Origin of the sequence: Streptomyces sp. NPDC048516, from assembly GCF_043199875.1 — a bacterium.
Taxonomy (GTDB): domain Bacteria; phylum Actinomycetota; class Actinomycetes; order Streptomycetales; family Streptomycetaceae; genus Streptomyces.
In genome coordinates, this window is record NZ_JBICWS010000015.1 from 112,630 (window position 1) to 208,220 (window position 95,591).

The following is a 95,591-nucleotide window of genomic DNA, read 5'->3' on the forward strand; positions in this document are numbered from 1 at the left end:
TCTTGTCCAGGACGGACAGGGTGTGGCCGACCGCCGGATTGACGAGGTCGGTGAGCGGTTTCGGATACACCCCGAGGAAGAGCAGCAGCGCGATCAGCGGCGCCACCACGACCAGCTCCCGCACCCGCAGGTCCGGCATGCTCCGCACGTCCGCCTTCACCGGCCCGGTCATCGTCCGCTGGTAGAGGACGAGGACGTACAGCGCGGCGAGGACGATGCCGAGGGTGGCGATGATGCCGATCACCGGATAGCGGCTGAACGTGCCGACCAGGACCAGGAATTCGCTGACGAACGGCGCCAGGCCGGGCAGCGAGAGGGTGGCCAGGCCGCCGATGAGGAACGTGCCGGCGAGGACCGGGGCGACCTTCTGGACGCCGCCGTAGTCCGCGATCATTCGCGAGCCGCGGCGGCTGATCAGGAAGCCGGCCACCAGCATCAGCGCGGCGGTCGAGATGCCGTGGTTGACCATGTAGAGCGTCGCGCCGCTCTGGCCCTGGGACGTCATCGCGAAGATGCCCATGATGATGAACCCGAAGTGGGAGATCGAGGCATAGGCGATCAGCCGCTTGATGTCCCGCTGGGCGACCGCCAGCAGCGCGCCGTACAGCACGCTGATCAGCGCGAGGACGAGGATGACCGGGGTGGCCCAGCTGCTGGCCCCGGGGAAGAGCTGGAGGCAGAAGCGGAGCATCGCGAAGGTGCCGACCTTGTCGACGACCGCGGTGATCAGCACCGCGACCGGCGAGGTCGACTCGCCCATGGCACCGGGCAGCCAGGTGTGCAGCGGCCACAGCGGCGCCTTCACCGCGAAGGCGAAGAAGAAGCCGAGGAAGAGCAGCCGTTCGGTGCCGGTGGAGATCTCCAGCTTGCCGGCCGCCCGCGCCTCGACGATCTGCTGCAGCGAGAACGTGCCGGTGCCGAGCTGGTCGGCGGTGACCGCATACAGCCCGATCACCGCGGCCAGCATGATCAGTCCGCCGGCGAGGTTGTAGAGCAGGAACTTCACCGCGGCGGACGACCGCCGGCTCGCGTCCCGCTCCTCGCCGTCCCCTCCCGCCCGGTCCCCGAAGCCGCCGATGAGGAAGTACATCGGGATCAGCATGGCTTCGAAGAAGAGGTAGAAGAGGAAGACATCGGTGGCCTCGAAGGAGAGGACCACCATCGCCTCGACGGCCAGGATCAGCGCGAAGAAGCCCTGGGTGGGCCGCCAGCGCCGGTTGGGCGTGGCCTCTTCCAGGGGGTCGGCGTCGTGCCAGCCCGCCAGGATGACGAACGGGATCAGCAGGGTGGTCAGCGCGATCAGGGCGACCGCGATGCCGTCCACACCGAGTTCGTAGCGGACACCGAAGTCGCTGATCCAGGCGTGCGATTCGGTGAGCTGGAAGGGGCCCTTGGCGCCGGGGTCGAAGCGGAACGCGACCACCAGCGCCAGCGCGAAGGTGGCCAGCGAGAACAGCAGCGCGAGCCATTTGGCCGCGGTGCGCTTGGCGGCGGGCAGCGCGGCGGTGGCGATCGCGCCGGCCGCCGGCACCACGGCCACCGCCGTCAGCAGGGGAAACGACATGGCTCAGACACCCCTCATCAGCAGGGTCGCGGCGACGAGAACGGCGGCCCCGCCCAGCATCTGGACCGCGTACGAACGGACGAATCCGGTCTGCAACCGGCGCAGCAGGCCGGAGAGTCCGCCCATCGAGGCCGCCGTGCCGTTGACCGCGCCGTCCACGAGGGTGCGGTCGAGCTGGACGAGCGTGCCGGTGAGTTCTTCCCCGCCGCGCACGAACACGACGTGGTTGAAGTCGTCCTGGAGCAGATCGCGGCGGGCCGCCCGGGTCAGCAGCGAGCCGCGCGGGGCGAGCGCCGGAACGGGCTTGCGGCCGTACATCAGCCAGGCGACGCCGACGCCGAGGAGCAGCATCACGATCGTCGAGGCGGTGACGGTGGTCGCGCTGACCGGGGAGTGGCCGTGCGCGAACGAGGTGACCGGCTCCAGCCACGTCACAAAGGCCTCGTTGATGCTGAACAGCCCGCCCGCGAAGACCGATCCGAGGGCCAGCACGATCATCGGCAGCGTCATGACCTTCGGCGACTCGTGCGGATGCACCTCGTCGGGGTCCCAGCGCTTCTCGCCGAAGAACGTCATCAGCATCACCCGGGTCATGTAGAACGCGGTGATCGCCGCGCCCAGCAGGGCCGCGCCGCCGAGGATCCAGCCCTCGGTCCCGCCCTTGGCGAACGCCGCTTCGATGATCTTGTCCTTGGAGAAGAAGCCGGACAGGCCCGGGAAGCCGATGATCGCCAGATAGCCGAGGCCGAAGGTGACGAAGGTGACCGGCAGGTACTTTCGCAGGCCGCCGTAACGGCGCATGTCCACCTCGTCGTTCATGCCGTGCATCACGGATCCGGCGCCGAGGAAGAGACCCGCCTTGAAGAAGCCGTGGGTGACCAGGTGCATGATCGCGAAGGCGTAGCCGATCGGGCCGAGGCCGGCGGCCAGGATCATGTAGCCGATCTGCGACATCGTCGAGCCGGCCAGCGCCTTCTTGATGTCGTCCTTGGCGCAACCGACGATCGCACCGAAGAGGAGGGTGACCGCACCGACCACGACGACCGCCAGCTGGGCGGTCGGCGCGGCATTGAAGATCGCCCCGGAGCGGGTGATCAGATACACGCCGGCGGTGACCATCGTGGCGGCGTGGATCAGGGCCGAGACCGGGGTCGGGCCCTCCATCGCGTCACCGAGCCAGGACTGCAGAGGCACCTGTGCCGACTTGCCGCAGGCGGCCAGCAGCAGCATCAGCCCGAGGGCGGTCAGCTTGCCCTCGGAGCCCGGCGCGGCAGCGCCTGATGTCATCGCGCCGGTGGCCGCGAGCACCGGGCCGAAGGCGAAGGTCCCGAACGTCGTGAACATCAGCATGATCGCGATGGACAGGCCCATGTCGCCGACCCGGTTGACCAGGAACGCCTTCTTGGCGGCGGTGGCCGCGCTCGGCTTGTGCTGCCAGAAGCCGATGAGGAGGTACGAGGCGAGGCCGACGCCCTCCCAGCCGACGTACAGCAGGAGGTAGTTGTCGGCGAGGACGAGCAACAGCATCGCCGCGAGGAAGAGGTTGAGGTAGCCGAAGAAGCGGCGGCGCCGCTCGTCGTGCTCCATATAGCCGATCGAGTAGATGTGGATCAGCGATCCGACACCGGTGATCAGCAGGACGAAGGTCATCGACAGCTGGTCGAGCTGGAAGGCGATATCGGCCCGGAAGCCGCCGACCGGAATCCAGCTGAACAGATGCTGGTGCAGGGCACGGTCCTCGGCGCCCTTGCCGAGCATGTCGGCGAAGAGCACCACTCCGACGGCGAACGACGCCACCGAGAACAGCGTGCCGATGAGGTGGCCGGTGCGGTCGAGTCGTGTGCCGCCGCACAACAGCAGGGCCGCACCGACCAGCGGTGCCGCGACAAGCAGCGCGATCAAGTTCTCCACTTTGTGCGACCCCTTACAGCTTCATCAGGCTGGCGTCGTCGACCGAGGCCGTATGACGGGTGCGGAAGATCGACACGATGATCGCCAGGCCGACCACGACCTCGGCCGCGGCGACGACCATCGTGAAGAAGGCGATGATCTGGCCGTCCAGATTCCCGTGCATCCGCGAGAAGGTGACGAAGGCGAGATTGCAGGCGTTGAGCATCAGCTCGATGCACATGAACACCACGATGGCGTTCCGCCTGATCAGCACCCCGGCCGCACCGATGGTGAACAACAGGGCGGCGAGATAGAGGTAGTAGACCGGGTTCATTTCTTGGCCCCCTCCTTGTGCTCCTTCGGCGCCACGCCCCCGGACGAGGAGGGCCGGGGCTCCTCGGAACCCCGGCCCAGCCAGTTCTCGGAGCGCTCCTCCAGCGCCTTCAGCTCGGCGAGCGATTCACCGGAGACATCGCGGATCTGGCCGCGCTCCCGCAGCGTCGGGCTGACGCTCAGCTCGGACGTGGTGCCGTCGGGCAGCAGGCCCGGGATGTCGACGGCGTTGTGCCGGGCGTAGACGCCCGGGGCGGGCAGCGGCGGCACCTGCTTGCCCTCGCGGACGCGCGCCTCGGACTGCTCGCGTTGCGTCCTGGCACGCTCCGTACGCTCCCGGTGGGTGAGCACCATCGCGCCGACGGCCGCCGTGATCAGCAGCGCGCCGGTGATTTCGAAGGCGAAGACGTACTTGGTGAAGATGAGCGCGGCCAGGCCCTGCACATTGCCGCCGGCGTTGGCCTCGCCCAGGCCGTTGAACTCCTTGAGCGAGGCGTTGCCGATACCGGCGATCAGCAGGATGCCGAAGCCGATGCCCAGTCCGGCGGCGAGCCAGCGCTGCCCCTTCAGCGTCTCCTTGAGGGAGTCCGCGGCGGTGACACCGACCAGCATGACGACGAACAGGAACAGCATCATGATCGCGCCCGTATAGACGACGATCTGGACGACGCCGAGGAAGTACGCACCGTTGGCGAGGTAGAAGACCGCCAGCACGATCATGGTCCCGGCGAGCGAGAGGGCGCTGTGCACGGCCCGCTTCATCAGGATCGTGCACAGCGCGCCGCTGACGGCGACGATGCCCAGGATCCAGAACTGCACGGCCTCTCCGGTGGAGGTCATGGAGGCCGCGGCGGCGAGAGAGGTCATGCCTTCGCCTCCTTCCCCCGGGCGTTCCCGTCAGCCTTCTCGCCCTTGGAGACCGCGACCTGACGGACGGTCCCCGGAGCGGCCTCGGTCACCAGGCCCTGGTAGTAGTCCTTCTCCGTCATGCCGGGGTAGATCGCGTGCGGTGAGTCGACCATCGTCTCCGACAGGCCCGCCAGCAGCTCCTCCTTGGTGTAGATGAGCGATTCGCGGGACCGGTCGGCGAGTTCGTACTCGTTGGTCATGGTCAGTGCGCGGGTCGGGCAGGCCTCCACGCACAGGCCGCACAGGATGCAGCGCAGGTAGTTGATCTGGTAGACGCGGCCGTAGCGCTCGCCCGGGGAGTAGCGCTCCTCGGCGGTGTTGTCCGCGCCCTCGACGTAGATCGCGTCCGCCGGGCAGGCCCATGCGCACAGCTCGCAGCCGATGCACTTCTCCAGCCCGTCCGGATGGCGGTTGAGCTGGTGGCGGCCGTGGAAACGCGGCGCCGTCGGCTTCTTCTCCTCCGGGTACTGCTCGGTCAGCCGCTTCTTGAACATGGCCTTGAAGGTCACGCCGAAGCCGGCCACGGGGTTCTGGAACTCAGGCACCGTCGCCCCCCTTTCCGTCGTTTCCGATTCCGTCACTGACAGTGTCCGCCCCGCCACTGACAATCAGTTCGCGCTCACGGCGCGGCCGGCGTCGCGGCACCGGCGGCAGGCTCTGTCCGGGCAGCGGCGGCACGGGGAAGCCGCCGGCCATCGGGTCGAAGGCCCCGTCTCCGTCCGTCTCCTCCTTCTCGGCGCGCCGGAAGAAGTCCACGAGGAGGGAGATCAGCAGCAGCAGGACGGCGCCACCGGCGACATAGAGCACGATCTGGGAGAAGTTGTAGCCCTCGTTCTTCAGCGCCCGGACGGTGGCGACCAGCATCAGCCAGACCAGCGAGACCGGGATGAGGACCTTCCAGCCCAGCTTCATGAACTGGTCGTAGCGCACCCGGGGAAGGGTGCCGCGCAGCCAGATGAAGAAGAACAGCAGCAGCTGCACCTTGAGGGTGAACCAGAGCAGCGGCCACCAGCCGTGGTTCGCGCCCTCCCAGAACGTGGAGATCGGCCAGGGAGCCCGCCAGCCGCCCAGGAAGAGCGTGATCGCGACCGCCGAGACGGTGACCATGTTGATGTACTCGGCGAGCATGAACATCGCGAACTTGATGGACGAGTACTCGGTGTTGAAGCCGCCGACGAGGTCGCCCTCGGACTCCGGCATGTCGAAGGGCGCACGGTTGGTCTCGCCCACCATCGCGACGATGTAGATGATGAAGGACACCGGCAGCAGCAGGACGTACCACCTGTTCTGCTGCGACTCCACGATGGTCGACGTCGACATCGACCCGGAGTAGAGGAACACCGCCGCGAACGACATCCCCATGGCGATCTCGTACGAGATCATCTGCGCGCAGGAGCGGAGCCCGCCGAGCAGCGGATAGGTCGAGCCGGACGACCAGCCGGCCAGCACGATGCCGTAGATGCCGACCGAGGCCGTGGCCAGGATGTAGAGGATGCCGATCGGCAGGTCGGTGAGCTGCATCGGGGTGCGGACGCCGAAGATGGAGACCTCGTTGCCGGCCGGGCCGAAGGGGATCACCGCGATCGCCATGAAGGCCGGGATGGCCGCCACGACCGGCGCGAGGACGTAGACCACCTTGTCGGCCCGCTTGACGACCACGTCCTCCTTCAGCATCAGCTTGATGCCGTCGGCGAGGGACTGCAGCATCCCCCAGGGGCCGTGCCGGTTGGGGCCGATGCGCAGCTGCATCCAGGCGACGACCTTGCGTTCCCAGACGATCGAGAACAGCACCGTCAGCATGAGGAACGCGAAGCAGAAGACCGCCTTGATGACGACCAGCCACCACGGGTCGCGGCCGAACATCGACAGGTCTTCCTGCGCCAGCGTGCTTCCGGCAGCGGCGAGTTGACCGAGCTGCATCATGCGTCCACCTCCTCGGCCGGCTCCGGGGTGCCCGGGACGGCGGAGATCTTCACCAGGTCACCGGGTTGCGCCCCGGTGTCGGCGGCGACGCCACCACCCGTCGAGTTGAGCGGCAGCCACACCACCCGGTCGGGCATCGGCGTGACGTGGAGCGGCAGGCGGACCGAGCCGGCCGGCCCGGTGACCGCCAGCAGGTCACCGTCCTTGACCCCGGTCTCCTGCGCGGTGATCTGCGACAGCCGGGCTACGGCGGCGTGCCGGGTGCCGGCCAGCGCCTCGTCGCCCTCCTGGAGCAGCCCCTGGTCCAGCAGGAGCCGGTGTCCGGCGAGGACCGCCTCGCCGGGCTCGGGGCGGGGCAGCGGGCGTCCGCTCTCCTGGGGCTCGCCCGCGTGGGGGCCGTCCCAGCCGCCGAGCCGGTCCAGTTCGCGGCGCGCCGCGCGGAGGTCGGGCAGCGCGAGATGGACGTCGAGGGCGTCGGCGAGCATGTGCAGCACCCGGGCATCCGGCAGCAGATGCCGGCGGGCCATCTGGTCCGGTTTGAGGGCGGCCTCGAACAGCCGGGCCCGGCCTTCCCAGTTGAGGAACGTGCCGGCCTTCTCGACCACGGCCGCCACCGGGAGGACCACATCCGCCCGGTCGGTGACCTGCGAGGGCCGCAGCTCCAGGCTGACCAGGAAGCCGACCTCGTCCAGCGCGGCCAGCGCACGGGCCGGGTCCGGCAGGTCGGCGACCTCGACGCCCGCCACCAGCAGGGCACCGAGCTCGCCGGTCGCCGCGGCCTCGATGATCTGGCCGGTGTCCCGGCCGTACCGGTGCGGCAGCGCGGCCACACCCCAGACGGCCGCGACCTCGTCGCGGGCCCGCGGGTCGGTGGCCGGCCGGCCGCCGGGCAGCAGACCGGGCAGTGCGCCCGCCTCGACGGCGCCGCGGTCGCCCGCCCGCCGGGGGATCCACACCAGACGGGCGCCGGTGGCCGTGGCGGCGCGGACGGCGGAGGTCAGGGCGCCGGGCACGGCCGCCAGCCGTTCGCCGACGACGATCACCGCGCCGTCGGCCCGCAGCGCCTCGGCCGCCGCCTGCCCCTCGCCGTCCAGCCCGGCACCGCCCGCGAGCGCGTCCAGCCATTCGGTCTCGGTGCCGGGCGCGGCCGGCAGCAGCGTGCCGCCCGCTTTGATCAGCCCGCGCGAGGCGTGACCGGCCAGCCCGAAGGTGCGCTGTCCGCTCTTGCGGTGCGCCTTGCGCAGTCGCAGGAAGACGCCGGGCGCCTCCTCCTCGGCCTCGATACCGGCCAGCAGGACGGCCGGCGCCTGCTCCAGCGCGGTGTACGTGACACCCCCACCGTCCAGATCCCGGCCCCGGCCGGCGACCTGCGACGCCAGGAACTCGGCCTCCTCGGCGCTGTGCACCCGTGCCCGGAAGTCGATGTCGTTGGTGTCCAGCGCGATCCGGGCGAACTTGGCGTAGGCGTAGGCGTCCTCGACGGTCAGCCGGCCGCCGGTCAGCACTCCGGTGCGGCCCTTGGCAGCGGACAGCCCGCGGGCCGCCGCCTCCAGGGCCTCGGGCCAGCTCGCCGGCTCCAGTTCACCGGACTCCGGGTTGCGTACGAGGGGCTGCTCCAGCCGGTCGCGCTGCTGCGCGTAGCGGAAGGCGAACCGCCCCTTGTCGCAGATCCACTCCTCGTTGACCTCGGGATCGTTCGCCGCCAGCCGCCGCATGACCTTGCCGCGCCGGTGGTCGGTACGCGTCGCACAGCCGCCCGCGCAGTGCTCGCACACCGACGGCGAGGAGACCAGGTCGAACGGGCGGGAGCGGAAGCGGTACGCGGCGGAGGTGAGCGCGCCGACCGGGCAGATCTGGATGGTGTTGCCGGAGAAGTACGACTGGAAGGGGTCGCCCTCCCCGGTACCGACCTGCTGCAGGGCGCCGCGTTCGAGCAGCTCGATCATCGGGTCGCCGGCGATCTGGTTGCTGAAGCGGGTACAGCGCGCACACAGCACGCACCGCTCGCGGTCCAGCAGCACCTGGGTGGAGATCGGCACCGGTTTGGCGAAGGTGCGCTTCTTGCCCTCGAAGCGCGACTCCGGGTCGCCGACCTGCATCGCCTGGTTCTGCAGCGGGCACTCGCCGCCCTTGTCGCAGACCGGGCAGTCCAGCGGGTGGTTGATCAGCAGCAGCTCCATCACGCCGCGCTGGGCCTTCTCGGCCACCGGCGAGGTGAGCTGCGACTTGACGACCATGCCGTCGGTGCAGGTGATGGTGCAGGAGGCCATCGGCTTGCGCTGGCCCTCGACCTCGACGATGCACTGCCGGCAGGCGCCCGCCGGGTCCAGCAGCGGGTGGTCGCAAAAGCGCGGGATCTCGATGCCGAGGAGTTCGGCGGCACGGATGACCAGCGTCCCCTTGGGGACGGAGATCTCGATGCCGTCGATCGTCAGGGTGACGAGGTCCTCCGGCGGGATCGCCGGCCCGCCGCTCCCGGAGGGGCCCGCGGCGGAGCCGCTGTTCGACCCCGTTGTGGTGACGGTCATGCATTCACCCCCAGGTGAGCGTCGTTGTCGGCCCACAGGGTCGACTTGGCCGGGTCGAAGGGGCATCCCTTGCCGGTGATGTGCTGCTCGTACTCCTCCCGGAAGTACTGCAGCGAGGAGAAGATCGGCGAGGCGGCGCCGTCGCCGAGGGCGCAGAAGGACTTGCCGTTGATGTTGTCGGCGATGTCGTTCAGCTTGTCGAGGTCGTCCATCCGCCCCTTGCCGGCCTCGATGTCGCGCAGCAACTGGACCAGCCAGTAGGTCCCTTCGCGGCAGGGCGTGCACTTGCCGCAGGACTCGTGCGCGTAGAACTCGGTCCAGCGGGTGACCGCCCGCACCACACAGGTGGTCTCGTCGAAGCACTGCAGCGCCTTGGTGCCGAGCATCGAACCGGCCGCGCCGACGCCCTCGTAGTCCAAGGGGACATCGAGGTGTTCGTCGGTGAACATCGGCGTCGAGGAGCCGCCCGGCGTCCAGAACTTCAGCCGGTGGCCGCGGCGCATTCCGCCGCTCATGTCCAGCAGCTGGCGCAGGGTGACGCCCAACGGGGCCTCGTACTGGCCGGGGCGGGCGACGTGGCCGCTGAGCGAGTAGAGCGTGAAACCCGGGGACTTCTCGCTGCCCATCGACCGGAACCAGTCCTTGCCCCGGTTCATGATCGCGGGAACCGAGGCGATGGACTCGACGTTGTTCACGACAGTGGGGCAGGCGTACAGGCCCGCCACCGCCGGGAAGGGGGGACGCAGCCGGGGCTGTCCGCGACGCCCCTCCAGCGAGTCCAGCAGCGCGGTCTCCTCACCGCAGATGTACGCGCCGGCGCCCGCGTGCACGATCACGTCCAGGTCGAGTCCCGAGCCGAGGATGTTCCTCCCGAGGAAGCCCGCCGCGTAGGCCTCGCGCACGGCTTCGTGCAGCCTCCGCAGGACGGGCACGACCTCGCCGCGCAGGTAGATGAAGGCGTGGTGCGACCGGATCGCATGGCAGGCGATCACGATCCCCTCGATGAGGGAGTGCGGGTTCGCGAAGAGGAGCGGGATGTCCTTGCAGGTCCCGGGCTCCGACTCGTCGGCGTTGACGACGAGGTAGTGCGGTTTGCCGTCGCCCTGCGGGATGAACTGCCACTTCATCCCGGTGGGGAAGCCGGCGCCGCCGCGGCCGCGCAGCCCGGAGTCCTTGATGTACGCGATGACGTCGTCCGGGGGCATGGCGAGCGCCTTGCGCAGGCCCTCGTACCCCTCGTGCCGGCGGTAGGTCTCCAGCGTCCAGGGTTCGGGCTGGTCCCAGAAGGCGGACAGGACAGGCGTCAGAAGCTTCTCGGGGTTGGTCTCCCCGCCGGCCTCCGGCCGGGAGGCACCCCCGTGTTCGGCAGCCACGGTCATCACTCCCCCTCCTCTGCTGCAGGGCCGGACGGGTGCTGGTCATCGGAGGCCGAGGTCTGCTGCGGTGCGTCATGGGAGCTGGGGTGCCCGGCGGGCGGCTCCTCGGCGGGATGGCCGGACGGGGGTTCGCCGCCGGTCGCGTCGGTGGTCTCGTCGGTGGTCTCGGCGGTGCGCGGCGCGATGACGTGGTCGGCGCCGCGGCCGGGGACGGCCTCGCCCTTGGCGAGCCGCAGGCCGATCAGCGAGGCGGGGCCCGCCGCGCCGGTGGCCTCGACGGCGCCCGGCCGCTCGTCCGGGAAGCCGGCGAGCATCCGGGCGGTGTCCTTGAAGGCGCACAGCGGCGCGCCGCGGGTGGGCCTGACGCTCCGGCCCGCCCGCAGGTCGTCGACGAGCTGCCGGGCGGACTGCGGGGTCTGGTTGTCGAAGAACTCCCAGTTGACCATCACGACCGGGGCGAAGTCGCAGGCCGCGTTGCACTCGATGTGTTCGAGGGTGACGGCGCCGTCCTCGGTGGTCTCGCCGTTGCCGACGCCCAGGTGCTCCTTGAGGTCCTCGAAGATGGCGTCGCCGCCCATCACCGCGCACAGCGTGTTGGTGCAGACCCCGACCTGGTAGTCACCGCCCGCCTTGCGGCGGTACATGGAGTAGAAGGTCGAGACCGCGGTGACCTCGGCGGTGGTGAGGTCGAGCATTTCGGCGCAGAAGCGGATGCCGGTGCGGGTGACGTGCCCTTCCTCGGCCTGGACGAGGTGCAGCAGCGGCAGCAGCGCCGAGCGCGCGCCGGGGTAGCGGGCGATCACCTCCTTGGCGTCCGCTTCCAGCCGGGCCCGTACGTCCACCGGATAGTCGGGGGCGGGGAGTGCGGGCATCCCCAGCTGCACGTCATGGTTTGCCTCGGTGGCGTTCACCGGTCGACGCCTCCCATCACGGGGTCGATGGACGCGACGGCGACGATGACGTCGGCGACCTGGCCGCCTTCGCACATCGCCGCCATGGCCTGGAGATTGGTGAAGGACGGGTCGCGGAAGTGCACCCGGTAGGGGCGGGTGCCGCCGTCGCTGACCGCATGCACGCCCAGCTCGCCCTTGGGCGACTCGACGGCCGCGTACGTCTGGCCCGGCGGGACCCGGAAGCCCTCGGTCACCAGCTTGAAGTGGTGGATCAGGGCCTCCATCGAGGTACCCATGATCTTCTTGATGTGGTCGAGGGAGTTGCCCAGGCCGTCCGGGCCGAGGGCCAGCTGGGCGGGCCAGGCGATCTTCTTGTCCGCGACCATCACCGGGCCGGGCTCCAGCCGGTCCAGGCACTGCTCGACGATCCGCAGCGACTGGCGCATCTCTTCCAGCCGGATCAGGAACCGGCCGTACGCATCGCAGGTGTCGGCGGTCGGCACCTCGAAGTCGTAGGTCTCGTAGCCGCAGTACGGCTGGGTCTTGCGCAGGTCGTGCGGCAGTCCGGCGGAGCGCACGATGGGCCCGGTGGCACCGGTGGCCATGCAGCCGGCCAGGTCGAGATAGCCGATGCCCTCCATCCGGCCCTTGAAGACCGGGTTGCCGGTGGCGAGCTTGTCGTACTCGGGGATGTTCTTGCGCATCTTCTTCACGAACTCGCGCACCTGGTCGACCGCGCCCGGGGGCAGGTCCTGGGCGAGGCCGCCGGGCCGGATGTAGGCGTGGTTCATCCGCAGGCCGGTGATCAGCTCGTAGAGATCGAGGATGAGTTCCCGGTCGCGGAAGCCGTAGATCATGATCGTGGTGGCGCCCAGCTCCATCCCGCCGGTGGCGATCGCCACGAGGTGGGAAGACATCCGGTTGAGCTCCATCAGCAGCACGCGGATGACGGTGGCCCGGTCGGGGACCTGGTCGGTGATCCCCAGCAGCTTCTCCACGGCCAGGCAGTAGGCCGTCTCGTTGAAGAAGGGGGTGAGGTAATCCATGCGCGTGACGAAGGTGGTGCCCTGCGTCCAGGTCCGGAATTCGAGGTTCTTCTCGATGCCGGTGTGCAGATAGCCGATGCCGCAGCGGGCCTCGGTGACGGTCTCGCCGTCGATCTCCAGGATCAGCCGGAGCACGCCGTGGGTGGAGGGGTGCTGCGGCCCCATGTTGACGATGATCCGCTCGTCGTCGGACTTCACGGCGGCGGCCGCGATCTCGTCCCAGTCGCCACCGGAGACGTTGTAGACGGTGCCCTCGGTGGTCTCCCTGGCCAGGGACTCCGTCGTGTCGAAGTCGCTGGAGGTGCGGTGGCCGTTCGGGGAGTGGGAGTGCGGTGCAGTAGTCATCAGCTGTACGACCTCCGCTGGTCGGGAGCCGGAATCCGGGCGCCCTTGTACTCGACGGGGATGCCGCCGAGCGGGTAGTCCTTGCGCTGCGGGAAGCCCTGCCAGTCGTCGGGCATCATGATCCGGGTCAGCGCCGGATGGCCGTCGAAAACGATTCCGAAGAAGTCGTAGGTCTCGCGCTCGTGCCAGTCGTTGGTCGGATAGACCTCCACCAGCGAGGGCACGTGCGGGTCGGCGTCCGGGGCGGAGACCTCCAGCCGGATGAGCCGGTTGTGGGTGATCGAGCGCAGGTGGTAGACGGCGTGCAGCTCGCGGCCCGTGTCGCCGGGGAAGTGCACTCCGCTCACGCCCGTACACAGCTCGAAGCGCAGCGCCGGATCGTCGCGCAGGGTCCTGGCGACCGTCGGCAGGTGGCTGCGCTCGATGTGGAAGGTCAGCTCGGCGCGGTCCACGACCGTCTTCTCGATGACGTTCTCGGGGACCAGGCCCTGTTCGTCGAGGGCGCCCTCCAGCTCGTCGGCGATCTCGTCGAACTCTCCGTATTGCTCCTCGCCACGGGGCCCGCCGTAGGGCCGGGCGCTCGCGCCGGGCAGCCGGACGGTCCGGACGAGGCCGCCGTAGCCGCTGGTGTCGCCGCCGTTGTCGGCGCCGAACATGCCGCGGCGGGTGGCGATCGCCTCGCCGGTGTCGTCGCGCTGCGCGGGGACGGCGTCGTCCGTGCCGTTCTCGCCGTCCGGCTCGCCGGGGTTCTTCTGCTCAGTCACCGCAGCAGCCCCTTCATCTCGATCAGCGGGAGTGCCTTGAGCGCCGCCTCCTCCGCCTCGCGGGCGGCCTGCTGCTGATTGACCCCGAGCTTGGTGTTCTGGATCTTCTGATGCAGCTTGAGGATGGCGTCCATCAACATCTCGGGACGCGGCGGGCAGCCCGGCAAATAGATGTCGACGGGAACGATGTGGTCGACGCCCTGCACAATCGCGTAGTTATTGAACATTCCACCTGAAGATGCGCAAACCCCCATGGAAATCACCCACTTCGGGTCCGGCATCTGGTCGTAGACCTGCCGCAGCACGGGAGCCATCTTCTGGCTCACCCGGCCGGCCACGATCATCAGATCCGCCTGCCGCGGGGAACCGCGGAAGACCTCCATGCCGAAGCGGGCCAGGTCGTAGCGCCCGGCGCCGGTCGTCATCATCTCGATGGCGCAGCAGGCCAGCCCGAAGGTCGCGGGGAAGACCGATGATTTGCGCACCCAGCCCGCGGCCTGCTCGACAGTGGTCAGCAAAAAGCCGCTGGGCAGCTTCTCTTCAAGTCCCATGTGTGACCCCTAGTCCCATTCCAGGCCGCCACGACGCCAGACATAGGCGTAGGCGACGAAGACGGTGAGCGCGAAGAGGAGCATCTCGACGAGCCCGAACAGCCCCAGGGCGTCGAAGGTGACGGCCCAGGGGTAGAGGAAGACGATCTCGATGTCGAAGACGATGAAGAGCATCGCCGTCAGGTAGTACTTGATCGGGAAGCGACCGCCACCGGACGGATGTGGCGTCGGCTCGATTCCGCACTCGTACGCCTCGAGCTTGGCCCGGTTGTAGCGCCTGGGCCCGACGAGGGTGGCCATCACGACGGAGAAGATCGCAAAGCCTGCCCCGAGGGCTCCCAGTACGAGGATGGGCGCGTAAGCGTTCACCGTCCTCGCTCCCTTCAGTCGACGATGACTGGATGGCGGTCCGCTCGGGCCCTCCGGCCGCCCCATGGAGATCGTGCATATGTGAGGCAGTTCACAAGCCCGAACCGCCAGCATCTTATGCCCGCTGGTCTGTGATCTGCGACACGGGAGTGAACAACGCCTTTGTGATCTCCACCACCCGGCGAAGGATCATGAAGTCGGATGAGCGGTGATCTTCATACGTGAAGCGCGCGAGTGATCACGAGAGGTGACATTCGCATGGGTTACCGCTGGTCAGGACGGGGTTGCCACTATCAAGTGGATGTCGCTGCAGGCAAATTGGCGCCAGACGCGGCCAACTGCTATACGGAGGCGGCCCGCAGGCGTGATCCGCTCGTGACCCGACCGTGATCATCGGTACGTGCATCGATTCACGAGCGCCCGGCCGACGCCAGGTCACAGGAACATAACGGACACTCAAGAGTGACCTATCCCACGCTATTTCCAGCACTAAGTGCTTGACGCCCGGGAAGCCTTGGCGTGGCGGATGGGGAAGTGATAGGCGCCCGCCGCACCCGCATCGGGCAGCAAATGCCATGCGTAGGAACATGATCGCGAAATTCGGACATCCCGTCGCCGGCTCGCCGGGCGGCCAAAAGTCCGTTTTATTCGCCGCGTACACGTCAAGTGTGGCGCACTGCACCTTTCTTGGCAGCAACCTGCGGCTCCTGATAGCCGTTATTGCCATGTCCCCGAACGCACTCATACCCAGCCACCGGAAGCCCCGCCGTCCTTCCGCGTCCTCGCGGGCGCTGCGCGCGGGCGTGACCGGTGGCTTCCTCACCCTTGCGGTGACCGGCGCCACCGTGCCGGCCAACGCCGCGGAAAAGCCCGTCTCCGAAACCCAGGAGATGCCGACGATCACGACGGCGCTGGCCACCAGCGCCGCCAGGAGCGCCGACACCGCCGAGCAGGTCGCGTTCAACTACGAGCGCCAGGCTCTCCAGGACAGTGCCTTCTCCAAGGCCGCCAAGGCCGCTGAGAAGCACAAGGCCGAGGCCGTGAAGAAGGCCAAGGCCGAGGCGAAGAAGAAGGCCGAGGAAGCCCGTAAGGCCAAGGAGGCCGCGCAGGCCCGCGCCTCGCGCTCCTCCGAGCGTTCGACCCTGTCCGCCCCGTCGTCGTCCAGCGCCACCGGCAGCACGGCCGCCCTCGTCTCCTTCCTGAAGGCGCAGCTCGGCAAGGCCTACGTGCTGGGCTCCAGCGGCCCCTCGTCGTACGACTGCTCCGGCCTGACCCAGGCCGCGTTCAACCAGATCGGCATCGACCTGCCGCGGGTCTCCCAGGACCAGTCCACCGCCGGCACCCAGGTCGGCCTGGACAACCTCCAGGTCGGCGACATCCTGTACTGGGGCAGCGCGGGCAGCGCCTACCACGTCGGCGTCTACGTCGGCGGCGGCAAGTTCATCGGCGCCCAGAACTCCAGCACCGGCATCGTCGAGCGCCCGCTCGACTACGACATGCCGACCGGCGCGGTGCGCGTCCTCTAGGACCACCACGCCCTCAGTGCCCCATGAGGGCCGTCCCTCCCGCCGCTCGGGAGGGACGGCCCTTTGGTGCGTGGGCCTTCCCGGTCGTCCCCGCCCACGGGCCCTCCTGGCGCCCGTGGCGTCGCGGCCCTCCCGGCGCCCGTGCCCTCGCGGCCCTCCCGGCGCCCGTGCCCGCCCGCCGGCCCGGAGGACCGCGGGCGGGCCGCCGGTCACCAGCCCGCGCCCGCCGGCTGCCTGGTGGTCGCGTTGAGCCGGTTGAAGAGGTTGGTGACACCGATCGTCAGGATGATCGCCGACAGCTGCCGCTCGTCGAAGTGGTCCGCGGCGTCGTCCCAGACCGGGTCCGGCACCGGGTCACTGCGGTCGGCGAGCCGGGTGGCGGCCTCGGTGAGCGCCAGGGCGGCGCGCTCGGCGTCCGAGAAGTACGGCGCTTCCCGCCAGGCCGCGACCGCGAACAGCTTGTCGTCGCTCACGCCCTGCTTCCTGGCGTTCTTCACACCCCCGTCGACGCAGAAGCTGCAGCCGTTGATCTGGCTCGCGCGCAGGTGCACCAGCTCCAGCGTGGCCTCCGGCACCCCGCCCTGACGCGTGGCCTTGACCATGTCGAGGAGGGGCTGCAGGGCCTCGGGCAGGACCATCGCGGGGTTCGTCATTCGTGCGTCCATCACGGTCTCCTCAAGGAATCTCGTCGTACCGCGCTGACGGATCCCGGCCGGAGAATGTGACGGGGCGGCCCGGGATGTCTCCCGAACCGCCCGCGGAGCGCTCACCAGGGGCCGGCACCGGGGCCCCCGCCCGGCGCCGGAGCCCCGTGAAGGCCTGCTGCCCTGGCCGTCAGGCCTTCGGCGCGACCTTGCTCAGACCGTTGATGATGCGGTCCATCGCGTCACCGCCCGTGGGGTCGGTGAGGTTGGCGAGCATCTTGAGGGTGAAGCGCATCAGCAGCGGGTGGGTCAGACCGCGCTGGGTGGCGATCTTCATGACCTTGGGGTTGCCGATGAGCTTCACGAAGGCGCGGCCCAGGGAGTAGTAGCCGCCGTAGGTGTCCTTGAGGATCTTCGGGTAGCGCTGCAGGGCCAGTTCGCGCTGCGCGTACGTGGCGCGGGCGTGCGCCTGCACGATGACCTCGGCGGCGATCGCGCCGGACTCCATGGCGTAGGCGATGCCCTCGCCGTTGAACGGGTTGACCAGGCCGCCCGCGTCGCCGACCAGCAGCAGGCCCTTGGTGTAGTGCGGCTGGCGGTTGAAGGCCATGGGGAGCGCCGCGCCGCGGATCGGCCCGGTCATGTTCTCCGGTGTGTAGCCCCAGTCGGCGGGCATCGAGGCGCACCACGCCTTGAGGATCTCGCGCCAGTCCAGCTCCTTGAAGGCGGAACTGGAGTTGAGGATGCCGAGGCCGACGTTGCTGGTCCCGTCGCCCATGCCGAAGATCCAGCCGTAGCCGGGCAGCAGCCGGTCCTGGGCGCCGCGGCGGTCCCACAGCTCCAGCCAGGACTCCAGGTAGTCGTCGTCGTGCCGGGGCGAGGTGAAGTACGTCCGCACGGCCACGCCCATGGGGCGGTCCTCGCGCCGGTGCAGCCCCATGGCCAGGGAGAGCCGGGTGGAGTTGCCGTCGGCGGCGACCACGAGCGGGGCGTGGAAGGTGACCGGGGTCTTCTCCTCGCCGAGCTTGGCGTGCACGCCGGTGATGTGGCCGGTCAGCTCGTTGACGATCGGCGCCCCCACATTGCAGCGCTCGTGGAGCCGCGCGCCGGCCTTCTGCGCCTGCCGGGCCAGCTGCTCGTCGAAGTCGTCGCGCTTACGGACCAGCCCGTAGTCGGGATACGAGGCCAGATCCGGCCAGTCGAGCTGGAGACGGGAGCCGCCGCCGATGATCCGCAGGCCCTTGTTGCGCAGCCAGCCCGCTTCTTCGGAGATGTCGATCCCCATCGCGACCAGCTGCTTGGTGGCGCGCGGGGTCAGCCCGTCACCACAGACCTTCTCGCGCGGGAACGCGGTCTTCTCCAGAAGGAGCACGTCCAGACCGGACTTGGCGAGGTGGTAGGCGGTCGCCGAGCCGGCGGGCCCGGCGCCGACGACGATCACGTCCGCGCTGTGCTCCGAGCGGGCGCTGGTCACGGAATCGGTCACGGACGCGGACTCGGTCACGGTGCTGTCTCCCGGAAGTCGATATCTGGATTTCTGGGTGCCGACCGGCACCGGGCACGTCAGTCTATGGGGGTCGTGGTGATCAGAACCTGAAGGGTTGTGCCGTGAGGACTGTGAACACCCCGCCCGTGGACCGGCCGCTTCCCGCCGTCGAACTGCGCGTGCCCACCGATGAGGACGCGATGAACTGGCACCGGGTCTTCAACGACCCGGACGTCATGGAATTCCACGGCGGCACACCGGCCGAACTCTCCGTCTACGAGGAGCTCACCGCGCGCCAGCGCAGGCACCACGCGGAGCGCGGATTCTGCCTGTACACACTGGTGGATCCGGCGGACGGCGCGGTCCTCGGCTTCGCCGGCGCCCAGCCGTGGCCGTGGGAATGGGGCCCGGCGGGCGAGATCGAGATCGGCTGGCGGCTGGGGCGCGCCTCCTGGGGCAAGGGCTACGCCACCGCGGCGGCGCAGGCGGCGCTGGCGGCCGTCCGCGCGGCCGGCGTCCGCCGTGTGGTCGCCTTGGTGGACGCGCGGAACGAGCGGTCGATCGCGGTGACCCGGCGGCTGGGAATGCGGCGGGCGGAGACCGTGCTCACGCCCGCGCAACGGACGGCGCACTGCCACCGCCTGGAGGTGTGAGCGACCGGCGGGGGCGGGGCCGGGCGGCGCGACGGGGCCGGCGGCCGGCGTCAGCCCCCGGCCGTCAGCCCGCCGTCAGCCCCCGGTCGTCAGCCCGCCGTCAGCCCCCGGCCGTCAACTCCTGGCCGTCAGGCCTCGCCGTCAGCTCCCGGCCGGCTTGCGCCCCCGGTGCATCGCCACGATGCCGCCGGTCAGATTGCGCCAGGCCACCTCGGTCCAGCCCACGCCCTGCAGCCGGGCGGCGAGTTCGGGCTGGTTCGGCCAGGTGCGGATGGACTCGGCGAGATAGACGTAGGCGTCCGGGTTGCTGCTGACCGCGCGGGCGACCGGCGGCAGCGCACGCATCAGGTACTCGGTGTAGACGGTCCTGAACGGCGCCCAGGTCGGCTCGCTGAACTCGCAGATCACGACCCGGCCGCCGGGCTTGGTGACCCGGTACAGCTCGGCCAGCGCGGCGTCGGTGTCCTGGATGTTGCGCAGCCCGAAGGAGATGGTGACGGCGTCGAACACCCCGTCCGCGAACGGCAGCCGGGTGCCGTCACCGGCCGTGAACGGCAGCCACGGATGCCGCTTCTTGCCCTCCCCCAGCATGCCGACGGAGAAATCGCACGGCACGACGTACGCGCCGGTGCGCGCGAACGGCAGCGAGGAGGTACCCGTACCGGCCGCGAGGTCGAGCACCCGCTCGGCGGGCCGGGCGGCCACCGCACGGTCCACCTCCTTGCGCCACAGCCGCGCCTGCCCCAGGGAGAGCACGTCGTTGGTGAGGTCGTACCGTGCCGCCACGTCGTCGAACATCGCGGCGACTTCGTGCGGCTGCTTGTCCAGGGATGCTCGGGTCACCCGGCCATTGTCCACCGTGCCGGGGGCCGCGCCCGCACCGGGCACGGCCCGGCACGCCCGCCGTCAGCGGCGGCGGTACACCAGACGGCCGGCGAGGACGGTGGCCAGGCACGATCCGGCCCCGTGCAGCCGTAGCGCGCGGGCCGGCGGCTCGTCGACCGGTACGTCGAAGACCGCGAGGTCCGCCGGCCGGCCCTCGGCAAGGTCGCCGCCCAGCACCGCGCTCAGCGGCTGCACGGCAAAGACGTCGAGCGTGGCCGCGACTTCGCGCCCCTCCCGTGGAGCGTGCACCCGCAGGCCTGAGCGCGCCACGGCCGTGCGCACCGGCGTCCGGTGGAAGGGCCCGGCCACCGCCGTCGTGCCGTGCTGGAGCATGCGCTGCAAGCCGCGCCGGGCGCTCGCGCCCCAGCGCGCGTCGTCCATCGGGAGCGCCGCGAGCGCGTCGCCGGTGAGCGGTTCGGTGCCGAGCTCGTCGGCTTCCCGCGGATCCGGGTGGTAGGCCGCTTCGAGCAGCGCCACCGCCTGGTGATTGACCAGCCCGGGCGTCATCAGCCCGGGCCAGCGCCGCACCCTGGCCTGCGGCCACGCGGCCGTCATCCGCTCCAGCGTCCCGACGCCCGCGATCACACCACCGTCGACGGCCACCGCGTCACACCGTGGACCGGCCCCGGACACCGCGTCGGCTGCGTGAATCGTCAGCACGGCCGCTCAGCTCACTTCCGACGCCGCCGCAGGGCGCTCAGTTGGCCTCGACGAGCTTCAGCTCCGGATGCGCCGTGCCGCCCTCGATCGCCGTCGACGACAGATGCGAGACGACCTTGTCGTCGACCGGGTCGTTGGCCGGGTCGTCGTGGACGAGCAGGTGCTCGTACGTGGTCGCGCGCTGCGCAGGGACCCGGCCCGCCTTGCGGATCAGGTCGATGATCTCCATGCGGTTCGAGCGGTGCTTGGCACCGGCGGAGGAGACGACGTTCTCCTCCAGCATGATCGAGCCCAGGTCGTCCGCGCCGTAGTGCAGCGACAGCTGGCCGATCTCCTTGCCGGTGGTCAGCCACGAGCCCTGGATGTGCGCGACGTTGTCGAGGAAGATCCGGCCGATGGCGATCATGCGCAGGTACTCGAAGAGGGTGGCCTGCGTCTGGCCCTTCAGGTGGTTGTTCTCCGGCTGGTAGGTGTACGGGATGAAGGCGCGGAAGCCGCCCGTACGGTCCTGGACGTCCCGGATCATCCGCAGATGCTCGATCCGCTCGGCGTTGGTCTCGCCCGTGCCCATGAGCATGGTGGAGGTGGACTCGACGCCCAGCCGGTGGGCCGCCTCCATGATCTCCAGCCAGCGCTCGCCGGACTCCTTCAGGGGCGCGATGGCCTTACGGGGGCGGGCGGGCAGGAGTTCGGCACCGGCGCCCGCGAAGGAATCCAGGCCGGCGGCGTGGATACGCGAGATCGCCTCCTCGGCCGACACCTTGGAGATCCGGGCCATGTGCTCGATCTCGGAGGCACCGAGGGAGTGGATGACCAGCTGCGGGAACGCCTTCTTGATGGCGGAGAAGTGCTCTTCGTAGTACTCGACGCCGTAGTCCGGGTGGTGGCCGCCCTGGAACATGATCTGGGTGCCGCCCAGTTCGACGGTCTCCGCGCAGCGGCGCAGGATGTCGTCGAGATCGCGGGTCCAGCCCTTGGCGGTGTCCTTGGGCGCGGCGTAGAAGGCGCAGAACCTGCAGGCCGTCACGCACACATTGGTGTAGTTGATGTTGCGCTCGATGATGTACGTCGCGATGTGCTCGGTGCCGGCGTAGCGGCGGCGGCGCACGGCGTCGGCGGCCTGGCCCAGCGCATGCAGCGGAGCGGAGCGGTACAGGTCGAGCGCTTCCTGTGGCGTGATGCGGCCGCCCTGCGCGGCGCGGTCGAGTACGGACTGGAGGTCGGCGTTCTCGGTCACCGGGGCGTCCCTTTCGCAGGCGGGCATCACGAACTGAACCAGCGTACGTCAGGGGTACGACAGCCTCGCCGCCGGTCAGCCGGGCGGCCGGGGTTGCGATGGCCGGGGGCCCGACGGCGGCCGGGGCGGCGGCGGTCGGCGCCGGTCGGCGAGCGAGCGGCGCCCGGGGCCGCCGCGACGGAACAGCGCCCCGTCGCGGCGGCCCCGGCCGGCCCGTCCCGGCCCTGCGTCAGCGCCTGGTCAACGTCGCCTTCGGCGTGCCACCCGCGTCGTCCTGCGAGGAGAAGGCGAGCGTGCCGCCCTTGCCGAGCGCGTACGTCACACGGGACTTGTTGCCCGTACAGCCGGGCCCCTGCTTGCCGTCCGGCCGTTCCATGAGCACCAGCCGCCGCGCCGTGGCCGACTCCAGCTTCGCCTTCGCCTGACACTTCACCAGCACCGCGTCGTAGGTGGTGTGGATGACGTAGTCGCCTTTGCCGCCGGGCTTGATGACGCTGGTGATCGTGCCGTTGGGGATGCCGTGCACCGTGGTGACGCTGCCCGTCCAGGTGCCGAGGAAGGCCTTGGCCACCGTGGCGGGTCCGGCCGCGTCCCCCGGTCCGGTGGGCCGGGACGTCGGCGCATCGCCGGCCGGCGGCTTGGCGCCCGGCTGCGCCCCGCTGTCCGTGCCGCCGCCTCCGCCCGGCATCAGATGGAAGACGAACCCGGCCGTCGTGGCGGCGGCGAGCGCACCGGCCACCGACAGCACCAGTGTGCACTCATCCGCCGCGGCCGGCCCGGGCCGCCGGCCGCGGCGGACAGCGCGATCCGCCGTTCGTTGGACGCGGCAGGCGGTGCCCCGGTGGGCAGGTCGGCGAGGCCGGAGGCGGACGGCGGACGGCCCGGGCCGGTGGCCGCGAAGTGGCCGGCACCGGCCGTCACGGGGTGGCTGCCGTCCGCCGCGGGGTGCCCGTGACCGGCGGCCGCGGAGGATGCCGCGGCCCCGGCCACCGGCCAGGGCGGCGGCCGCGGCGGAGGGCCGGGCGGCTGACCGGGGAGGCCGGCGGCGCCCGGCGGCGGGCCGGGCGGACCGGGCGGACCGGCCGGAAGCGGACTCTCGAACGGCACCAGCCCGGACGCCGCGTCGTAGGTCGGGCCCGACGCCCCGGACCCCGCGCCGTAGGGGTGATCCATCGCCGCAGCTGAGGCATCCGCCGGCCCGTACGAGGTATTCGACGGCCCGTACGAGGGATCCGCCGGCCCGAACGCCCCACCCGGAGCCGTTCCCGCCCCACCCGCCGGCGCTCCCGCCCCACCACCGCCCGCCCCCGTCGACACCCCTGCCGCGCCCCCGGCTGCCGTCCCCTCCCCCGCATCCAGATTCAGCAGCTCGACGGCCTGCCGGCTGACCCGCTCGACCAGCGGGCCGGGCAGCCACCCGGCCCGCACCAGACCCGCCGCGCCCCCGCTCCCCTCCCCCGCGAGACGGGCCGCCAACGCCTCCGGGGCGGGCCGGTCCGCAGGATCCTTGGCAAGCGCGCCGGCCACCGACTCCCGCAGGTCACCCGTGAGCCCGGAGCCCAACTCGGGCTCCTCGTGCACGACCTTGTAGAGCAGGGCGGCGGAGGAGTCACCCGAGAACGGACTGAGGCCGGTCGCCGCAAAAGCCAGCACCGCACCGAGCGAGAAGACATCCGCGGCGCCCGTGGCCCCCTTGCCCAGGATCTGCTCGGGCGCCATATAACCGGGCGACCCCACCGAGACCCCGGTCGAGGTCAGCGACGCGGTGCCCGCCATGGCCCGCGCGATCCCGAAGTCGATCAGCAGCGGCCCGTCCAGCGTCAGCAGCACATTGGACGGCTTGACGTCCCGGTGCACCAGCCCGAGCGCATGCACCGCGGCCAGCGCCTCGGCCAGCCCGGCGCCCAGCGCCCGTACGGAGTGCTCCGCCAGCGGTCCGAAGTCGGCGACGGCCTGCGCGAGCGAGGGGCCCGCGGCGTAGCCGGTGGCGACCCAGGGCACGGCCGCGTCCGGGTCGGCGTCCAGCACCGGGGCGGTCCAGGCGCCGCCCACCCGCCGCGCCGACTCGATCTCGCGCCGGAACCGCGCACGGAACTGGTCGTCCGCGGCGAAATGCGCATGGACGACCTTCACCGCGACGGTGCGGCCGCCCGCGCTGCGCCCGAGGTAGACCCGCCCCATCCCGCCCGCGCCCAGCCGGCCCAGCAGCCGGTACCCGCCCAGGACCCGTGGATCATCCGCTGCCAACGCCTCCATGGCGCCTCCCCCTCGATACGGCGCCCCCAGCTTATGACCCGGGCCCTGCCGGGTCTCAGCACTCCGTACCCGCCCGAAGGCGCCCGTGCCGCACCGCCCCGGGGCAAGGGCAACGCCACGGGCCGAGACGACGCACCCGCCGCCCCGTCCTGGCTACTGGCCGGCCGGCCGCTCCAGCAGCGACACCTTCACATCGGCCGGGAACCCGGTCGTCGGCCCGACCCGCCGGGCGAATTCCGTGACACCGCCCAGTTGCTCGGGCCCGAAGCGGAAGTCGAGCGTGGTGAAGTACCGCTCCAGGACCGGCTCGTCGAAGGTCTCCCAGCGCGCCGCCTGCTCGGCGACCTTGGCGACCTCCTCCAGCGACAGATCACGCGACGCGAGAAACGCCTCGTGCACCTTGCGCACCACGGCCGGCTCACGCTCCAGGTACTCGCGCCGGGTCGCCCAGACGGCGAAGACGAACGGCAGGCCCGTCCAGTCCTTCCACATCTGGCCCAGGTCGTGCACCGCCAGGCCCAGCCGCGGCCCGTCGTGCAGATTGGCGCGCAGCGCGGCGTCACCGATCAGCACCGCCGCGTCCGCCTCCTGCATCATCAGGCCGAGATCAGGGGGGCAGGTGTAGTAGTCGGGCCGCACGCCGACCTTCTCGGCCAGCAGCAGCTGGGCCAGCCGTACGGACGTACGCGAGGTCGAACCGAGTGCGACCCGGGCACCGTCGAGCTGGTCCAGCGGCTTCTGCGAGACGATCACGCACGACATCACCGGGCCGTCGCAGCCCACCGCGAGGTCGGGGAAGGCGACGAGGTCGTCGGCGGCACGCAGGAATTCCACGAGGGTGACCGGCGCGATGTCCAGCTCCCCGCGGACCAGCTGCTCGCTGAGCTTCTCCGGCGTGTCCTTGGTGAGGTCCAGATCGAGCAGGGTGCCCGTACGGGCGAGGCCCCAGTAAAGGGGCAGGCAGTTCAGGAACTGGATGTGGCCCACTCGCGGCCGGCTGCGACGGCGGCCGGCGTCGGCTCCCGCGGGTGCGTCTGAGAAGGTTGAATTGTCCACATGCGGAGGCTAGACCTGTGTCCCCGGGGGCGGAGCGGCGGGGCGGCGTATGGACGTTAGTGCCATCGGTTAAACGTGATCTTTGGCTCTTCCGCCTCAGGAGCAGCACATGCTACGCTCAGCGCAAGTTGCAGTTTGGTTTCCCTTGCAGTACAGAGCCTGCGGAGCATGTGACCCCGCAGGCTCTTGTAGTTTCAGACTTCTTTGCAGGTTCTGGAGCAGGGCAACCCTTTGGCCCAAGGAGGGCTTATGGCTACCGGAACCGTCAAGTGGTTCAACGCTGAAAAGGGCTTCGGCTTCATCGCCCAGGACGGCGGCGGCCCGGATGTCTTCGTCCACTACTCGGCGATCAACGCCTCTGGCTTCCGCTCCCTGGAGGAGAACCAGCAGGTGAACTTCGACGTCACGCAGGGCCCGAAGGGTCCGCAGGCGGAGAACGTCACGCCGGTCTAAGTTGCCCGGCCCGGAATTCCTTCCAGGTCGCCCCTAAGCAGTACCCAAGGAGCCTCGCTCCGCCACTTCGGTGGCGAGCGGGGCTCCTGCCTTTTGTTTGCCACGATTCAAATGGCGACTACATGAAGTTTTGCCGCCGACCGCCCGATGCACCCGAATGGCGGGCGCAAAACGGAATTGCTGCGGCATTCAGAGCGCAGGCCCGTGCACCCACGCCGGGTACTTTTCGTGCCGCACCAAGGCGCGGGGAATGCCGGAGGCGAACGGGAGCCGTGGCGCGCGGACCACGCCCCGCCGGCACTGCGCGCGGACCACGCTCCGCCGACGCCGCCGGGGCACCGCCCATGACGAAGTGATCACGGAAAGTGCTCACATGACAACATGGAGCGGCCTATCTTGGGCAAGATGAGCGAGGACATGCCCCCACAGAAGCCCTGCCCCGACTGTGGCGGCCAAGGCACCGTGGAGTGGGAGACGCCGATGGGCGATGCGGTCACCACGCAGTGTTCCGGGTGCGGTGGCACCGGAACCGTCCTGGCGTAGAGGAGGCGGAGGCAGGCATGGCGGCCTTCGAGAGGAACGGCAAGCCGGTCGGCCTGGACGCGCAGTACGTCGGCCGGCTTCCGTGCGCGACCTGCGGGATACGGTCGATGAAACTGCCCGGCCAGCAGGGCGGGTTGTGCATCCCCTGTTATGCGGAGGAGTGCGTGACCGCGGGGCGGCGGGCGGCGACGGCCGGCGCGTGGGTGACGGCCAGCTTTGTGGGCGACCCGTGCCTGGCATGCGGGTCGCGGTCCGTGGACGCCAACGGCTGGGCGTTCTGGTGCAACTCGTGTGAGATGCAGACGGCGGTGGCCCTGCCCCCTCAGTGAGGCCCCTCGCAGCGGGGGCACACGGGCAGGGTGACGTTGCCGGGCGCGCCCTCAGACGCCGAGCGAGTCGGCTTTGACGGCCGTGACGAAGCGGCTCCAGGCGGCGGCGGAGACGTTGCCGTCGCTCGGGGTCGACCTGCCGGGGTTTGCCGGCAGTTACGCGGTCCCGCTCGTCGCGCTCGGTAACTGCAATTCGGCCACCGCTCGCAAGCTGGCCGAGGCGCTTCGCAAGGCGGCGGCCGCGCGGTGAGCACGCCTTCCGGGCCGCTCACGCTGGAGCTGCTTGCCCTCCCCAAGGAGGTGCCCGGGCTCCGGCGCATCGTGCGCGAGCACCTGGGCGGGCCGTGCGCCGAGGTCCAGCTCTGCGTCAGCGAAATAGTGGGACATGTGATCCGGCATGTCGGGGAGGGCACCCCGGTCGTCGTCCGCATCAGCCCCATGGCAGCCGGCCGTACCCGGGTGGAGGTCACCGATCAGGGCGCGCGGGCTCTGCCGGTACTGCTGCGGGCGGGTGGCGACGACGAATACGGGCGGGGCCTGGCGCTGATGGATGTTGTCTCGCTGCGGTGGGGTGTGCGGCAGGAGGGCGGCCAAAAGACCGTCTGGTGCGAAATCGGCCGGCCGTAACACCGTCGGTGCGAAATCGGCCGAGCGTGACACCGTCGGTGCGAGGTCGGCGGGCTGCAAGATCGTCCGGCTTGTGCGAGGTCGGCCACCCGTAAAACGGCGCGACAGCGCACGTCAGACCCCGTGCCACCTCCCCCACAGAGGTGACACGGGGTTCCAGTTTGACGCGCCGAGGGCTCGGGCTCCAGAGCAGGGGTCACCTGCTTTCGTAAAGGCCCGCTATGTCTTTGGCGAAATCGCGGGTGACGGCGGCGCGACGGAGCTTCAGGGACGGGGTGAGATGCCCGGTTTCCTCGGTGAAATCCACCGGGAGGACGGCGAACCTGCGAATGGATTCGGCCCGGGAGACCAGTTCGTTGGCCTCGTCGACGGCGCGCTGGAGGTCGGCGAGCAGGATCTCGTCGTGGACCAGGCGTTCCAGCGGCAGATTCTGCTTCTTGTTCATCTGGCACCAGTGTGCGAGGCCGTCCGGCTCCAGAGTGATCAGGGCGGTGATGTAAGGGCGGTTGTCGCCGGTGACCAGGCACTGGCCGACGAGGGGGTGTGAGCGGAGGCGGTCCTCCAGAGGGGCCGGGGCAACGTTCTTGCCGCCCGTGGTCACCAGGATCTCCTTCTTACGGCCGGTGATGGTGAGGTAGCCGTCGGCGTCGAGGGCACCGAGGTCGCCGGTGGCCAGCCAGCCCTGGTCGGTGACGGGGCGGGCCGCGCCGAGGGCCGCGTCCCAGTAGCCGGAGAAGACATGGCCGCCGCGGACCAGGATCTCGCCGTCCTCGGCGATGCGTACCGCGCTGCCGGGCAGCGGCCAGCCGACCGTGCCGATGCGGGGACGCAGGGGCGGGGTGACGGTCGTCGCGGCCGTCGTCTCCGTCAGGCCGTAGCCCTCGAAGATCTCGATGCCGGCGCCGGTGTAGAAGGCGGCGAGGCGGTGGCCGAGGGGCGAGCCGCCGCTGAGGATGTAGCGGACCTTGCCGCCGAGGGCCGCGCGGATACGGCGGTAGACGAGCGGGTCGTAGAACTTGCGGGCGGCCTTGAGAGCGACCCCGGGGCCGGAGCCCGTCCCGTGCTCCTTGGCTTCCACCGCTTCGCCGTACGAGCGGGCGATACGCGCCGCGCGGTCGAAGGAGGCGGCGCGGCCCATCTTCTCCGCGGTGGCCCGGCCCGTGTTGTAGACCTTCTCCAGGACGTACGGGATGCCGAGGAGGAAGGTCGGCCGGAAACCTGCCAGGTCGGTCAGCAGGTCGTCGGTCTGGAGGCTGGGGGCGTGGCCGAGGCGGACCCGGGCGCGCAGGGCACCGACGGCGACCATGCGGCCGAAAACGTGCGAGAGCGGCAGGAAGAGGAGGGTGGAGGCGGGCTCCTCGCTGACCGACTTGAAGACGGGGTGGAGCAGTTCGACGGCGTTGTCGACCTCGGCGAAGAAGTTGGCGTGGGTGAGGGCGCAGCCCTTGGGGCGGCCGGTGGTGCCCGAGGTGTAGATGAGCGTGGCGAGGTCGTACGGGCCGGTGGCGGCACGGCGCTCGTCCACCACCGAGTCCGGCAGGGCGCGGCCCTCGGCGACGAGTTGGGCGACGGCGCCGGTGTTGAACTGCCAGAGGTGGTCGAGGCCGGGAAGCTCGGCGCGCAGGCCGCTGATCAGGCGGGTCTCCTCGACGTTCTCCACGACGCAGGCGCGGGCGCCGGAGTCGTGCAGGATCCATTGCGCCTGGCGGGCGGAGGACGTCGGGTAGAGGGGGACGGTGACCAGGCCTGCCGCCCAGGCGGCGAAGTCGATGAGGGTCCACTCGTAGGTCGTACGGGCCATGATCGCGAGCCGGTCGCCCGGGCGGAGACCGTACGCGACCAGCCCCTTGGCGACCGCGCGCACCTCGACGGCGAACTCCGCCGCGGTGATGTCGCGCCAGGTGCCGCTGGGCTGCTTACGTGCCAGGACGACGTCGGCGGGGGCCTCGACGGCGTTGACGAACGGGAGGTCGCCGAGCGAGCCGCTGTGGACGGGCGGGGCCAGTGGGGGGACGGAGACCTCCCGGACCGTGCCGTCGATCAGGGTCTTTTCCGGCTCCACGAGGGCGGGGGCGGGGGCGGGGGCGGGGTGCGGGCCGGTGGAGTCGGTGGGGCCGGTAGCGGCAGTGGCGGCAGTGGGGGTGTCGGCCGGGTGGGTGGGTGAGGCGGGGGCTGCACTTTCCTGGTTGGACACGAGTGGGTCCTCGTTTCTCCTGTGGAGTGCGGGGAGGGGGCAGGAGGGGGAAGGCGGGGTGCGGATACGGGGGCCGGAACGCCGGCCCGGCGTTCCGGGGGCCCGCATCGGGGCAGCGGCAGACCAAGCCCGTGCCCGGCCTGTCCCATGGGGGTCGGACTGCCGGGCGTCATCGCGGCGTTGGCGTCGTCAGATCCGGACACCGGCTGGAGCAGGATGCGTTATGGCCGGCGCGGGCACGGCGATAAACCCCGGCAGCGGAAGGCCCGCACCCGGCGTGGGAATCCCTGGAACACGTCCTCGCCCCAGCTTCTGACCTGACAGTAACCTTACTTCGAGGTAAAGCTACGCCAGGGCCGGGAGTTGGCCAATGGCCGTCACTCCCCTGATCTCGGCAATTCCGGGGCCGGCCATCCCTCCGTGCCGTTCCGGCTGCCCTCGGCCGCCCCTCGGCCGCCCCTCGGCGGCCACTTCGTCCGCCGCAGCCCCAACCGTTCCGATTTGCCGCCGCCCGGGCGCCGCCGCCCACGCACCGCCGCCCGGCGGCCGGGGCACCCGGCGCCCGCCCGGCCGACCGGCCCCGCCGGCCGTACCTGCACTACTTGCCCTACCTGCCCTGTCGGCCGACGAGTCCGCCCGGCGCCCACCGTTCGCCCGCCATCAGCCGACTGAGGCCCGCCCAGACGAAGTTCATCATCGTGGCCGCCGCGTCCCGCGCCGACGGATGCTCGCGCTCGCCCGAAGGGCCCTCGCCCGTACGGACATTGGCCCACTCGGCGAGGGATTCGGCCGCACCGACCAGGGCATGGGCAAGCCCGGCGACCTCCTGTTCGGCCAGTTCGCCGACACAGCCCGCTTCCTTCGCGGCCGCACCGATCAGCTCCGTCACACGTGCGACGATCTCCGCCCGCACCACGGCCACTTCGCGCGCGAACGGCTCGCCGTGCGTCCGTGCCTGCTGATGGAGTATGGCCCAGCCGTGCGGATGCTCGGCGGTGTGCGCGAAGAACCCGCGCAGACCGCCCCACAGCTGCCGGTCGGGCGTCGCCCCCGGCTCGACGGCCGCCGTCACCGCCGCCACCAGCGCCTCCGACTCCCGTCGGATTACCGCGCTGAACAGGTCTTCCTTCGAGTTCAGGTAGAGATAGACCAGCGGCTTGGAGACCCCCGCCGCCTCGGCGACCTCGTCCATCGAAGCCGCCGAGTAACCACGCCGTGCGAACGTCAGCACCGCGGCGTCCAGCATCTGCTGCTCCCGGACCGCGCGCGGCACCCGCTTGCTCTTCACAGCTCCCACCCTGAATGTCCCTCCATCCCGCCCCTTTACTGCAAAGTAAGTTTACGATCTTCGCCTCCTGCTCCCACTTCCTTGACGCGTTCGCGCCATAAAGAGACGACATGTACCGTCGCGCAAGCTGGGCTGTCCGCGGACCCGATATCCGGGCGACCCGACACCCGTGGAGCCGACGCCCGTGGAGCCGACGCCCGTGGAGCCATGCCCGTGGCCCCGGTCCCCCTGGAGGTCGGCCCTTTGCAGCAACTCGTCGACGCCGCCCCGGCATCCGTATGTGGACCGAGGCCGAGCGCGCCGCCGCCGATGCGGCCCCCTGCTGCTGATCACGGGGGCCCAGGCCACTGGCATCGGCCGGCCGGAGCCCCTGGTCGAGGCACTTGCCGCACACCACCGGGTCACCCGTGACGACCGCCGCGACACCGGCCGCTCCACCTGGCCCTTCGAGGAGCAGAGCCGTACCGGATCGCCGATCTCGCCGATGACGTGATCGCGGTACGGGACGGACGGGGAATCGGCCGGGCCCATGTGGTCGGCATGTCATTGGGCGGCATGCTGGCCCAGATGGCGCTCGCCGACCACCCCGACCGACTGCTCAGCGCCACTCTCATCAGCACCGCCGCCCTCAGCAGCACCCCGTACACCCGACCCGACGGCAGCACGGTGCCGGCCGACGAGCCGCCGGGCATCGCACCCGAGGTCCTGGAGCCATGGGCCCGTCCGGTCGAGGATCACGGCCGGACGACCGAGGCACAGCGCCGGCTCGAACACTGGCGGGTAGTCGCCGGTGCCCAACTTCCTTCCGACACCGAGTATTTCCATGCCTTTGAGCACCGAGGCACGCGCCGATCCGTCCACGAAACCCACGCCGCCGAAGACAAGGAATTCAACGACCAGGTGGCGAAGCAGGGCAGGCTCGTGAACAGGGTCACCATGATAGCCACCGGTTCAATTCCGGGGAATGCCGGCAACATCGGCGGAAACATCATCAACCATGGCATAAATGAAATAACCGAAAACACCATGGCTCGCCTCAGGCACGACACCACCACAGCCCGCGCAATACGAAGCCGGCCAGAAATACACTCAGGGGAGGGAAGCCGCACAGGACTCGGCGCGTGCAGCCGTCGAACAGGCCGCCGAACGCGGCCACTTCAATCAGTCCACCACGAGGGACCTGACGGATGCCGCCTCGGACGCCGCCATGGACGGACACACCTCGGGTGCGCAGTGGGAGGATGCTCGTCATGGCTGATCAGGTGTCCGATCCTTGTGACACCACCACACATGCGCCGGCATGGCGGAAAACAGTGGCATCGGCTGCCGCCATGTTCTCGCTCGCCTTGCTCGCGTCCGGTTGCGGAGCGCCGAAGATCAACTACGCCATACCGAGCAGCCTTTGCGACATTCCCGTCAGCCGGGACCTGCTTCGCCCCCTCTTCCCCCCGGGAGACCGGATCGAGTTCGACGGTGACTCTTTCCCTGACGACGGGAAGGCGACGTCTTTCTGCCAGTACTACGTTGACGGGAATGCCGCGCTGTCAGTGGAGGCGCGAAGGAGCTCGGAGAACGGCACCGCGGAAGAACGCGTGAGACGCTTCGCCAGCCATGCGCACCTCAAGTTCTGGGCGCGACCTGACGGGCACACCGCCGGCTACTCCGGAAGCGCCTTCGGGACCAGCCGCTGTTCCGGAACTCCGTCCGACAGCCACGGCCAGCCGGCCCGCACCTTCGCGCTGGAGATCTCCGTCAATCACTTCACCAGCACGAACGAGCTGCGCCCCAGGCTGGAAAAGATCATGGACACCCTGCTTCCCAAGGCGGCTCACGCCAGAGGCTGCTGACCCCTGCCATGGAGAGCAGACAATGGCGGCGCCCCCAGCCGACAAGGCTGGGGGCGCCGCCGTATCTGCCGGACTCTCCGCCGGCAGTGGCCGGGCCTGGCTGCTGGGCGTGCCCGCGAGGCTCGCTATCCGGCAACCACCGTGGCCGGGACCACGACCTGCTGTTCGGCCGGCTCGACATCGCCACCGGCGAGACCGGTGCTCTTGGCGCCGTTGTACGCCTCGCGGTCCAGGATCTTCTCCCTGGCGGACACCAGGATCGGGATGACCGACTGGCCGGCCACGTTGGTGGCCGTGCGCATCATGTCCAGGATCGGGTCGATGGCCATCAGCAGGCCGACGCCCTCCAGGGGCAGGCCCAGCGTGGAGAGGGTCAGCGTCAGCATCACCGTCGCGCCGGTCAGGCCGGCGGTGGCGGCGGAACCGATGACGGAGACGAAGGCGATCAGGACGTAGTCGCCGATGCCGAGGGGGACGTCGAAGATCTGGGCGATGAAGATCGCGGCGATCGCCGGGTAGATCGAGGCGCAGCCGTCCATCTTGGTCGTCGAGCCGAACGGCACCGCGAAGGAGGCGTACTCGCGCGGCACGCCGAGGCGCTCGGTGACCTGCTGGGTGACCGGCATGGTGCCGACCGAGGAGCGGGAGACGAAGGCCAGCTGGATGGCGGGCCAGGCGCCGCGGAAGAACTGCAGCGGGTTGACCTTGGCGACGGTCGACAGCAGCAGCGGGTAGACGCCGAAGAGGACGAGCGCGCAGCCGACGTAGATGTCGACGGTGAAGGTCGCGTACTTGCCGATCAGGTTCCAGCCGTACGTCGCGATGGCGTTGCCGATGAGGCCGACGGTGCCGATCGGGGCGAGGCGGATGACCCACCACAGGGCCTTCTGGAGCAGTTCGAGGACCGAGCGGCTGATCGTGAGGACCGGCTCGGCCTTCTCGCCGAGCTGGAGCGCCGCGATGCCGGCCACGGCGGCCATGAAGACGATCTGCAGGACGTTGAGCTCGGTGAACGGCGTGATGATGTCGGTGGGGACGATGCCGGTCAGGAAGTCGATCCAGGAGCCCGCGTGGTCGGGGAGCTTGCCGTCCTTCGGGGTCAGCCCGGTGCCCGCGCCCGGGTTCGTGAGCAGGCCGATCGCCAGGCCGATCGCGACGGCGATCAGCGAGGTGGCCATGAACCACAGCAGCGTGCGGGTGGCGAGCCGGGCGGCGTTGTTGACCTGCCGCAGATTGGTGATCGACACCAGGATCGCGAAGAAGACCAGCGGGGCCACGGCGAGCTTCAGCAGCTGGACGAAGAGGTCGCCGATGTGCTGCAGCGTGGTGGTGAGCCAGCCGACGTCACCGCTCTTGGCGATCCAGCCGAGCAGCACGCCCAGGGCGAGGCCGGCCAGGATCTGCACCCAGAACGGGACCTTGGGTATGCGGGAGGACTTCGGGGTCCGGGAAGCCTGTGAGGGCTCGGCGGTCTCGGCAGACGTGGACAACGGACACACTCCGGGGGCAGGGGAGACGTCGGGGACGTCAAGGACGGCGGGACGGCGCAAGGAAGCCGCGTCAGGGAGGAGAGCGGCTGCAGGGCAGACGCGACGGGGGCCTCTCCCGCCCGGAGGGGTCAGGGAGAAGATCTCCAGCCGCTGGGGAAGGCGGTCAGCGGCGGCAACAGGCCGCGGACATACAGCGGCAGAGATCGACGTGCAGGCGCGCCACGAGCGGAGTGCTCCTGGGGAACGAGGGCGCGGCTGCTGTCTTCATGGCAAGTACATTAACACTTGAACTTTGAGGAACCCAAAGAAAATCTTTGGGTTATGGAGAGACCGGCAGGAGGCGGGCACACCGGACCATCCGTCAAAAACACGACAGGCGCCCGGCCATGGAGCGAATCCATGGCGCCGGGCGCCTGTCGTGGAGAAGCGGCTGTGAGGCGTCTGTGAGGCGTCTTACATAGGTCCAGGCCTTTACCGGGCCCGTCCTTTGCCGGGGCCCGTCCTTTACCGGACCCCGTCCTCTACTGCACCCCGTCCTCCTGGCCGGCGTTGGCCATCAGGCGCTCGCGCTGCCGGTCGACCTTGGCGACGATCTGCTCGGACATCGCATCCCGCTGCTTGCGCAGCAGCACAAAGCTGAGCGGCGCGGAGATCACGATGGCGAGCAGCAGCAGCCAGACGGTGTTGGAGGCACCGACGGCGAGCGGGATGACATGGACGTACGCCAGCGCCCACACCACGGCGAACGAGGCGACGAAGAGGCCGATGCGAAGGGCGGTGTAGCGGAGCATGGCGAAGTTCTGGCTACTCACGGATGGGACCTTCTCCTCAACGGCAACCTAAAGGGTCTGCATCCAGTCAAGCACAGCGCTTCGGGCGATCTTCGTGACCCCTGCCGTGGGCGCGCCCGGGACCGGGGGCCCCGCCCCGGATCGGCCGTCCGCCCCCGGTCAGCCCAGCTCCAGCCACATGGTGACGTCATCGCGGAATGCACCGTCGGCCAACTTGATCGCGCCGGGGACACGCCCGACCTCTTGGTAGCCGCAGGCCTCGTAGAAGCGGTGGACGCCGGTGCCGCCGCGGCAGGTGAGACGGAGCGCGGTGACGCCGTCGAAGGTGCGGGCGGCGTCGGCGACCGCGGCCATCAGCCGCCGGCCGGCGCCCTGCCCCTGGAGGGAGGGGTGGACCATGACCGTGTAGACCCACAGCCAGTGCGTCATCAGGCGGTGGCCGTTGAAGGTGAGGAACGCCGTGGCCAGCACCCGGCCGTCCGCGTCGCGGCCGACCATCAGGCGGGTGCGCCCCTCGGCCATGGCCGTCAGATGGGTGAGCAGATCGGGGCGGATCTCCTCGGGCGACACCGGCGGGAGGAAACCGACCGCGCCGCCGGCGTTGGAGACATCGGCCCACAACGCGCATATCCCGTCGCGGAGTCCGGGGGTGACGGAAGGGTCCAGGTCGAAACGCACGTCCATGACCCGGACCCTAACCCTCCCTACCGGCAGCGCTTTAGCGCAGGTCAGACGCGCATCGGCTGGGGGGATTCGCGGCGGTCCGGGTCGGGGCCCGGGTACTCGCGGATGGCCTCGTAGCGGGTGTTGCGCTCGACGGGGCGGAAGCCGGCGTCGCGGATCAGGTCGAGCAGGTCCTCACGGGTCAGCTTGTTGGGCGTGCCGTAGTTGTCCGCATCGTGCGTGATCTTGTACTCGACGACCGAGCCGTCCATGTCGTCCGCGCCGTGCTGCAGCGCGAGCTGGGTGGTCTGCAGGCCGTGCATCACCCAGAAGCACTTCACGTGCGGGACGTTGTCGAAGAGCAGGCGGGAGACCGCGAAGGTCTTCAGGGCCTCGGCGCCGGTCGCCATGGTCGTACGGGCCTGGAGCTTGTTGCGGACCTTGCCGTCCTGCATGTCCACGAAGTCGTGCTGGTAGCGCAGCGGGATGAAGACCTGGAAGCCGCCGGTCTCGTCCTGGAGCTCACGCAGCCGCAGGACGTGGTCGACGCGGTGGCGCGGCTCCTCGATGTGCCCGTAGAGCATCGTCGAGGGGGTCTTGAGGCCCTTCTCGTGGGCGAGGCGGTGGATCCGCGACCAGTCCTCCCAGTGGGTGCGGTGGTCGACGATGTGCTGCCGGATCTCCCAGTCGAAGATCTCGGCGCCGCCGCCGGTCAGCGACTCCAGGCCGGCGTCGATCAGCTCGTCGAGGATCTCGGAGGCGGACAGGCCCGAGATGGTCTCGAAGTGGTGGATCTCGGTGGCGGTGAACGCCTTGAGGGAGACCTCCGGGAGGGCTTCCTTGAGGGCCTTGAGGGAGCGCGGGTAGTAGCGCCACGGCAGGGTCGGGTGCAGGCCGTTGACGATGTGCAGCTCGGTGAGGTTGTCGTTCTCCATCGCCTTGGCGAGGCGGACGGCCTCCTCGATGCGCATCGTGTACGCGTCCTTCTCGCCCGGCTTGCGCTGGAAGGAGCAGTAGGCGCACGACGCGGTGCACACGTTCGTCATGTTGAGGTGGCGGTTGACGTTGAAGTGGACGACGTCGCCGTTCTTGCGCGTACGCACCTCATGGGCGAGGCCGCCCAGCCATGCCAGGTCGTCGGACTCGTAGAGGGCGATACCGTCCTCGCGGGTCAGCCGCTCCCCGGCGTGGACCTTCGCCTCCAGCTCACGCTTGAGGCCCACATCCATCGACGCAGCCATCCGGTCGCCTCCCAGTCTCTGCCGTATTCGGTGCCGTTCCGGTGCCTTGTCCGGAGCCGGAAACGGGCTCCGACGAGCGTACTCCCCCATAGCAGGGGCGGACGGGGGCCCCTTGGCGCGCCCGTCCGCTCCCGGGCGCCGAGCGGGCGCCCGGCGGGCCTGCACGCGGCGCCCGGTGGGCCTGCACGCGGCGCCCGGCGGGTCTGCACGCGGCGCCCGGCGGGCCCACTCGCCCTACGCGGCCCACCCGCTCGGTCTGCCCGGCCCGCCCCGCCTGCCCGGCCTGCGCGCCCTACTCGGCCTCTTCGGGCAGCTGGCCGACGCGGTTCTCCCACTTGGTGGAGAGCACGATCGTGGTGCGCGTACGGGAGACGCCCTTGGTGCCGGACAGCCGCCGGATGGTGCGCTCCAGCCCGTCGACATCCCCCACCCGCACCTTGAGCATGTACGAGTCGTCGCCGGCGATGAACCAGCAGTCCTCGATCTCCTCGAGGTCGCGCAGCCGCTGCGCGACGTCCTCGTGGTCGGTGGCGTCCGACAGCGAGATGCCCACCAGCGCCGTGACACCGAGACCGAGCGAGGCGGCGTCCACCGTCGCGCGGTATCCGGTGATCACACCCGCCGCTTCGAGGCGGTTGATCCGGTCCGTGACGCTGGGCCCGGAGAGGCCGACGAGCCGGCCGAGCTCCGCGTACGAGGCCCGGCCGTTCTCGCGAAGTGCCTGGATGAGCTGCCTATCCACCGCGTCCATGCCCTCAAGCCTTCCAATCTTTACGCATATTCGGGTTCTGCATGTAGAATCTAAGGCATACAGGGCCTTGACCCTGTGAATCTTTCAGCCGATCGCAACGATCACAGACGATCCCAGGAGTTGTCACCGTGTACTCGATCGAGATGGCCTACGCCCGCATGCGTGAGCTGCAGGACCAGGCCAATCGTTCACGTGCCCACCGGGCCGCGGCACCGCGGACCCGCAGCCTCTTCGGCCGCGCCGCCACAGCGAAGAAGCGCTAGCCAGCGTCCGGGGCCTCCTCCGCGTCCTTGGAGCCGCCCCGCAGCTCCCCTTCCCAGCGCCGGTAGAGCCCGTGCGGCACCTCGGCCGCATCGAGCACCCGGCCGGCGACGAAGTCCACCAGATCCTGGATGTGCGTCGCCCCCGCGTAGAACGCCGGCGAGGCGGGCAGCACCACGGCGCCTGCCTCGTCCAGCGTCACCAGATGCTTGAGCGTCGGACCGTTCAGCGGGGTCTCGCGCACCGCGACCACCAGCCGCCGCCGCTCCTTGAGCGACACGCTCGCCACCCGCTGCAGCAGATCCTTCGAGAGCCCGAGCGCCACCCCGGCCACACACGCCGTGCTCGCCGGGACGATCAGCATCCCCTTCACCGGATACGAACCCGACGAGGGCCCGGCCGCCAGATCCCCGGCCGGCCAGTACCGCACATCCGCCAGGTCCGCCTCCGTCACCGGAAACGCCGACGGCTTGCCGTCCGCCCCGCGCGCCAGCCATTCCCGCAGGTCGGCGCGCCAGTGGGCATCCCGGAAGGCGATGTTGGTCTCGTCCAGCAGGGTCAGCCGCGACGCCCGGCTGACGATCAGATCCACCGCCTCCCCGGCGGCGAGCAGCCCGCGCAGAACGGACGCCGCATACGGCGTCCCGGACGCGCCGGAAATCCCCACGACCCACGGACGGCGTCGGCCGGGGCCCTGCTTACTGGTGTCGTTGTGCGGCGGCTCCACGCATCGAGCCTATCCGGCGGAACCGCGGACCCCACCACGCCCGTTCTTACCTGTGTGCCCCGCGCGCGGACCCGCCGCGGGCCGCCCCACCGGGGGACGAGAAGGGACGGCCGGAGATGAGATCACGCGCGAAGCCCGCGATCTGCCTGATGCTGGGCTGGGTCGCACTGCTCTGGCTGCTGGAGGGCGTCGACCTCGCCACCGGCGGCGCCCTGGACGCCTTCGGCATCCAGCCGCGCGAGCCCGCCGAACTGCTCGATGTGGTGCCCGCCGCCTTCCTGCACTTCGGCTTCGCCCATCTCGCCGCGAACACCCTGCCGTTGCTGCTGCTCGGCTTCGTCGCCGCGCTGCGCAGCGGGGTCGGCCGCCTGCTCGCCGTCGCCCTGCTGATCATCCTCGCCAGCGGGCTGGGCGTATGGTTCACCGCCGCGCCGGACAGCAACACCGCGGGCGCCTCGGGCGTCGTCTTCGGCCTCTTCGGCTATCTGCTGGTACGCGGCTTCATCGAACGCAGCGCCCTCGACATCGGCATCGGCCTGGTCATCGGTGTGCTCTACGGCTCGATCCTGTGGGGCGCGCTGCCGTCCGACAACGGCATCAGCTGGCAGGGGCATCTGTTCGGGCTGATCGGCGGCGTGCTGGCGGCCTTCGTCTTCCGGGAGCGCCCCCGCGGCGATCTCGCCGGGGCCGGTGCCCGGCCGGGCATCTAGCCTCGGGGCGGACCGGCCGGCCCGCCCTCAGACCGTCAGCCCCCGCACCAGCAGATCCAACAGCGCGCACACGAAGAGCGCGATGCCGATAAAGCCGTTGACCTGGAAGAACGCCCGGTTCAGCCGGGTCAGGTCGTGCGGCTTCACGATCGTGTGCTCGTACAGGAAGGCCGCCGCCACGATCACCAGGCCCAGCCAGAAGAACACGCCCGCACTGGTCGCCAGCGCGTACCAGACGAAGAGCGACGTCGTGACGAGGTGACAGCCGCGCGCGCCCCGGATCGCGGCCGGGATGCCGAAGCGGGCCGGCACCGACTTCACGCCGACCTCGCGGTCCGTCTCCACGTCCTGGCAGGCGTAGATCAGGTCGAAGCCGCCGATCCAGATGCCGACCGCGAGGCCGAGGATCACCGCCTCCCAGGACCAGGACCCGGTGATCGCGAGCCAGGCGCCGATCGGGCCCATCGCCTGGGCCAGGCCGAGGATCGCCTGCGGGAAGTTCGTGAACCGCTTGCCGTACGGATAGACCACCATCGGCACCACGGCGAGCGGTGCGAGCGCCAGGCACAGCGGGTTCAGCAGGGCGGCCGCGCCCAGGAAGACGACGAGCGCGATCAGCGCGCCGGTCCAGGCGGACTTCACCGACACCGCGCCGGTGACCAGTTCCCGGTGCGCGGTACGCGGGTTACGGGCGTCGATCTCGCGGTCGATGATCCGGTTCGCGGCCATCGCGAACGTACGCAGCCCGACCATGGCGAGGGTGACGAGGAGCAGCCGCGCCCAGTGGACGTGCCGGTCCCACTCGTACATCGCGGTCAGCGACGCGATGTAGGCGAAGGGCAGCGCGAAGACCGAGTGCTCGATCATCACCAGGCGCAGGAAGGCCTTGGTGCGGCCCGGCTGCGGGACCGCGGCGGATGCGCTGCTCATGAGAGTCCGTACTCCTTCCAGCGGCGGTCGACCATCGCCGCCGTCCGCGGGTCGGACTCGACCATGTGAGGCCAGCCGCCGTCGCGCGTATAGCCCTCCTCGGGCCACTTCTCCGTCGCGTCGATCCCCGCCTTGCCGCCCCAGAACTGCTGGTAGGAGGCGTGGTCGAGATGGTCGACGGGGCCTTCGACGACGGTGAGGTCGCGGGCGTAGTCGGTGTTGCCGAGCGCCCGCCAGGAGACCTCGTGGAGGTTGTGGACATCGCAGTCCGCGTCCACGACCACGATCAGCTTGGTCAGCGACATCATGTGCGCACCCCAGATGGCGTGCATGACCTTCTGTGCGTGCTTGGGGTACTTCTTGTCGATCGAGACGATCGCGCAGTTGTGGAAGCCGCCGGACTCCGGCAGGTGGTAGTCCACGATGTCCGGGACGATGATCTTCAACAGCGGCAGGAAGAACCGCTCCGTCGCCCGGCCCAGCGGCCCGTCCTCCGTCGGCGGCCTGCCGACCACGATCGACTGGAGCAGCGGCCGCTTACGCATCGTCACACAGTCGATGGTCAGCGCCGGGAAGGGCTCCTGCGGCGTGTAGAAGCCGGTGTGGTCGCCGAACGGGCCCTCGGGAAGCATCTCGCCGGGCTCCAGCCAGCCCTCGATGACGACCTCGGCGTGCGCCGGGACCTGCAGCGGAACGGTCTTGCAGTCGACCATCTCGATCCGCTTGCCCTGGAGGAAGCCCGCGAAAAGGTACTCGTCGATGTCACCGGGCAGCGGCGCGGTCGAGGCGTACGTGACGGCCGGCGGGCAGCCGAAGGCGATGGCGACCGGCAGCTTCTCGCCGCGCTTGGCGGCGACCTGGTAGTGGTTGCGGCTGTCCTTGTGGATCTGCCAGTGCATGCCGATGGTGCGCTTGTCGTGGCGCTGCAGGCGGTACAGACCGAGGTTGCGCACCCCGGTCTCCGGGTGCTTGGTGTGCGTCAGTCCCAGGTTGAAGAAGGAACCGCCGTCCTCGGGCCAGGTGAACAGCGCCGGCAGCTGGTCCAGATCGACCTGGTCGCCCTTGCGGACGACCTCCTGGACCGGCGCGCTCTCCCCCTTCACCTTCTTCGGCGGTACGTGCGTCATGCCCGCGAGCTTCCCGAACGCCTCGCGTACGCCGACGAAGCCCTGCGGCAGCTCCGGCTTCAGCAGTCCGCCGATCTTGCCGCTGATGTCCTCGTACGACTTCAGGCCCAGCGCCTTCAGCAGGCGGCGGTCGGTGCCGTAGACGTTCATGGCGAGCGGCATCGCCGAGCCCTTGACGTTCTCGAAGAGCAGCGCCGGGCCACCGGACTTCTGCACCCGGTCCACGATCTCGCCGACTTCCAGATACGGATCGACCTCGGCCTTGATGCGCTTGAGGTCGCCCTCCCGCCCCAGTGCACGCAGGAACGAGCGAAGATCGTCGTAAGCCATGCCGTCCAGTATCGGGTACGCACTACCCTGGACGGGTCACCGGGCCCCGGCGAGGGCCCGCCGTCGTGTGCTGGGGGCTCGTTCCGCAATGCTCAGGTATCTGCCGTTCCTCCTGGTGCTCGCACTGTGGATCTACGCGTTCATCGACTGCCTGAACACCCCCGAATCCCAGGTGCGCGGACTGCCCAAGGTGATCTGGGTGATCATCATCCTGCTCTTCGGCGAGGTGCTGGTGGGCCCGGTCGCCTGGCTGGTGGCGGGCAAGCAGCGGCAGCCGGCCACGGACGGCGGCAGCACGCCGTCGGAGTGGCACCGCAGCCACCGGACGAAGTTCGTCGCGCCGGACGACAACCCCGAGTTCCTCGCGTCCCTCAAGGCCGAGAGCAACAAGAAGGACGAGGCGCTGCTCAAGGACTGGGAGGCCGACCTGCGCCGCCGCGAGGAGGAACTGCGGCGCAAGAGCGGCGGTGCCGCGGAGGGCGGTACGGCGGGCGGCGGTACGGCGAACGGTGGTACGGCGAAAGGCCCCGAAGAGACTCCCTGAGCGTGCCGCCCGGCGTACGGTGACGGCATGGACCGTACGCCGGACTGGGGCCAGGACCGCGACGACCTCCGCCTGCACGGCCACGTCGACGGCCACAGCGACAGCCACCTCGGCGAGCACAGCGACAGCCACCTCGGCGGCCACAGCGACCCGGCAGGCCGCCCCGCCCACGTCCAGGAACAGGCCCGCGCCATGCTGGCAACGGCGCTCGCCGAGGCCCGCACCGGTCTCGCCGAGGGCGGCATCCCGATCGGCGCGGCCCTCTACGGCCCGGACGGCACCCTCCTCGGCCGCGGCCACAACCGCCGCGTCCAGGACGACGACCCGACCCTGCACGCCGAAACCGCCGCCTTCCGCGCGGCCGGCCGCCGGCGCACCTACCGCGGCACGACGATGGTCACCACCCTCTCCCCCTGCTGGTACTGCAGCGGCCTGGTCCGCCAGTTCGGCATCTCCCGCGTCATCATCGGCGAGGCCCGCACCTTCCACGGCGGCCACGACTGGCTGGCCCGACACGGCGTCCGCATCGTGCTGCTGGACGACCCCGAATGCGCGGCAATGATGCGGGACTTCATCGGGTCGCGGCCGGAGCTGTGGCAGGAGGACATCGGGGGCGAGTGAGCGGCCGGGGGCACGCGCTCCCGACCTTGCAGGCCCTCGCCGCACAGGCGACCGGACAGCAAGGCGACGGTGCGCACGGGCGATAGACGGAGACGGGGCAGGGACATCGCGACGGGCCACGTCACCAGGAGAAGTCCTGAGCGGCCACTCCAGCACCTCTTGATGGGCCACTCCGGCACCTCTTGATCGGCCACTGCCGTCACCTGCCACGCCACAGGCCGGCGCTCCCCCGGCCCCGCAATTCGCTGGCCCGCGCCACCGCCCTCCGTCAGGATGACCAGCCATGAGCACAGCCTCCGAGGCCCCTGGCGCCTCCGCATCCCCCGTCCACCCCACCGAACCGCCCCGCCGCATCCGCGCCCGGTACACGGACACGACCGTGACCGTCTATCAGGCCTACTCCCCCGCGCTGGGCGTGCCGGCGGCGCGGGACGGCCGCTTTCCCGCGGCCTGGAAGCGAGAGCGGATGACATGGATCAAGCCCTCGTTCCTGTGGATGATGTACCGCTGCGGCTGGGGCGCAAAGGCCGACCAGGAGACCGTGCTCGCTGTGGAGATCGATCGGGCGGGGTTCGACTGGGCGTTGCGGCATGCGTGCCTGTCGCACTACGAGCCGGGCGAGCACGCCGACCGCGGGGCCTGGCGGCGGGAGTTGAAGGGGGCGCCGGCGCGGGTGCAGTGGGATCCGGAGCGGGATCTGCGGCTGCAGGCGCTGCCGTACCGGTCACTGCAGCTGGGGCTGGCGGGGGAGGCGTCGCGCCGGTATGCCGATGAGTGGACGGTGGCGATCACGGACGTCACGCCGCTGGCCCGGGAGATCCATGCGCTGGTGGGCGCAGGGGAGATGACGGCGGCCGCCGCGCTGCTGCCCGGGGAGCGCCCCTACCCGGCACCCGGGGGAACTCCGGGCCTCGGCCGCGTGTCCTGATACACCTTCCTACACGCGTAAATCCGGCCGCCGCACGGTCCGCCGGGCACTGGTGCGTGTGACGTACGGGACGTAGCGTTCCCCGGCCAACTCTCGGCCGTTCACAGCCAATTGCTGCGTCGTTCAGCAACCTCCCCCTGCCCGGGAAACCCGGGCGCCGCCACAGTCATGTCGGCCCACTGAGGGCTCAGGCGACTCAGGGAGAGTGGCACATATGCCCGACATGACCCGACGCAGACTCCTCGGCTCGGCGGCCGGCGCGGTCGGCGGCGCCGCCGCGCTGTCGCTGCTGCCGCCCAGCGTGCAAAAGGCCGTCGCCGCCGGACCGGCGCGGCACGGCTCGCTGCACGACGTCGAGCACGTCGTGATGCTGATGCAGGAGAACCGGTCGTTCGACCACTACTTCGGCACCCTGCGCGGAGTCCGTGGCTTCGCCGACCCGGACGCGCTGACGCTGCCGGACGGCCGGTCCGTCTTCCATCAACCGGACGCGGAGAACCCGGACGGCTATCTGCTGCCGTTCCGCCTCAACACGCACACCACCAGCGCCCAGGCCATCCCCTCCACCAGCCATGCCTGGTCGGTGCAGCACGAGGCGTGGAACGGCGGCAAGATGGACCGCTGGCTGCCCGCGCACCGCAAGGCCGACGGGATCAACGGGCCGTACGTGATGGGCTATCACACGCGGGCGGACATCCCCTTTCAGTTCGCCCTCGCCGAGGCGTTCACGCTGTGCGACAACTACTTCTGCTCGGTCTTCGGTCCGACCTGGCCCAACCGGCTGTACTGGATGACCGGCACCCTCGACCCGGGCGGCACCCTGGGCGGTCCTGTGCTGAACAACACCGCGCCCAAGCCGTACCGCTGGACGACCTACGCCGAGCGGCTGGAGGCGGCCGGGATCAGCTGGAAGGTCTACCAGGAGGAGGACGACTACGGCTGCAACCTGCTGGAGCAATTCCAGACCTTCCGGGACGCCAAGCCGGGTGAGCCGCTGTACGAACGCGGGATGCGGGCGCAGCCAGCCGGGACGTTCGAGGACGATGCCCGGGCCGGCCGGCTGCCGGCCGTGTCGTGGCTGATCCCCACCAGCCACCAGTCCGAGCATCCGGACTATCTGCCGGCCGCCGGCGCCGACTACGTCGCGCGGAAGATCGAGGCGATCGCGTCCAACCGGCGGCTGTGGGCGAAGACCGTCTTCATCCTGAACTACGACGAGAACGACGGGCTCTTCGATCATGTGCCGCCGCCGGTGCCACCGGCCGGGACCAAGGACGAGTTCGTCCGGGGCCTGCCGATCGGCGGCGGGTTCCGTGTGCCGTGTCTGATCATCTCGCCGTGGACGGTGGGCGGCTGGGCCGCCGGCGATCCCTTCGACCACACCTCGGTGCTGCAGTTCCTGGAGCGCTGGACGGGTGTGGCGGAGCCGAACATCAGCGACTGGCGGCGGTCGGCGTTCGGTGATCTGACGTCGGCGTTCGGCTTCCGCCACCGGGCGCCCCGTCCGCCGCGGCTGCCCCGTGACACCGCCGAGCAGCTGGTCGAGGCGCAGTGGGAGGTGGCGAACCTGCCGAAGCCGACGCTGCCGGGGGCGGGGCAGCAGCCGCCGCGTCAGGAGCGCGGCCGGCGCAGGCGGCGCTGAGGCCTGCGGCCGGCGGGCGGGCGCCTCTCCCCTGGAGACGACGGTGCCGTACGGGCCGGCCTCGTAAGGAGGCGTCCCGTACGGCACCGGGCAGCAGCGCCGTCCGCGGGGCGGGCGGGTCGGACCGGGTCAGACCCCCGCGTAGGAGTGCAGGCCCGTCACGAAGATGTTCACGCCGTAGTAGTTGAACAGGTAGCAGGCGAAGCCGATCAGGCCCAGGTAGGCGGCCTTGCGGCCCTTCCAGCCTGCCGTGGCGCGGGCGTGCAGGTAGCAGGCGTAGGCGACCCAGGTGATGAAGGCCCAGACCTCCTTGGGGTCCCAGCCCCAGTAGCGGCCCCATGCGGCCTCGGCCCAGATGGCGCCCGCGATGATGGTGAACGTCCACAGCGGGAAGACGGTGGCGTTGACGCGGTAGGCGAACTTGTCGAGCGAGGCGGCCGAGGGCAGCCGCTCCAGCACGGACGAGGCGAAGGCGCCGGGCTGCTTGCCCGCGGGGTCGGCGAGCCTGCTCTCGTAGGAGTCGCGGAACAGGAAGAGCAGGGTGGAGACGGCACCGAGGTAGAGCGCCGCGCCGGAGATGATCGCGCAGCTGACGTGGATCCACAGCCAGTACGAGTGCAGCGCGGGCACCAGCTGGTCACTGGCGGTGTAGAGCACCGAGACGGCCAGCCCGAGGTCGAGCAGGACGGTGGTGACCAGGGGCAGCCCGATCCAGCGGACCTTCTTCCCGAGCGCGAGCAGCAGGAGGTAGAGGCCCACGGCGACCGCGGCGAAGGTCGTGGAGAACTCGTACATGTTGCCCCAGGGGGCACGCTCCACGGACAGGGCGCGGGTGAGGACGCCGCCCACGTGCAGCGCCCAGGCCAGGACGGTCAGCGAGATGGCGATCCGTCCGTAGAGGTCGCCCTTCTCGGTGCCGCCCGCGGCGCCCGGCCCGTCGGGGACGTCCCGGCTGCCGGCGACGGACTTGGTGACGACCTCGGGCCGCTCCAGTACGGCGGTGGTGCCGCCCTGCCGGGACTTCTTCCGGGCGGTGACCGTCACGGACGCCGTGGACTGCGCGGTGAGGGCGGCGGCGGTGCGGCCGACCTTGCTGCGGCTGCCGAACACCCACTCGGCCATGTGCGCGAGGAAGGCGAGCGTATAGACCGCCATCGCGGAATAGACCAGCAGGTTGCTGTTGTGCGCCAGTGTCTCGTTGGCTGCGGCCGCGATGTTCACGCGCGCGCTCCTTCGGAGGGGTCAGCAGGTCCGTCAGAGTCAGTGGGCTCCGCGGGGTCTTCGGTGTCGGGGGCGGGTGCGGGGGCGTCGGGAGCGGGCGGGGCCTGGGGGAACAGGTCCCCGGCGAGAGCGCCGAGTTCTTCCGGCAGCCGGGCCGATTCGCTGCGGCCGAGCCCGGCCATCTCGACCACGGTGACGCCGTCGGCGCCCTGCTCCGCCCGGACCCACACCCGGCGGCGCTGGATGAACAGCGACCCGGCCAGGCCCAGCAGGGCGGCGACCGCGCCGGTCAGCGCGAGGCCGTTGCCGGGCTGGTGGGAGACCTTGAAGCTGGCCCAGCTCTTGACGCCCTCGAAGGTGATGGAGCCCTCGCCGTTCGGCAGCTTCATGGTGGTCTGGGCTTCGGCGGCGCGGACGGCGGACTTGTTCTTGGAGCCGCCCGCGTGTTGGTCCACGCGGTCCTTGGGCAGCAGCATCTTCTTCAGGATGCCGCCCTTGCCGTCCTGGTACTTCTTGAGGCGCTTGGTGTCCAGCTTGTAGACGCTCTGCGGCAGGCCGGAGTCCAGGCCCAGGTCACCGTGGTACGCGTTGACCGAGAGCACGGGGAAGTCCAGCGCCGGGAACTGCGAGAACATCGAGCCCGTGCCGCGGCCGCCGAACGTCGGGACGAACATGGCCTGGAAGCCCAGCTGGTTGCGCTTGCCGTCCTTGGTCTGCGCGCCGGGCACCTTCACCACACCGGTCGAGGTGAGGTTCTTGGGGTCGGCGGGCAGGAAGGCCGTGGCGCCGTGGAAGACGGTCTTGCCGCGGCCGTCCTTGACGGTGACGACGGGCGAGTAGCCGTGCGAGAGCAGGTAGACCCGGTTGCCCGCGATGTCGAGGGGCGTGTTCACCTCGATGGCGGTGTGGTGCTGCTTGCCGTCCGCGCCCAGGAAGTAGGAGATCTGCGCCCGGTAGGTGCGCGGGGTGCCCCGCTGGGGCCCGGTCCGCTCGTACGTCGCGTCGAAGCGGTCGAGCTTGAAGCCGAACGGGTCCATGTCGTCGGTGTCGTAGAACGGGCCCGACTTGAACTCGTCGTACTGCGTGAGGCTGTTGGCGAAGCCGTCGCCCTCGGTGACCAGCTTGTTGCCCTCGGACTTCCACAGGCCGCCGACGGCGAACGCCACCAGCATCACGATCAGCGCGACATGGAAGACGAGGTTGCCGACCTCGCGCAGATAGCCCTTCTCGGCGGCGACCGCGGTGGCGTCGAGGTGAGCGCGGAAGCGCCGCTTCTTCAGCAGCCGCTGCGCCGCGCCGAGGACTTCCTCGGGTGCCGCCTCGGTGCGCCAGGTGGTGTACGCGGGCAGCCGGGTCAGCCGGCGCGGGGCGGCCGGCGGGCGGCCGCGGAGCTGTCCGACGAACTGCCAGCTGCGCGGGACGATGCAGCCGATCAGCGAGATGAACAGCAGCAGGTAGATCGCGGAGAACCACACCGAGCTGTAGACGTGGAACATCCCGAGCTTGTCGTAGAGGCCCGCGAGGGTGGAGTGGTCGGCCTTGAACTGGTCGACCTTGGCCGGGTCGACGCTGGTCTGCGGGATCAGCGAGCCGGGGATCGCGCCGATGGACAGCAGGAAGAGCAGCAGCAGCGCGACCCGCATCGAGGTCAGCTGCCGCCAGAACCAGCGTGCCCAGCCGAGCGGGCCGAGCGAGGGGAAAGTGACGTCTTCGAGGGGCGCGGTGGAGAGCTGGGATCCGGCCGCGCCGAGATCACTGCCCGCGTCGGCCGCGGAGCCCGGGTCGCGGGGGGTGTCGGTCTTGGTGGACATCAATCAGATCCCAACGGTGGAGCTTTGCGTCCAGCTCTGGAGCTCGGACATCAGGCTGTCCCAGATGCCGGTGACGAGGAGGATGCCGAGGGCGACCATCATCCCGCCGCCGATCCGCATCACCCACAGATAGTGCCGCTTGACCCAGCCGAAGGCGCCGAGGGCCCGGCGGAAGGCCAGCGCGACGACGATGAACGGCACGCCCAGGCCGAGGCAGTACGCCACGGTGAGCAGGGCACCGCGGCCGGCGCTGGCGCCGGAGTACGCGAGGGCGCTGACGGCGGCGAAGGTGGGGCCGAGGCACGGCGTCCAGCCGACGCCGAAGAGCACCCCGAGCACCGGCGCGCCGGCCAGTCCCATCGCGGGCTTCATGTGGAAGCGCAGCTCGCGCTGCCCGAAGCGCTTGAGGACACCGGCGAACGCCAGCCCGAGCAGGATCATCAGCACGCCGAGGACCCGCGAGACGACGTCCTTGTACTGCTGCAGGGTCTGGCCGAAGAACCCGAAGAGCGCGCCGCCGGAGACGAAGACGGCGGTGAAGCCGAGCACGAAGAGCGCGGCGCCGGCCAGCATCCGGCCGCGCCGGGCCTCGCCGAGGTCGGTGCCGGTGACGCCGGTGACGTACGACATATAGCCCGGCACCAGCGGCAGGACGCAGGGCGAGAAGAAGGAGACGAGTCCGGCGACGAGCGCGAGGGGGACGGCGGCGAGCAGGGTCCCGTTGAGGACGGTCTGGTTTTCCGCGGCGGCTGCGAGCGCGATCACGTGATCACTTCTCGGCGATCAGCGGGGTGATCATCTTGCGCAGATCGCCCTCGGCGAGCGGGCCGATCGAGCGGGCGGCGATCTTGCCGTGCCGGTCGATGGCGATCGTGGAGGGGATGGACTGCGGGTTGAGGCTGCCCTTGGGGAAGCGCAGCATCAGCCGGCCGGTCGGGTCGAACAGGCTCGGGTAGGGCACCTTGTGCTGTTCCTCGAAGCTGGTGGCCTGCGACTTCTCGGAGTCGCGGGTGTTGATCCCGACGAACTGGACGCCCTTGGCCTTGGTCTCGTTCGCGACCTTGGCGAAGTTCGGCGCCTCGGCGATGCAGGGCCCGCACCATGATCCCCAGACGTTGAGGATGACGACCTTGCCCTTGTAGTCGGCGACGTCCAGCTTCTTGCCGGTGGTGGTCTCACCCGAAAGATCAGGGGCCGGCTGCCGCTCGTCCTTCGTGACGGTGTCGATGCCGTTCTTGCCCTGGACGAACCGGGTCTGGGACGAGCCGCCGGAGGCGCCGTCGCCGCAGGCGCTGAGCGTCAGCGACGCGGCCGCCACCCCTGCGGCGAGCAGGGTGATGCGGCGGCGGCTCGTGAGGCGGCGTGGGGCGCGGCAAGCACTCATGTGAAAAGTTTCGCATGGGCCATTTCCGGATCTTCCGCGCCCCCCTCCGACGGCCTGCCGCGGCCCGGTGGTATCCCTCAGGCCGCCGACAAATACGACTTCCAGCCGCCGTACGGCCGCGCTCCGACGGGAAGCCGCTGGAGCTTGCTCACCACCTCCGGGTCCTGTGCGTCGAGCCAGTCGGTGAACTGCCGGAACGACACCAGGCGGACATCTTTGTTCTGCTCATTGGCAATGTGCTTGAGCGCTTCCTCCACGGCATCCATGTAGATGCCGCCATTCCACTGTTCGAAGTGGTTGCCGATGAAGAACGGCGCGCGATTGGTCTCGTAGGCCCGGCGGAATCCGGAAATGTAGGCGTCGGTGGCCTGCTGCCGCCAGCCCGGGTAGTTGACCGGCGGAGCCTGCGTGGAGTTCTTCGACTGATTGAAGAGCATGTTGTAGTCCATCGAGAGCACCTGGAAACTGTGCCCCGGGAACGGAATCAGCTGGAGCGGGAAGTCCCACAGACCCCTCTTCTTCTTCGGCCACATCTGCATACCGCCGGGCGAGCTGGCGTCATACCGCCAGCCGAGTTCCTGGGCGGTGGGCAGCAGATTTCTCTGGCCCAGCAGGCAGGGGGTGCGGCCGCCGACCAATTCCCTGCGGTAGTCGAAGGGCAGCGGTTCGAGATCGGTGAAGCCGGTGTTCGTGCGCCACTGTGTGACGAAGTCCATCGCCTGGTCGATCTCGGACTGCCACTGCCGGGGTGTCCAGTGCTTGACCGAGGTCGGGGCGTTGCCGCAGAAGTGCCCGTTGAAGTGGGTGCCGACCTCGTGGCCGTCCAGCCAGGCCTCCCGCACGTACTTCAGCGTCTCCTTGATGTGGTCGTCGCTGAGGTAGGGGATGTCGGAGGCGCCCTGCTCGTTGTTCGGCGGGTCGTACAGGTGCTTCTGGGATTCGGGCAGGAGATACAGGCCGGAGAGGAAGAAGGTCATTGCCGCGCCGTGGTCCCTGGCGAGCTGGAGGAAACGGGGGAAGAGGCCGTTGCCGACCTCTCCGGCCCCGTCCCAGGAAAACACCACGAACTGCGGCGGGGTCTGACCGGGCTCAAGTCGTTCGGGTGCCTTGGGCTGATGGGGCTGCGCGCCGGAATATGCTGTCGAACCGTCACCGATGAGCTTTGCCCGGGCCTGGACCGAGTTCTTCACCCGCTGCTTGCCGGCCCCCGCGCCGTCCGATTCCGTCGACGAGCAGCCGGCGATGCCCAGCGCAGCGGCTGCACCGACTCCCATACCCAGCAGGTTTCGCCGGCTGATCGCGCGCATACCCTCGTCCCCATCCGTGCTCGCCGAACTCAATATCCATATAAACGGACAATGGAGAGGAGGGCATGTCGAGCGTCGGGGTGACGAGTTATGCGTCTGGACAGGTCATTTCGGCCGCACGTGACGTTCCGCCAAGTGATGCGCCGTCAGGCACCGAAAGCCTTGGCCTTTCCCTTGACCGGTTTGGCGCCGGCCAGAAGATGGGAGGGAACCAGGTCGCGCGCGGGCTCGCTGTAGCCCACCGAAATGATCTTGTCGCCGTGGAACGTGAACGACGTCAGCGAGGCCAGCGTGCACTGCCGCTTCCGCGGGTCGTGCCACAGCCGCCGCCGCTCCGCGAAGCTGCGCACGATCCAGATCGGCAGCTGATGGCTGACCGCCACCGCCTCGTGCCCGCGCGCCGCGTCGCGCGCCGCGCCCAGCGCCGCCATCATCCGCACGACCTGTTCGAGGTACGGCTCACCCCAGGAGGGCCGGAACGGATTCGTCAGGTACTTCCAGTTCCCCGGCTTCTTCAGCGCACCGTCACCGACCCCGAAGGTCTTCCCCTCGAAGACGTTGGCCGCCTCGATCAGCCGCTCGTCGGTGGCCAGCTCCAGGCCGTGCGCCCCGGCGATCGGGGTCGCGGTCTCCTGCGCACGCTCCAGCGGCGAGGCGACGACATGCGTGATGTCCCGCCCCGCAAGGTGCTCCGCCACCCGGTCGGCCATCTTCCGCCCCAGCTCGGAGAGGTGGTAGCCGGGCCGGCGCCCGTAGAGCACGCCGTCGGGGTTGTGCACCTCGCCGTGCCGCATCAGATGCACCACGGTGATGTCTTCGCTGCTCATGTCACCCATTCATTCAGTCGTCGGCAAGCAGTCGCCGGCCCGTGCGCCGGAGGTGTCCTCAGGCCGTCGCCGCGGCCGCGGCCCGTGCGGCGGCCGGCAGGGCGGCGGCGATCCGCTCGACGGCCGCCGTGTCGTGCGCGGTCGAGACGAACCACGACTCGAAGGCGGACGGCGGCAGGTAGACGCCCTGCGCCAGCATCGAGTGGAAGAAGGCGGTGAAGCGGAACGACTCCTGCGCCTTGGCGGCGTCGTAGTCGGTCACCTCGGCGTCCGTGAAGAAGACCGTGAACATGTTCCCCGCGACCTGGAGCCGGTGCGCCACGCCCTCCTTCGCCAGCGCGGCGGTCACCAGGCCCCGCACCTCCGCGGAGACCGCGTCGACCTTCTCGTACGCGGCGTCGTCCAGCAGCCGCAGCTGCGCGACGCCCGCGGCGGTGGCGACCGGGTTCCCGGACAGGGTGCCCGCCTGGTAGACCGGGCCGGCCGGCGCGAGGTGCGCCATGACGTCCGCGCGGCCGCCGAAGGCCGCGGCCGGGAACCCGCCGCCCATGACCTTGCCGAACGTCATCAGATCCGGACGTACACCGTCAATGCCGTACCAACCGGCCTTGCTGACGCGGAAGCCGGTCATCACCTCGTCGGAGATGTAGAGCGCCCCGTTGCCGGCGCACAGATCCTTCAGGCCCTGGTTGAAGCCCGGCAGCGGCGGCACCACGCCCATGTTGCCCGCCGCCGCCTCCGTGATCACACAGGCGATCTCGCCCGGGTGCGCGGCGAACGCGGCCCGCACCGTTTCGAGATCGTTGTACGGCAGCACGATCGTGTCGCCGGCCTGCGCCCCCGTCACCCCCGGCGTGTCGGGCAGCCCGAGGGTCGCCACGCCCGAGCCGGCCGCGGCCAGCAGCGCGTCCACGTGCCCGTGGTAGCAGCCCGCGAACTTGATCACCTTCGGCCGGCCGGTGAACCCGCGCGCCAGCCGGATCGCGGACATCGTCGCCTCGGTGCCGCTGGAGACCAGCCGCACCTGCTCGACCGGCTCGATCCGGGCCACGATCTCCTCGGCCAGCTCGACCTCACCCGCGCCGGGCGTACCGAAGGACGTGCCGTGGGCGACCGCCTCCTGGACCGCGGCGATCACCTCGGGGTGCGAGTGGCCGAGGATCATCGGCCCCCAGGAGCACACGAGGTCGACATACTCACGGCCATCGGCGTCGGTGAGGTACGGACCGGTACCGGACACCATGAACCGGGGCGTACCGCCCACGGCCCGGAAGGCCCGCACCGGAGAATTGACGCCGCCCGGCGTCACGGCGGACGCACGGTCGAACAGCGACTGCGAAACAGGGGCTTCATACGGAAAAGACACTGTGATCCTGACCTGCATAAACGGCGGGAGGGGCGGCGCACGGACGCAGCCCGGCTGGCAACGGGTGCGGGGATCTCCCTCGCGATACGCCTGCGGGCGCCGCTGGGTTCACTCTCGCTCCTTTTTTGATTCCTCTCGCTTTCGACCGGGCGTCAGCCCCCACTCGTCTGCGAAACTGGGCCGACGTACGAGTAAGTCACGCAAGCAATGGTCTCAGAGGCGCACGGGGGCGTGCGGCCGGGCGTTTCACGCGCCGGTGACGGGGGAGGTCTCTGAGACGATGATCGGGTTGCGCGGCTGGGGCTGCGAGTGGTCGGGTGGAGATATGCATCGCGGTGGCGAACTGGGCGAGGGAACCAATGACCGGGGTCCCGAGCGCGCCCAGCGCGGCCGTCACCGGCGCGAGGACACCACGGGCGAGACCACGCGCGAGGGCACCACGAGCGAGACCACGGGCGGGGAGATCAGAGGCGGCCGCATGGGGGTGACGTACAGGTACTTCGGCGCGCCCAATGGTGCGACCGCGGCCCGCGTCCCGGTCTCCATGCGCCCCGAGGAGCTCGGCGGTGACGAGCTCGGCATGGGCGGCATGTTCAGCAAGATCAAGCCGGAGACGATGGCCGCCATGGTCCTCACCGGCATAGAGGGCATACCCCTCCATAAGGTTCCGCCGCTCGAACTGGTCGTCCTCCACCCCGACTACGCCGTCGTCAAGCTTCCGATGACCGTGGTCGACCCGCTGCGAGGCGTCGGCGAGGAGTCGGTCGGCGCGGCGGCCTTCATCTGGTCCACCGTCCCCGACCGCGGCGGCCCGCGCGACGCCTTCACCGTCTACCAGCTGCTGCACGAGTGGCAGGACTTCAGCCACCGGCTGCACGAGGCGGGGCACCAGGCGTACTGCCTGGTGTGGCCGTAACGGTTCAGCGCGGGGCGAGGCGCGGTGCTCGGCCCTGGGGCCGGGCCGCGCCGCGGGCCAAGCCGCGCCCGGGGCAGCATGCCGCCGCTCACCACGTGGGGCGGGCCGACACACCGCCGTCCACGACCAGATCGTGCCCGGTGATCCAGGACGCCATCGGCGAGGCGAGGAAGACACAGGCATCGCCCACGTCCTCCGGCCTGCCCAACCGCCCGGCGGGCGCCGCCGCTTGCCAGCGGCGCACCCCCTCCGGCCAGTCCCCGGCCAGGCCTGGCCGGTCGATCAGGCCGGGCGAGACGCTGTTGACGCGGATGCCGTACGCCCCGTACTCCAGCGCCGCCGTGCGCGCATGCATCACCACCGCCGCCTTCGACGCGCAGTAGTGGGCGTGCTGCGGCGCCGGCCGGGCCGCCTCGATCGAGGCGATATGCGTCACCGACCCTCCGGTGCCCGCTCGCATCACGGCCGCCGCGGCCTGGGTGCAGGCGAAGACACTGTGCACGTTCACCTCCGCCACCGCCCGCCAGTCGGCGAGCGACATCCCCGCCAGCTCCTGCGTCGGCTGCACCCCCGCGTTGTTCACCAGCGCGGTCAGCCGCCCGCGCCAGCCGGCCGCCTCGGTCACCAGGCGGTGGCACTCCTCCTCGACGGCCAGATCGGCGGCCAGCGCCAGCGCGCTCCCGCCGTCCGCCTCGATCCGCTCGACCAGGTCCCGCGCCGCCTCGGCGCCCGTCCGGTAATGCGCCACGACGGCGGCCCCCGCGGCGGCGAACCGCAGCGCGATACCGCGGCCGAGGCCGCCGGCGGCGCCGGTGACGAGGGCGACCTGGCCGCGGAGGCCGGGGAGGCCGGGGTGAGGGGAGGGGCCGGGGGCCTCGGACACGGTCTCGGTCATGGTCGGGTCGGTGGTCGGTTCGGTGACGGTCGGTTCGGTGGCCGGTTCGGTGGTCGGTTCGGTCATGGTCGGCTCAGGGCGGCGATCCGCGCTGCCTCCTCGGGGAAGCGCACGGCCAGTTCGGCGGCGTCCCCGTGCTCGTAGTCCTCGAAGGTGAAACCCGGCGCCATCGTGCAGCCGAAGAGCGTCCAGGACCCGCCGTCGGCGACCTCGGCGGCCATCCACGTACCGGCCGGCACCGTGAACTGGACGTGCTGCCCGCCGAGCACGTCCGGCCCGAGGACGACCGTACGGGCGCCGCCGTCTTCCGGGAGGAGGAACAGGGCGAGCGGATCACCGCGGTAGAAGTGCCAGATTTCGTCGGTGGGCAGCCGGTGCAGGGCGGAGAAGTCGCCTGGCTCGGCGGTCAGCAGCATCACGATCGCCGATCCCTCGGGCCGTCCGTCCGCACGTTCGGGGCCTGCCCAGGTGCGCCGGAACCGGCCGCCTTCACGGGGCAGCGGCGCCAGCCCGTAGAAATCGATCAGCGCCTCGGGGAGCCGGTCGCGGGGCATCGGCCGCTCGTCCGTCCGCCGCTCGTCCATCCGCGGCCGCCTCCCCTCGGTCTGCTGACTGCCGGGTCGTGGGTCCAGGCTAGGGGTGACACCAGTGGGGTGCGGGCCATTCGAGCCAGGTGGCCGAGCCCGCGCGGAGGCCCTGCCCGGGGTGCGTTGCCCTGGCGGAGGGGCTGACCTGACGGACGTGTTGCCACGCGGAGTTACTGCCCCGGCGGGGGCATTGCCCCCGGCAGAGACGTTGCCGGGCCGGGGGCGTTGCCCGGCCGGAGGCGTTGCCGAGCCGGAGGCGTTGCCCGGCGGCCGACGGCCCGTCAGCCGGCCGTCCAGTACGGGTCGCGGCCGGTCTCCGCCAGCAGCACGTCGAGAGCGGAGGCGCCGGGCGGGACGGGGAGCGGGTCGGCGAAGACGTTCATCTTCCGGGCCGTCGGAGCCATCTGTGCGACCAGTGTCCGCAGCTCGGCCACGCACCCGGCGGGTGACGCGTACGGCCGGCCGGTCGCCCGCGCCACGTCCCAGGCGTGCACCGTCAGATCCAGCAGCACCATCGCGCCGACGGTCCGCGCCGGCAGATTCATTCCGCCGGTCAGGCCGTCCTCCGCGCCCGGCGCCGCCCATGCCTCGACCAGTCGCTCCGTCTCGTCCGCGAACCGGTCGGGCCACCGCGCGCCGTACTCACCGAGCCGGTCGGGGGTGGTGCTGAAGTCCACGTCCTTCTTGGCGGCCAGCGTCTGAAAGGCGACGACCACCTGGAAGAGGTGGTTGAGCAGCGCCCTCAGGTCGTACTCGGCACACGGCGTCGGCAGTTCCAGCTGGTCGTCGCGCACCCCGCGCAGTACGGGGAGCGCCGCGTCCGCCGCCGCTTCGAGCAGCGCGCTGATCGGCGGGGACGCGGGGGCCGGTGGGGCCGTGGATGCCGGTGTGGGCGCGGGGCTCGGTCCCGTTTCCCTCGCAGGCGTTTCATCCGGAATGTCTTGCATGTCGGTCATGGAGAGGACGCTACGGGCCGCGGCCGCGGGCGGCTTGAAAAAATGCGACAGCCCGCGCGACCGGGCACACGGCAGCCCGTCCGACCACTGCGGCCCACCCGCGCGGGCCCGGCGGGACGGCGCGGGCGGGATGTCGCCAGCACCCCTAAAATCCAGGCATGGCCGCTCCACGGCGCGATACCCGGGGCATCGTCGACGCCCCCGGACTGTTCACGCGGGTGCAGTTCCGCCGCCGCACCCCCGCCGCGCCACTGCGCCCCTATGTCGAGCACTACTGGCTGATCGACTGGGATCTGTCCGAGCCGTATGCCACGCATGTCGTTCCGCACCCCTGCGTGAACCTCGTCTTCCAGCGGTACGCCGACCGGCCCGGCTTCGGCGAGGTCGCGGGCGTCGGGCTGGAGCTGTTCGCACAGAAGCTGACGGGGCGCGGGCGGGTGTGCGGGGTGCAGTTCCGGCCCGGCGGGTTCCGGCCGTTCAGCCCGGAGCGGCCCGCCACGGACTGGACGGACCGCCGGCTGCCGCTGGCGACGGTGTTCGGGGCCACCGACGCCACGACCGCCGACACCGCTGCTCCCGACACCGCTACGCCCGGCGTCACGGCCACCGGTGCCGCAGCCGCCGTGCTGGAGCCGGACGACGAGGACGCCCGGGTGGCCGCGCTCGACGCGTTCCTGCTCCCCCGCGTGCGGGCCGGCCCCCGGGTCCTCGCTCAGGCCGACCTCGCCATGGGACTGGCCGACCGGATCCGCACGGACCGCACGATCCGCCGGGTCGCGGACTTCGCGCAGGCCGAGGGCATGTCCGTACGGACCCTGCAGCGACTGTTCGCGGGGTACGTAGGGGTCAGCCCCAAGTGGGTGCTGCTGCGCTACCGGGTGCACGAGGCCCTGGAGCGCGCCTCGTCCGACGCCGAGGTCGACTGGGCCGCGCTCGCCGCCGAACTGGGCTACAGCGATCAGGCGCATCTGATCCGCGAGGTCAGCGCCACCGTCGGGGTCCCGCCCACCGCCTACGCCCGCTGACTCCGACCGCCGCCGGGGGCCCTCGGAGCCGTCCGGCAATCAGGACTGTCGGACCTCATAACCGTTCGGGCATCAGGGCCGTACGGGCGCCAGGACTTTTCGGGCATCAGGGCTGTTCGGCCGTCAGATAGCGCTGGATGGTGGGGGCCAGCCAGGCGACCACCTCGTCGTGGCTGAGATTCACGGCCGGCGGGATGCGCAGCACATAGCGGCACAGCGCCATGCCGAGTATCTGGGACGCGATCAGCGCGGCACGGGTCGGCGCCTCGTCGGGCACCGGGCAAACCGCGGCCAGGACCGGCTTGATCTGTTCGGCGAACACGCCTCGCATCCGCTGCGCGCCCGCCTCGTTGGTGACGCCGACGCGCATCATGCCGGTCAGCGTCTCGTCGCACTCCCAGCGCTCCAGGAGGTGGCGTACCAGCCGGGCGCCGGCCTCGTCGCGCGGTACGTGGGTGAGGTCCGGGGCGTGCACCTCGATCTCGGAGGCGGCCGCGAAGAGACCGGCCTTGTTGCCGTAGTAGCGCATCACCATCGACGGGTCGATGTCGGCATCCCTGGCGATGGCGCGGATCGTGGCGCGCTCATAGCCGTCCGCGGCGAAGCGGTCCCGGGCGGCGGCCAGGATCGCGGCGCGCGTCGCGACGGAGCGGCGGGGGCGGGCGGGGCCCGCCGGACCGTCGGGCGCGGCAGGCGCGGCATCGGCGGCGGAGGGAGCATGTTCGACCATGTCAACAACTGTAGGCCAACACCTGTTGACACACCAGATCCGCTCGCCTTACGCTTGCCAACAAGCGTTGACCAACATGCGTTGGCATTGCCGCAGGCGTAGGCACGGCACGGACACCAGCAGCCGCAGACACCGACACCCACACCCACACCCACAAAGGCACGGCGCAGACGCAGAAACCGGCACAGGCGCAGGAGGCGGAAGCCATGGATGCCATGAACCACAAGCCCGGTCACGACGGCCACGGCGGTCACGGCCGCCACGACGACCCCGGCTCCCCCGGGGCGGACGAGGCGCGGAAGCACCACGGCCGGAAGGACCGCGATCGGACGGCCCGCGATACGGACGTCATCGTCGTAGGCGCAGGCCCGACCGGCCTGCTGCTCGCCGGGGACCTCGCCGAGGCAGGCCTGGGTGTCACGCTCCTGGAGCGCCGCCCCGCCACGATCAGCAATCTCACCCGAGCCCTGGCGGTCCATGCCCGCACCCTTGAGCAACTGGACGCCCGGGGACTCGCCGACGAGCTGGTCGCCGGTGGCTACCAGGTACCCGCCATCCGCCTGTTCGGGAACGCCACCTTCGATGCGACCCGGCTCCGCTCCCGCTTCCCGTTCGTACTGATCACCCCGCAGTTCGAGGTGGAGCGGCTGCTGGAGCGGCGAGCCCGCCGGGCCGGGGTCGTCTTCCGCTACGACTGCGAAGTGCTCGGCCTCGATCAGGACGCCGACGGCGTGACCATGCGCTTCCGTACCGCCGAAGGCCTCGGCAGCATCCGCGCCGCCTATGCCGTCGGCACCGATGGCGTCCGCAGCACCGTTCGCGAAGCCCTCGGCCTGCCGTTCCCCGGCAGGTCCGTGATCCGCTCCCTGGTGCTCGCCGATGTCCGGCTGAGCCGGGAGCCCGAGTCCCCCTTCACCGTCACCGCCAACGGCGACACCTTCGCCCTGGTCGGCTCGTTCGGCGACGGCTGGTACCGCGTCATCGGCTGGAACCGCCACCGCCAGGCCGACGACGACGCGCCCGTCGGTCTCGACGAGGTCCGCGAGTTCACCCGGCTCGCCCTCGGCAGTGATTACAGCGTCCCCGACGTCCGCTGGGTCTCCCGCTTCCACAGTGACGAGCGCCAGGTCCCCCGCTACCGCGTGGGCCGCGTGTTCCTCGCCGGCGATGCCGCGCATGTGCACTCCCCCGCCGGCGGCCAGGGCATGAACACCGGACTCCAGGACGCCGCCAACCTCAGCTGGAAGCTCACCGCGGTACTCCTGGGCCACTCCCCCGACAGCCTCCTGGACAGCTATCAGACCGAGCGCCACCCCGTGGGCAAGCAGGTGCTGCGCAGCAGCGGCGCCCTCATCCGGCTCGCCCTGCTGCACACCGCCCCCGGACGCGCCGTCCGCACGCTCGCCGCCCGGCTCGTCAACCATCTGCGGCCGCTGTCCGGCCGCGCGATCCGCACCGTCTCCGGCATCGGCATCGCCTACAAGGCCGGGCCCGGCGCCCACCCCCTCGCCGGCCGGCGCGCGCCCGACATCCGCCTGGCCGACGGCGGCCGCCTCTACGCACTCCTGCGCCAGGGGACGTTCGTCCTCCTCACCCCGGCCGACGAGCCCGGCGTCCCCCACACTCCGCCGGGCAAGGAGGACTCCCCCCGGCCCGCTACCGGCCGTGTCGTCACCGCCTCCTGGCGCAGCGGCCGCCGCACCGCGCTTCTCGTCCGCCCCGACGGCTATATCGCCTGGGCCACCGATGCCACGGCCCCCGCCGAGCGCGCGGCGGCGCTACGCTCCGCTCTCCTCCACTGGACCGGCGCCGCGCCCGAGGACGGCGACTCCATAGGCACCGGCCGACCCGCCTCCCTCACCCCTCCAGCACATGCCGCAGATACGCCCGGGGATCGTTGAGATAGCGCCGCCAGTGGTCGACCAGCCCCAGCTCCGCCCACTCCACGCTCCGCATCCCGTGCTCGCCGACCTCCACGATGGCCGCGCCGGGCAGCGCCGTCAGCAGCGGTGAGTGAGTGGCGCAGATGATCTGCGCGCCACCGCTCCCCAACTCGTCCATCAGCCCGACCAGTTCCAGACAGGAGGAGAAGGACAGGGCCGCCTCGGGCTCGTCCATCACATACAGGCCCTGCTGCGAGAACCGCTCCCGGAAGGCCATCAGAAAGCCCTCCCCGTGGCTCATCTCGTCCGGGGACCGGGACAGCCGGCTCGACCTCCGCTCCCCGTTCAGCGCCTCCAGCGCCGTCTCGGCCCGCAGGAAGAAGCCGCGCCTGCGGACCCGCGGTCCGCGCACCATCCGGCGCCCCTCCCGCGTCGGGTCGAACCGCATCAGACCGCCGAGCAGCGACGCTTCCCGCGAACTCGCGTACTTGTATCCCGCCGAGCCGCCGTACGAATCCAGTCCGAAGCCTTCCGCCAGCGCCTCGGCCAGCGTCGACTTGCCCGACCCGTTCTCCCCCACCAGAAAAGTGACCGGAGCGCGGAAGGCCAGCCCCTCACCGGCCAGCTGGCGCACACACGGCACCGTCCAGGGCCAGCCGTCCCCGGCCGTCCCTTCCCCGTCCGGAACGTCCACGTAAGCCCGTTCGATCAGCATGCCCCGAAGCTCTCACACCCCACTGACAGCCATCCGCTCACAGCACCCTGCCGAATCCCCCGCCCGCCCCAGCCGGCGCGAAGCCCTGTTTCCGTAGGCTGCACACATGCTGTTCGCCCGCTCCGCCGCCCTCTTCCTCGTCGCCGCCCTCTTCGAAATCGGCGGCGCCTGGCTGGTCTGGCAGGGCGTCCGCGAACACAAGGGCTGGGTCTGGATCGGCGCCGGGGTGATCGCGCTCGGGGCGTACGGCTGGGTCGCCACGTTCCAGCCGGACGCCGCGTTCGGCCGTATCCTCGCCGCGTACGGCGGTGTCTTCGTCGCCGGATCGCTGGCGTGGGGCGCGATCGCCGACGGTTACCGCCCCGATCGCTGGGATGTGACCGGCGCACTGATCTGCCTGGCCGGAATGGCAGTGATCATGTATGCCCCCAGAGGCCGTTGAGGCGGCCTGCATATCCTGGCCGCGGACCACCCTCCCCCGAGCCCTCGAGCAGCGGGGGGACCCCACCGCCCTGAGGAGAGTGCCATGACCGCCGAGGTCCGTACCGCCGTCGTCACCGGAGCGAGCAGTGGCATCGGCGCCGCCACCGCGCGGGCCCTGGCCGCTGCCGGCTACCGCGTGGTACTCACCGCCCGCCGCAAGGACCGCATCGAGGCGCTCGCCGCCGAGCTGCCGGACGCCGAGGCCTACGCCCTCGACGTCACCGACCGCGCCGCCGTCGACGCCTTCGCGGCCGCCCTCGAGCGCTACCCCTCCGTCGACGTCCTGGTCAACAACGCCGGCGGGGCCTACGGCGCGGAGCCGGTCGCCACCGGCGACCCCGCCGACTGGCGCGCGATGTACGAGGTCAACGTGCTGGGCGTGCTCCATATGACCCAGGCGCTGCTGCCCGCCCTCACCGCCTCCGGCGAGGGCACCGTCGTCGTCCTCTCCTCCACCGCCGGCCACGGCACCTACGAGGGCGGCGGCGGTTATGTCGCCGCCAAGCACGGCGCCCATGTCATCGCCGAAACGCTCCGTCTGGAGCTGTGCGGCGAGCCGGTGCGCGTCATCGAGGTCGCCCCGGGCATGGTCAAGACCGACGAGTTCGCCACCACCCGCTTCCGCGGCGACACCTCCAAGGCAGCCAAGGTCTACGAGGGCGTCGACCAGCCGCTCAACGCGGACGATGTCGCCGACACCATCACCTGGGCGATCACCCGCCCCGCCCACGTCAACATCGACCTGCTGGTGGTTCGCCCCCGCGCCCAGGCCTCCAATTCCAAGGTCCACCGCACCACCTGAGACACGCGCCACCTGAGATGCGTTCACGTAGAACACGCTCCAGGCAGACGCGCTCCACGAAGACACGGGCCCCCGGCGACACGCGAAGAGCGGTCCGGCGCACACCACGCCGGACCGCCCAGGGCTACGCCCGCTCAACCCCCAGCCCTTCACACACCCCACGCCACCTGCTGGAGCCTGGCCACAGCCTCGACCGTTGCGACGATCCGTAGAGACCGCCCCACGCGCCGGGGCCCATGATCACCCCATGGGAATGCGGAAGCGCCGCTGGGGCGAGTGCTGCAGACCAGGGTTCACCGGGTGCAGGTGGCGTCAGAGGCCGGCGCCGCCGGAAATCCCTGCATGTCCCGAGACGGGGCCTATCTGGCCGCTCACGCCGCCCGAAACCGAACCCCCCAGAGCGGGCAGCGCAGGCAGAGCGGGCAGGGAGGAGTCTCCGCCGCCCAGCAGGCTTTCGGCCCCGAGAATTCCGCCGGAGACATTGTCCAGTTCGCTTTCGGCGATCTCGTGAGCCTCGTTCTGGGGCATGGAGTCCTTACGCATGACTGGCCCTTCCCTTGGTGGTTCGTGGTGATCCTGAGCGATATCGGCCGACCCGGCGGCAAGCTGCTCCTGCCGGTTTTACGACCCCTGGCAACCGGAAGCAGATGTGCAACTCCCGATTGACGCGAGATCAAACCACGCCCACGCGCGCCCGGCTACCCCGACCCATCGGTCATTTCTGCAGACTTTCCGGTATCGCATGATGTCGGCCGGCGGCATCATCGACCGGATGGTGACGACTCCTTCACCTACTTTTCGCCGACCAGGGATTGCGGAGGGGTACTGCCAGCGCCACTCGAAGGACATATCAACCCCCGGGGCGGGCGTGCCCTCTGCGAAACGGGATTCGGCAGCGAGTACGTGCCCATTCTGCGTAGAGAATGCGCAGGGTGGGCTGTGCCATACCGCCTGCCCGCGCTGGGCGAGTGACCGGCCACCGCCGGTCACGTCGGCCCGCGGGGCGGCCGGGGCAACCGGGGCCGCCCTGGTCATGCCGGGCAACCTCTACGGCTACGGCTACGGCTACGGCTACGGCTACGGCCCGGCGGACGGCCCCCTGGCCGAAGAGCCGCCGCTCACCGCGACGGGCGCGCCAAAGGGCGGGTATGCGCTGCCGGTTGGGAGCCGGTGCAGCAGCTGCACGAGCAGGGTCGCACCAGGACGGCCGAGGTGCGGGCCTCGGACTTCTTCGGGCCACGGAGCCCGCACGGTCCACCCGCGAGACGGCCGACCGCGGTACGGGCCACGCCCGTCGATGAGCAGGTCAGGGCGACGGTGGACCGGTGGCGTGACCGGCTGGCCACCAGTGGCTGAGCTGGGCGGCAGGGAAAGGCATGTGGTGCGCGGCGGCCACGGCCGACGACGCCGTGTGGTGAGGTCCGCGATCTCTCTGCACGATCTGATCACGGACCTCGCCGACCACCGGCATACGTGACGCGCTCGCGGACCCTCCCGGCCTCCGGCACGGCGAGCGCGCCGGCCACGCCTGAGAGATCCGGTCTGAATGCGGTCAGAGGCGGCGTACCCGCGCAGCGATCCCATGACCGAGCAGAAGGTAAATCACGGCAGGCAGGCCGTAGTTGAGGAAAACCCGCAGACCTTCGAGCTTCATGGTGAAGATGTCCTGGGACCAGCCGGCGAGGAAGTCGGCCATGCCGTGCACAAAGCCGACGAAGACATTTCCCTGGTTTGCCTCAAGCAGGTACAGCAGGATCCAGAGGCCCAGAAATCCTGCCGCGATGTCCGCGAGCGTATGAATGATCAATGCTGCCCGGTTTGCCCCGGTGTCATCCTGGTTACGCCCATAGGCGCCTCCGTTATGGCCATAGGGGCGATAGGGGTCATGTCCGGGCATGGGTTCATGGGGATTGCTCATGCCCTCCTTGCTTGCCTCGCACGGATACCCGAAACCTCTTTCTCACCTGCGATTCCGTATCGGTTCCGGATCTTGGATCACGCGTCGATCCTTACGTCCGCACCTCCGCACCCCGCCCCTTGCTTCCGCCGCTTTCGGAGTCAAGGAAAGACACCTGAGCGATGCTTTCCGATACGGCGAGTGTGCCGCCCACTGATGAAATCCCCGCGATTCCGGGCCGCCGTCGCCGCAGCCCCCAACGGCTGCCGCCGGCCCACCAACCGAAACAGCGGCTGAACTCCGGGCCATCCATGGAACGGCGGCCGATGGCCCCCGCCCCGCTGCCGGTCCGGGGGCCATCGATCACGTGCGGCGCCGAAGATCAGCCCTTGACGCAGACGACCTGCTTGAGCTTGGCGACGACCTCGACCAGGTCCCGCTGCTGATCGATGACCTTCTCGATCGGCTTGTAGGCACCCGGGATCTCGTCCACCACACCGGAGTCCTTACGGCACTCCACACCCCGCGTCTGGTCCTCCAGGTCCTGGGTGGAGAACCGCTTCTTCGCGGCGTTCCGGCTCATCTTGCGGCCGGCGCCGTGGGAGGCGGAGTTGAAGGACGCGGCGTTGCCCAGGCCCCTGACGATGTACGAACCGGTGCCCATCGAGCCCGGAATGATGCCGTACTCGCCGCTGCCCGCCCGGATCGCGCCCTTACGGGTCACCAGCAGATCCATGCCGTCGTACCGCTCCTCCGCCACATAGTTGTGGTGGCAGGAGATCACCGGTTCGAACGTCGGCTTGGCCTTCTTGAACTCCTTGCGGACGACATCCTGGAAGAGGGCCATCATCACGGCCCGGTTGTGCTTGGCGTACTCCTGAGCCCAGAACAGGTCGTTTCGGTACGCCGCCATCGGCGGGGTGTCCGCGATGAAGACGGCGAGGTCGCGGTCGACCAGGCCCTGGTTGTGCGGCAGCTTCTGCGCCTGCCCCATGTGGAACTCGGCGAGCTCCTTGCCGATGTTCCGGGAGCCGGAGTGCAGCATCAGCCACACCGCGCCGGTATCGTCGAGGCAGAACTCGATGAAGTGGTTGCCGCTTCCCAGCGAACCCATCTGCTTCGTGGCGCGTTCCTGACGGAACTTGACCGCGTCGGCCACCCCGTCGAACCGCGACCAGAAGTCTCCCCATCCCGCCGTCGGGTAGCCGTGCAGCCGCCCGGGGTCGACCGGATCCTCGTGCATCCCGCGCCCCACCGGGATCGCCTGCTCGATCTTCGAGCGGAGCCGGGAGAGATCACCGGGCAGGTCATTGGCGGTGAGCGAGGTCTTCACCGCGCTCATCCCGCAGCCGATGTCCACACCGACCGCCGCCGGGCAGACCGCGCCGTGCATGGCGATCACCGAGCCGACGGTGGCGCCCTTGCCGTAATGGACATCCGGCATCACGGCCAGACCCTTGATCCACGGCAGGGTGGCGACATTGCGCAGCTGCTGCATCGCGACGCCCTCGACCGTGGCCGGATCCGTCCACATCCGGATCGGTACCTGGGCTCCGGGCACCTCGACGTACGACATAACTTCCCCATTCCCCCGAATTTGTGAAAAACGCAAAAGCCGGACAAATTATCCGATCTTGGACGGCGAACCGGCGTTTGCGGCAAGACGTGCGGTAGACATTGTGTCCATCGGCCGCCGACCGGCGGCAACCGGATTTCGTAGGGGAAGGAGCCGCGAGCGATGCCACGGAAACCGTTCGTACCCGGTGCCGCACTGGTGGTGGCCGCGGCGCTGGCCGCGGGCCTCACCGGCTGTACCGGCGGCTCCAGCCCCGACGGCGGCGCCGCCGACGCCAAGAGCGGCGACGCCGCCACCTCCAGCCAGGCCGCCGAGCCGGGCCTCTACCAGACCCTGCCGGAGGCCTGCGGGCTGCCCTCGCGCAAGGCCATCCGCGGCATGCTCCCCGGCGACGGCCAGGACCTGTCGGACGCCGAGGCCCGGAAGATCTACGGCGGCGTGGCCGACATCACCTACGACACCGACCGCCGCGTCGGCTGCCGGTGGACCCGCGAGACCACCGCGGGCACCCGCCACCTGGGCCTGGACATCCAGCGCGTGGTCTCGTACGACGCCGCCACCAGCGATGAGGACAAGGCGCAGGGGGTCTACGACAAGAAGAAGATGGCCGCGCAGATACCGTCCGGCGGCGCCGGCTCCCCCTCGCCCGCCGCCCCGTCCCCGTCCGCCTCGAAGGGCAAGGACAAGGACAAGGGCGAAGGAATCGTCACGAACGGTGCGAAGGGAAAGAGCGCCACGGGCGGGAGCGCCACCGGGAAGGACGGCAAGGCCCCGTCCCAGAGCCCCTCGCAGGCATCCGACCCGAGTGCGGACGCGAGCACGGACCCGAGCACGGACCCCAGCGGCTCCACCGCCCCGCGCGTCCTGGACGACCTCGGCGACGCGGCGTTCCTCAATGACAAATTGGTGACAGCGGACTCCGGCGTACACCGCGATGTCACTGTGGTCTTTCGCACGTCGAACGTCATCGTGCAGCTCACTTACGACCAGTGGTCCACGGACAAGACGATGTTGCCGGACAGCCAGGAACTGCAGGACAAGGCGCGTTCCCTGGCCACCGAGCTCTCCGACAGCCTCAACGAATAGTCCGCATCAGACGTATTGACCGATTCGCCGGACAAGAAGCGAAAACGCCCGGTGTAAGCATTGCGCTCATCGACATGAATCGGTCACCCACCTCGCCGCGCCGCGTACCGTGCCGTCTAGCCCTGCCCCGTACGCGAGGCGGGGCGGGCCCCACGGCCACCACCACGGCCGTGCCCGCCGACCGGCGACCGACCCGACGACGAACAGCGAAGGAACCATGCACCGTTCAGCCAAGCGCCTCGCCAGCCTCCTCACCTGCGCAGCAGTACCGGTGCTGCTCGTCGCCGGCTGCTCCGGCTCGGACAGCGACAGCTCCGGTGACGCCTCCTCCGCCTCCAAGAGCGCGGCGAAGCCCTCGCCGACGGTCGCGCCCGCCAAGTACAAGAACCTGCCGAACCCGTGCGAGGTGTTCTCCAAGGACAGCATCAAGAAGATGCTGCCCAAGGCGAAGGACGCCTCCGGGGACCAGGGCAAGTCCACGGACAACGCCGCCCACGGCACCTGCTCCTGGACCAGCTCGGACGAGAAGGGCGTCGACGGCACCCAGTGGCGCTGGCTGGACATCGGCCTGCAGCGCTACGACTCCGACCCGGGCGTCGGCAGCGGCGAAAAGCGCGCCACGGACTACTTCACCAAGCAGATATCCGAGGCGAAGGCCACCAAGGGCGCCAAGAAGCTCGAAACCGTCCAGACCTCCGGTACCGGCGACGAGGCCACCGCGATCACCTACGACGTGAAGCGGGACGGCACCAACTTCAAGAACACCACCGTCGTCGCCCGGGCCTCCAACATCGTCGTGACGATCAACTACAACGGCGCGGGCCTGGCGGGCGCGGACGCCCCCAAGACCGCCGACCTGCTCAAGCAGACGCAGGCCGCCGCCAAGGAGGCGGTCACCGCCGCCACCAAGCCCAAGGCCTGACCCCGCCGAGGATTAACCGAGGACCAACCGAGAGCCCACCGCCGGCGCCCGGGCCCGCTCCGGCCCCGGGCGCCGGCGCGCCTCCCGGCCCTTGGACGCGCTCCGTCCGTCGTACCGGCCCCACGCCCGCCCATAGGCATGTGCCAGGCTGTCGCCCGCAACAGACCGACTGGGAGGGGTCCTCGGGTGGCCGCGCCACTGAAGCTGACACGCACACACCGGATACTCATCGGAGTGGTCATCGCCGGCGCGGTGGTGATCGCCGGCATCGGCTTCGCCGGCTCCTACGCGGCCGTGCGTGAACTGGCCCTCAAGAAGGGCTTCGGCACCTTCGCCTACTTCTTCCCCCTCGGCATCGACGCGGGCATCTGCGTCCTGCTCGCGCTGGATCTGCTGCTGACCTGGATCCGCATGCCGTTCCCGCTGCTGCGGCAGGCGGCATGGCTGCTGACGGTCGCCACGGTGGCGTTCAATGCCGCGGCGGCGTCCGACCCTCTGGGCATGGGCATGCATGCCGTCATCCCGGTGCTGTTCGTCGTCACCGTCGAGGCCGCCCGGCACGCCGTCGGACGGATCGCCGACATCACGGCGGACAAGCACATGGAGGGTGTGCGCCTCACACGCTGGCTGCTGGCACCCGTCCCGACGTTCCTGTTGTGGCGGCGGATGAAGCTGTGGGAGCTGCGGTCGTACGACGCGGTGATCAAGCTGGAGCAGGAACGGCTCGTGTATCAGGCACGTCTGCGGTCGCGGTTCGGGCGGAGCTGGCGTCGTAAGGCTCCCGTGGAGTCTTTGATGCCATTGCGGCTCGCCCGGTTCGGGGTGCCGCTGGCGGAGACCGCTCCGGCGGGGCTGGCCGCCGCGGGCATCGAACCGCAGCTGCTGCCGGCGCCACGCCGGCCCGTGCCCCCCGCCGTGGAGCCGAAGGCCCAGGAGCCGGCCGGGTCCGGGGCGCCGGCCGGAACCCAGGAGCCGGTCGCGGCCGAGGACATGCCGAACCAGTGGTTCGCGGCGCCCCAGCAGGTGACGTACCAGGGCGACTACGACCCGGCGTACGTCCCGGAGCAGCAGCCCCAGCCCCCGTACGACGAGCCCCGGCCCTCCTACGACGAGCACCAGCCCTCGCGCAACGAACACCAGCCCTCGTACGACGAGTACCAGCAGGCCCCGGCGCGCGAGCAGGCCCCGGTGCCGCCGCCGCGCACGCCGGAGCCCGACCCACAGGTCCCGGTGCCGAACGGCGCAGGCGGAACGCGCCCGCTGGGCATGGGCACGCCGGAGGCGGCCCCGCAGCCCGCCCCGGTGCCGGCACCGGCAGCGACCGCGGCCCCGACCGACGAGGACCTGTACCAGGTGTTCCGCCACTCGATAGAGGGCGAAGGCATGCCGACCCCGGGCGCGTTCGCGGCGAACCTGGAGGCGCAGTACGGGATCCGCCTGCGGTCGCGGGAACTGAACCGCTACATGGACCAGTTCAGCGACCGCCTCAACGCGGAAATGATGGACGAGCACATCGCGTAACCCACAGCCAAGGAAGCCAGGAAAGCCAGGAAGCCTGGGGAGCCAGGAAGCCTGGGGAGCCGACGAAGCCTCCAGGCCCCTAAGGCCCCCAGAGGCCCCTAGACCGCCCCGGCCCCCGTCTGGTTCCTCTGCTGCTTCGCCTTGCGCTTCTTGTCCGCGTCCCCCAGACGGCCAGTGCCACACCTGCCGCGAAGAGGCCGACATAAGCGGCCGACGGCAGATCGAACCAGTGGGGCAGCAACCCCCAGGCGCGGTCGAAGAAGACCTGCCCGACGAATCCCATGACGCCCTGGATCATGATGATGAAACCTAAGATTCCCCTCATGGCTCCAGCCTGAAGGGTTCGGCCCCGGGAATCCTCGTCCCCGGGGCCGAACCCTTCTCGTCCCGCTGTCATCCCTCGGTCGGAGACCACCCCGAGGTGTCTACGACTCCCCGGCGATGACGCTCCGACGGCCCGTCAGGCACCGACGACGCCCGTCGGCCACCGACGAGCCCCTCAGCCACCCAGCAGCTTGCGCACCCGGTCCGCGCCCACGGCCAGCAGCAGAGTGGGCAGCCGCGGCCCGGTGTCCCGGCCGACCAGCAGGTTGTAGAGCAGGGCGAAGAACGCGCGCTGGGCGACCTTCAGCTCCGGCGTCGGCTTGGCGTCCGGCTCCAGGCCCGCCTGCACCTTCGGAACGCCGTAGACCAGGGTGGTCAGCCCGTCCAGCGACCAGTGCTCGTCCAGGCCGTCGAGCAGCAGCCGCAGCGAGCCCCGGGACTGCTCGTCGAGCGTGCCGAGCAGTTCCTCGTCGGGCTCGTCGCGGACGATGGTGCGCTGCTCGGCCGGGACCTGGGTGTTGATCCAGTACTCGGCCTTGGCGAGCCGCGGCCGGGTCTCGTCCAGCGAGGTGACCGGGTTGTCCGGGTCCAGTTCGCCGAGGATCCGGAGCGTCTGCTCATCGTGGCCCGCGGTGATGTCCGCGACCGAGGCGAGGGTGCGGTACGGCAGCGGCCGCGGGGTGCGGGGCAGCTCACCTGCGGCGGTACGGGCCGCCCGGGCGTACGCGGCGGCGTCGGCCGGCAGCGCACTGCCGTCCGCGACCTTGGCCTCCAGCTTGTCCCACTCGTCGTAGAGCCGCTGGATCTCCTGGTCGAAGGCGATCTTGAAGGACTGGTTGGGCTTGCGGCGCGCGTACAGCCAGCGCAGCAGCGGCGCCTCCATGATCTTCAGCGCGTCACCCGGCGTCGGCACCCCGCCGCGCGACGACGACATCTTGGCCATGCCGCTGATGCCGACGAAGGCGTACATGGGGCCGATGGGCTGGTCGCCGTCGAAGATCTGGCGGACGATCTGGCCGCCGACGACGAAGGACGAGCCCGGCGAGGAGTGGTCGACACCGGACGGCTCGAAGATCACGCCCTCGTAGGCCCACCGCATCGGCCAGTCGACCTTCCAGACCAGCTTGCCGCGGTTGAACTCGCTCAGCCGGACCGTCTCGCCGAAACCGCACTCCGTGCAGGTGTAGGACAGCTCGGTGCTCTCGTCGTCGTACGAGGTGACCGTGGTCAGGTCCTTCTCGCACTGCCCGCAGTAGGGCTTGTACGGGAAGTAGCCGGCCGAGCCGCCGCTGCCGTCGTCCTCGGCGGCCGCGCCCGAGCCCTCGGCGGCCTCCAGCTCGGCCTCGTCGACCGGCTTCTGCGACTTCTTGGCCGGTGCCTTCTTGGTGCGGTACTGGCCGAGGATCGCGTCGATGTCCGCGCGGTGCTTCATCGCGTGCAGGATCTGCTCGCGGTAGACACCGGCGGTGTACTGGTCGGTCTGGCTGATGCCGTCGTACTCGACGCCCAGCTCGGCCAGCGCCTCGCTCATGGCTGCCTTGAAGTGCTCCGCCCAGTTCGGGTACGCCGAACCGGCCGGGGCCGGCACCGCGGTCAGCGGCTTGCCGATGTGCTCGGCCCAGGAGTCGTCGACACCCGGCACGCCGTTGGGGACCTTGCGGTAGCGGTCGTAGTCGTCCCAGGAGATGAGGTGGCGGACCTCGTAGCCGCGGCGGCGGATCTCGTCGGCGACGAGGTGCGGGGTCATGACCTCGCGGAGGTTGCCGAGGTGGATCGGGCCGGACGGGCTCAGGCCCGAGGCGCAGACGACCACCGGTGCGGAAGCACCTGATGTCACTTTGCCCGGGGCGCGGCGCTCCGCCTCGGCAATGACCTCGTCCGCGAACCTGGAGACCCAGTCGGTCTCGGTGCTCTGCTGAGCCACGATCGGCCCTTCCTCTTCCTGATGCTTCCTGATTGCGCCGTCTTGCGCGTGCGACGCACAAATGCCTGACGGGCCCATTGTCCCAGACGGAAAATCAGTGGTAGTGCCGTGGGATACTCGTTGGCAAACCCTTTCCCCTCCGACGACACCTCCCTGCCTCCTCCGGAAGAGAGCTCTTCTCCATGGCCTCGGTCACTTCCCTCGCAGCTTCGGTTCACCAGCGCGTCGCGGACGCCCTCTCGGCAGCCCTGCCGGAGGCCGGCGCCGCGGACCCGCTGCTGCGCCGGAGCGACCGGGCCGACTTCCAGGCCAACGGCATGCTGGCGCTGGCCAAGAAGCTCAAGGGCAATCCGCGGGAGCTGGCGACCAAGGTCGTCGCGGAGATCGGCGAGAACGGCCTCCTCAAGGAGATCGAGGTCTCCGGCCCCGGCTTCCTCAACATCACGATCACCGACCGGGCGATCACCGAGACGCTGGCCGCGCGCGCCGCCGACGACCGGCTCGGCGTTCCGCTGAAGGAGCAGCCCGGCGTCACGGTCATCGACTACGCCCAGCCGAACGTCGCCAAGGAGATGCACGTCGGGCACCTTCGCTCGGCGGTCATCGGCGACGCCCTGCGCCACATCCTGGACTTCACCGGTGAGCAGACGATCGGCCGGCACCACATCGGCGACTGGGGCACCCAGTTCGGCATGCTCATCCAGTACCTGATCGAGAACCCCGGTGAGCTGGCCCCGGCGGCCGATGTCGACGGCGAGCAGGCGATGAGCAACCTCAACCGCGTCTACAAGGCCTCACGCGCCGTCTTCGACTCCGACGAGCAGTTCAAGGAGCGGGCCAGGAAGCGGGTCGTGGCGCTCCAGTCCGGCGACGCGGAGACCCTTGACCTGTGGCAGCGGTTCGTGGACGAGTCGAAGGTCTACTTCTACTCGGTCTTCGAGAAGCTGGACATGGAGATCCGCGACGACGAGATCGTCGGCGAGTCCGCCTACAACGCCATGATGGCCGAGACGGCGCGGCTGCTGGAGGAGTCGGGCGTCGCCGTCCGCTCCGAGGGCGCGCTGGTGGTCTTCTTCGACGAGATCCGCGGCAAGGACGACCAGCCGGTGCCGCTGATCGTGCAGAAGGCGGACGGCGGCTTCGGCTACGCGGCCTCCGACCTCTCCGCGATCCGCAACCGCGTCTTCGACCTGAAGGCGACGACGCTCCTGTACGTCGTCGACGTCCGCCAGTCGCTGCACTTCCGGATGGTCTTCGAGACGGCCCGCCGGGCGGGCTGGCTGAGCGACGACATCACCGCGCACAACATGGGCTACGGCACGGTCCTCGGTGCGGACGGCAAGCCGTTCAAGACCCGTGCGGGCGAGACCGTACGCCTGGAGGACCTGCTCGACGAGGCGGCCGAGCGGGCGACCACGGTGGTGCGCGAGAAGGGCGCGGCGATCGGCCTGACCGAGCAGGAGATCACCGAGAACGGTGCGCAGGTGGGCATCGGCGCGGTGAAGTACGCGGACCTGTCGACGTCCCCGAGCCGGGACTACAAGTTCGACCTGGACCAGATGGTCTCGCTCAACGGCGACACCTCGGTGTACCTCCAGTACGCCTACGCCCGGATCCAGTCGATCTTCCGCAAGGCCGGTGACGCGGCCCCCGTGGCGCACCCGGAGCTGCCGCTGGCCCCGGCCGAGCGAGCGCTGGGCCTGCACCTCGACCAGTTCGGGGAGACCGTCGCCGAGGCCGCCGAGGCCTACGAGCCGCACAAGCTCGCCGCGTACCTCTACGGCCTCGCCTCGCTGTTCACGACCTTCTACGACCAGTGCCCGGTCCTGAAGGCCGAGGGCGGCCCGGACCAGCTGGCCAACCGGCTGTTCCTCTGCGACCTGACCGCCCGCACCCTCCACCAGGGCATGGCGCTGCTCGGCATCCGGACGCCCGAGCGGCTCTGACCCGGGCGGCTCTGACCCGAGCGGCCCTGACCGGCCCGCGTCGTCCAGCCGGCGGCGCGGACCCGTCATCGCTTACTCTCCAGCCACTGCGGCCCCGTACCCGACCCGTACAAGAGGTCGGGTACGGGGCCGTTCCGGTCTCCAGGGGAGGGCAAACAGCAATGCACCGCGAACCACGCACGACCGCTCAGCCGGCCGCACCCACACCTGCCTCCACACCCGCCGCGGCCCCGGCCCGGCGCGCCGCTTCGACCCGGCGCGCCGCCCTGGGCTCCGGCGCCGGACTGCTGGCGGCAGGTCTCCTGGCGTCCGCCACCCCACCCGCGGCCGCGCGCTCCCGCACCGCCGGCGATCCGCACGAAGCGCTGCGCCGCCTGGAACACGAACACCGGGCGCGCGTCGGAGCCTTCGCCCGCAACCTCGCCACCGGCGCGACCGTCGCCTACCGCGCCCACACCCGCGTCCCCCTCTGCTCGGTCTTCAAGACCCTCGCCGTAGGGGCGGTGCTGCGCGACCTCGACCACTACGGCGAGACGCCGGCCTGCCGCATCCACTACAGCCGCGCCGACCTCGTCGGCAATTCGCCCGTCACCGGTGCGCACCTCGCCACCGGCATGACGCTCGCCGAACTGTGCGCCGCCGCCCTCCAGCGCAGCGACAACACGGCCGCCAACCTTCTGCTCCGCGAACTCGGCGGGCCGGCCGCCGTCACCGCCTTCGCCCGCTCCCTCGGCGACCGCACCACCCGCCTCGACCGCTGGGAGACGGAACTGAACTCGGCCGAGCCCTGGCGCAGGACGGACACCACCAGCCCCGCCGCCATCGCCCGCACCTACACCCGGCTGCTCGTGGGCGATGCGCTCACGCCCTCGGACCGGGGCCGGCTGACGGCGTGGATGAAGGCCAACGAGACCAATACGGACCGCTTCCGCGCCGCGCTGCCCAAGGACTGGGCCATCGCCGACAAGACGGGCACGGGTTCGTACGGCACCGGCAATGACGTGGGCGTCGCCTGGACCCCGGACGGCACCCCGATCGTGCTGGCCGTCCTGACGGGCAAGCCGGAGCAGGCCGCGTCCTCCGACGACGCGCTGATCACGGGCGTGACGAAGGTGCTCGCCCGGGCCGTGACGGGCTGAGCGGCCGGGCGGTTCAGGGGGCCGGGGCCAGGGTCCACAGGGCCGGGGCAGGGCCAGGGCTCAGGGGGCGCGGTTCAGGAACGGCGCCGTCAGTGCTGCCAGGGCCTGCGTACCGCGTCCTTGACCTTCTCGCTCGCGTCCAGCCCGTGCCCCGCGGTCTTCTCGGCCTTGCCCTCGGCCTCCAGCTTGCGGTTGTGCGTGGCCCGGCCGACGACTTCCTTCATGGCGCCGATGACCTGCGCGCCCTTGGCCTGCATCTTGCGCTTGGCAGTCATGGTTACCCGCTCCTCGGTCGGTCGGGGCCTTCCCTGACACTCGGCGCGTGCCCGGCAGGCGCCGGACAAAACGTCGCGCCCACGACAAAGCTCCCGCCCCCGTGGTCCGGGGACAGGAGCTTCGGCAAGGTAACGCCAGGCACGGCCGGCCGGGGCGGCTCACAGCCCCCGCGCGACCTCCGTCGCCCAATACGTCAGGATCATGTCGGCACCGGCCCGCTTGATACCGGTCAACGCCTCCAGGATCGCCTTGTCCCGGTCGATCCAGCCCTTCTCGGCGGCCGCCTCGATCATCGCGTACTCACCGGAGATCTGGTACGCGGCGACGGGTACGTCCACCGTGTCCGCGACCTTGGCCAGCACATCGAGATACGGCATCGCCGGCTTGACCATCACCATGTCGGCGCCCTCCTCCAGATCGAGCGCCAGCTCGCGCATCGACTCACGGAGGTTGGCCGGGTCCTGCTGGTAGGTCTTGCGGTCGCCCTGGAGGGACGAGCCGACGGCCTCCCGGAAGGGCCCGAAGAAGGCGGAGGAGTACTTCACCGTGTAGGCGAGGACCGACACGTCCTCGTGGCCGGTCTGATCGAGCGCGTCACGAATCACGCCGACCTGACCGTCCATCATGCCGCTGGGGCCCACCACATGGACTCCCGCGTCGGCCTGCACCTGCGCCATCTCCGCGTACCGTTCCAGCGTCGCGTCGTTGTCGACCCGGCCCTCGGCATCCAGGACACCGCAGTGCCCGTGGTCGGTGTACTCGTCCAGGCACAGGTCCGACATGATGACGAGATCGTCACCGACCTCGGCCTTCACGTCACGGATGGCGACCTGCAAGATCCCGTCGGGGTCGGTGCCCGCCGTACCGGCGCCGTCCTTCTTCGCATCCTCGGGCACCCCGAACAGCATGATCCCGGCGACCCCGGCGTCGACCGCCTCGACGGCGGCCTTCCGCAGCGTGTCGCGGGTGTGCTGGACGACGCCCGGCATGGCGGAGATCGGCACCGGCTCGCCGATCCCCTCCCGTACGAACGCGGGAAGGATCAGGTCGGCGGGGTGCAGCCGGTGTTCGGCCACCATCCGCCGCATCGCGGGGGTGGTACGCAGCCGCCGCGGCCGCGCACCGGGAAAGCTTCCGTACTTCGTCATACCGCCCACGCTACGCCCGCTTTGCCCCTGCCTTTGCCGACGGCCCGTCGGAGGGGCCGGGTCCGGCAGCAGCCCGCCCGGCGAGCCCGCTCAGGCCGCGAGCGCGGGATCCCGGGACTCCGGCTCACCGCGGCAGTCCCGGCAGAGTCCCGGCCCCCGGCCCCGGAAGGCCCGCTCGCAGCCGTCGCAGGTCTGGAAGGGGGCAGGCCGGGGTGGCCGCCCCTCGCCCGTAGGGACGCTCGGCAGGCCCTCCGGCACTGTGGGAAGCGGCGGCGGAAGCAGCTCCCGGAGGCGGTGGGCGAGCAGCCCCGCCGGGTTCTTCAGGTCGGGCGGCAGGCCCGCGGCCAGGGTGCGGCGGACGGCCTCAGCGCTCGCGCCGTTCTCGAACCAGGCGGCGACGGCAGGGGCGAGACGGCGTACGTCCCGTTCGGGGAGGGTCAGCCGGTCGTCGTTGCGACGCAGCGAGACGAGGAGCGCGCGGGCGCAGGCGTGGTGCTCGCCGGAGGCGGAGGACTCCTCGGCGGCGGGAGTCGTCGGTGCCTGCGGCCGGGGCGGCTCCGCCGCCACCGGCGACGGCGCGCCCTCCGGCTCCTCGTCGCCCTGACCGGGCCCCGTGACACCCGGAGCGCTATGGGCGTACGTACGGGTGATCACGCGGCCCTCAGCCGTCCGTTCCCGCACCCGCTCGACGTAGCCGTGCGTCTCCAACTCCCGCAGGGCGAAGGCGATCCGGTCCCGCCCCTCGGGGAAGCGGGCCGCGAGCGTACGGATATCGACCGACGCGCCCTCGGGCAGCGACAGGATGTGGGTGCCCACCCCGATCGCGGTCAGCGAGAGTTCGCGGTGCTGGGCGAGGTGGTTGCCGATGATCGTGTACCGGTCCGGCTGGTACTGCCGGATATGCGTCACCCCGCTGTGGGTGGCACTTCGACGAACACGGGATTGCGGGCGCACAGCGCCGCTAGGCTTCTGCTCAGCCATCGGGAAGCTCGTATCTTCCTCTGGTGGTCAGGCCCTCGCACTGGGATTGCCGTCCCGGCGGGGGCCGACGCATGTCTGCGGTGGCCAGGCCCGAGCCTGCCCATCCAAGTCGCCCACGCGCCAGCCGAGTTGAGCCATTTCACCCCCATGGGTGACGTACGCGGGGTTTGGTGGGTTGGGAAGGTTCTCTCCCGGGGTTCTTTGTCCTTGACCGCCCGCCGCACCGGCGGACAGGCCACCGCGTCCCGGGTTTCCGGGCGCCGGTCCGGTGTTCAGCGACCGGCTCCGGGACCGGCCGCCGCCCACAGGGTCTTGCTAGGCACCGGCCTCTCCTGGGCGACCTGCGTGTCCAGCGCGGCGCGGAGCCAGTCGTCCATGGCACCGATGGTCGGTTGCGAGGAAGCGGAGGTGAGCTCGCCGGCGAGTTGCCAGTAGCGGTCTATGAGGGGATGCGCAAGCCGGTCCAGCTGGACGCTGAGTTGGCCGCGGAAGGCAGGGGTGTCCCGCGTGTTGTGCAAGCCGGCGTGGGCGGTGACGAAACAGTCGAGGGCCTCGCCCGCGTGCGGAGGCCGTCGGTCTCGTACGTCCGCCGCGGCGAGCGCACACGCCTCGACGAGCCCTTCGTAGAGGACGGCCGGTCGGCAGGCCTCGTCGGGGGGCCGGGAAGCGAGGCGGCGGATGTCGATGTCGCGGACACGGGGGTCGGTGGCGACGGCGTGCAGCCGGACGAAGGTCAGGACCTCGGACGGGGTCGGGTCGGCGGGGGGCTGCGGCACCGCCGCTTCGAGCATCGTGGAGAGCAGGCGGGCCGGGAGCCGCGCGGGGAGTACGTGACGCCAGAAGCGGGCCAGGGCGTCCGTGTTGGGCGGGATGGTCACGGCACCGATCAGGCGCAGGCGGTCGGCGCGTTCCTCGGGGGTGCAGTCGCGGAGCAGCTGAAGGGCGGCTTCCCGCCAGCGCAGGGAGGACAGTTGCGTGCCGAGTTCCCGCAGCTGCCCCGCGACGGCGTCCTCCAGGGCGTCCGTTGCGCCCGGCCCGTTCTCCTGGGCGAGGATCCGGTCGACCTGCGGCAGCGGCAGGTCGAGGGTGCGCAGCGAACGGATCAGACGGAGCCGGTCCAGGGCCTCGGGGCCGTACCGGCGGTGGCCCCCGGCGCTGCGGGTGGCCTCGGGCAGCAGACCGCGGTCCGAGTAGAAGCGCACGGTCTTGACGGTGACGCCTGCCTGCTCGGCGAGTTCGCCGATGCTCCACATGCCGTCAGGGGACGCGGACACGGTCATGCCTTGAACCTCCCTCAGGGGGAGTTCCTACCGTAACGGCATGCGCGGCCGGGTCAACGGGGGCCGGCCGCGCGGCCGAACTGCGCGAGGAGGCGTTGATGACGACGTATGTGCTGGTCCCGGGCGGTCATATGGGCGGCTGGCTGTGGCAGGACGTGGTGGACCGGCTACGGGAGCGGGGAGCTGAGGCCCACGCGGCCACGCTCACGGGCACGGGCGACCGCCGCCACCTGGCGGGCCCGGAAACGGACTTGGAGACGCACATCGAGGATCTGGTGCAGCTCATCGATCACGTGGACGCGCCGGAGGTCGTGCTCGTCGCCCACTGCCACGGCAGCTTTCCGGCGCTGGGCGCCGCCGACCGGCGCCCGGAACGGGTGTCCCGGATCGTGTACGTGTCGGCGCCCCTGCCGATGGACGGCTTCTCGGTGCACGGCCTGATACGCGAATTCGAGCCCGACCCGGCGGTCCGCGACGCGTGGCGGCAACGGGCCGAACGGGCCGAGGACGGCTGGCGGATCCCCCCGCCGTCACCCGACGGCGTGCAGGCCGGGAACAGCGTCGCGGGCGTCTCCGCGGACGCGCTGGCCCGGCTCGTCCGCCTGGCCTCGCCGCAGCCACTGGGTGCGCTCACCCAGCCGCTCCGGCTGTCGGGGGCCACCGCCGGACTGCCGATGAGCGGCGTCTTCTGTACCGGCACGGGGACGAGCATCGCCACCGTCGAGTCCCTGGTGCGGTCGGGAGACCCGCGCTTCCATGTACTCACCGAGCCGCACGTGGCCTTCTTCGAACTCGACACCGGGCACTGGCCGATGCTCTCCGCACCGCACGCACTCGCCGACGTGCTGCTCCGGGCCGCCGCGGGTGAAGGGCAGCGGGTGACCGCGTAGTCCTGCTCAGCGAGGGCGGCGGCCGCCCGCCCTCGCGCAGAAGGGCGCCCCCTGGAGGGGCGCCCTTCAGCCGTTCCTGCTGCTACCGATCCGTTCAGCTACGAGCCCGCCGACGCGACCCCGGCCGCCGCTCGCTCGGCCGCGTCACCGGGTCCCCGGCCTCAACAGCGGCATCGCGCCGCGCCGCGCCGAAGTCCGCCAGCGCCTCGGCCAGCTTGTGCACCGACGGCTCGGGCGACATGACGTCCACCCGCAGGCCGTGCTCCTCGGCGGTCTTGGCGGTGGCCGGGCCGATACAGGCAATGACCGTCACGTTGTGCGGCTTGCCCGCGATGCCGACCAGGTTCCGCACGGTGCTCGACGACGTGAACAGCACGGCGTCGAACCCGCCGCCCTTGATCGCTTCCCGCGTCTCGGCCGGCGGCGGCGAGGCGCGCACCGTCCGGTAGGCGGTGACGTCGTCGACCTCCCAGCCCAGCTCGATCAGACCGGCGACCAGGGTCTCGGTGGCGATGTCGGCGCGCGGCAGGAAGACCCGGTCGATCGGGTCGAAGACCGCGTCGTAGGGCGGCCAGTCCTCCAGCAGACCGGCGGCCGACTGCTCACCGCTCGGCACCAGGTCGGGCTTCACACCGAAGGCGACCAGCGCCTTGGCGGTCTGCTCGCCGACCGCGGCGACCTTGATCCCTGCGAAGGCGCGGGCGTCCAGGCCGTACTCCTCGAACTTCTCCCGGACGGCCTTGACGGCGTTGACCGAGGTGAAGGCGATCCACTCGTAGCGCCCTGTGACCAGGCCCTTGACCGCGCGCTCCATCTGCTGCGGGGTGCGCGGCGGCTCGACGGCGATGGTCGGGACCTCGTGCGGCACCGCGCCGTACGAGACGAGCTGGTCGGAGAGCGAAGCGGCCTGCTCCTTGGTCCGCGGCACGAGCACCCGCCAGCCGAAGAGCGGCTTGGACTCGAACCACGAGAGGCGGTCGCGCTGGGCCGCGGCGCTGCGCTCCCCGACCACGGCTATGACCGGCTGGCCGCCGTCCGCCGAGGGCAGCACCTTGGCGGCCTTGAGCACCTGGGCGACCGACCCGAGGGTGGCGGTCCAGGTGCGCTGGCGGGTGGTGGTGCCGGCGACCGTGACGGTCATCGGGGTGTCCGGCTTGCGGCCCCCGGACACCAGCTCACCGGCGGCCGCGGCCACCGAGTCGAGGGTGGTGGAGACGACGGCGGTGGCATCACTGGCACCGACCTCGGACCAGCAGCGCGCATCGGCGCTGCGGGCGTCGACGAAGCGCACGTCGGTGCCCTCGGCGTCGCGCAGCGGGACACCGGCGTACGCGGGCACGCCGACGGCCGCGGCGATACCGGGCACCACCTCGAAGACGATGCCCTCGGCGGCGCACGCCAGCATCTCCTCGGCGACGTCACCGTCGAGACCGGGGTCCCCGGTGACGGCCCGTACGACCCGCTTGCCCGCACGGGCGGCCGCCATGACAAGATTGGCGGTGTCCCTAAGGGGAGGGACGTCGGCGGGGATTGACGCCTCGTCAGCTGATGCCTGCAGTGGTGTGTCCACCTGTGCGCGGGCATGCACGCGCACGACGTCCAGCACCTGCGGGTCGGCAATGAGTACGTCCGCGGAGGCCAGCGCCTCCACGGCACGCAGCGTCAGCAGACCCGGGTCTCCCGGCCCGGCACCCAGGAAGGTGACCTGACCGGCGGCGGAGTGGTTTGGGGCGGTGGGGTTCAAAGTGCTCGCTCCCCCATAAGACCGGCCGCACCCTTTGCGAGCATCTCGGCGGCGAGTTCACGACCCATGTTCAGCGGGGTCGACACGTCGTCGGGAGAGGCGGGTACGTGCCCGGTGGTGGACAGTTGCACCAGCGTGCTGCCGTCGGTCGTGCCGACGACACCACGCAGATGCAATTCGGTGACAACCTGCTCGTCGGCCTTGGGGCCTCCCCTGCTCGAGCGAAGTCGAGAGTTCGGGGAAAGCTCGGCCAGTGCTCCGACGGGTGCGGAACAGCCGGCCTCCAGGGCGGCGAGCAGGGAACGCTCGGCGGTCACGGCGGCCCGGGTGTCCGGGTCGTCGAGCTCGGCGAGCCGGGCGATGAGATCCACGTTGACCGCAGCGCACTCGATCGCCAGTGCCCCCTGGCCGGGGGCGGGCAAAACCATGTCGGGCGACAGCAGCTGCGTCGCCTCGTCGATCCGGCCGATCCGGGTGAGTCCGGCGGCGGCCAGTACGACCGCGTCCAGTTCCCCCTTCTCGACGAAGCCGATGCGGGTGTCGATGTTCCCGCGGATCGGCACGGTCTCCACACGCCGGCCCAGCGACCTGGCCCAGGCGTTGAGCTGCGCCATCCTCCTGGGGGACCCGGTCCCCACCCGGGCACCGTCCGGCAACTGTTCAAAGCGGAGCCCGTCCCTGGCGATCAGCGCGTCCCGGGGGTCTTCCCGTACGGGTATCGCGGCCAGCGTCAGGTTCTCGGGCTGCGTGGTGGGCAGGTCCTTGAGGGAGTGGACGGCGAAGTCGATCTCCCCGGCGAGCAGCGCGTCACGCAGCGCGGAGACGAAGACGCCGGTGCCGCCGATCTGCGCGAGGTGTTCCCGGGAGGTGTCGCCGTAGGTGGTGATCTCCACCAGCTCGACGGGCCGGCCCGTCAGCCTGCGGACCACCTCGGCGATCTGCCCGGACTGGGCCATGGCGAGCTTGCTGCGCCGCGTGCCCAGCCGCAGTGCTCTCGTGGTGCTGTCGGTCATGCCCGCTCCCGTACATCGTGCCTGTCGGCGCGCGTGTCGGCCCGGCTGACGGCGGCGACCGTCTGGGGGTCGAGGTCGAAGAGTTCCCGCAGGGCGTCCGCGTACCCGGCGCCGCCGGGCTCGCTGGCCAGCTGCTTGACCCGGACGGTGGGCGCGTGCAGGAGTTTGTCGACGACGCGGCGCACGGTCTGGGTGATCTCGGCGCGCTGCTTGTCGTCCAGGTCGGGTAGGCGGCCGTCGAGCCGGGCGATCTCACCGGCGACGACGTCCGCCGCCATGGTGCGCAGGGCGACCACGGTGGGGGTGATGTGCGCGGCCCGCTGGGCGGCGCCGAACGCGGCCACCTCGTCGGAGACGATGCCGCGCACCTTGTCCACGTCGGCCGCCATCGGCGCGTCCGCGGACGCGTCGGCCAGCGATTCGATGTCGACGAGGTGCGCGCCCTCGATCCGGTGGACCGCGGCATCTATGTCCCGCGGCATCGCGAGGTCGAGCAGCGCCAGCGGCGCCGTGTTGCCCTCGCGCGCGGCCGCGACCATCTCGCCGGCCAGGACCAGACCGGTCGCGCCGGTACAGGAGACCACGATGTCGGCGAGCGCCAGCTCCTGGGGGACGGAGGTCATGGCGGCCGCACGGGCTCGGAGCCCGTTCGCGGCGCCGGGCCCGCCCGGCTCGGTGAGGATCCGCACGAGCCGTTCGGCGCGCTCGACGGTGCGGTTGGCGACGGCCAGTTCGCCGACGCCGGCCCGTACGAGGGTGGTGGCGGCCAGCGAGGACATCGATCCGGCGCCGATGACCAGCGCCCGCTTGCCGCGCGCCCAGGTCTCGACGTCCCGGCCGCCGGCGAGCTGCTCCAGCCCGAAGGTGACCAGCGACTGTCCGGCCTTGTCGATGCCGGTCTCGCTGTGGGCACGCTTGCCGACCCGCAGCGCCTGCTGGAACAGGTCGTTCAGCAGCCGTCCCGCGGTGTGCAGCTCCTGGGCGACGGCCAGCGCGTCCTTGATCTGCCCGAGGATCTGGCCCTCGCCGACGACCATCGAGTCCAGGCCGCAGGCCACCGAGAAGAGGTGGTGGACGGCGCGGTCCTCGTAGTGGACGTAGAGGTAAGGGGTGAGCTCTTCCAGGCCGGCGCCGCTGTGGCGGGCCAGGAGGGTGGAGAGCTCTGCGACACCGGCGTGGAACTTGTCCACGTCGGCGTAGAGCTCGATGCGGTTGCAGGTGGACAGCACCGCGGACTCGGTGACCGGTTCGGCCGACACCGTGTCCTGCAGCAGCTTGCCGCGCGCCTCGGGCGCGAGCGCGGCCCGCTCCAGCACGCTCACCGGCGCGCTGCGGTGGCTGAGTCCGACGACCAGGAGGGTCATGCCGGCATCACGGCGGGCATGTCCCCGTCAGGTCCCTTACGGTCGCCGGCCACGGCTGCGGCGGCACGGGCGGCCGTGGCCGGGGTACCGCTCTCGGGCCCGGCCTCCTCGCCGGCCTTGCGCTGCTCGTGGAAGGCGAGAATCTGCAGCTCTATCGACAGGTCGACCTTGCGCACGTCCACCCCGTCGGGGACGGTCAGCACGGTCGGCGCGAAGTTGAGGATCGAGGTGACGCCGGCGGCGACCAGCCGGTCACAGACCTGCTGGGCGGCCCCGGCGGGCGTGGCGATGACACCGATCGACACGCCGTTGCTCTCGATGATGTGCTCCAGCTCGTCGGTGTGCTGGACCCCGATGCCCGCGACGGGCTTGCCGGCCATGGCCGGATCGGCGTCGATCAGCGCGGCGACCCGGAAGCCACGGGAGGCGAAGCCGCCGTAGTTGGCGAGCGCGGCGCCGAGGTTACCGATACCGACGATGACAACCGGCCAATCCTGCGTCAGCCCCAGCTCGCGCGAGATCTGGTAGACGAGGTACTCCACGTCGTAGCCGACACCGCGGGTCCCGTAGGAGCCGAGGTAGGAGAAGTCCTTGCGCAGCTTGGCGGAGTTGACCCCGGCCGCGGCGGCAAGTTCCTCGGAGGAGACCGTGGGGACCGAGCGCTCGGACAGCGCGGTCAGTGCACGCAGATACAGCGGAAGCCGGGCGACGGTGGCCTCGGGAATGCCTCGGCTGCGGGTCGCCGGTCGGTGAGTTCGGCCAGTTGCCACGGTGCTCCTGCGGGTAGAGCGGGGCTGCGGGCGACCGCATGGAACCCGACCGCCCTGTCTTCTGCAGGCTATGTCTTTGTGAACGCGTGCACAAAGATGGTGTCCGGTTTGTCCGCCCAAAGTGACCGGGGTCACGCGCCTATTACAGGCCGCCGTGGAACCAACTCCCACGTCACACCGTTCACTCGCGCCACCCGTGAAACACGGCAGCACCCACGGGAGCACGCGCCCTCACTCCTCACCGCTATACCCCCGGAAACCTACAAATCGCCCATCGATGGTAATCGACCCGGACGGCCGAGGGCGCGCCCCGGTTCGGGCTCCGCCGGCCCGTGCCCGGCCCGGCCCGTACGGCACACCCGCCCGGCGGCAGGGCCCCGGCAGCGGAACCCCGGTCCTGGCGGCCCGGCTCCGGCCCCGGCCGCTCCGGGCACGCACGCCCGGCAGCGCCCCGGTCCCGGCCGCCACGGGCACGCACGCACATCCGCCCGCCCGCGCACCGCGACCCGGCACAATGACTCCATGGCCCCCTTGTTCAGCTCGTTCAGCCGCAGCCCCCGCAAGAACCCCGCCGACCGGATGGTCACCCTCGTCGGCAAGCCGGGCTGTCACCTCTGCGACGACGCCCAGGCCGTGATCGAGAAGGTGTGCGCCGAGACCGGCGCGTCCTGGGAGAAGAAGGACATCACCGAGGACGCTGACCTGCACCGCAAGTACTGGGAGCAGATTCCGGTCATCCTCGTCGACGGCGCCCAGCACGACTTCTGGCGAGTCGACCCGAAGCGCCTGCGCACGGCCCTGGGCGCCTGACCCCGGACCCCCAACCCACCCCCGGCCCCCTCCCCGCCACGCCGCCGCCCCTCGGAACACCCCCGCCACGCCGCCCCGCCCCCCTCGAAACGCCCCCCACGGCGTCGCCCTCTCCGGGATCCCCCCTCCCCCCGCCGCGTCGCAGCCCCTCCGCAAACCCCTCTCTCCCCCGCCGCGTCACACCCCCTTCGAGAACGCCTCTCTCCCCCCGCCGCGTCGCAGCCCACCCCCGGAACCGGAATACCCTCTCCCCCCGCCACGTTGTGGCCCGAAGGGGGCTTCTCGTCCCCTTACGGGAAGTGTTCGCCCGCCCCCTAAGGCCCCGCAGAGCTGGCCGTAATGCACACTTCCCGCACTCCAGGCCCTCCTGACACGCGCCCGTAACCGGAAGCACCGAACAAACTGGCTACGCTAGCGCCATGTCGCCCGCTCGCCGATCCGGCTGGATGCCCTCCGGGGCGCTCTTCGACCTGGGCTGGATCCCTCGCCGCAGACGGCCCGCCACGGCCCGCAGCGTGCTGGCCGGCGAGGCCGCGGCCGAGGCCGCCCGCAAGTCCTCCCAGGAAGCGCCGCCCGCCGAGGAGACCGAGACCCCGGCGGAGCCCGACTTCCCGGTCGTCGGGGACACGGCCGCCGCCGCCTTCTTCGACCTGGACAACACCGTCATGCAGGGCGCCGCGCTGTTCCACTTCGGCCGCGGCCTGTACAAGCGGCACTTCTTCCACAAGCGCGATCTTGCCCGTTTCGCCTGGCAGCAGATCTACTTCCGGCTGGCCGGCTCGGAGAACCCCGAGCACATGGCGGACGTCCGCAACAGCGCACTGTCCATCGTCCAGGGCCACCGCGTCGCCGAGCTGATGTCCATCGGCGAGGAGATCTACGACGAGTACATGGCCGAGCGGGTCTGGCCCGGCACCCGCGCGCTCGCCCAGGCCCACCTCGACGCAGGTCAGAAGGTATGGCTGGTGACCGCGGCCCCGGTCGAGACGGCCACCATCATCGCCCGCCGGCTCGGCCTGACCGGCGCGCTGGGCACCGTCGCCGAGTCCGTCGGCGGCGTTTACACGGGCAAACTGGTCGGCGAGCCGCTGCACGGCCCGGCCAAGGCCGAGGCGGTCCGCGCCCTGGCCTCCGCGGAGGGCCTGGACCTCTCGCACTGCGCGGCCTACAGCGACTCCGCCAACGACATCCCGATGCTCTCGCTCGTCGGGCACCCCTATGCGATCAATCCTGACAGCCGGCTGCGCAAGCACGCCCGGGAGCAGGGATGGCGGCTGCGCGACTACCGGACCGGGCGCAAGGCCGCCAAGATCGGCATCCCCGCGGCGGCCGGCGTGGGCGCCCTGGCGGGCGGTGCCGCGGCCGCCGTCGCACTGCAGCGCCGACGCCGCTGACCAGGCCTGATCGCCTTACGGGACGGCGGGCCATCCCGGCTTCCTACCCCCTCCGCCGTCCCCTCAGTCCCTTTGCTGCCGGTTAACCACAACACGCCCTCCAACCAGGCAGATTGCGTTTCCTTCCGATCAAAAGTTGCTCAGTAATCGATACTTGATCTGCCACCAAACCGGCACGGAACGTAACTAATCGATGATTTGAGCAACTGGGTGTAGCGCTGCCTGTACGAAGCGTTATTCTCCTCAGACGCAATCCGGAACCCACACGTCCCTACGACGAGTGAACGGTCCCGCACTGCACGTGATGGAAGCTCTGCCTCTGGGAGTCCCGTGTACCCACACGTCGGGGTTGACGCCTCGGGCCTGGCTACGCTGCGTACGACACTCGTCGACCACCTGCGCAGTTTTGTCCCCACCGCGTACGCCGTCCCCGCATTCGCCTCAGCCGTCCCCGCCGCCGGACCCTGCTACGCCCTGGCCGACGGGAGCGCTGCGGTCGGCAAGGCCGCCGGCAGAACCCGCCGCTCCGGCACCGGCACGACCACCGCCCGCCGCCCCGCCGACAGCGACAGCCGTCGCATGATGGACCTCGTCGAACGAGCCCAGGCGGGCGAGGCCGACGCCTTCGGCCGCCTCTACGACCAGTACGCCGACACCGTCTACCGGTACATCTACTACCGCGTGGGCGGCCGCGCCACGGCCGAGGACCTCACCAGCGAGACCTTTCTGCGCGCCCTGCGCCGCATCGGCACGTTCACCTGGCAGGGCCGCGACTTCGGCGCCTGGCTCGTGACCATCGCGCGCAACCTCGTCGCCGACCACTTCAAGTCCTCCCGCTTCCGCCTGGAAGTCACCACCGGAGAGATGCTCGACGCCAACGAGGTCGAGCGCAGCCCCGAGGACTCGGTCCTCGAATCCCTCTCCAACGCCGCCCTGCTGGAGGCGGTACGCAAGCTCAACCCCCAACAGCAGGAGTGCGTCACGCTGCGCTTCCTGCAGGGCCTCTCGGTCGCCGAGACCGCCCGCGTCATGGGCAAGAACGAGGGCGCGATCAAGACCCTCCAGTACCGCGCCGTACGCACCCTGGCGCGGCTGCTCCCCGAAGACGCCCGCTGACCCGACCCCCTGTCCCCGGATGTCGCTGACCGGTCCCGTGCCATATCTGCTCACTCTTGGTGACCTTTCCTACCCGGTCGGTCAGATCATCGTGAGTGCGTAACCCGAGTGCCGCGCCGCTCGTTGTGCGGGATGCAGGCTCCATGCGGTCATGCCTTGCCCGCTGCCTCTCACTCGATCGAGTGGTCGCGGACAACGGCTTGCAACCGTCCGGTCCGTCTGGACAGTCAAAGCCAGTCCGGGGAGTCGAGCGGGATGACGAGAGGAGGTGCCGCCCGTGATCGCGAATGTCTCGGTGCACCGGCGGGCCAACGCCTTCGCCCAGACCCTTGAGGAGCAGGTCCTCGAGGGCACGGCGACCGAGGACCAGGTCGAAGATCCGGCCCAGGCGCCGGGCGAAGCACGGCTGTTGGCGGTCGCCGACGGCCTCGGGAAACTCCCGAGGCCGGAGATGGCAGCCGAGGTCAAGACTGTCCAGCGCGCCCAGCTCATCGCCGCGATGGAGGCCGCCTTCGCCGAAGGCGCTCCGTCCGACGGTGCCAGGGTGCCCGAGCAGCGCGAACACAGGGGCGCGCACCGCGCCACGAAATCCATCGGCAAGCTGCGTCCGCGCTCCCGCCTCACCAAGGGGCTGGCGGCCGGCGGGCTGACGGTCGGCGTCGCCGCCGGGGCGTTCACCGGCGTCGCCGCAGCCAGCTCCGACGCCCTGCCCGGCGACTCCCTCTACGGCCTCAAGCGCGGCATGGAGGACCTGAAGCTCGGCATGGCCGACGACGACTCCGACCGCGGCCGGCTCTACCTCGACCAGGCCGCCATCCGCATGATGGAGGCGCGCCGCCTGATGGAGCGCGCCCGGGTCGCCGACCTCGACCACGAAGCGCTCGGCGAGGTCCGCAAGGCGCTCGCCGGCGTCACCCACGATGCGGGTGAGGGCCACCGCCTGCTGCACCAGGCGTACGAGCGCGACGGCTCGCTCGACCCCATCCAGGCGCTGAACTCCTTCACCAAGTCCCACCGCCGCACCTGGTCGCAATTGCGCGACAAGCTCCCCGTGCAGCTCATGGACGTCCGTGACAAGGTCACTTCGGTCTTCGACGCCATGGACAAAGAGGTCGGTCCGCTCCGCCCGCTGCTGCCGCCCACCCCGGAAGGCCGTAGCCACCACCGCAACACGCCCGCCTCCGCGGGCACCGGCTCCCGGTCCGACGGGCACCCCGCGCCGTCCGGCAGCAGGTCCGCCCCCGGCACCCACACCGGTGGCTCGCACGCTTCTCGTCCGTCGGCCTCACCGTCCCAGGAGGACGGCCTGCTCGGCGGCAATACGGGCGGCCTGCTCGACCCACCGTCCAAGAGCGGCAGCGCGTCCCCGCAGGACCGCGGCCACCACCATCGGGGCCGGGGCACCGGCGGTCAGCCCGATGTCACCCTCCCGCCGCTGATCCCGGGGCTGCTTCCCGGCCTGGGCATCGACGGCGAGGATCTGCCGAAGTAGCAAAGCAGCGAAGCAGTACCTCCGGCGCTCGGTGTTCTTCCGGTCCTTCCCTCAGAAGAACACCGAGCGTCGCTGTACCAGCAGCTTGTAGAGGGTGTGCTGAATCGTTTCCCGCACCTGGTCCGTCAGGTTGAACATCAGCATCGGATCATCCGCCGCTTCCGGCGGGTAGCCGGCCGTCGGGATCGGCTCGCCGAACTGGATCGTCCACTTCGTCGGCAGCGGCACCGCCCCCAGCGGACCCAGCCACGGGAAGGTCGGCGTGAGGGGGAAGTACGGCAGCCCGAGCACCCGCGCCAGCGTCTTGGCGTTCCCGATCATCGGGTAGATCTCCTCGGCGCCCACGATGGAGCACGGCACGATCGGCACCCCGGCCTTCAGCGCCGTCGAGACGAAGCCGCCGCGCCCGAACCGCTGCAGCTTGTAGCGGTCGGCGAAGGGCTTGCCGATGCCCTTGAAGCCCTCCGGCATCACCCCGACGATCTCGCCGCGCTCCAGCAGCCGCTGGGCGTCCTCGGCGCAGGCCAGGGTGTGCCCGGCCTTGCGCGCCAGCTCGTTTATCACCGGCAGGACGAACACCAAATCGGCCGCCAGCAGCCGCAGATGACGCTGCGCCGGGTGGTTGTCGTGCACCCCGACCTGCAGCATCAGACCGTCCAGCGGCAGCGTCCCGGAGTGATTGGCGACGATCAGTGCCCCGCCCTCGGAAGGGATGTTCTCGACACCCTTCACCTCGACCCGGAAGTACTTCTCGTAGAAGGGCCGCAGCAGCGACATCAGGACCTGGTCGGTCAGCTCCTCGTCGTACCCGAAGTCGTCGACCTCGTAGTCACCCGTGATCCGCCGCCGCAGAAAGGCCAGCCCGCCCGCGATCCGCTCGTCCAGGGACCGGCCGGGGTTCGGCGGCGGTGCCGCCGCCGGAGGGTGCTCGGTCCGGGCTTCGGGTACGGGCGCCAGCGCCGTACCGCGCCCCGTGCGCCCGGCCCTCCTGGCTTTCCTGCGCGCCCGGGGCTCCTCGCCGAAGGGGATGACCTTGGCGTCCGCCATCGTGGATGAACTCCTCACTGGGTCGGGCCGCTGCGGGCCGGCAGCGCCTCGGCGAGCCGGTCGACGGTGCGGGCGAGGGACTCGGGCGGCAGCAGCCCGGGTCCACGGCTGCGGGCGAATTCCGCGAAGGTCTCCGCCGTCGTGTACTTCGGATGGAACCCCAGTGTCTCGCGCATCTGCGTCGTTTCCACGACCCTGCCGTGCGTGAGCAGCCGGATCTGTTCCGGCGAGAAATCCGAGATGCCGATGGAACGCAGCGCCGTACCGGCCCAGGTCACGGTCGGCAGCAGCAGCGGCACGGTGGGACGCCCCAGCCGCCGGGAGGTCTGCGACAGCAGCAGGACGCCGTCCCCGGCGATATTGAACGTGCCGCTGTTGAGCGTCCCGCGGCGCGGCGCGGCGGCGGCGATCCGCAGCACCTCGATGGCGTCGCCCTCGTGGACGAACTGCAGCCGCGGGTCGTAGCCGAGAACGGTGGGCCACACCGGCAGCGAGAAGTACTCGGCGAGCGGGGAATCCGCACACGGCCCGAGGATGTTGGCGAAGCGCAGCACGCACACCGCCACGTCGGGCCGGCGCCGGGCGAAGCCGCGCACATACCCCTCGACCTCGACCACGTCCTTGGCGAAGCCGCCACTGGGCAGCGACTTCGGCGTGGTGGTCTCGGTGAAGACGGCCGGGTCGCGGGGCGCGGAGCCATAGACGCTGGTGCTGGACTTGATGACCAGGCGCTGCACATTCGGGGCCTTCTGACAGGCGCCGAGCAGCTGCATCGTCCCGATGACGTTGGTTTCCTTCACCGAGGCGCGGCCGCCGCGTTTGCTCAACGGCGTGCCGTTGATATCCATATGGACGACCGTGTCGACGCCCGTCTCGGCCAGGACCCTGGCAATGGCCGGATGCCGGATATCGGCCTTGAGGAATTCGGCGCCGCCCAGATGGTGTTCCGGTGCCACGGCGTCGACCCCGATCACCCGGTCGACGTCGGGGTCGCGCTGGATACGGCGGACGAACCGGCCGCCCAGCTGCCGTGCGACTCCCGTGACGAGCACGACCTTGCCCAAGATCAGCCCTTCCTTCCCGCCGCGACCGCCGTGGCCGAGCTGTGCAGGCCACGCTATCGGGTAGGTGTTGCGCCGTGATGTCCGCAGGATGCCCGTGGCCACATTTCCGTCCGACCACCGTCCATACGGCCCACAACGCACCGCAGCCCCCGATCGCACGAGGCGATGGGGGGCTGCGAATTCGCGATCAGCGTCGCTTACTTCTTGTTACGACGCTGAACACGGGTGCGCTTGAGCAGCTTGCGGTGCTTCTTCTTCGCCATCCGCTTGCGCCGCTTCTTGATAACAGAGCCCACGACTACCCTCGCTCACTTCGAATCACTCGGTGCGGGGCGTCCGAGCCCACACTACCTACATCGGGCCAGCCTACCCGGCGACGGGCGTACGGCGTAATCCGAGGGTCGGCGAGGTCTCGTCAGGCCGATTCCACCCCCACAAAGGACTCCCGGAGATAGTCGTGAACCGCTTGCTCCGGAACCCGGAAAGACCTCCCCACCCGAATCGCGGGCAGATGGCCACTGTGCACCAAGCGGTACACGGTCATCTTTGACACCCGCATCACCGTGGCGACTTCCGCCACTGTCAGGAACACGACCTCGTTCAGAGGCCTCTGGTCTGCAGCCATGCCACACCTGCACCTTCCGCATAAGACGGTCACCGGCTTCCCCTCCGGTGACTCTTCGTCGCTATGCGCTCACTCCCCAGATTAGGGGCGGGTGATGCGAGTGGGGAAGAGGAGCAGCGAACAGCCCCCTATCGGGACAGATATGCACGATTGAGTACATAGCGCGCCAGGGGCTGGTAGTGCGCGCCCGGCACGCCATCGTCGAGCGGCACCGCCACCGACACCCGCCCCTCGGCCTCGCCGACGAACAGCGCCGGATCATCCGCATCCGCCAGCCCGATCGCCTCGATGCCCAGCTGACCTGCCCCGCAGACCCATCCATGGTCCCCGATGACCAGAGTCGGCAGGGTCCCCGCAACGCCTCCCACGGCCGCCAGAGCGGTCCGCACCGGCAGCGGTGAATGGGTGTGTACGCCCCCCTCCCCGGGCGCGCCCCGCACGCCGGTTTCTCGCATCACCGCGACTCCCCGTACGTAGTCGAGTGTGCAGGTGCGTACGCCGAACCGGGTCGCTATGTCGACACGGGCGCCATACGCCGGAGTGAGAACGGGGCAGCCCGCCGACGAGAGAGCGTCTGCGAGGGCGGCGTAGAACCCCACCAGCCGGTCCGGATGGCCGGTGCCGATCAGCACCGGCACCCGGCGGCCGGCCGCCTCTCCCACGCGTTCGGCGAACCGGTCCAGCGCCGCGAGCGTGCGGTCGGGATCGATCTCATCCGGGCCGGAAGTATGTGCGAGATCGACCGAAACCCCGCACTTCTGCCCCATCAGTCGCAGTACTTCACCGACCGGCCAGTCGCCTTCGGGATCCAGCCCCAGCAGCGCCCGGGGATCGCGCGCCGCGAAGAGCCGGTAGCGCGCCAGACTCTTCTCCCGCCTGGTCGCGATCGCCCCCGCGAGCCGCGCCTCGATCAGGTGCGCCCGCAGCGCCCCGGTGCCCAACACGCATCCCATACTGTCCGGTTGGTCGGCCCGCGGCTGCCCTGACCGACGGGTAGTCACACCTTTGGGGGCACGGCGCGGCTGCGCGGCAGGCGAGGCGGTGCGACGGAGGAGGCAGCGGGCCCCCTACCGAGACCTACGGAAGCAGCCCGTGCGCCGGGAACACCGCCCGGCGGGTGGCCAGCACCGCCTGGTCCAGCCGGTCGGCCGGGTCATAGCCGTCGTCGATGAAGTGCCGCCACTGCGGCGTACGGCCATCCGTCATCCGCAGCGGCGCCAACTGCCGCGTCCTGCGGAACACTTCGTGCCGCCATGCCTCCGGAACCATGGACGTCGGCTCGATCGGCCGGTCCGCCGCGATCGCGGCCAGATGCGTCCAGCTGCGCGGCACCACGTCCACCACCGCGTAGCCGCCTCCGCCGAGCGCGACCCAGCGGCCGTCCGCGTACTGGTGCACCAGGTCGTGACAGGCCTCCGCCACCGCGCGCTGAGCGTCCAGGCTCACCGCAAGGTGCGCCAGCGGATCCTCGAAGTGGGTGTCGGCGCCGTGCTGCGTCACGATCACCTGCGGCCGGAAGGCACCCAGCAGCTCCGGCACCACCGCATGAAAGGCCCGCAGCCACCCCTCGTCCCCGGTCCCGGCCGGCAGCGCCACATTCACCGCGCTGCCCTCCGCGCCCTCGCCGCCGGTCTCCTCCGGCCAGCCGGTCTGCGGGAAGAGCGTCCGCGGATGTTCATGCAGCGAGATCGTCAGTACCCGCGGGTCCTCCCAGAAGGCCACCTGCACCCCGTCGCCGTGGTGCACATCCACATCGACGTACGCGACCCGTTCGGCGCCCAGCTCCAGCAGCCGGGCGACCGCGAGCGCCGCGTCGTTGTAGATACAGAAGCCTGCGGCCCCGCCCGGCATCGCATGGTGCAGCCCGCCGGCGAAGTTCACCGCATGCGCCGCATCGCCGCGCCAGACGGCCTCCGCCGCACCCACCGATTGGCCGGCGATCAGCGCGGACGCTTCATGCATCCCCGCGAACGCCGGATCGTCCGCCGTCCCCAGCCCGTACGAGAGATCCGCGGCAGCGGGATCCACCGAGGCCCTGCGCACCGCTGCGATGTAGTCCTCACGATGCACCAGCCGCAGGGTGGAGTCCCCGGCAGGCTTGGCCGCGACCACCTCCAGCGGCCCGCGGTCCAGCTCGTACGCCTCCACCAAACGCATGGTCAGCGCGAGCCGGACCGGGTCCATCGGATGCCCGGACCCGAAGTCGTAGCCCGTTACTGCCTCATCCCACATCAGCTGTGCGCGGCCGCTCATATCCGTCACCGTATCGGGCCGTGGGCACCCCGAACGATCGGGCATACACCAACGTCACCAGCACCAGGGCCATCGGTACGAGCATCGCCCCCCGATAGCTCCAGGAATCACCGAGCGCCCCGACCAGCGGAGAGCCGATCAAAAAGCCCACATAATTGAAAATGTTCAGCCGCGCGACGGCCAGGTCCGAGGCCCCGGGGCCGTGCTGCTCGTCGGCGTACCGCCCCGCCGCCGCGAACGTCTGGGGCACGATCACACACAGCCCGAACCCCAGCAGCGTGAACCCCGCCATGCCGGCCCAGGCCCCCGGAGCCGCCGCCACCACCGCGAAACCGCCCGCCGCGACCACCGTCCCGGTCCGCACCACCGCGACCGCCCCGAAGCGCCGCACGCCCAGATCCCCGACAGCCCGCCCGAGCAGCGTGGTGACCATATAGACGTTGTACGGGACGGTGGCCAGCTGCTCCGAGCTCCCCAGGACGTCCTGCAGATACTTGGCGCTCCAATTGGAGACGGTCGCGTCCCCGATATACGCACACGCCATCACCAGACACAACGGCAACAGCACCCGCATCGCGACGGGCGCCACGGCCGCCCCTGGCCCCGCCGCTCCCTCCACCGGATCCCGGCGGTCCCGGTCCACGAACCAGCGGCCCACGAGCAGCGCCAGCGGCACCAGCACCGCCACCACCGGCCCGTACAGCAGCGCAAGCGACAGCTTCCAGTGCGCACCCGCCCAGGCCAGCGAGGCGCCCACAATGCCGCCCAGGCTGTACGCCGCATGGAACCCGAGCATGATGCTCCGCCCGCACGCCCGCTGCAGGCTCACCCCGAGCATGTTCATCGAGGCGTCCAGGGCCCCCACGGACAACCCGAAGACCGCCAGCGCCACGGCGGCCTGCGCCATCGACCCGACCGAACCGACCGCCAGAAGCGCCAGACACACCACGGGCTGCACGCACCGCAGGACCCGGCCGGCCCGCACCCGCTTCACCACCTGCTCGGCACCGAAGCTGCCGACCCCCGCGAGGACCGGTACCGCCGCGAGGAAGGCCGGCAGCAGTCCGTCCGAAATCCCGTAGCGCTCCTGGATGGCGGGGATGCGGGTCACGAGGAGGGCGAAGACCGCCCCCTGGACGAAGAAGCTGAGGGCGAGCGAGACCCGGCCGTGCCGTAACTGCGCTGCTGGTACCCGAGGGGCCGTCATGGCCGCTCAGCCTAGGACTCCCCACTACCACTGGGTAGATGGATCTCCCCACCAATTCCGGCGAGGTACCCGACCGGCAGGGACCTCTCCTGCCCTTACTGCAACAGCGCCGGCAGCTCCGCCATACGGGCGAACAGCGCGGTGGCCCCGGCCCCCGTCAGCGTCACCGCCGGCGTCATCGCCGTGAAGCCGTACACGTCCATCCCCGCGACGATCGCGGCCCGCACCCCCAGCGGACTGTCCTCGACCACCGCACACCGCTCCGGTGCCACACCCATCTCCCGCGCCGCATGCAGAAAGAGGTCCGGCCTCGGCTTCCCCCGCCCCACATCCTCCGAGGAGAAAATCCGCCCGGCACCACCGGCACCGCCGTCCTGGCCCTCGGCAAAACGCTCGAACAGCCCCGTCTCCTTCAACGCGACCCGGATACGCTCATGGCTCCCCGACGACCCGACGCAGTACGGCACCCCGTCGGCGACCAGCTTGTCCAGCACCTGGACCACACCCACCACGGGCTCCAACCGGCTGCGGAATTGCTCGAAGACCCGCGCATCGAAGGTCTCGTCGAACCCGGCCGGCAGCCGCTTTCCCGTCCGATCCAGCACCGTCTCGTGAATGCGGTGCTTTGCGCCGCCCATGAAGTCACGCAGCGACTCTTCATAGGTCGTCGGATGGCCCAGCTCGGTGAGGTACGCGGCCAGGATCCGGTTGGCGATCGGCTCACTGTCCACCAGCACGCCGTCGTTATCGAAAATGACCAGGTCATAGCGCATGCTCCTGAGCGTACCGAGCGGCCCCGGAACGCAGAAAAGCCCCGCACCATAAGGTGCGGGGCTTTCCCACAAAATTTGTTCGGCGGCGTCCTACTCTCCCACAGGGTCCCCCCTGCAGTACCATCGGCGCTGAAAGGCTTAGCTTCCGGGTTCGGAATGTAACCGGGCGT

The 95,591-nt window shown here is 70.5% G+C and carries 92 protein-coding genes, 1 rRNA gene and 2 pseudogenes (1 of these 95 running past the window's edge); 31 read left to right on the plus strand and 64 right to left on the minus strand.

Going from position 1 to position 95,591, the window contains the following annotated elements:
* The 13 genes in view from ACGFR7_RS27280 to ACGFR7_RS27340 are tightly spaced (at most 35 nt apart) and all read right to left on the minus strand, a layout consistent with a single transcriptional unit that may run on beyond the window.
* Positions 1 to 1,564 carry the 5' portion of an NADH-quinone oxidoreductase subunit M gene (locus ACGFR7_RS27280; RefSeq protein ID WP_393324325.1) on the minus strand. The gene continues 95 nt to the left of window position 1, outside the view, so only the first 1,564 of its 1,659 coding nucleotides appear in the window; its start codon is at positions 1,562 to 1,564; its stop codon lies off the left edge, out of view.
* A gap of 3 nt (positions 1,565 to 1,567) precedes the next feature.
* Positions 1,568 to 3,475, minus strand: a complete 1,908-nt coding sequence (gene nuoL, locus ACGFR7_RS27285; RefSeq protein ID WP_393324328.1) for an NADH-quinone oxidoreductase subunit L — start codon at positions 3,473 to 3,475, stop codon at positions 1,568 to 1,570.
* Positions 3,476 to 3,488: 13 nt separating this feature from the next.
* The gene (gene nuoK / locus ACGFR7_RS27290; protein WP_018090964.1) at positions 3,489 to 3,788 is read right to left on the minus strand and encodes an NADH-quinone oxidoreductase subunit NuoK; all 300 of its coding nucleotides are present in this window, start codon (positions 3,786 to 3,788) and stop codon (positions 3,489 to 3,491) included.
* On the minus strand, positions 3,785 to 4,654 hold the full coding sequence (locus tag ACGFR7_RS27295; RefSeq protein ID WP_393324331.1) for an NADH-quinone oxidoreductase subunit J: 870 nt from the start codon (positions 4,652 to 4,654) through the stop codon (positions 3,785 to 3,787). The genes nuoK and ACGFR7_RS27295 overlap by 4 nt, the downstream gene beginning before the upstream one ends.
* Positions 4,651 to 5,241: an NADH-quinone oxidoreductase subunit NuoI gene (gene nuoI, locus ACGFR7_RS27300; protein ID WP_393324334.1), complete on the minus strand. Its 591-nt coding sequence runs from the start codon at positions 5,239 to 5,241 to the stop codon at positions 4,651 to 4,653. Before nuoI ends, ACGFR7_RS27295 begins: the two co-directional genes overlap by 4 nt.
* Positions 5,234 to 6,619: an NADH-quinone oxidoreductase subunit NuoH gene (gene nuoH, locus ACGFR7_RS27305; protein WP_393324337.1), complete on the minus strand. Its 1,386-nt coding sequence runs from the start codon at positions 6,617 to 6,619 to the stop codon at positions 5,234 to 5,236. Before nuoH ends, nuoI begins: the two co-directional genes overlap by 8 nt.
* A complete protein-coding gene (locus ACGFR7_RS27310; protein WP_393324339.1) occupies positions 6,616 to 9,147 on the minus strand; it encodes an NADH-quinone oxidoreductase subunit G in 2,532 nt (843 codons plus the stop codon). The genes nuoH and ACGFR7_RS27310 overlap by 4 nt, the downstream gene beginning before the upstream one ends.
* Entirely contained in the window at positions 9,144 to 10,526 is a 1,383-nt protein-coding gene (gene nuoF / locus ACGFR7_RS27315) for an NADH-quinone oxidoreductase subunit NuoF (protein WP_393324342.1), read from the minus strand. The genes ACGFR7_RS27310 and nuoF overlap by 4 nt, the downstream gene beginning before the upstream one ends.
* Entirely contained in the window at positions 10,526 to 11,395 is an 870-nt protein-coding gene (gene nuoE, locus ACGFR7_RS27320) for an NADH-quinone oxidoreductase subunit NuoE (RefSeq protein WP_393324545.1), read from the minus strand. Before nuoE ends, nuoF begins: the two co-directional genes overlap by 1 nt.
* Before the next feature lie 35 nt (positions 11,396 to 11,430).
* Positions 11,431 to 12,807: an NADH-quinone oxidoreductase subunit D gene (locus ACGFR7_RS27325; protein WP_393324345.1), complete on the minus strand. Its 1,377-nt coding sequence runs from the start codon at positions 12,805 to 12,807 to the stop codon at positions 11,431 to 11,433.
* Positions 12,807 to 13,571 carry an NADH-quinone oxidoreductase subunit C gene (locus ACGFR7_RS27330; protein ID WP_393324348.1) on the minus strand — a complete coding sequence of 255 codons (765 nt, stop codon included), beginning with the start codon at positions 13,569 to 13,571 and terminating at the stop codon, positions 12,807 to 12,809. The genes ACGFR7_RS27325 and ACGFR7_RS27330 overlap by 1 nt, the downstream gene beginning before the upstream one ends.
* Positions 13,568 to 14,122: an NADH-quinone oxidoreductase subunit B family protein gene (locus tag ACGFR7_RS27335; protein ID WP_030074638.1), complete on the minus strand. Its 555-nt coding sequence runs from the start codon at positions 14,120 to 14,122 to the stop codon at positions 13,568 to 13,570. The genes ACGFR7_RS27330 and ACGFR7_RS27335 overlap by 4 nt, the downstream gene beginning before the upstream one ends.
* A 9-nt stretch (positions 14,123 to 14,131) precedes the next feature.
* Positions 14,132 to 14,491: an NADH-quinone oxidoreductase subunit A gene (locus ACGFR7_RS27340; RefSeq protein ID WP_006604811.1), complete on the minus strand. Its 360-nt coding sequence runs from the start codon at positions 14,489 to 14,491 to the stop codon at positions 14,132 to 14,134.
* Between the two features lie 725 nt (positions 14,492 to 15,216).
* On the opposite strand from ACGFR7_RS27340, the gene ACGFR7_RS27345 reads away from it, so the two are divergent.
* Complete coding sequence (locus ACGFR7_RS27345; RefSeq protein ID WP_393324351.1) at positions 15,217 to 16,017, plus strand: C40 family peptidase; 801 nt, start codon at positions 15,217 to 15,219, stop codon at positions 16,015 to 16,017.
* Between the two features lie 209 nt (positions 16,018 to 16,226).
* Here the strand turns inward: ACGFR7_RS27345 and ACGFR7_RS27350 are convergent, their stop codons facing one another.
* Entirely contained in the window at positions 16,227 to 16,682 is a 456-nt protein-coding gene (locus ACGFR7_RS27350; RefSeq protein ID WP_393324354.1) for a carboxymuconolactone decarboxylase family protein, read from the minus strand.
* A 169-nt stretch (positions 16,683 to 16,851) separates the two neighbouring features.
* Positions 16,852 to 18,216: a geranylgeranyl reductase family protein gene (locus tag ACGFR7_RS27355; protein WP_393324357.1), complete on the minus strand. Its 1,365-nt coding sequence runs from the start codon at positions 18,214 to 18,216 to the stop codon at positions 16,852 to 16,854.
* Positions 18,217 to 18,293: 77 nt separating this feature from the next.
* On the opposite strand from ACGFR7_RS27355, the gene ACGFR7_RS27360 reads away from it, so the two are divergent.
* Positions 18,294 to 18,800, plus strand: a complete 507-nt coding sequence (locus ACGFR7_RS27360; RefSeq protein ID WP_393324548.1) for a GNAT family N-acetyltransferase — start codon at positions 18,294 to 18,296, stop codon at positions 18,798 to 18,800.
* Between the two features lie 141 nt (positions 18,801 to 18,941).
* Here the strand turns inward: ACGFR7_RS27360 and ACGFR7_RS27365 are convergent, their stop codons facing one another.
* The 6 genes from ACGFR7_RS27365 to ACGFR7_RS27390 form a co-directional block, all read right to left on the minus strand.
* Positions 18,942 to 19,643: a demethylmenaquinone methyltransferase gene (locus ACGFR7_RS27365; protein ID WP_393324360.1), complete on the minus strand. Its 702-nt coding sequence runs from the start codon at positions 19,641 to 19,643 to the stop codon at positions 18,942 to 18,944.
* Between the two features lie 63 nt (positions 19,644 to 19,706).
* The gene (locus ACGFR7_RS27370; RefSeq protein WP_393324363.1) at positions 19,707 to 20,345 is read right to left on the minus strand and encodes a hypothetical protein; all 639 of its coding nucleotides are present in this window, start codon (positions 20,343 to 20,345) and stop codon (positions 19,707 to 19,709) included.
* Between the two features lie 37 nt (positions 20,346 to 20,382).
* Complete coding sequence (gene mqnC / locus ACGFR7_RS27375; RefSeq protein ID WP_393324366.1) at positions 20,383 to 21,582, minus strand: cyclic dehypoxanthinyl futalosine synthase; 1,200 nt, start codon at positions 21,580 to 21,582, stop codon at positions 20,383 to 20,385.
* A 229-nt stretch (positions 21,583 to 21,811) separates the two neighbouring features.
* Entirely contained in the window at positions 21,812 to 22,330 is a 519-nt protein-coding gene (locus ACGFR7_RS27380) for a hypothetical protein (protein WP_393324369.1), read from the minus strand.
* Positions 22,270 to 23,838, minus strand: coding sequence for a serine/threonine-protein kinase (locus ACGFR7_RS27385; RefSeq protein ID WP_393324372.1), 1,569 nt, complete (start codon positions 23,836 to 23,838; stop codon positions 22,270 to 22,272). The genes ACGFR7_RS27380 and ACGFR7_RS27385 overlap by 61 nt, the downstream gene beginning before the upstream one ends.
* Positions 23,839 to 23,991: 153 nt before the next feature.
* Positions 23,992 to 24,894, minus strand: coding sequence for a menaquinone biosynthetic enzyme MqnA/MqnD family protein (locus ACGFR7_RS27390; RefSeq protein ID WP_393324375.1), 903 nt, complete (start codon positions 24,892 to 24,894; stop codon positions 23,992 to 23,994).
* 249 nt (positions 24,895 to 25,143) lie between these two features.
* On the opposite strand from ACGFR7_RS27390, the gene ACGFR7_RS27395 reads away from it, so the two are divergent.
* The 5 genes from ACGFR7_RS27395 (at position 25,144) to ACGFR7_RS27415 (ending at position 26,846) form a co-directional block, all read left to right on the plus strand.
* Positions 25,144 to 25,347, plus strand: coding sequence for a cold-shock protein (locus ACGFR7_RS27395; RefSeq protein WP_003984261.1), 204 nt, complete (start codon positions 25,144 to 25,146; stop codon positions 25,345 to 25,347).
* A gap of 405 nt (positions 25,348 to 25,752) precedes the next feature.
* Positions 25,753 to 25,890 (plus strand): hypothetical protein, encoded by a 138-nt coding sequence (locus tag ACGFR7_RS27400; RefSeq protein ID WP_176956267.1) that lies wholly within the window; start codon positions 25,753 to 25,755, stop codon positions 25,888 to 25,890.
* Between the two features lie 17 nt (positions 25,891 to 25,907).
* On the plus strand, positions 25,908 to 26,219 hold the full coding sequence (locus tag ACGFR7_RS27405; protein WP_393324379.1) for a hypothetical protein: 312 nt from the start codon (positions 25,908 to 25,910) through the stop codon (positions 26,217 to 26,219).
* Positions 26,220 to 26,301: 82 nt separating this feature from the next.
* Positions 26,302 to 26,469 (plus strand): hypothetical protein, encoded by a 168-nt coding sequence (locus ACGFR7_RS27410; RefSeq protein WP_393324563.1) that lies wholly within the window; start codon positions 26,302 to 26,304, stop codon positions 26,467 to 26,469.
* Positions 26,466 to 26,846, plus strand: coding sequence for an ATP-binding protein (locus tag ACGFR7_RS27415; RefSeq protein ID WP_393324382.1), 381 nt, complete (start codon positions 26,466 to 26,468; stop codon positions 26,844 to 26,846). The genes ACGFR7_RS27410 and ACGFR7_RS27415 overlap by 4 nt, the downstream gene beginning before the upstream one ends.
* A gap of 196 nt (positions 26,847 to 27,042) precedes the next feature.
* Here the strand turns inward: ACGFR7_RS27415 and ACGFR7_RS27420 are convergent, their stop codons facing one another.
* Both ACGFR7_RS27420 and ACGFR7_RS27425 read right to left on the minus strand, forming a co-directional pair.
* Positions 27,043 to 29,040, minus strand: a complete 1,998-nt coding sequence (locus tag ACGFR7_RS27420) for an AMP-dependent synthetase/ligase (RefSeq protein ID WP_393324385.1) — start codon at positions 29,038 to 29,040, stop codon at positions 27,043 to 27,045.
* A gap of 607 nt (positions 29,041 to 29,647) precedes the next feature.
* A complete protein-coding gene (locus ACGFR7_RS27425) occupies positions 29,648 to 30,337 on the minus strand; it encodes a TetR/AcrR family transcriptional regulator (protein ID WP_393324388.1) in 690 nt (229 codons plus the stop codon).
* Positions 30,338 to 30,608: 271 nt separating this feature from the next.
* Here ACGFR7_RS27425 and ACGFR7_RS27430 point away from each other — a divergent pair, with 271 nt between their 5' ends.
* The 3 genes and pseudogenes from ACGFR7_RS27430 (at position 30,609) to ACGFR7_RS27440 (ending at position 32,175) form a co-directional block, all read left to right on the plus strand.
* Complete coding sequence (locus tag ACGFR7_RS27430; RefSeq protein ID WP_393324391.1) at positions 30,609 to 30,821, plus strand: hypothetical protein; 213 nt, start codon at positions 30,609 to 30,611, stop codon at positions 30,819 to 30,821.
* A pseudogene (locus tag ACGFR7_RS27435) lies at positions 30,818 to 31,084 on the plus strand (alpha/beta hydrolase); the annotation flags it as partial. The gene ACGFR7_RS27430 and the pseudogene ACGFR7_RS27435, both read left to right, overlap by 4 nt.
* Positions 31,085 to 31,578: 494 nt before the next feature.
* The gene (locus ACGFR7_RS27440; RefSeq protein ID WP_393324566.1) at positions 31,579 to 32,175 is read left to right on the plus strand and encodes a hypothetical protein; all 597 of its coding nucleotides are present in this window, start codon (positions 31,579 to 31,581) and stop codon (positions 32,173 to 32,175) included.
* Positions 32,176 to 32,300: 125 nt separating this feature from the next.
* Here ACGFR7_RS27440 and ACGFR7_RS27445 read toward each other — a convergent pair whose 3' ends face one another.
* The 5 genes from ACGFR7_RS27445 to ACGFR7_RS27465 form a co-directional block, all read right to left on the minus strand.
* Positions 32,301 to 33,665: a dicarboxylate/amino acid:cation symporter gene (locus ACGFR7_RS27445; protein WP_393324393.1), complete on the minus strand. Its 1,365-nt coding sequence runs from the start codon at positions 33,663 to 33,665 to the stop codon at positions 32,301 to 32,303.
* A gap of 521 nt (positions 33,666 to 34,186) precedes the next feature.
* Complete coding sequence (locus ACGFR7_RS27450) at positions 34,187 to 34,477, minus strand: DUF4229 domain-containing protein (protein ID WP_393324396.1); 291 nt, start codon at positions 34,475 to 34,477, stop codon at positions 34,187 to 34,189.
* A 138-nt stretch (positions 34,478 to 34,615) separates the two neighbouring features.
* A complete protein-coding gene (locus tag ACGFR7_RS27455; RefSeq protein ID WP_393324398.1) occupies positions 34,616 to 35,140 on the minus strand; it encodes a GNAT family N-acetyltransferase in 525 nt (174 codons plus the stop codon).
* A gap of 44 nt (positions 35,141 to 35,184) precedes the next feature.
* Positions 35,185 to 36,348, minus strand: coding sequence for an aminofutalosine synthase MqnE (mqnE, locus tag ACGFR7_RS27460; RefSeq protein WP_393324551.1), 1,164 nt, complete (start codon positions 36,346 to 36,348; stop codon positions 35,185 to 35,187).
* Positions 36,349 to 36,652: 304 nt separating this feature from the next.
* The gene (locus ACGFR7_RS27465; protein ID WP_042155701.1) at positions 36,653 to 37,111 is read right to left on the minus strand and encodes an Lrp/AsnC family transcriptional regulator; all 459 of its coding nucleotides are present in this window, start codon (positions 37,109 to 37,111) and stop codon (positions 36,653 to 36,655) included.
* 128 nt (positions 37,112 to 37,239) lie between these two features.
* On the opposite strand from ACGFR7_RS27465, the gene ACGFR7_RS27470 reads away from it, so the two are divergent.
* Positions 37,240 to 37,374, plus strand: a complete 135-nt coding sequence (locus tag ACGFR7_RS27470) for a hypothetical protein (RefSeq protein ID WP_393324401.1) — start codon at positions 37,240 to 37,242, stop codon at positions 37,372 to 37,374.
* Here ACGFR7_RS27470 and ACGFR7_RS27475 read toward each other — a convergent pair.
* Entirely contained in the window at positions 37,371 to 38,099 is a 729-nt protein-coding gene (locus ACGFR7_RS27475) for a UbiX family flavin prenyltransferase (protein ID WP_393324404.1), read from the minus strand. The genes ACGFR7_RS27470 and ACGFR7_RS27475 overlap by 4 nt on opposite strands.
* Positions 38,100 to 38,215: 116 nt before the next feature.
* On the opposite strand from ACGFR7_RS27475, the gene ACGFR7_RS27480 reads away from it, so the two are divergent.
* Positions 38,216 to 38,809 carry a rhomboid family intramembrane serine protease gene (locus ACGFR7_RS27480; RefSeq protein ID WP_393324406.1) on the plus strand — a complete coding sequence of 198 codons (594 nt, stop codon included), beginning with the start codon at positions 38,216 to 38,218 and terminating at the stop codon, positions 38,807 to 38,809.
* Positions 38,810 to 38,836: 27 nt separating this feature from the next.
* Here the strand turns inward: ACGFR7_RS27480 and mqnP are convergent, their stop codons facing one another.
* Both mqnP and ACGFR7_RS27490 read right to left on the minus strand, forming a co-directional pair.
* Positions 38,837 to 39,739, minus strand: a complete 903-nt coding sequence (mqnP, locus tag ACGFR7_RS27485) for a menaquinone biosynthesis prenyltransferase MqnP (protein ID WP_393324409.1) — start codon at positions 39,737 to 39,739, stop codon at positions 38,837 to 38,839.
* Positions 39,736 to 41,196: a menaquinone biosynthesis decarboxylase gene (locus ACGFR7_RS27490; RefSeq protein ID WP_393324412.1), complete on the minus strand. Its 1,461-nt coding sequence runs from the start codon at positions 41,194 to 41,196 to the stop codon at positions 39,736 to 39,738. Before ACGFR7_RS27490 ends, mqnP begins: the two co-directional genes overlap by 4 nt.
* An 88-nt stretch (positions 41,197 to 41,284) precedes the next feature.
* Between ACGFR7_RS27490 and ACGFR7_RS27495 the strand changes: the two genes are divergently transcribed.
* The 4 genes and pseudogenes from ACGFR7_RS27495 (at position 41,285) to ACGFR7_RS27510 (ending at position 44,931) form a co-directional block, all read left to right on the plus strand.
* On the plus strand, positions 41,285 to 41,740 hold the full coding sequence (locus tag ACGFR7_RS27495; RefSeq protein WP_393324415.1) for a PLD nuclease N-terminal domain-containing protein: 456 nt from the start codon (positions 41,285 to 41,287) through the stop codon (positions 41,738 to 41,740).
* A 174-nt stretch (positions 41,741 to 41,914) separates the two neighbouring features.
* A pseudogene (locus tag ACGFR7_RS27500) lies at positions 41,915 to 42,361 on the plus strand (nucleoside deaminase); the annotation flags it as partial.
* A 283-nt stretch (positions 42,362 to 42,644) separates the two neighbouring features.
* Entirely contained in the window at positions 42,645 to 43,289 is a 645-nt protein-coding gene (locus ACGFR7_RS27505; RefSeq protein WP_393324418.1) for a DUF4291 domain-containing protein, read from the plus strand.
* 214 nt (positions 43,290 to 43,503) lie between these two features.
* Positions 43,504 to 44,931 (plus strand): alkaline phosphatase family protein, encoded by a 1,428-nt coding sequence (locus tag ACGFR7_RS27510; RefSeq protein WP_393324421.1) that lies wholly within the window; start codon positions 43,504 to 43,506, stop codon positions 44,929 to 44,931.
* A 129-nt stretch (positions 44,932 to 45,060) separates the two neighbouring features.
* On the opposite strand, the gene ccsB is transcribed toward ACGFR7_RS27510, so the two are convergent.
* The 7 genes from ccsB to hemL form a co-directional block, all read right to left on the minus strand.
* Positions 45,061 to 46,152 (minus strand): c-type cytochrome biogenesis protein CcsB, encoded by a 1,092-nt coding sequence (gene ccsB / locus ACGFR7_RS27515; protein WP_393324424.1) that lies wholly within the window; start codon positions 46,150 to 46,152, stop codon positions 45,061 to 45,063.
* On the minus strand, positions 46,149 to 47,963 hold the full coding sequence (locus ACGFR7_RS27520; protein ID WP_393324426.1) for a cytochrome c biogenesis protein ResB: 1,815 nt from the start codon (positions 47,961 to 47,963) through the stop codon (positions 46,149 to 46,151). The genes ccsB and ACGFR7_RS27520 overlap by 4 nt, the downstream gene beginning before the upstream one ends.
* 3 nt (positions 47,964 to 47,966) lie before the next feature.
* Entirely contained in the window at positions 47,967 to 48,728 is a 762-nt protein-coding gene (locus ACGFR7_RS27525) for a cytochrome c biogenesis protein CcdA (protein ID WP_328386049.1), read from the minus strand.
* A 4-nt stretch (positions 48,729 to 48,732) separates the two neighbouring features.
* Positions 48,733 to 49,347: a TlpA family protein disulfide reductase gene (locus tag ACGFR7_RS27530; RefSeq protein WP_393324429.1), complete on the minus strand. Its 615-nt coding sequence runs from the start codon at positions 49,345 to 49,347 to the stop codon at positions 48,733 to 48,735.
* Between the two features lie 77 nt (positions 49,348 to 49,424).
* Complete coding sequence (locus ACGFR7_RS27535; RefSeq protein WP_393324432.1) at positions 49,425 to 50,654, minus strand: hypothetical protein; 1,230 nt, start codon at positions 50,652 to 50,654, stop codon at positions 49,425 to 49,427.
* Positions 50,655 to 50,800: 146 nt separating this feature from the next.
* The gene (locus tag ACGFR7_RS27540; protein ID WP_393324435.1) at positions 50,801 to 51,481 is read right to left on the minus strand and encodes a histidine phosphatase family protein; all 681 of its coding nucleotides are present in this window, start codon (positions 51,479 to 51,481) and stop codon (positions 50,801 to 50,803) included.
* 58 nt (positions 51,482 to 51,539) lie between these two features.
* Positions 51,540 to 52,865 carry a glutamate-1-semialdehyde 2,1-aminomutase gene (gene hemL / locus ACGFR7_RS27545; protein WP_393324438.1) on the minus strand — a complete coding sequence of 442 codons (1,326 nt, stop codon included), beginning with the start codon at positions 52,863 to 52,865 and terminating at the stop codon, positions 51,540 to 51,542.
* Positions 52,866 to 53,172: 307 nt separating this feature from the next.
* Between hemL and ACGFR7_RS27550 the strand changes: the two genes are divergently transcribed.
* Positions 53,173 to 53,763, plus strand: a complete 591-nt coding sequence (locus ACGFR7_RS27550) for a hypothetical protein (protein WP_393324554.1) — start codon at positions 53,173 to 53,175, stop codon at positions 53,761 to 53,763.
* Positions 53,764 to 53,851: 88 nt separating this feature from the next.
* Here the strand turns inward: ACGFR7_RS27550 and ACGFR7_RS27555 are convergent, their stop codons facing one another.
* The 3 genes from ACGFR7_RS27555 to ACGFR7_RS27565 form a co-directional block, all read right to left on the minus strand.
* On the minus strand, positions 53,852 to 54,658 hold the full coding sequence (locus ACGFR7_RS27555; RefSeq protein WP_393324557.1) for an SDR family NAD(P)-dependent oxidoreductase: 807 nt from the start codon (positions 54,656 to 54,658) through the stop codon (positions 53,852 to 53,854).
* A 62-nt stretch (positions 54,659 to 54,720) separates the two neighbouring features.
* A complete protein-coding gene (locus tag ACGFR7_RS27560) occupies positions 54,721 to 55,242 on the minus strand; it encodes a cupin domain-containing protein (protein ID WP_393324441.1) in 522 nt (173 codons plus the stop codon).
* Positions 55,243 to 55,526: 284 nt separating this feature from the next.
* Positions 55,527 to 56,201: a TIGR03086 family metal-binding protein gene (locus tag ACGFR7_RS27565; RefSeq protein ID WP_393324444.1), complete on the minus strand. Its 675-nt coding sequence runs from the start codon at positions 56,199 to 56,201 to the stop codon at positions 55,527 to 55,529.
* Positions 56,202 to 56,359: 158 nt separating this feature from the next.
* On the opposite strand from ACGFR7_RS27565, the gene ACGFR7_RS27570 reads away from it, so the two are divergent.
* Positions 56,360 to 57,226, plus strand: a complete 867-nt coding sequence (locus ACGFR7_RS27570; RefSeq protein ID WP_393324446.1) for a DUF6597 domain-containing transcriptional factor — start codon at positions 56,360 to 56,362, stop codon at positions 57,224 to 57,226.
* A gap of 106 nt (positions 57,227 to 57,332) precedes the next feature.
* Here the strand turns inward: ACGFR7_RS27570 and ACGFR7_RS27575 are convergent, their stop codons facing one another.
* Positions 57,333 to 57,956: a TetR family transcriptional regulator gene (locus ACGFR7_RS27575; protein WP_393324449.1), complete on the minus strand. Its 624-nt coding sequence runs from the start codon at positions 57,954 to 57,956 to the stop codon at positions 57,333 to 57,335.
* Between the two features lie 206 nt (positions 57,957 to 58,162).
* Here ACGFR7_RS27575 and ACGFR7_RS27580 point away from each other — a divergent pair, with 206 nt between their 5' ends.
* Positions 58,163 to 59,857 carry an FAD-dependent monooxygenase gene (locus ACGFR7_RS27580; protein WP_393324452.1) on the plus strand — a complete coding sequence of 565 codons (1,695 nt, stop codon included), beginning with the start codon at positions 58,163 to 58,165 and terminating at the stop codon, positions 59,855 to 59,857.
* On the opposite strand, the gene ACGFR7_RS27585 is transcribed toward ACGFR7_RS27580, so the two are convergent.
* Positions 59,814 to 60,554 carry an AAA family ATPase gene (locus tag ACGFR7_RS27585; protein WP_393324455.1) on the minus strand — a complete coding sequence of 247 codons (741 nt, stop codon included), beginning with the start codon at positions 60,552 to 60,554 and terminating at the stop codon, positions 59,814 to 59,816. The genes ACGFR7_RS27580 and ACGFR7_RS27585 overlap by 44 nt on opposite strands.
* A 106-nt stretch (positions 60,555 to 60,660) precedes the next feature.
* Here ACGFR7_RS27585 and ACGFR7_RS27590 point away from each other — a divergent pair, with 106 nt between their 5' ends.
* Positions 60,661 to 60,996 (plus strand): YnfA family protein, encoded by a 336-nt coding sequence (locus tag ACGFR7_RS27590; protein ID WP_350251718.1) that lies wholly within the window; start codon positions 60,661 to 60,663, stop codon positions 60,994 to 60,996.
* Between the two features lie 84 nt (positions 60,997 to 61,080).
* Positions 61,081 to 61,839 carry an SDR family NAD(P)-dependent oxidoreductase gene (locus ACGFR7_RS27595; RefSeq protein WP_393324458.1) on the plus strand — a complete coding sequence of 253 codons (759 nt, stop codon included), beginning with the start codon at positions 61,081 to 61,083 and terminating at the stop codon, positions 61,837 to 61,839.
* A gap of 312 nt (positions 61,840 to 62,151) precedes the next feature.
* Here the strand turns inward: ACGFR7_RS27595 and ACGFR7_RS27600 are convergent, their stop codons facing one another.
* The 3 genes from ACGFR7_RS27600 to ACGFR7_RS27610 all read right to left on the minus strand — a co-directional run bounded on the left by ACGFR7_RS27600 (position 62,152) and on the right by ACGFR7_RS27610 (position 65,312).
* Complete coding sequence (locus tag ACGFR7_RS27600) at positions 62,152 to 62,367, minus strand: type A2 lantipeptide (protein ID WP_393324461.1); 216 nt, start codon at positions 62,365 to 62,367, stop codon at positions 62,152 to 62,154.
* Positions 62,368 to 63,391: 1,024 nt separating this feature from the next.
* Positions 63,392 to 63,757, minus strand: a complete 366-nt coding sequence (locus ACGFR7_RS27605; protein ID WP_393324463.1) for a hypothetical protein — start codon at positions 63,755 to 63,757, stop codon at positions 63,392 to 63,394.
* Between the two features lie 361 nt (positions 63,758 to 64,118).
* Positions 64,119 to 65,312 carry an RtcB family protein gene (locus ACGFR7_RS27610; protein WP_393324466.1) on the minus strand — a complete coding sequence of 398 codons (1,194 nt, stop codon included), beginning with the start codon at positions 65,310 to 65,312 and terminating at the stop codon, positions 64,119 to 64,121.
* A gap of 162 nt (positions 65,313 to 65,474) precedes the next feature.
* Here ACGFR7_RS27610 and ACGFR7_RS27615 point away from each other — a divergent pair, with 162 nt between their 5' ends.
* From ACGFR7_RS27615 to ACGFR7_RS27625, 3 genes are all read left to right on the plus strand, one after another.
* A complete protein-coding gene (locus tag ACGFR7_RS27615; protein ID WP_393324469.1) occupies positions 65,475 to 66,398 on the plus strand; it encodes a hypothetical protein in 924 nt (307 codons plus the stop codon).
* Positions 66,399 to 66,615: 217 nt separating this feature from the next.
* On the plus strand, positions 66,616 to 67,320 hold the full coding sequence (locus tag ACGFR7_RS27620) for a DUF3558 family protein (protein WP_393324472.1): 705 nt from the start codon (positions 66,616 to 66,618) through the stop codon (positions 67,318 to 67,320).
* Between the two features lie 186 nt (positions 67,321 to 67,506).
* Complete coding sequence (locus ACGFR7_RS27625) at positions 67,507 to 68,841, plus strand: DUF2637 domain-containing protein (protein ID WP_393324474.1); 1,335 nt, start codon at positions 67,507 to 67,509, stop codon at positions 68,839 to 68,841.
* Between the two features lie 499 nt (positions 68,842 to 69,340).
* Here the strand turns inward: ACGFR7_RS27625 and lysS are convergent, their stop codons facing one another.
* Positions 69,341 to 71,089: a lysine--tRNA ligase gene (gene lysS, locus ACGFR7_RS27630; protein WP_393324477.1), complete on the minus strand. Its 1,749-nt coding sequence runs from the start codon at positions 71,087 to 71,089 to the stop codon at positions 69,341 to 69,343.
* A gap of 182 nt (positions 71,090 to 71,271) precedes the next feature.
* Here lysS and argS point away from each other — a divergent pair, with 182 nt between their 5' ends.
* Positions 71,272 to 73,035 (plus strand): arginine--tRNA ligase, encoded by a 1,764-nt coding sequence (gene argS, locus ACGFR7_RS27635; protein ID WP_393324480.1) that lies wholly within the window; start codon positions 71,272 to 71,274, stop codon positions 73,033 to 73,035.
* A gap of 161 nt (positions 73,036 to 73,196) precedes the next feature.
* The gene (bla, locus tag ACGFR7_RS27640) at positions 73,197 to 74,174 is read left to right on the plus strand and encodes a class A beta-lactamase (protein WP_393324483.1); all 978 of its coding nucleotides are present in this window, start codon (positions 73,197 to 73,199) and stop codon (positions 74,172 to 74,174) included.
* Positions 74,175 to 74,263: 89 nt separating this feature from the next.
* Here bla and ACGFR7_RS27645 read toward each other — a convergent pair whose 3' ends face one another.
* From ACGFR7_RS27645 to ACGFR7_RS27660, 4 genes are all read right to left on the minus strand, one after another.
* Positions 74,264 to 74,449: a CsbD family protein gene (locus tag ACGFR7_RS27645; protein WP_336054505.1), complete on the minus strand. Its 186-nt coding sequence runs from the start codon at positions 74,447 to 74,449 to the stop codon at positions 74,264 to 74,266.
* A 159-nt stretch (positions 74,450 to 74,608) separates the two neighbouring features.
* A complete protein-coding gene (gene hemB / locus ACGFR7_RS27650) occupies positions 74,609 to 75,598 on the minus strand; it encodes a porphobilinogen synthase (protein ID WP_393324486.1) in 990 nt (329 codons plus the stop codon).
* 90 nt (positions 75,599 to 75,688) lie between these two features.
* Complete coding sequence (locus ACGFR7_RS27655; protein WP_393324489.1) at positions 75,689 to 76,507, minus strand: helix-turn-helix domain-containing protein; 819 nt, start codon at positions 76,505 to 76,507, stop codon at positions 75,689 to 75,691.
* A 344-nt stretch (positions 76,508 to 76,851) separates the two neighbouring features.
* Positions 76,852 to 77,859, minus strand: a complete 1,008-nt coding sequence (locus tag ACGFR7_RS27660) for a MerR family transcriptional regulator (protein ID WP_393324492.1) — start codon at positions 77,857 to 77,859, stop codon at positions 76,852 to 76,854.
* Positions 77,860 to 77,957: 98 nt separating this feature from the next.
* On the opposite strand from ACGFR7_RS27660, the gene ACGFR7_RS27665 reads away from it, so the two are divergent.
* Positions 77,958 to 78,749 carry an alpha/beta fold hydrolase gene (locus tag ACGFR7_RS27665; protein WP_393324495.1) on the plus strand — a complete coding sequence of 264 codons (792 nt, stop codon included), beginning with the start codon at positions 77,958 to 77,960 and terminating at the stop codon, positions 78,747 to 78,749.
* Between the two features lie 94 nt (positions 78,750 to 78,843).
* Here ACGFR7_RS27665 and ACGFR7_RS27670 read toward each other — a convergent pair whose 3' ends face one another.
* The 4 genes from ACGFR7_RS27670 to ACGFR7_RS27685 are packed head-to-tail and all read right to left on the minus strand — an operon-like array spanning position 78,844 to position 83,640.
* The gene (locus ACGFR7_RS27670; RefSeq protein ID WP_393324498.1) at positions 78,844 to 80,493 is read right to left on the minus strand and encodes a uroporphyrinogen-III synthase; all 1,650 of its coding nucleotides are present in this window, start codon (positions 80,491 to 80,493) and stop codon (positions 78,844 to 78,846) included.
* On the minus strand, positions 80,490 to 81,506 hold the full coding sequence (gene hemC, locus ACGFR7_RS27675; protein WP_393324501.1) for a hydroxymethylbilane synthase: 1,017 nt from the start codon (positions 81,504 to 81,506) through the stop codon (positions 80,490 to 80,492). The genes ACGFR7_RS27670 and hemC overlap by 4 nt, the downstream gene beginning before the upstream one ends.
* On the minus strand, positions 81,503 to 82,870 hold the full coding sequence (locus ACGFR7_RS27680) for a glutamyl-tRNA reductase (protein ID WP_393324504.1): 1,368 nt from the start codon (positions 82,868 to 82,870) through the stop codon (positions 81,503 to 81,505). The genes hemC and ACGFR7_RS27680 overlap by 4 nt, the downstream gene beginning before the upstream one ends.
* A complete protein-coding gene (locus tag ACGFR7_RS27685) occupies positions 82,867 to 83,640 on the minus strand; it encodes a redox-sensing transcriptional repressor Rex (protein ID WP_393324507.1) in 774 nt (257 codons plus the stop codon). Before ACGFR7_RS27685 ends, ACGFR7_RS27680 begins: the two co-directional genes overlap by 4 nt.
* A 522-nt stretch (positions 83,641 to 84,162) precedes the next feature.
* Here ACGFR7_RS27685 and ACGFR7_RS27690 point away from each other — a divergent pair.
* From ACGFR7_RS27690 to ACGFR7_RS27705, 4 genes are all read left to right on the plus strand, one after another.
* Entirely contained in the window at positions 84,163 to 84,450 is a 288-nt protein-coding gene (locus ACGFR7_RS27690; RefSeq protein ID WP_393324509.1) for a glutaredoxin family protein, read from the plus strand.
* A gap of 446 nt (positions 84,451 to 84,896) precedes the next feature.
* A complete protein-coding gene (locus ACGFR7_RS27695; RefSeq protein ID WP_393324560.1) occupies positions 84,897 to 85,844 on the plus strand; it encodes an HAD family hydrolase in 948 nt (315 codons plus the stop codon).
* 330 nt (positions 85,845 to 86,174) lie between these two features.
* A complete protein-coding gene (locus tag ACGFR7_RS27700; protein ID WP_088798525.1) occupies positions 86,175 to 86,960 on the plus strand; it encodes an ECF subfamily RNA polymerase sigma factor, BldN family in 786 nt (261 codons plus the stop codon).
* A gap of 277 nt (positions 86,961 to 87,237) precedes the next feature.
* The gene (locus ACGFR7_RS27705; RefSeq protein WP_393324512.1) at positions 87,238 to 88,452 is read left to right on the plus strand and encodes a DUF5667 domain-containing protein; all 1,215 of its coding nucleotides are present in this window, start codon (positions 87,238 to 87,240) and stop codon (positions 88,450 to 88,452) included.
* Between the two features lie 51 nt (positions 88,453 to 88,503).
* Here the strand turns inward: ACGFR7_RS27705 and ACGFR7_RS27710 are convergent, their stop codons facing one another.
* The 9 genes from ACGFR7_RS27710 to rrf all read right to left on the minus strand — a co-directional run.
* Positions 88,504 to 89,499, minus strand: coding sequence for a lysophospholipid acyltransferase family protein (locus tag ACGFR7_RS27710; RefSeq protein WP_393324514.1), 996 nt, complete (start codon positions 89,497 to 89,499; stop codon positions 88,504 to 88,506).
* 14 nt (positions 89,500 to 89,513) lie between these two features.
* On the minus strand, positions 89,514 to 90,563 hold the full coding sequence (locus tag ACGFR7_RS27715; protein ID WP_393324517.1) for an NAD-dependent epimerase/dehydratase family protein: 1,050 nt from the start codon (positions 90,561 to 90,563) through the stop codon (positions 89,514 to 89,516).
* Between the two features lie 197 nt (positions 90,564 to 90,760).
* A complete protein-coding gene (locus ACGFR7_RS27720; protein ID WP_003948845.1) occupies positions 90,761 to 90,859 on the minus strand; it encodes a 30S ribosomal protein bS22 in 99 nt (32 codons plus the stop codon).
* A gap of 119 nt (positions 90,860 to 90,978) precedes the next feature.
* Complete coding sequence (locus ACGFR7_RS27725) at positions 90,979 to 91,188, minus strand: helix-turn-helix domain-containing protein (protein WP_006604741.1); 210 nt, start codon at positions 91,186 to 91,188, stop codon at positions 90,979 to 90,981.
* A 128-nt stretch (positions 91,189 to 91,316) separates the two neighbouring features.
* Complete coding sequence (locus ACGFR7_RS27730; RefSeq protein ID WP_393324520.1) at positions 91,317 to 92,132, minus strand: phosphatase; 816 nt, start codon at positions 92,130 to 92,132, stop codon at positions 91,317 to 91,319.
* A gap of 133 nt (positions 92,133 to 92,265) precedes the next feature.
* Positions 92,266 to 93,441 carry an acetoin utilization protein AcuC gene (locus ACGFR7_RS27735; protein WP_393324523.1) on the minus strand — a complete coding sequence of 392 codons (1,176 nt, stop codon included), beginning with the start codon at positions 93,439 to 93,441 and terminating at the stop codon, positions 92,266 to 92,268.
* A complete protein-coding gene (locus tag ACGFR7_RS27740) occupies positions 93,410 to 94,648 on the minus strand; it encodes an MFS transporter (RefSeq protein ID WP_393324526.1) in 1,239 nt (412 codons plus the stop codon). Before ACGFR7_RS27740 ends, ACGFR7_RS27735 begins: the two co-directional genes overlap by 32 nt.
* A 95-nt stretch (positions 94,649 to 94,743) precedes the next feature.
* On the minus strand, positions 94,744 to 95,421 hold the full coding sequence (locus ACGFR7_RS27745; RefSeq protein ID WP_393324529.1) for an HAD family hydrolase: 678 nt from the start codon (positions 95,419 to 95,421) through the stop codon (positions 94,744 to 94,746).
* Positions 95,422 to 95,498: 77 nt separating this feature from the next.
* Positions 95,499 to 95,591, minus strand: a 5S ribosomal RNA gene (gene rrf / locus ACGFR7_RS27750); the annotation flags it as partial.

Coding starts and splice junctions, on each gene's coding strand:
- nuoK (WP_018090964.1), bottom strand. CDS start 3,788: ATGAACCCGGTCTACTACCTCTATCTCGCCGCCCTGTTGTTCACCATC.
- ACGFR7_RS27295 (WP_393324331.1), bottom strand. CDS start 4,654: ATGACCTCTCTCGCCGCCGCGGCCTCCATGACCTCCACCGGAGAGGCC.
- nuoH (WP_393324337.1), bottom strand. CDS start 6,619: ATGATGCAGCTCGGTCAACTCGCCGCTGCCGGAAGCACGCTGGCGCAG.
- ACGFR7_RS27310 (WP_393324339.1), bottom strand. CDS start 9,147: ATGACCGTCACCACAACGGGGTCGAACAGCGGCTCCGCCGCGGGCCCC.
- nuoF (WP_393324342.1), bottom strand. CDS start 10,526: ATGACCGTGGCTGCCGAACACGGGGGTGCCTCCCGGCCGGAGGCCGGC.
- nuoE (WP_393324545.1), bottom strand. CDS start 11,395: ATGCCCGCACTCCCCGCCCCCGACTATCCGGTGGACGTACGGGCCCGG.
- ACGFR7_RS27325 (WP_393324345.1), bottom strand. CDS start 12,807: ATGACTACTGCACCGCACTCCCACTCCCCGAACGGCCACCGCACCTCC.
- ACGFR7_RS27335 (WP_030074638.1), bottom strand. CDS start 14,122: ATGGGACTTGAAGAGAAGCTGCCCAGCGGCTTTTTGCTGACCACTGTC.
- ACGFR7_RS27345 (WP_393324351.1), top strand. CDS start 15,217: ATGTCCCCGAACGCACTCATACCCAGCCACCGGAAGCCCCGCCGTCCT.
- ACGFR7_RS27350 (WP_393324354.1), bottom strand. CDS start 16,682: ATGGACGCACGAATGACGAACCCCGCGATGGTCCTGCCCGAGGCCCTG.
- ACGFR7_RS27385 (WP_393324372.1), bottom strand. CDS start 23,838: ATGGAGGCGTTGGCAGCGGATGATCCACGGGTCCTGGGCGGGTACCGG.
- ACGFR7_RS27395 (WP_003984261.1), top strand. CDS start 25,144: ATGGCTACCGGAACCGTCAAGTGGTTCAACGCTGAAAAGGGCTTCGGC.
- ACGFR7_RS27400 (WP_176956267.1), top strand. CDS start 25,753: ATGAGCGAGGACATGCCCCCACAGAAGCCCTGCCCCGACTGTGGCGGC.
- ACGFR7_RS27405 (WP_393324379.1), top strand. CDS start 25,908: ATGGCGGCCTTCGAGAGGAACGGCAAGCCGGTCGGCCTGGACGCGCAG.
- ACGFR7_RS27440 (WP_393324566.1), top strand. CDS start 31,579: ATGGCTGATCAGGTGTCCGATCCTTGTGACACCACCACACATGCGCCG.
- ACGFR7_RS27455 (WP_393324398.1), bottom strand. CDS start 35,140: ATGGACGTGCGTTTCGACCTGGACCCTTCCGTCACCCCCGGACTCCGC.
- mqnE (WP_393324551.1), bottom strand. CDS start 36,348: ATGGATGTGGGCCTCAAGCGTGAGCTGGAGGCGAAGGTCCACGCCGGG.
- ACGFR7_RS27465 (WP_042155701.1), bottom strand. CDS start 37,111: ATGGACGCGGTGGATAGGCAGCTCATCCAGGCACTTCGCGAGAACGGC.
- ACGFR7_RS27480 (WP_393324406.1), top strand. CDS start 38,216: ATGAGATCACGCGCGAAGCCCGCGATCTGCCTGATGCTGGGCTGGGTC.
- mqnP (WP_393324409.1), bottom strand. CDS start 39,739: ATGAGCAGCGCATCCGCCGCGGTCCCGCAGCCGGGCCGCACCAAGGCC.
- ACGFR7_RS27490 (WP_393324412.1), bottom strand. CDS start 41,196: ATGGCTTACGACGATCTTCGCTCGTTCCTGCGTGCACTGGGGCGGGAG.
- ACGFR7_RS27495 (WP_393324415.1), top strand. CDS start 41,285: ATGCTCAGGTATCTGCCGTTCCTCCTGGTGCTCGCACTGTGGATCTAC.
- ACGFR7_RS27505 (WP_393324418.1), top strand. CDS start 42,645: ATGAGCACAGCCTCCGAGGCCCCTGGCGCCTCCGCATCCCCCGTCCAC.
- ACGFR7_RS27510 (WP_393324421.1), top strand. CDS start 43,504: ATGCCCGACATGACCCGACGCAGACTCCTCGGCTCGGCGGCCGGCGCG.
- ACGFR7_RS27520 (WP_393324426.1), bottom strand. CDS start 47,963: ATGTCCACCAAGACCGACACCCCCCGCGACCCGGGCTCCGCGGCCGAC.
- ACGFR7_RS27530 (WP_393324429.1), bottom strand. CDS start 49,347: ATGAGTGCTTGCCGCGCCCCACGCCGCCTCACGAGCCGCCGCCGCATC.
- ACGFR7_RS27535 (WP_393324432.1), bottom strand. CDS start 50,654: ATGCGCGCGATCAGCCGGCGAAACCTGCTGGGTATGGGAGTCGGTGCA.
- ACGFR7_RS27540 (WP_393324435.1), bottom strand. CDS start 51,481: ATGAGCAGCGAAGACATCACCGTGGTGCATCTGATGCGGCACGGCGAG.
- hemL (WP_393324438.1), bottom strand. CDS start 52,865: ATGCAGGTCAGGATCACAGTGTCTTTTCCGTATGAAGCCCCTGTTTCG.
- ACGFR7_RS27550 (WP_393324554.1), top strand. CDS start 53,173: ATGCATCGCGGTGGCGAACTGGGCGAGGGAACCAATGACCGGGGTCCC.
- ACGFR7_RS27555 (WP_393324557.1), bottom strand. CDS start 54,658: ATGACCGAGACCGTGTCCGAGGCCCCCGGCCCCTCCCCTCACCCCGGC.
- ACGFR7_RS27560 (WP_393324441.1), bottom strand. CDS start 55,242: ATGGACGAGCGGCGGACGGACGAGCGGCCGATGCCCCGCGACCGGCTC.
- ACGFR7_RS27565 (WP_393324444.1), bottom strand. CDS start 56,201: ATGACCGACATGCAAGACATTCCGGATGAAACGCCTGCGAGGGAAACG.
- ACGFR7_RS27570 (WP_393324446.1), top strand. CDS start 56,360: ATGGCCGCTCCACGGCGCGATACCCGGGGCATCGTCGACGCCCCCGGA.
- ACGFR7_RS27575 (WP_393324449.1), bottom strand. CDS start 57,956: ATGGTCGAACATGCTCCCTCCGCCGCCGATGCCGCGCCTGCCGCGCCC.
- ACGFR7_RS27580 (WP_393324452.1), top strand. CDS start 58,163: ATGGATGCCATGAACCACAAGCCCGGTCACGACGGCCACGGCGGTCAC.
- ACGFR7_RS27585 (WP_393324455.1), bottom strand. CDS start 60,554: ATGCTGATCGAACGGGCTTACGTGGACGTTCCGGACGGGGAAGGGACG.
- ACGFR7_RS27590 (WP_350251718.1), top strand. CDS start 60,661: ATGCTGTTCGCCCGCTCCGCCGCCCTCTTCCTCGTCGCCGCCCTCTTC.
- ACGFR7_RS27595 (WP_393324458.1), top strand. CDS start 61,081: ATGACCGCCGAGGTCCGTACCGCCGTCGTCACCGGAGCGAGCAGTGGC.
- ACGFR7_RS27600 (WP_393324461.1), bottom strand. CDS start 62,367: ATGCCCCAGAACGAGGCTCACGAGATCGCCGAAAGCGAACTGGACAAT.
- ACGFR7_RS27605 (WP_393324463.1), bottom strand. CDS start 63,757: ATGAGCAATCCCCATGAACCCATGCCCGGACATGACCCCTATCGCCCC.
- ACGFR7_RS27610 (WP_393324466.1), bottom strand. CDS start 65,312: ATGTCGTACGTCGAGGTGCCCGGAGCCCAGGTACCGATCCGGATGTGG.
- ACGFR7_RS27615 (WP_393324469.1), top strand. CDS start 65,475: ATGCCACGGAAACCGTTCGTACCCGGTGCCGCACTGGTGGTGGCCGCG.
- ACGFR7_RS27620 (WP_393324472.1), top strand. CDS start 66,616: ATGCACCGTTCAGCCAAGCGCCTCGCCAGCCTCCTCACCTGCGCAGCA.
- argS (WP_393324480.1), top strand. CDS start 71,272: ATGGCCTCGGTCACTTCCCTCGCAGCTTCGGTTCACCAGCGCGTCGCG.
- bla (WP_393324483.1), top strand. CDS start 73,197: ATGCACCGCGAACCACGCACGACCGCTCAGCCGGCCGCACCCACACCT.
- ACGFR7_RS27645 (WP_336054505.1), bottom strand. CDS start 74,449: ATGACTGCCAAGCGCAAGATGCAGGCCAAGGGCGCGCAGGTCATCGGC.
- hemB (WP_393324486.1), bottom strand. CDS start 75,598: ATGACGAAGTACGGAAGCTTTCCCGGTGCGCGGCCGCGGCGGCTGCGT.
- ACGFR7_RS27660 (WP_393324492.1), bottom strand. CDS start 77,859: ATGACCGTGTCCGCGTCCCCTGACGGCATGTGGAGCATCGGCGAACTC.
- ACGFR7_RS27665 (WP_393324495.1), top strand. CDS start 77,958: ATGACGACGTATGTGCTGGTCCCGGGCGGTCATATGGGCGGCTGGCTG.
- hemC (WP_393324501.1), bottom strand. CDS start 81,506: ATGACCGACAGCACCACGAGAGCACTGCGGCTGGGCACGCGGCGCAGC.
- ACGFR7_RS27680 (WP_393324504.1), bottom strand. CDS start 82,870: ATGACCCTCCTGGTCGTCGGACTCAGCCACCGCAGCGCGCCGGTGAGC.
- ACGFR7_RS27690 (WP_393324509.1), top strand. CDS start 84,163: ATGGCCCCCTTGTTCAGCTCGTTCAGCCGCAGCCCCCGCAAGAACCCC.
- ACGFR7_RS27695 (WP_393324560.1), top strand. CDS start 84,897: ATGCCCTCCGGGGCGCTCTTCGACCTGGGCTGGATCCCTCGCCGCAGA.
- ACGFR7_RS27710 (WP_393324514.1), bottom strand. CDS start 89,499: ATGGCGGACGCCAAGGTCATCCCCTTCGGCGAGGAGCCCCGGGCGCGC.
- ACGFR7_RS27725 (WP_006604741.1), bottom strand. CDS start 91,188: ATGGCTGCAGACCAGAGGCCTCTGAACGAGGTCGTGTTCCTGACAGTG.
- ACGFR7_RS27735 (WP_393324523.1), bottom strand. CDS start 93,441: ATGAGCGGCCGCGCACAGCTGATGTGGGATGAGGCAGTAACGGGCTAC.
- ACGFR7_RS27740 (WP_393324526.1), bottom strand. CDS start 94,648: ATGACGGCCCCTCGGGTACCAGCAGCGCAGTTACGGCACGGCCGGGTC.
- ACGFR7_RS27745 (WP_393324529.1), bottom strand. CDS start 95,421: ATGCGCTATGACCTGGTCATTTTCGATAACGACGGCGTGCTGGTGGAC.